Origin of the sequence: Collinsella sp. SGI.095 (genome assembly GCF_050314535.1) — a bacterium.
GTDB lineage: Bacteria > Actinomycetota > Coriobacteriia > Coriobacteriales > Coriobacteriaceae > Collinsella.
The window spans coordinates 1-114232 of record NZ_JBNPNG010000005.1 but is presented as its reverse complement, the minus strand read 5'-3'; the positions used below and the strand labels follow the sequence as shown (position 1 = coordinate 114232).

Genomic DNA, 114232 nt, shown 5'->3' with positions numbered 1-114232 from the left:
TCTGTCCACCGGCGACGCAGTTTGCGGTCTACAACAACCTGACCTGTGAGAAGCGCCATGAGTTCTTTGAGGGCTTTGGCCACGAGGAGATTCAGGATTTTGACGATCTGATCATTCCGTTTTTCTGCAAGGAAGGGGAGGCTCATGTCTAAGTGCGAGAGCAATGTCAATGAGCTGATTGACCCCGAGCTTGCGGGGATCTCTGGGACGGTTTCGTCAAGGCTCTCCGATTTCCGTGATTGGCGTGGCGATGCCTTGGCGGATGTTTCCGAGTTGGAGGCAGCCGCTTCGAACCTTGAGGTTTGCGGACTGACTGTCACGGCGATTGATTTCGCCAATCCGTGCGCGCGCTACTCCGAGGTTTCCTTTGAACTTGCCGGGGAAGTCGTACACGGCCGTTTGATTGAGCCCTCAGGTTGTGCCCGGGCATCCGAGCTTGTGCCGCTATGCCTGATGTTTCATGACATCGACCGACCCGTACGTGGATGGCATCACATGACGAGGTTTGCCGCCATGGGATATGCCGTGCTTGCGCTGGACGACGATGTGATTGGGCTCAGCGAGCTGAAGCAGGGGGTTACCTCGCCCGTTTTTGTCGAACGCGTCCGCTGGGGCTGTGCAATGGCAAAGGTCGCGCGCAATCTTGACGGCATGGACCCCGACCGCATCTTTGCATGGGGCGAGGGCCTTGGCGGTGGAGTCGCGCTGGCGGTTTCTGCTCTGGACGAGCGGGGCCTTGCCTGCACGGCGGTTGCCAATCCGCTTCCCGGCGGCCTCGAAGCGCTGTCGTCTCGGGTGCGCGGATCGGTACTTATGGGTACATCGCTCATGGATGCCGTGAGCGATCCCAAGGGCCAGTTTGCCGTATTCAACGGTCTTGAGTGTGACCGGAGGCATATTATCTATGCCAAATATGCTCACGAACGCATCAATGCGTTCGAAAACGAAGTCGTCGACTTCTTTAACCAAGCGTTCTACCTGTGTTCTTTGGCCTAGACGGCCTGGACACTGCCAACAAGAGTGGGCGGCATAGGGCCACCCGCCAGACAACTAAGGAGATTCTTGTGGCAACTCAGAAATTCACCGGCGTTATTCCTCCCGTCGTTGTTCCCGATACCGAAGATCACCAGCTCGACGTTGCCTCCTTTGAGCGCAGCATCAACCGCATGATCGACGCCGGCGTCGATGGCCTGTTCTTCCTGGGCTCTTCGGGTGAGGTCGTTTTCTCCACCGACGAGCGTCGTCGACAGATCATCGCCGAGGCCGTTCGAATCGTCGACCACCGCGTTCCTGTTCTGGTCGGCATCATCGATACCGAGACCGAGCGCATGATTGAGCACGGTAAGGTTGCTCAGGAGCTGGGCGCCGATGCGCTCGTTGCCACCTGCCCGTTCTATGCCCTGCAGGGCATGACCGAGGTCGAGGAGCATTTCCGCATCCTGCACGAGGAGCTCGACCTGCCCATCTTTGCCTATGACATTCCCGTGTGCGTTCACACCAAGCTCCCCTGGAAGCTCCTTGCAAAGCTCGGCGCCGAGGGCGTCCTTGCTGGCGTCAAGGATTCCTCGGGTGACGACGTCTCGTTCCGCTACCTCGTTCAGGAGAACGAGAAGAACGGCCATCCGATGAGCATCCTCACCGGCCATGAGGTCGTCGTCGACGGTGCCTACCTTGGTGGCGCCGACGGCTCTGTCCCGGGTCTCGCCAACGTTGAGCCCGAGGGCTACGTGCGTCAGTGGAAGGCCGCCCAGGCTGGTGACTGGGCTACCGTCAAAGCCGAGCAGGATCGCCTCAATGAGATTTCGCACATCTGGGACGTCACCTCGGGCGTCCAGGGCTATGCCGGTGGCGTTGGCGCCTTCAAGACCGCTATGAACCTCATGGGCATTTTCGACAGCCCGACCATGCCGCGCCCGGTGAAGGCCATGACCGGCGAGAACGTCGAGGCGATTAGGAAGGTCCTCCAGGACAACGGTCTCCTGTAAAGCTTTCCCGGGCACCCGATCTTGGGGCTCAAGCGATCGAGCGTGACCCATTAGGTCAATGCCCGACCGCTTTCACCCCAACCCCGGGCACTCGGGAAGCCTTTAGCAAGCTGCGGCGATAACACCGCCTTTATTTCCTGTAGTTGTTTTTATCTCCTAAGGAGAGCGACATGGAGAACAAGTACATCTGCTCCGTTGATATCGGTGGCACCAAGATTGCGACCGCCATTATGGAATATCCGGCTGATGGCGGCGTGCCCCATCCCGTATTTGAGGCTGAGGTTCCCACCGAGGCCCAAGAGGGCGGTGAGGCCGTCTTCCAGCGTATCGAGGCGTCCATCAAGGCCGCTCTCGAGGCGAATCCCGATGTCGAGGTCCTTGGCGTCGGTATCGGTGCCGCTGGCGTCGTCGATCCCAAGACGGGCGCCATCGCGTATGCCAACGAGATCATGCCCGGCTGGTCCGGCGTTCAGTTGGGGCCGCGTCTGCGCGAGGACCTCGGTCTTCCCGTTGCCGTTGTAGGCGACGTGCAGGCTCATGCTCTGGGTGAGGCCCATTGGGGCGTCGGCAAGGGCAAGTTCTCCGTCTTGTGTCTGGGCATCGGCACGGGTATCGGAGGCGCATATGTCGAGAACGGCCGCGTGATGCAGGGCTTCCATGGTGCTGCCGGCCATATGGGCCACATCGAGTGCACGGCTGCCGCCGGCATTCCCTGCGCCTGCGGGCGTTCCGGCCATCTGGAGTCGGTTGCTTCGGGTACGTCGATTGGGCGCATGTACGACGAGCGCTTCGGTCGCGTTGACCCCAGCCGTCCCTCGGTTGGCCGCGACGTGAACGACCTGTGCCGCGCGGGTGACGCAAAGGCGACCGAGGTCATCCACGATGCCGGCTTTGCATTGGGCGCTAGCTTGGGCTCGCTCGCCAACATTCTGGATCCAGAGGTCATCGTGCTTTCGGGTGGCGTAATTCACCAGGGACCCGATTGGCGTTCGCAGACGTGGAAGGATTCGGTACACGAGGGCTATGCCAGCCAGGCGCTCGATCCGCTTCAGGACACGCCGATCCTCATCGGTTCTCTGGAGGGCGACGCACCGCTTATCGGTGCCGCCGAGCATCTTCTTGCCTCGTTAAAGTAAACGTATCTGCTGTAGGAGCCTCCCGAGACGACACGCCTCGGGAGGCTGTTCTGAGAAAGGTTATAGCCTTATGACCGTCGATCCTTTAATTCAATCCCTGAAGGGTAAGCTCATCGTGAGCGTTCAGGCGTATATGGGCGAGCCGCTTCGTACGCCCGAGACCATGGCTCAAATGTCTCGCGCTTGCGAACTCGGAGGCGCCGCCGCCATTCGTTGCCAGGGCCTTGCCGACATTGCTGCCATTAAGGGTCGTTGTGAGGTTCCTGTTATCGGCCTGTGGAAGGATGGACACGAGGGCGTTTACATCACGCCGACGCTGCGTCACGCCCGCGCCTGCGTTGCTGCCGGTGCTGACATCGTGGCGATTGACGCCACCGATCGTCCGCGCCCCGATGGCAAGTCGCTCGAGGACACTTTTCGTCCGCTGCACGAGGAGGGCGTGCTTCTGATGGCGGACTGCGCCACGATCGAGGATATCCGCCGCGCGGTCGACATGGGCTTCGATTTGGTTTCCACTACGCTTTCGCATGGCGTCGCCGCCATCGATTGCACCATGGCAGACGGCCCCGACCTGCCGCTTTTGCGCCAGGCAACCGAGGAGTTCCCCGGTCTTCCCATTATTTGCGAGGGTCGTGTGCATACGCCCGAGGAGGCTCGCGCCGCGATTGACGCCGGCGCCTGGGCCGTTGTCGTTGGCACTGCCATTACGCACCCCACAAGTATTACGAGTTGGTTCAAGGCTGCGCTTGAGGCGTAAGACGGGCCTCGTATCCGCTTGGGGCGGTATACTCAACTAAGGCAATTGATCGCGCGGGATCCGCTGGCCGGGTCCTGCGCTTATTTTAGGAGGCAGCACATGCAAAAGGGAGATGCTATGGATGCGGCGGAGCGCACGGAGCGCATTCCCGATATCGTCATCATCACCGGAATGTCCGGATCGGGCCGAACGCAAGCCATGCATGTGTTTGAGGACATGGGCTATTTTTGTATCGACAACCTGCCTCCGCGCCTGATTGCGCAGCTCGCAGAGCTTGTTGGCATCAATACGGGTGTGGGTAGACATCTTGCTGTTACCTGTGACCTTCGCAGCCAAGGCCTGTTTGATGAGCTGCTTGACGCCGTTGCCGCCTTGGAAGAGCGCGAGATGAGCTGTGACATTGTGTTTCTCGATGCATCTGATGAGGTGCTGATTCGCCGCTACAGCGAAAACCGCCGCCGCCATCCCATTGCGAAGCCGGGGGAGACCACGGCCGACGCCATCCAGCGCGAGCGTTTACAACTCCAGGGCGTGCGCGACCGAGCCGATATGATTATCGATACGAGCCGCCTTCGTACCTCTGCTTTACGCAATAAGCTGCGTGCGGCTTTTTCAGAGCTGTCCGACCAGCAGCTCATGGACGTCCACGTCTTCTCATTTGGCTTTAAGCATGGTATGCCCGTCGAGGCAGACATCATGATCGATGTTCGCTTCCTGCCTAATCCATTCTACGACCCCGAGATGCGCACGTTGACCGGCCTCGATAAGAAGGTCTCCGACTTTGTCCTGGACCATCCCAAGACGCAGGAGTTCTGGAAGGTTTGGACGCAGTTGCTCGATACGGTCATGCCGGGTTATATCGCGGAGGGCAAGCCGCAGCTTTCCATTGCCATCGGCTGTACGGGCGGCCAGCACCGCAGCGTTGCCATTGCAGAGGCTACGGCCCGATACCTGGAAGGTGCTCAGTATCACGTGAGCATTTCTCACCGCGACTTGTCGCGTGCCAATACGAAAGCATAGGTTTGAATGTCGTTTACCGCCGAGGTGCGTGACGAGCTTGCGCGCTGCGAACCCGAATGTGAATATTGCGATCTGTCGACACTTGCCGCTCTTACACGTGTGAGTGGCACGCTTTCGCTGGCGGGCTCTGGTCGGTACCGTTTGACGGTTGCGACCGAGACGGGTGCCGTTGCACGCACGATGATTACGCTGACGCACCGCATCCTCAAGCTCAAAACGGAGTTTACCGTTCGCAAGTCGGTCTTGCATAAGGTGCGAAACTATCTCATCACCTTGCCCGACCAGCCCGACCTCGATAAGGCTTTGGTTCTGCTGGGCATTCTCGACCGCAGGGGAGGGCTCGTCGCCGGTGTGCCGCGCCATATCGTCGCCCGGCCCTGCTGCAGGCTCGCCTACATTCGCGGCGCTTTGATTGCCGGCGGCTTTGTGGCAGACCCGCGTGGCGATTTTCACCTGGAGATTGCGGTGCAGGGCGAACAATACGCCAAGGGGCTTTGCGACCTGTTGGAGCAGGTCGGGGTTCATGCTCGCGTCAACGCCCGGCGAGGATCATATGCCGTGTACATCAAGAGCGCCGAGGAGATTGAGCATTTGCTCAAATTGATTGGTGCCAAGCGCAGCGTTGCCGAAATCGAGGAAGCCCGTGCGGTCAAGTTGGTGAAAAACGACGTAAATCGTCGCGTGAATGCTGAGCTGGCCAACCAGACGAGAAGCGCCGGCGCTGCCCAACATCAGCTCGCGCTTATCGAGGAGCTTGAGCGACGCGGCATGCGCGATGTGCTCCCGGATGCCTTGGCGGCCTTTTGTGACTTACGTGAGCGCTATCCTGATCTCTCACTGCGAGATTTGGGGGAGATGGCCGACCCTCCTTTGTCAAAGTCGGCCCTATATCACCGCGTTTTGCGTCTTGAAAAGCTCATTGAAGCGAACAGGTAGTTTAAAGCGGCAGTTTATATAGTACTTGAACTGCTGTTTTATGCTTTAAAACGTTTTAAAGCAAATTTGATTTTCAATTTCGAGCATTCTCGTGAAATTCAAGTCAAAAAAAAGGTATATTAGGCGAGTGGTTAGTTTGTGGGCCTCAACGGCGGGCGCTGTAGCTTGCGGGGGCCTTACGAAAGGAGACACAATGGCAGTAAAGGTTGCTATTAACGGCTTCGGTCGCATCGGTCGTCTGGCCTTCCGTCAGATGTTCGGTCATGAGGGCTCCGAGATCGTCGCTATCAACGACCTCACCTCTCCCGATATGCTCGCTTACCTGCTGAAGTACGACTCCACGCAGGGCAACTATGCTCGCGATCACGAGGTCGTCGCTGGCGAGGATTCCATCACCGTTGACGGCAAGGAGATCAAGATCTACAAGGAGGCCGACGCCAACAACCTGCCTTGGGGCGACCTCGACGTCGACGTCGTTCTCGAGTGCACTGGCTTCTACACCAGCAAGGCTAAGGCTCAGGCCCACATCAACGCTGGTGCCAAGAAGGTCGTCATCTCCGCTCCGGCCGGCAGCGATCTGCCCACCATCGTGTACAACGTCAACCATGAGACGCTGACCGCTGAGGACAACATCATCTCCGCTGCTTCCTGCACCACCAACTGCCTCGCCCCGATGGCCAAGGGTCTGAACGACTTCGCTCCCATCGTGTCCGGCATCATGACCACCATTCACGCCTGGACTGGCGACCAGATGCCGCTCGACGGCCCGCAGCGCAAGGGCAACAAGCGTCGTAGCCGCGCCTGCGCCGTCAACATCGTCCCCAACACCACCGGTGCTGCCAAGGCTATCGGCCTGGTTCTCCCCGAGCTCAACGGTAAGCTCATCGGTGCCGCCCAGCGCGTCCCGACGCCGACCGGCTCCCTCACCAACCTCTACGCTGTCGTTGACAAGAAGGTTACCGCCGACGAGGTCAACGCCGCTATGAAGGCCTACGCTGCCACCATCTCCGAGACCTTCGCTTACAACGAGGACGACATCGTCTCCACCGATATCATCGGCGAGACCCATGGCTCCATCTTCGACGCCACTCAGACCATGTGCTCTGACCTCGGCAACGGCCAGACCCTCGTTCAGGTTACCTCTTGGTACGACAACGAGAACTCCTACACCTCTCAGATGGTCCGCACCATCAAGTACTTCGAGAAGTTCGTTGCTTAATTTGGCTTTTAGCGAATAGCTCGTTGAGCGTCTAAAAAAGGGCGCGGCCTTATAGGGCTTACACCCTAAGGTCGCGCCCTTTTTATAAGAAATCGTCTGCCGTAATGGGAGGCAGACACGTACGAAAGGTAGAAGCAAACATGGCCTTTACCAAGAAGACCGTCCGCGACATCGATGTCGACGGCAAGCGCGTTCTCGTCCGCGTTGACTTCAACGTGCCCATCAAGGATGGCGTCGTTGGCGACACCACCCGTATCAAGGCTGCCCTGCCCACCATCAACTATCTCGTTGAGCACAATGCTCGCGTTATCCTCATGAGCCACCTCGGCCGTCCCGAGGGCACCGGCTTCCAGCCCGAGCTTTCCCTCGAGCCCGTCGCCAAGAAGCTCGCCGAGCTCTCTGGTCTCGATGTTGCTTTTGTCGCCGACACTTATGGCGAGAAGGCCGCCGAGGCCGTCGCCGCCGTCGAGCCGGGCAAGGTCCTCGTTCTCGAGAACGTCCGTTTTGACAAGCGTGAGAAGAAGAACGATCCCGAGATCGCCAAGACCCTCGCTTCCTATGGCGACGTCTTCGTTCTCGACGCCTTCGGTACCGCTCACCGCGCCCAGGGTTCCGTCGTGGGTCCCGCCGCTTACCTGCCCGCAGTCGCTGGCTTCCTTCTGGAGAAGGAGGTCGACACGCTGACCGGTATCTTCGCCGAGCCCGAGCGTCCCTTCGTCGCCATCGTCGGCGGTTCCAAGGTTTCCTCCAAGATCGGCGTTCTCGATCACCTTATCGACTCCGCCGACACCCTGATTATCGGTGGCGGCATGGCCTATACCTTCTTCCTGGCTCAGGGCATGACCGTCGGTCAGTCCCTCAAGGAAGAGGACTGGGTCGAGCGCGCTGGCGAGATGCTCAAGAAGGCCGCGGAGAAGGGCGTCAAGATCCTGCTCCCCATCGACAACCGCGTTGCCGACCACTTTGGCGAGGACGCTGTCCCCGAGGTTGTCGCTTCCGACGCTATCCCCGACGACCGTGAGGGCATGGACATCGGCCCCAAGACCGAGGAGCTCTACGCCGAGGCCGTCAAGGGCGCCAAGACCGTATTCTGGAATGGCCCCATGGGCGTCTTTGAGTTCGACAACTTCGCTCACGGCACCCAGGCTATCGCCGAGGCTGTCGCCGAGGCTGATTGCACCTCGATCATCGGTGGTGGCGATTCCGTCGCAGCCGTCAACAAGTTTAACCTGGCCGACAAGATGAGCTGGATCTCCACCGGCGGTGGCGCTTCCATGGAGCTCGTCGAGGGTAAGGCCCTGCCCGGAGTGGAGGCGCTTCTCGATGCCTAATCGCACCCTTCTTATCGCTGGTAACTGGAAGATGAACAACGACGTCGCCGAGGCTGCCAAGCTCGCCGACGAGCTGGCCCAGGCTCTGCCCGAGGTTCCGGCTGGCGTCGAGGTGCTCGTCTGCCCTCCGACCATCGACATTACTACGGTTCATGACCGCATTCAGGCTGCCCCCATCGCCCTCGGTGCACAGAACGTGTACTGGGAGGCCAAGGGTGCCTTCACCGGTGAGTCCTCTTGCGACATGCTCAAGTCCGCTGGCTGCACCTACTGCATCATCGGCCACTCCGAGCGTCGTGACTACTTCCACGAGACCGATGAGGACCAGAACAAGAAGGCTAAGGCTCTCGTTGCCGCCGGTCTTGTTCCCGTCTTCTGCTGCGGTGAGTCCCTTGAGGTTCGCGAGGCCGGCACCTATGTCGAGCATGTCGTGAACCAGGTCAAGGCTGGTCTCGAGGGTCTTGAGATCACCTGCCCCAAGCAGGTCGTCGTCGCCTACGAGCCCATCTGGGCCATCGGCACCGGCAAGACCGCTACCGCCGAGGACGCTCAGGAGGTCTGCGGCGCTATCCGTGAGACCCTCAAGGAGATGTTCGGCGAGGAGCTCGCCAACGGCATCCGCGTTCTTTATGGTGGCTCCGCCAAGCCCGCCAACATCGCTGAGCTTGTTGCCAAGCCCGACGTTGACGGCGCCCTCGTGGGCGGCGCTTCGCTCAAGGCTGCCGACTTCGCCTCTATGGTCGTCAAGGCAGGCGAGTAGGGCATATGGCACAGCGTCATCTTCCTGCACTCCTAATCATCATGGATGGCTGCGGCTTGGCTCCGGCCGACGGCGAGAACGCCGTCGCTGCCGCCAAGACGCCCTTCCTCGATAGCCTGTACGAGAAGTATCCTCACACCACGCTCGGTGCTTCGGGCGAGGACGTGGGCCTTCCCGACGGCCAGATGGGCAACTCCGAGGTGGGTCACCTCAACATCGGTGCCGGCCGCATCGTGTTTCAGGAGCTTTCGCGCATCAACAACGCCATCAAGGACGGCTCCATCGCCAAGAACGAGGTTTTCGTCAAGGCTATGGATGACGTCAAGGCCGAGGGCAAGACCCTGCACCTCATGGGCCTTATGAGCCCCGGCGGTGTTCATTCTCACATGAACCATGTCGAGGCCCTGGTCAAGATGGCTGCCCAGTATGGCATTAAGACCGTTCGCGTTCACGCCTTTATGGATGGCCGCGACGTCGATCCGCAGTCCGGTGCCGGCTACATGAGCGAGTTCTGCGCCTTCCTGGCCAAGATCTCCGAGGAGACTGGTTGCGACGCTCGCGTTGCTACCGTCTCGGGCCGTTATTGGGCCATGGACCGCGACAACCGTTGGGAGCGCATCGAGCGCGCCTACGACGTCATGGTCAATGCGTCCGATGCCGATACCGACCCCGTTGCCGGTATCAAGGCCTACTACGAGAAGGATCCGCGCGGCGATGAGTTCGTTGAGCCGTTCGCTGCCCACAACGAGGGTATCCACGAGGGCGACGCGGCCATCTTCTTCAACTTCCGTCCCGACCGCGCTCGTCAGATGACCCGCGTGTTCACGGACAAGGAATTCGACGGCTTTGAGCGCGAGCAGATCAAGCTCTCGCACTTTGTAACGATGACCGAATACGATCCGACGTTTGACGTCGAGGTCGCCTTCCCCAAGACGTTCCCCGAGAACGTTCTGGCCGACGTAATCGCAGCCAATGGCCTGAAGCAGCTGCACACCGCCGAGACCGAGAAGTACGCCCACGTGACGTTCTTCCTTAACGGCGGCATCGAGGAGCCCAAGGAGGGCGAGGAGCGCGTGCTCGTCGCTTCCCCCAAGGTTGCTACCTATGATTTGCAGCCCGAGATGAGCGCTCCCGAGGTTACCGAGAAGCTCGTCGCTGCCATCAACGAGGACCGCGCTGATTTCTACATTGTGAACTTCGCGAACTGCGACATGGTTGGTCACACCGGTGTCTTCGACGCGGCCGTTAAGGCCGTCGAGGCTGTTGACGATGCCCTGTCCAAGGTTGTCCCGGCGATTCTCGCTAAGGGCGGCTTTGCGCTGATTACCGCCGACCACGGCAACGCCGATCACATGTTTGACGTTGCTTCCGACGGTTCCAAGCATCCGTTTACGGCTCACACCACCAACCGCGTGCCGTTCATCATCGTTGATGAGAAGGCGCAGCTCGCCGGTATCGAGGACGGTCGACTTTCCGATATCGCCCCGACTATGCTCACCATGGCTGGTCTGGAGCCTTCCGCCGAGATGACGGGCCGCGTGCTCGCGACCGAGGCCTAAGAGAAAACGCCAAGCGTTTCTTTGCAAGGGGGTTGACCATATTCGGGCAACCCCCTTTTTTGGTATTTCTGCCATTTCTACCTCGTCCCCAAATGGCAGGTGGGGAGTGTCGGGGGTTGTGGTACAGTACTGGAGTTTGAATTGTTCTATTAAGGAGCTTCTCTATGGGTCCGTTTCAGATTCTGCTGTTTGTAGTTTGGGCTGTCTCTGCCGTGGCGCTGACGATTCTCGTCCTGATGCATTCCGGTAAGGGCACCGGCGTTTCGGATATGATCGCCAGCTCGCTGTATAACTCCAGCTCTGCCACGGGCGTTATGGAGCAGAACCTTGACCGCCTGACCGTCATCATGGCTGTCGTGTTTGCCGTGTGCGTCGTGCTGTGCATGTTTTTCTTCCCGCAGGGCATCGTGGGCTACTAAGCACGAGCCGCATAAAATAATTGAAAAGGGTTCCGCAAGTGCGGGACCCTTTTTGTTTACATATTTGTAACAGAGTCAGAATATCACCACATACTGCGCCCAACTAAAGAAATTCTCGACCGTTAACCGGAATTAGCCCCAAATCGTGCATAAAATGCGCTACTGTATTGAAAACGTTGGCCTGTTGTGCATAACCAGCCATAGCAACGGGCGGCGTTTCGATAGTTCGGATCGGATTGTCTCGACATATGTCCGACTGAACATTTCTTTGTCCTATCTCATAAGGAGGATGGCATGGCTGATTCTATGTTCCACCAGCCCGTTATGGGTCGTCGCGCCTTTGTCGGCGGTACCCTTGCTGCGAGCTCCATGGCTTTTCTTGCCGCATGCGGCAAGAAGGGCGGCGACGCTTCCGGTTCTGAGTCCGGTTCGACGCTGAACTTCTACATCAATAACCCGGTCTGCATCGACCCCTACAATGTCCAGGAGGACCAGGGCACTCAGGTCGAGTACCAGCTCTTTGACGCTCTGACCTCTTATGACGCCGAGAAGGGCGAGATCGTTCCGCTGGCTTGCGAGTCCTTCGAGGCCAACGACGACGCCACCGAGTTTACCTTCAAGATCAAGAAGGCCAAGTTCCACAACGGTGATGACGTTACCTCCAAGTCCTTTAAGCTCGGTTGGGAGCGTCTGGTCAGCACCAAGTCCGCTGTCGCTCAAGAGTATGGTCCTTCCGAGGTCTCCTATCACCTTTCCATGGTCGAGGGCTATGACGATCTGCTTGCCGGTAACACTACCGAGCTCACCGGTGTTACCTGCCCTGACGATGAGACCCTCGTCGTCAAGCTGTCTTCCGCTTACGCCGACTTCCCCTTCGTCGCCACCCACCCGGCTCTGGCCCCGGTTCCCGAGTGCGCCGAGTCCGATGCCAAGAGCTTCTACCTTGCCCCGATTGGTAACGGCCCGTTCATGATGGACGGCAAGTGGGAGGATGGTCAGGAGATCAACCTCAAGAAGTTCGACGATTACTATGGCGACAAGGCCAAGATCGATGGCATCCACTTCCAGGTCATCAAGGACATGGAGACTGCTTACAAGGAGTTCCAGGCCGGTAACCTCGACGTCTGCGACGTTCCCGTTGCTCAGATCGATGCCGCCAAGAAGGACCGTGGCGAGTCCAAGGATGGCTACACCATGAGCGACGGCGAGCGCATGCTGCTCGGTGCCGAGCCTTCCACCTACTATCTGACTTGCAACACCACGGCCGAGCCGTTCAACAACGCCGATCTGCGCAGGGGCATCTCCCTGGCCATCAACCGCGAGGCCATCTGCAAGACCATCTTCAAGGGTACCCGCACCCCCGCTGACGGCATTGTTCCTCCGGGTATCGATGGCTACAAGGAGGGCGCATGGGAGTTCTGCGCCTATGACGTCGACAAGGCTAACGAGTACCTCGACAAGGTTGCTCCTGCCGACGCCAACGGTGACCGTGGCATTAACGTGACTCTGTCCTACAACCAGGACGGTGGCCACAAGGAGATCATGGAGTCCATCATCGGCGACCTCGCCAAGGTTGGCATTACCGCCGTCTCCGATACCCCCGAGTGGTCTGCCCTGCTCGAACAGTATCAGAACCTCAACTATCAGTTCGGTCGTCTGGGCTGGATTGCCGACTACCCGATCATGGACAACTTCCTGTATCCGCTGTTCCACTCCGACTCCCTCGGTGGCGACAACCGTTCTGGTTACAACAACCCCGAGTTCGACGCCAAGGTCGACGAGGCCCGTACCGCGATTGACGACGAAGAGCGCGTCGCTAAGATGCAGGAGGCCGACGCAATCGTCGCTGCTGACTGCCCGGTCATCCCGCTGATGTTCTACACGCACACCCTCGCTGGTTCCGACCGCATCAAGCACCTCTATGTTGATCCGCAGAAGCATGCTGATCTGGGTACCGCTGAGCTCGCATAAGATTTGCAGCTTTGGTGAGGGTCAAGTTTTTACGTAGACCTCATGGGAAACATACAGTTCCCCCTAACCTGGGGTAAACTGGCTGATGGTAATTTTGGGATGCCGGTCTGGCGATCGGCATCCCATTTAGGTTAATCCCTAGATAGGGGAGTGGTATGGGTAAGTACATCGTTAAACGTGTGCTTCAGTTCATCCCGGTATTTTTGGGCGTTACGCTGATTCTGTTCGCCCTCCAGAATATCGTGCCGGGAGACCCGATCAAGCTGATCGGTGGAGACAAGGCTCTGTCCCCCGAGGTGGAGCTTCAGCTTCGCGTGCGCTATCACCTGGTCCAGTCGGACGAGGACGGCAACGCGATCCTTGACGAGAACGGCGACCCCGTTCAAACGTCGCTCGTGGACCGTTACTTGTATTACATGAACGGCCTGCTTCATGGCGATCTGGGTAATTCCTATCAGCGCAAGCTGCCGGTTACGGATATCTTTGCCCAAAAGTATCCGTATACGGTCAAACTTGCCGCGTGCGCCATCGTACTCGAGGCAATCATGGGTATCGGTGCGGGTATCATTTCGGCGGTAAAGCGTTACTCCTTCTGGGATATTTTGGTAACGCTGACCACGTCGTTCCTCGTTGCCGTTCCTGCTTTCTGGCTCGGTATGCTGCTGCAGCTGTTCTTTGGCGTCATCCTCAAGGATGCCACCGGCGGCGCATTCTCCATGCCGATTTCGGGTGCCGGCGGTGCTAGCTCTCAGTATCAGGATTGGATGCACTATGTGCTTCCGACCATCACGCTTGCTTCGGTTTCGACCGCCTATGCTGCCCGCATCATGCGCTCGCAGTTGCTCGATGTCATGAACCAGGATTACATCCGTACGGCAAAGGCCAAGGGCCTCTCCAATCGCGCGATCATCATCAAGCATGCGCTTAAGAATGCACTCATCCCCGTCGTTACCTATATTGGTGTCGACTTTGGCGGTATGCTTTCGGGCGCCATCCTGACCGAGACGGTCTTTAACTGGCCCGGTATCGGCTATGAGGTCTATCGCGCCATTAGCATGCGCGACTGGCCCATCGTTATGGGCGGCGTTACGCTCATCGTCGTCGTCGTCATGGTGATCAACCTGCTCGTCGACATTAGCTATGCATTCCTCGACCCGCGCATCCGCCTTGGCGGTCCGTCGGATAAGGCCTAAGGGAGGTACGTCTCATGCAGGAAACTGATTCTCAGTCTCAGGAGCAGGCTACCGCCACCAAGGCCGCATCTGCTCCCGCCAAGTCCCGCACGCTGTGGGGCGACGCTTTTAAGCGTCTTCGTAAGAACAAGCTCGCCGTTATCGGTGTCTGCTGGATTGTCATCGTCGTTGTGGTTGCCCTGACCGCCGACCTGTGGGCTAAGCCCTGGCTCGGTTCGCCGACGGCTTCCGACTCGACCACCATGGCCGAGACGTCGCTGCTGGCTCCGTGTGCAGAGCACCCGTTTGGCACCGACTCCCTTGGCCGTGACATTCTCGTCCGCGTTATCTACGGTGCACGCGTTTCGCTGTCCGTCGGCATTATGGCCACTGCGATCTCCACGGTGATTGGTCTGGTCATGGGCGCTCTGGCCGGTTTCTACGGCGGCATCTGGGATACGATCATCATGCGCTGTGCGGACATCTTCCTTGCGTTCCCGTACGTGCTGTTCGTTGTCGCCATGATCGCCGTTATCGGCCGTGGTCTTCAGAACGTCTTTATCGCCATCGGTATTCTTGGCTGGCCTTCGATTGCGCGCGTCTTCCGATCCGCGATCTTGACGGTCAAGGAAAACGACTATGTTGACGCCGCGCGCGCGATGGGTGCATCTGATGCTCGTATCGTCGTGCGTCACATCTTCCCGAACTCCGTTGCCTCCATCGTGGTCTACGCGACTATGAACATTGGTGGCGCCATTCTGACCGAGTCCGCTCTGTCCTTCCTCGGCATGGGCGTTATTCCGCCTACGCCTTCGTGGGGCTCCATGATTCAGGACGGCCAGCAGTATCTTCTGACTGCTCCCTGGATGATGATCATGCCCGGTCTGGCAATTCTCTCGACGGTGCTCGCCTTCACCCTGCTGGGTGACGGTCTGCGCGACGCCCTCGACGTCAAGATGAAGGACGCATAAGGATGAAGAAGAACAAGAACTATGTGGACCTGAAGGACCAGCCGGTTCCCGAGGGCCAGCATCTGCTCGAGGTTGATGACCTTAAGATGTATTTCCACACCGAGGATGGCGTCGTTCGCGCTGTCGATGGTGTGTCCTACACGCTCGATCGTGGCGAGACCCTGGGTGTCGTCGGTGAGTCCGGCTCCGGTAAGTCCGTGACCGCCATGACCATCATGGGTCTTATCTCGATGCCTCCGGGAAAGATTGAGGGCGGTGACGTTCGCTATCGCGGACGTTCTATCCTCGAGATGACCGAGGAAGAGATGCAGCACATTCGTGGCAACGATATCGCGATGATCTTCCAGGATCCTATGACTTCCTTGAACCCGGTCTATAAGATCGGCAAGCAGGTGGGTGAGGGCCTTCGTCTGCACCGCGGCTACTCCAAGCAGGAGGCGCTCAAGCGCGCCACCGAGCTTTTGGACCTCGTTGGCATTCCCGAGCCCGAGAAACGCGTCAATGAGTATCCGCACCAGTTTTCTGGTGGTATGCGTCAGCGTGTCATGATTGCCATGGCCCTTGCCTGCGATCCCGATATTCTGATTGCCGACGAGCCCACGACTGCCCTGGACGTTACCATTCAGGCTCAGATTATTGAGCTTATGCAGGAAATGCAGGAGAAGAACGGCAACGCCATCATCATGATTACCCATGACCTGGGTGTTGTCGCCGATATGGCCGACAAGATCATGGTTATGTACGCCGGCCGTCCCGTCGAGTTCGGTACTGCTGAGGAAATCTTCTACGAGAGCCGTCACCCCTATACCTGGGGCCTGATTCGCTCCATCCCGGAGCAGGCCATCGATGAGAAGAAGCCGCTTACGCCGATTCACGGCAACCCGCCTTCGCTCATGAACCTGCCCGAGGGATGCGTGTTCTCGCCTCGTTGCCCCTATGCGACCGATAAGTGCCGCAAGCAGCGCCCCGAGCGTTTTGTCACCGAGTCCGGCCACTATTCTGCGTGTCATTATTCCGGTGACCCCGAGTTTCTCAAGAACGCCCCTGAGACGTCCCGCACGCGTAAGGATTCCAAGAAGGGAGGCGAGGCGTAAATGGCAGACAATAACGAGCGCACTCCGCTGCTGAAGGTCGAGCACCTCTCTAAGGAGTTCCCCGCAGAGTCCGGCATGTTCGCCAAGCGTTTTTCCAAGCGCGTCGTCTCTGCTGTAAACGACATCTCTTTTGAGATTTATCCTGGTGAGACCTTTGGTCTGGTTGGTGAGTCTGGTTGCGGTAAGTCCACTACGGGTCGCACCATCATGCGCCTGACCAAGCCGACCGCCGGTAAGGTGTTCTTCCAGGGTAAAGATGTTGCCGAAATGAGCAAGCATGAGATCAAGGATATGCGTCGCGAGATGCAGTTTATCTTCCAGGATCCTTATGCCTCGCTGAATCCTCGCATGACCATTGGCGAGATCGTCTCCGAACCCATGACCATTCACGGCGTGGGAACCAAGGAGGAGCGCATTGAGCGCGTCCGCGAGCTTCTCGACGTTGTCGGACTGAACCCCGAGCACATCAACCGCTATCCTCATGAGTTCTCGGGTGGCCAGCGTCAGCGTGTCGGCATTGCCCGCGCCTTTGCACTGAAGCCCAAGCTGATTATCTGTGACGAGCCGGTATCCGCTCTGGATGTGTCCATTCAGGCCCAGGTTCTGAACCTGCTTAAGGAACTGCAGGACAAGTTTGGTACGGCGTATCTGTTTATCGCCCACGACCTGTCCGTCGTTCAGCACATCTCCGATCGCGTTGCCGTTATGTATCTGGGTAAGGTAGTCGAGGTTTCTGACTGGAAGACGCTCTATAGCGAGCCTCACCACCCGTATACGCAGTCGCTGCTGTCTGCCGTGCCGGTTCCCGATCCGGATATCCAAAAGTCCCGTAAGCGCATCATCCTTGCCGGCGATCCGCCGTCACCGCTGGATCCGCCGACTGGCTGCCGTTTCCACACGCGCTGCCCGATCGCGCAGGGCATCTGCTCCGAGAAGCTTCCCGAGTTTAGGGAAGTTGCTCCGGGCCACTGCTGCGCCTGCCACTTCGCCGAGCCGTTCCCGATTAAGGAATCGCACATCGACCTGTAGTCGGTTGTTTTCGTCCGGGCCTGCCCTGGTGTTGCTTTTCAGAACGTCCTCGGACATGTCGGAAGCCCCGCTGCGCGCTACGCGCTGCGGGGCTTCCTCCGTCCTGCGGAATGTTCTGAAAAGCAACACCAGGGCAGGCCCTGCGGCAACTCGGCAGGTGGAATGCGGTTCCCTGATCGCTCACTTAATCTAATGGGAAAGATAGCGAGGCCGGAGCTTTAGCTCCGGCCTCCTTATATAAGGGCTCGGCAAAGCCGAGCCGCTAAATTTGTATCAGCCCCTGAACATGTTTGAGAACTGTGCATGAAGTACGTATTTGCAGGCCCCGAATCGGTGTTGCCTCCCGGCGCATTCCGCAGGGGGAGCGATATTTTGCAGCACGAAGTGCGTAGCAAAATATCGCTCGTGCCCGAGGACGCGCCGGGAGGCAACACCGATCCGGGACCGGACATATAGATTTACCTGCGCATTTTCAAATTCGTAAACTTTTTTGAAAAAAGTGCTTGCACAGTTCTCGAATCATAGGTTATTATCTTCCTCGTTGAAAGCGCGGGTCCAACAAAACGAACTGCGAATCAACAACATAGCATGTCGGAGTGGCGGAATTGGCAGACGCGCTAGCTTGAGGTGCTAGTGACCGCTTTTTGGTCATGCGGGTTCAAGTCCCGCCTCCGACACCATCGCATTTGAGAAGCCTCTTCGGAGGCTTTTTTGTTACCGATAGACGGTGAGGTTCACGATGGAAACGCTTGAGCGCAATGAGTGGGTTGACGTTGCCCAATTGGTCGATATTACGAGCGATGCTGTCATTATCTGCGAGCTCGACGGAACCATTTTGCATGTAAACAATCGCTTGCTCGACTTGATCTGCGAGGAACGTTCCGATGTGATCAACGGGGACGTTAAAGATCTCTTGTACTCGTCAGCATTTGAACGCGCGACAGAACATCGTCTTCCTTTTGAGACCAATGGTACCGAGAGCGAGTTGATGCTTAAGCTCAGTGACGGCTCCTTTATTCCCGTCCTAGTTTGTGCCGGCTCGGTTACGCCGCCTCGTATCTTTGGCCGCCGTGCGCCGCGTGTTCTCGTGGCGCTCCATAGTATCGAAGAGCAGTATTCGCATGACCGTCAGCTCAAGCGTGCGCTTTCGGAGCTCAGAGTGGCGAATAAGCGCCTCTCGGGCACGTTGTCGGTCATTATGAGCACGGTGGGCTCCGATGAGCTGCCTAGTTTGTTGGATACCGTTTTGAACCAGCTTGTAGGAACCCTCGATGCCTCGGGTGCTGCCATCTATTTTTCTGAGAGCGGCGGTTTTAAGCTTCGCGGTGTTTCCAAGGAGCTGTATGACAGCTACCTGCCCGAGTTTATGCCGTATGGTGCAGGTATCCCGACGTATGTGCTCCGTGAGGCTCGTGCCTGCCGCCTGTCGATTCAGCAGGACCTCGAGGGCGATAGGGTTGCCTCGGGTATGTTTATGGACCTGGACAATCGTTCTAAGCACCTGCTACGCGTGCAAGATATGCCTCCATACCGCAGCGAGATATGTCTTCCCGTGTTTTATGGCACTCAGGTGCTCGGTGTGTTGGAGGTCGGTTGGAAACGTCCGCAGGCGCCGCTTGCCTATGATGTCAACGTGCTCGAGGTCATTTGCGATTACCTCTCCATCCAACTAGTCGGCATGGCATCGAGTCTACGTTCACGTCGCACGGCAGAGCTTGGCCGTTCTCTCAACGTGCTGCGCGATGAGTTGTTTGCCTATCTCGATGATCCTATTGCCGCCTCGCGTGCGGTGTCGACCGAAATCTGCGCTGTGCTCAGTTGCCATTTCTGCCCCGTGGAGTATGATGCGGGCCTCGGAACCTATGTCATCGATTTTGAAGGCGGCAGTCGTGTGGCATTGCCGGGCGATCCGGAGTCACTCTTCTTTTCTGTCACGACGCCGGCGGCGCGCCTGGGGGCAATTTCCGATGGATTTGAGACATCGGTGCTGGGTGGGACGAGCGCCGACGACCTCAAGCACGTGCGCCTTACGCGCGTGGACGAATCCACGACTATGGGCGCATGGTTGAGAGCCCACGGCCTGCCGTGTCAGGGACTTTATGTCGACTCCGGTATCGAGGCGGGGCGCTGCCACTCGGAGGCGGATGGTACGCGAAGCAACGATGCAATCGTGCCCGCTGATATCGCCAAGGGACCGACGAGGCGCGTTTTGCTGCTCCGTGATGGCAGCCAGGAGCCAATCGACGACCTTGAATACGACTACATGGTGCATTTGGCACACGACTTTGAGCTGATCTATGAGGGCGAGTCTCAAAAGCGTGAAGAGCGTCATATCGCTCAGACGCTTCAGATTGGCATGAGAAATTCGCTAGGCGACGTTCCGGGCATCGCAACCGATTCGGTATACCTGTCGGCAACGAATTCGGCGTTGGTCGGTGGTGACTTCTATACGCTTATCCGTCTTCCCGACGATTGCGCCGTTATGATATTGGGCGATGTCTCCGGCAAAGGAATTGAGGCGGCGTCGATGTCGGCGCTCGTCAAGACGGCGTTGACGGCTTATGCCTGGGAGGGTGCGGGACCCGCTCGCATGGCCCGCTCGCTCAATAGCATGCTCATGGGCTTTTCGAGGGTCGAGACGTTTGTGACGGCGTTTATCGCCAAGATTGATCTTAAAGCGGGCCGCGCTACCTATTGCTCTGCGGGACATCCTCCCACTATGGTCATTAGGCCGTCGTCGACGCCGCATGGCGGAGGAGAGACCTGCGGGGGAGAAGTGGAGCTCCTTGGGTGCCAATCGGGCGTGATTGGTGCCTTTGAGAGCATGGTGTACGAGACGGGCGTGTTTACGTTCGATCCTGGTGACATGCTGTTTATGTATACCGACGGAACGATCGAAGCACGCGACCGCTCGGGTGCTTTCTTTGGCGAGCAGCGCCTGCGCGACCTTCTACTCTCTGTTTCGGGTGAGGGCGTATCGGGCATCTGCGGTAAGGTCTTGGGCGAGCTTGACCGCTTTACCGACTCGGCGCTGGACGATGACATTGCATTGGTGTCCCTTGAGTTTTTACGGGGTCGATCGTAGGTCGCGACGTTGGGCATACAGAATCCTAACGGTTGCAGAAAAGTGTGCATCGAGCGAGCTCTTTTGGGGAACCATGGTCGCATGAATGAGTGGAATGACATAGCGGTTTTGACGCCATCGGGCGATATCGATATCGCCTCGGTGCCCGAGCTGCGCCGACGGTTGGATAATTTAATCGACCGGGGCGTGCGCCGTGTTGTCATTAATTGCCAGACCGTGGGCTTTATCGACTCGACGGGTTTGGCGTTTTTGCTTACGCGTGCCAGAGAGCTTATGAGACGAGAAGGGCTGCTTTCGCTTGTTAACGCCTCCGATGAGGTCGTTCGCTTTTTGGAGATTGCCCGACTTGTCGACATCCTTCATGTTGCGGGTCCGGTGCGGGAGTCGATTCCCGCCATTCCGGTGGGGGAGTTGCCGCGATGGAGCAAGAGCGTCAAGGTGCAGCGAGGCATCGAGAATCTCCCGTATTATCGGCACCGTGTGGCCGAGATTCTCGAATCGCTTCCCCTGAGGCGTGATGAGCGCTATGACGTCGCATTAGCGTTGGGGGAGGCATTGGGTAATGCATATGACCATGCGGGCGGTGTTGGCTGCATCCTGACGATTCAGGCCTATGGGGACCGTGTTGTGCTTGAGGTGCTTGATCGAGGCGCTGGCTATTCTATCGATGGAGCGAGCGAACCGATGGCATCCGAGGAACGCGGACGCGGTATCAAGCTTATGCGCATGCTCGTCGATAATGTGGAGGTTGCCCGTCGCACGGATGGTGCCGGCACACGCGTTCGGATGGTGAAGCTGTTTGGCTCGGCATTGGAATCGTGCGCTTAGCGCCTTGGATCGACATGATTTCCCTGCGTAAACTTGCTTTGGGCAACTTTTTTGAAAAAAGTACTTGCGTCTTTTGGATAACTCGCGTAAATTAATAACCCGCAAGCGGACATGGCTCAGTTGGTAGAGCACAACCTTGCCAAGGTTGGGGTCGCGGGTTCGAGCCCCGTTGTCCGCTCCATTGCATTTCCGGACCGTTCTTAACGGTCCTTTTTCGGCGAAGTGGCCAAGTGGTAAGGCAGAGGCCTGCAAAGCCTTTACCCCCGGTTCGAATCCGGGCTTCGCCTCCAGGCAACATCCGGGCGCTCCGGCGCCCGTTTTGTTTTACATATGCGGACATGGCTCAGTTGGTAGAGCACAACCTTGCCAAGGTTGGGGTCGCGGGTTCGAGCCCCGTTGTCCGCTCCAAGCACAACAGCCCGACTACCAGGGTAGCCGGGCTTTTTCGTACCCATTGCAGAGGCTCGAACCCGAGAGGGAGCGAGCGTTAAGCAAACGCGGAGCGTTTGTAGCGAGCTGGCGAGGTCGCCGGCAGGCGGCCGAAGCCGGTGCGGATCCGCGAAGCGGATACGCGGATGCCCCGTTGTCCGCTCCAGCTATCTTACGCGGTTCTAACGAACCGCGTTTTTTTGTTGACGCTGCGCGAGCCCCGGGCACCCCATCTTGCCCCTCAATCGTCGGTCGCGTACATAAAGTACGCTTCCCTCCTCTTTCGCGGCAACCTGGGGCACCCGGAGCCCGCTCGCTGTCGTGACCGGGGGAGTGGGTTTTCCGTTCTTTTCACTAATCGGTCGATTCGTCCCGGGAGGCCCGAAGCCGAGAGGGAGCGAGCGTCTTGGGGCGTGGCTGTGGCGTTGTTTGCCGCTAATAACAGCTTTGGGCGTATCATCGCGGGCATTACCCAGCAGATGGACTATCTTGAGCGGCTGGGCATCGAGGCCATCTGGTTGAGCCCGTTTTACCCATCGCCTCTTGTCGATGGTGGCTATGATGTGGCGGATAACTGCGATGTCGACCCACGTCTCGGCTCGCTTGACGACTTCGATGACATGGTCGCTGCGGCTCACGCGCGCGGCATCAAGGTCATCGTCGACATCGTGCCCAATCATTCATCCAACCAGCACCCCTGGTTCAAAGCCGCTCTTGCCGCCCGCCCCGGATCGCCCGAGCGCGCCCGTTATATCTTCCGCGATGGTCGCGGCGAACATGGCGAGCTGCCTCCCACCAATTGGAATGCCAACTTTGGAGGCCCCGCCTGGACGCGTGTTGCGGACGGTCAGTGGTATCTGCATATGTTTACGCCCGAGCAGCCGGACTTTGTCTGGTCATGCCCCGAGGTTCATGCGTTCTTTTGCGACGTCCTGACGTTTTGGAGCGATCGAGGCGTCGATGGCTTTCGCATTGATGTGGCGCACGGTCTCGCCAAGGACCTCGACCGCGATGACCTAGACCGGTGGCATCTCGCCGAGGGCGATGACATGGTTGACGACGGCACCCATCCGCTGTGGGACCGCAACGAGGTCCACGAGATCTATCGCGAGTGGCGACGCGCTATGCCCTGCCGCAAATCAAGGCGACGCGCTACCACCAGATTTCGCTCGACTGGCTCTTACGCGACGGGTCGTCTTATGACGAGGACCGTGAACTCGGCGAGCGCCGCGCGCGGGCGGCCCTTTTGCTTGAGCTGGCGCTTCCGGGCTCGGCATACGTGTATCAGGGTGAGGAGCTCGGCCTTTTTGAGGTGGCTGATGTCTTCGTGAGGTTCGCGAGAGCGTCGCAAAACTTTTCAAAAAAAAGTTCTTGCATAGGATGCGGGTATCACGTAAGATTAATCCCTGTAAGCGGACATGGCTCAGTTGGTAGAGCACAACCTTGCCAAGGTTGGGGTCGCGGGTTCGAGCCCCGTTGTCCGCTCCATTTGGGCGTTTAGCTCAGGGGGAGAGCGCTTCCCTGACACGGAAGAGGTCACAAGTTCAAATCTTGTAACGCCCACCAAATGTTCGCAGTCCAGAGGCTTTGCTTCTGGACTGTTTTGTTATAAACACACATAATATGCCGTCAAATTATCGACCTCGGTCGCTTTTTCACGTTGCATTTGCTGCCCAGCATAATTTGTCGTTATTGGCCTCTTGGTCTCGTGGGAGATGATTATTTTGATCATAACCGTGCACGTCGCCCGCGTTTCCATGGTTGACCCCCGCGCAATCTTTTATGGTGATCGGTTTTGGCGAGATTGCCTTCCAGGGAGGATTCGGAACGATTGAAGGCCGTATGTTCTTCGCGCGCTGGGCGGGCCTTGTCACAAAGGGGTGGGCTTTTGTGGTTATCGCCGGCGTGCTGCTCGATCCCTTTACAGCGGCTCTCGGCCGCATGATAGCTCGCGAAGAGAACTAATAGCTCCTCGCCTATCGAATGCCGGCGGACGGGGTGTCGGGGCTGTAGTCTTCCGAGCGTTTGCAGCCCCGTCGCTCCGTCCGCCGGCATTCGACCGCAACATGTTGGTCAAGCATAATCTTTTGGATTCTTTTCGCGTGATCGGCTTGGTTTTGGTAGGATTTGTCGGCGGCTTGACTAGGGGGTTTTATAACTGCCTTGCAGGTAGCCGCGTTGCTAACGTTTTACCGACTTGCCAAGAAACCCTCATAATTAATGCGTCTGTAAAATGACCAATTGCTTTGACCTGCTGAAACACTATATGTTGTGTTTGACCTAAAAAAAGAATACAGGATATAGAGGCGTCTTTGTCGTATGATAGATAGCGGACAGAGAACGAAGACCTTGTTCGTCCCATTTGGACACGCCTTTGAGCCGCTTGATCGGCCGCGAGGATTGTCCGCATGAGGACCTATGGTTTATCGAGAACACAGATTGCGCGACGGCGCCGCAAGACAGGGACAAGCCCTGCCAGGCATCGTTTGGCTCTGAAGCGCAATGGGATTACGACGCGAAAGAGGCAAGAGGATGAAGATCATCAAGCGCAGCGGCACCGAGGTTGCCTTTGACATCGATAAGATCGTCAATGCGATTCGCGCCGCCAACTTGGAGGTCGAGGAGGGCTCTCGTCTTACCGACCGCCAGGTGATCTATGCGGCGCAAAACGTCGCCGAGGCATGTGAGAAGGCCGGCCATACCGTATCGGTCGAGGAGATCCAGGATCTGGTCGAGGACGAGATCATGCGTCTCGACTGCTACGAGGTCGCTCGCCGCTACATCATCTATCGTTATGTTCAGAGCCTGAAGCGCCAAAAGAACACGACCGACGACAAGATCCTGTCGCTGATCGAGTGCAATAACGAAGAGGTTAAGCAGGAGAACTCCAATAAGAATCCGACCGTCAATTCCGTTCAGCGCGACTATATGGCCGGCGAGATTTCCAAGGACCTGACCCAACGCGTGCTGCTGCCCCAGGAGATCGTGGATGCCCATAATGAGGGTCTGATCCATTTCCACGATTCGGATTACTTTGCCCAGCACATGCACAACTGTGATCTGGTGAACCTGGAGGACATGCTCCAGAACGGCACCGTTATCTCGGGCACGCTGATCGAGAAGCCGCACAGCTTCTCGACCGCCTGCAACATCGCGACGCAGATTATCGCCCAGGTTGCTTCCTCCCAGTACGGCGGTCAGTCTATTTCGCTGACCCATCTCGCCCCGTTCGTTGAGGTGAGCCGTCAAAAAATTCGCGGCGAGGTCGCTCGCGAGCTTGAGGAGCTCGGTGTTTCGGCATCTGCCGAGAAGGTTCGCGAGGTCGTTGAGGAACGCCTGCGCGATGAGATTCGTCGCGGCGTCCAGACGATTCAGTATCAGGTCGTGACCCTTATGACCACGAATGGCCAGGCGCCGTTCGTGACGGTCTTTATGTATCTCAATGAGGCCCGTACGCCCCAGGAGAAGCACGACCTTGCCATGATTGTGGAGGAGACGCTTCGTCAACGCTATGAGGGCGTTAAGAACGAAGCCGGCGTGTGGATCACCCCGGCGTTTCCCAAGCTCATCTACGTGCTCGAGGACGATAACATCCGCGAGGATTCGCCGTACTTCTATCTGACCAAGCTCGCCGCCAAGTGCACCGCCAAGCGCATGGTGCCCGACTACATCTCCGAGAAGAAGATGCGCGAGCTCAAGCTGTCTAAGGGCGAGACCGCCGGCAACGGCGATTGCTATACCTGCATGGGTTGCCGCAGTTTCCTGACGCCCGACCGTTCGGGCAACGGCTTTAACAATGTCGCCAACGCTCTGAACTATGACCCGACCAAGCCTAAGTACTATGGTCGCTTTAACCAGGGTGTTGTGACCATCAACCTGCCCGATGTCGCGCTGAGCTCGCATCAGGACATGGACAAGTTCTGGAAGATCTTCGATGAGCGCCTTGAGCTGTGCCACCGTGCCCTGCTGTGCCGTCATGAGCGCCTGATGGGCACGCTTTCGGATGCTGCGCCGATTCTTTGGCAGTACGGTGCCTTGGCGCGCCTTAAGAAGGGCGAGACGATCGACAAGCTGCTCGTGGGCGGCTATTCCACCATTAGCCTGGGTTACGCCGGTCTGTATGAGTGCGTCAAGTACATGACGGGCCACAGCCACACCGAGAAGGAGGGCACGCCGTTTGCCATGGCCGTCATGCAGCACATGAACGACAAGTGCGCCGAGTGGAAGGCCGAAAGCGATATCGACTTCTCGCTGTACGGCACCCCGCTTGAGTCGACGACCTACAAGTTCGCCAAGTGCCTGCAGCGCCGTTTCGGCATTATCCCGGGCGTGACGGACAAGGGCTACATTACTAACAGCTATCACGTCCACGTGTCCGAGGAGATCGATGCCTTCGACAAGCTTAAGTTTGAGGGCATGTTCCAGCAGCTTTCGCCGGGCGGTGCTATCTCCTACGTTGAGGTTCCCAACATGCAGGACAACCTCAAGGCGGTCATTCGCGTAATGCAGTACATCTACGACAACATCATGTACGCCGAGCTCAACACCAAGAGCGATTACTGCCAGGTGTGCGGCTATGACGGCGAGATTCGCATTGTCGAGGACGATGGCAAACTGGTGTGGGAGTGCCCCAATTGCGGCAATCGTGACCAGGAGAAGATGAATGTCGCCCGTCGCACGTGCGGCTACATCGGTACCCAGTTCTGGAACCAGGGTCGAACCGAGGAGATCCGCGACCGCGTGCTGCATCTCTAATAACCACCCCAGGCTGCCCCGTAGCGAGGCCCCGGACCTTTAATCGCTATTTCGGACAGTCCTGGCTCACGACGGAGGCGCCACTGGCGCCTCCTGTTCGTGCGGAGCTCATATCGAGCAAAGGTCCGGGGCCTCGCTACGGGGCAGCCAAGTTGATGTAGCTGAGATGCAGTATGCGGTCTGCTCACTCCTCGAAGTTCTTAGCGGTAATAATTCGAGCTGCAGCTGCGATTTACTTGCGATGGCGGTTGAGCCACAACCCAGTTTTTATTGGGCCTCGAACCCCATACTCGATGTTCGCTTCGTTCACCGAGTGTCGCTCGCGAGGGGTCTGGAGCATATCGTCCCGCCCGCAGTTTCGCAGGCCGAAGGCCGAGAATGTTTGAGGACGGGATGATATGCTCCAGACCCCCAGGAAGGTTACCTATGAACTACGCGAACATTAAGTATTTCGACATTGCTGATGGAGAAGGCGTTCGTACTTCTCTGTTTGTGAGTGGGTGCCGTCGTGGGTGCAAGAATTGTTTTAACTCCGTCGCGTGGGACTTTGCCGCGGGTGAACCGTTCGATCGTGCCGTCGAGGACAAAATCATCGATAGTCTTGATCATCCCTTTATTGATGGCCTGACGATTCTGGGCGGGGAGCCTATGGAACCCGAGAACCAGGCGGGGCTCGTTGATTTTATCGAACGCGTGCGTGCGACCTATCCTGTGGAGTCTGGGAAGACCATTTGGTGCTTTACCGGTGATGTGCTCGAGGAACTAATGCCGGGCGGCCGTCACCATACCGACGTGACGGACCGTATCCTTGCTTGCCTCGACATGCTGGTAGACGGTCCGTTCGTTCAAGATCTGTACGATATCTCGTTGCGCTTTAGGGGCTCGAGCAATCAGCGCGTGATCGACATGAACGCCACGCGCGCTCGTGCTGCGCGCGAGGGCGTTGCGCTTTGCGACGCTGTGGAGCTTTGGCGGGACGATCCGGTCTATTCGACCCATACTATGTAGCTGGAAGAGGTTGCGTGCCAGCGTGGTACCATAGCGCGAACGCGAAATCGAAAAAAGTGAGGCCCAGATGGTCGATCAGGAAAAAGTCGAGACTGCTATTAAGCTGCTGCTTGAAGGTATAGGCGAGGACCCAACTCGTGAGGGCCTGCTGGAGACCCCGGCACGCGTCGCCCGTATGTATGGCGAGATTGCCGGCGGTATGGGCCGGAGTGCCGAGGAGCACCTGTCCAAAACCTTTGCCGTCGCTTCGAACGATTTGGTTATCGAGCGCGATATTACGTTTTACTCGCTGTGCGAGCACCATCTGCTGCCGTTTTATGGCAAGGCTGCGATCGGCTATATCCCTAACGGTCGCGTGGCGGGTCTGTCTAAGCTTGCTCGCACGGTTGAGGTCTATGCCCGTCGTCTGCAGCTGCAGGAGCAGCTGTGCGCGCAGGTTGCCGATGCCCTCATGGAATATCTTGCTCCCCAAGGGGCGATCGTGCTGATGGAAGCCGAGCATATGTGCATGACCATGCGCGGCGTGCAAAAGCCCGGTACCAAGACCGTAACGCTTGCTCGTCGCGGTGTCTTTGAGACCGATCCCGCGCTCGAGGAGCGATTCTTTAGGATGCTGGGCCGCTAACCATGAGAGTCGTCAACGACTTTACATCGAAGACCGATGAGGGGACGCCGCGTCGCGGTTTTATGGCTTCGGGCCTGACTCCCTTTGGCGCCATGCCTCGCATTGATTACATTTGTGCCAACGGGCTGTTCCGGCGGCACCTGGGCAACATTGCACAGTTGGAATCGGGGCGCATCTTTTGCCGCCACGGTATTGACCATCTGCTGGATGTCGCGCGCATTATGTGGATTAAGAATCTTGAGGAACAGCTCGAATTTGACCGCGAGGTCATCTACGCCACGGCACTTCTTCACGATATCGGCAAAGATGAACAGTATGAATCGGGTATATCCCATGATGTTGCAAGCGAGCGCGTCGCTGATGCGATTCTTGGCGGCATGCCCGATGACGTGGCATTTGATCCGGCCGATGCCGCGGCCATTAAGACGGCCATTTTAGGCCATAGAAAGCTGCGCGTGAACAGCCAACCGCTTGAGCGTCTGCTCTATGCAGCTGACAAAGCGTCGCGCGCCTGCTTTGCATGCCCCGCGCGCAATGCCTGCAACTGGAGCGATGATAAAAAGAACCTGTCGATTCGCGTGTAGTTGGTTTGCGCGGTCGGGGTTCTAAACGAAGGAGACGATCGCGATGACCAACAAGAAACTGCCCGAGAATGCAACCAAGACTGAAGGCGCCGAGCTCGCCCGCCGTGGAAGGGGCGAAATATCCACCGCAACGGCGGTGCCCCACGTGAGCTATGACGATCTGCGCCATGCCGATCGCATCACCGTTGAAGGTCTTGAGGTCTTTGCCAACCACGGCGTGTATCCCGAGGAGAACGCCCTGGGTCAGAAGTTCATCGTGTCCTTGGTGCTCTATGCCGACCTGCGTGCAGCAGGGGAGCACGATAACCTGGATGCCTCGATTGACTACGGCTCAGTGTGCCACGATGTCGATGGCTATCTGCGCGAGCATACGTTTAAGCTCATCGAGGCCGCAGCCGAGGGCGTGGCCCAGATGCTGCTACGTCGTTACCCTCTGCTGCTCGGCGTGCGTGTTAAGCTCGATAAGCCTTGGGCGCCCGTCGGTCTTCCCCTGGCAAGCTGCGGTGTCGAGATCGAGCGCGTGCGCTAACCGGTTCTAATACGTCTCTATGGGTGGCTGCTTGAGCCGCTGCGACAGAGCTCTATTGTTGGGGCAGTACGTGTCGAGCAGGGCGTGAAACCGCTGATTGTGGCTTGGCTCGAGCAAGTGGACGAGCTCGTGGGCGACAACCATGTCAAGGCACTCGACGGGGTAGGCGGCAAGCTCGCGTGCGATGCGAATGGCACCGGTTTTGGGCGTACACGAGCCCCAGCGCGTTTTCATGCTGCGCACGGAAGCGCGGGAAGCGACGACACCCATTGCGATTTCGTATGTGCGCACCATATCGCGCAGCGCCGTGGTGACCTCGGATGTATAGAGCTGGTCGATGCGGGCTTGGAGCTCATCGGGCGTTAGGCCGTCGAGGGCCGTGCGCTGCTTTGCCTGCGCGCGCCCACTTGGCTCGTCGGTACCCATAAAACTTGCGAAGGTGGCCTGTTTGGGTCGCGGTGCGGGTGATGCAAAGTTGTGATCGAGCGCATCTTGTACCGTGATGGGCTTGCCCCAAAGCGCAATGATGGACGAGGGGCTGAGCGGCTCTCGCTCCGTCGCCTGACGTTGCTCGCGCTGGGCAAGTCGGCTGATAATCCAGGCGCTGTTGCGCTTCACAAATGCTTCGATACGCTCGCGGGTGGCACCGAGCGGCGCACTGGCGTGGACCTCACCGCTCGATGTGACGCGTAGGTTGAAGTTCTTGACACGCTTTTTGGTAACGACGACGGGGATGGGCATCCCATCCGGTCGGGATACGGAAATCGTAAACTGCTGCGTCAAAAGCGGTCCTTCAGATTGGGGACGGGCCGGCATGTCGACCGTTCGGCATGCCGGCCCGCTCAAGGGATGTGAAATTAATAACGCTCAAAGAAGGCAAGCGCGTTGTCGCTGCAGAGCTTTTGCATCACGGTCTTGCCAAAATGCTTGGAGAGCATGTTCTGGAACTCGGGCATCTTGCTGGCATCGGAGAGGAAAGCGGGCACCGTGGCGCCGTCCCAGTCGCCGCCGAGCGCGATGACGTCCTCGCCGCCCAGGTCGAGCCAGTGCTCGATATGTGCCGCCAGCTGATCGAAGGTGACGTCTGCGGCGGTCTTGTCGGTTGCGTCGTTGGAAAGGAACTCGCTGCAGTAGTTGAGGCCGACGATGCCACCCATGTCGCGAATGGTGCGGAACTGGTCGTCGGTAAGATTGCGTTTGGCGCCGCAAACCGCACGGGAGTTGGAGTGGCTGGCGACGAAGGGACGCGTGGCGCGGACGGCGACCTCGTCAAAGCACTCATCGTTGAGATGGGAGACGTCAAGCACCATGCCGGCGTGCTCCATCTGCGTAAGTGCCTCGATGCCGGCGGCGGTGAGGCCGGCGTGGGTATCGTGTCCGCTCGCGAGCGGCCCCTGCGCGTTCCAGCTGAGTGATGACATGAGTACGCCCAAGCTCTTGAGCACCTCGATCAGTGCGGGGTCCTCGGCAAAGAACGTGGCGTTTTCGATGGTGTGGATGCAGGCGACCTTGCCGTCCTTGAGCGCGGGGCGAATGTCCGCGGCGCTGCGCACGTTGACCATGCGGTCGTGGTTGAGCATTGCCTGGCCGCTCATATGCGCCATGATCTGCGCCTGGAAGCGCGCGGCGTGGGCGGTGGGAATCTCGTCGGGGATAAACGTGGCGAAGCACTGTGCCCACGGCGTGTTGCCGATCTTTGCGAGCGAGATAGCGCAGGCATTGCCCTCGATGAGGTCGAAATCTTGCGGATGCGTCTCGTCGCCGGGGAAATAACCGTCGGTGCCGGCGGTAAAGCGCAGGTCGAGATCGAGCGTGGCCCAGCCGATGCGGTCGGCGGTGTCGCAGTGCAAGTCAAATACGGGATATGCCATGGTTCCTCCGGTTGCAGCGTTTCTTTGCAAACTGTCTTCGAATTGTATGACTAGGGTATAGTTAGCGCCATACGTTCATGGCGGCCCGCGTTGTGTGCCGCCCTTATCACGGAGGTTTCCATGTCCAACCAGGGCAAGAAGGTCAAGACTCATTATCGCGGCACGCTCGACGACGGCACGCAGTTCGATAGCTCCTACGATCGCGGCGAGCCGCTGGAGTTCACCTGCGGTGCCGGTCAGATGATCAAGGGCTTCGATGCCGCCGTTGTCGACATGCAGGTGGGCGAGAAGAAGACCGTGCACATTCCTGCTGCCGATGCCTACGGCGAGCACAATCCCGAGATGGTTATCACCTTCCCGGCCGAGCAGGTTCCCAACATCGAGCAGATCGAGAAGGGCATGAAGCTCTTCCTGTCCACGCCGAGCGGCATGCCTGTCCCTGCCGTTGTCATCGATGTGACGCCCGAGGCCGTGACGCTCGATGCTAACCACGAGCTGGCCGGCAAGGATCTCAACTTTGATATCGAGCTCGTCGAGGTCGAGGATTAGAGTATGCCTGAACGCTTGGTTTCGACGACATGCTTGGGAAATCTCAACGATCCGTCCTATGAACTCCTGCTTCGTCGGGAGCTGGGTGGCATCTTTGAAGTTGACGAGCTGCTGCTCGATTGGGACCAGGCTGATGTATGCGCGTTTGCGGGCGTGACGGAGCTGGGGCGCACGGTCGATGTTCGGCTAGATGCTGCCGACGGCAGTCGTCTTGCCGACGGCGACGTGCTCGCCATCGACCGTTCGGGCATGGTGCCCGTGGCGGTTGTCGTGCGCCTGCGCAGCGCCGAGGTCTATTTGGTCGAAGTCGACCGCATGGATCCGATTGCGCTCGCGCATGCGTGCTGGGAGATCGGCAATATGCACGCGCCGCTTTTCCGAGGCGATTCGGACGAGCATACCGTACGCATGTATACGCCGGTACAGCCTGTTTTGGGCCGCATGCTCCGGGGTGTCGAGGGCGTTATGCTCTCGGTGGTTACCCGTGAACTCGATACGGACCGGCGCTTTGCGTCGAGTGCGGCGGAGGTCGTCGTGAGTATGGCTCCCGACTTTACGATCGTGAAAAAGGCGCGCGGTTAACGTGCGTATGAGCAAGACGGACTTTGAGAGGCAGCTATTCAAAGTCCGTCTTGCTGTTGATGAGGTGCTGTGGGGGAAAGCATATGGGTCTTGAGGGAATCAAGCTGATTGCATGCGATTTGGACGGCACGTTGCTGCATCCGGGGGAGTGCGAGCCGCGTTCCGAGGCCTTTGAGCTCATCGATGAGCTGCATCGTCGTGGCATCGTGTTTATGCCGGCGAGCGGCCGTCAATATGCGAGCTTGCGCTATCTGTTTGCCCCGGTGGCCGATGAGCTCGCCTATGTATGCGAAAACGGAGCCCTCGTGATGAGCGAGGGGCGTGCCGTTGTCAAGCGTTCCATGGAGCGTAACCTTGCTATGGATATCGCGAATGCCGTGGTTGCGTATCCCCATGCCGACGTGACCCTTTCCTGCGAGGGGCACCTCTACACCATAAGTGGCAACGATGCATTCGTCGACCATTTGCGCTACGAGGTCCATTGCGATGTGGCGGTGGTCGACCGTCCCGAGGACATCGACGAGGACGTCATTAAGATCGCGTTTCAAACGCCCGAGACAGAGCAGCCGGCGGCGCTGGAGTATTTCGTCCGTCGCTTTGGCGACCGGGTCGATGTGATGACGTCGGGAACCGAATGGACCGACTTTATCGGCTTTGATTCGGGCAAGGGGTCCGCGCTTGCCGATTATGGTCGTGCGCTGGGGATCTCACCTAACGAAATGATGGCGTTTGGCGATAATGAAAACGACCGCGACATGCTCAACGTGGTGGGCCATCCCTATCTGATGGAGAGCTGCAATCCCAGTATGCGCGGTATCAACGACCGCGTCCGTTACGTGCGCACGGTCGAAGAGGAGCTGCGTCGCCTACTTGCTGAGTAGACATTTTGGACATGCCTGGAAATCTTCCTTTTGCCTCAATCGGTGAAAAGTTGATTTTAAGGCATGTCCCATAATCTACCTACAGTTGGGGCAGAGGCCCTCGAAGATGGTGTAGTGCGAGCTGACGCTCCATCCGATTTGTTCGGATGCCCTGGCGTCGAGCTGGGTATTGAAGGGGAGCGGCACATCGATGACGCGGCCACACGAGGTGCAGATGATATGCGCATGCGGCTCGATGGCACGATCGAAGCGGCTGCCGCCCGGCGTTTTAATCGAGAGAATCTCCCCGGCATCGGCCAAGAGATTGAGGTTGCGGTAGACCGTACCGCGGCTAATTTTGTCATCCTGTTCACGCACGGCGTTGTAGATCTCTTCGGCGGTGGGATGGTTGTAGCTTTGGCGCACGGCATCAAGAACCAGCTTTCGCTGCCTGGTATTCCTTCTTTGCACCGCCATGCGCCTCGCCTCTTTTCTATTAACGGTCGTAGGTAAATGATACCGTATTTAGCACACAATACTAATAATGAGGAGTGAAACCGTCTTCATTGGCAAGTGGGGCTCGGACCTGGGCGTCTACGAGGCGAAAACGCGTTCCCATGCGCTCGTAGGAGGCATGAAGCGCCTCGAGATGAGATAGGATGTTTGCCGGAGCTCCCTGTATCTCCATCTCGACTGAGCCGTCTTCCATGTTACGCACCCAGCCGGTGAGTGCGCGTGCCTGCGTGAGGTTGGTGTTGGTAAAGCGAAAACCAACGCCTTGGACTTGCCCCTCCCAGCGCAGGAAATAGCGCAGGGGAGTGTCTTGAGTGGCCTCGTCGCTTGCGAGCACGGTAAGCCTGCGGCGCAGCTCGAGCTCGACGTTTGATGGTTTTTGAGGCTCTCGACTGCCGCCGGTGACGCTGGAGAAGAACGTATCGAAGAAGCCCATCGCTAGGCCTGCTTGACAGAATCGGCGGGGAAGGTAATGCCGGCCTGTTGGCGCACGGCATCCATGATGCGCAGCGAGACAAGCGTGACATCGCGATAGTGGCCAAGCTCGTGACGTCCCGCCGGGGTCTCCCAAATCTCTTCCTTGACGTTATCGATGCCGCCGATGGCGGTGATAAAGTCTGCGAGTTCGTATTCCATGGTGTTGCTCGATTTGGGCAGGTCGAGCACGCGGCCGTTGTCGCTCTGTTCGCGCGGCGCCTCGGTCGCCGAGCCGCGTACGACATCGCCGCGATAGTCGATGCGGACGTTGCGGGGCGTGGACAGATGGTCAATCTGGATAGTGCCACGCTCGCCTTCGATCTGCGAGGGCAGTAGGTCATTCGTAATTTTGGAGTGCGCGAGCTCGACGGAGATACGGCCACCGCCGTAGCTGGCGAGGATGGAACCGCAGCCATCGATGGGGCCATGGGTGAGCTCTTGCGTGGTGGGGTCGAGCAGAGTAGCCATGCTCGTAAGGCCGGAGGGCATGCCGAAGATCTCGACCATGGGCTCGACGGTGTAGACGCCAATATCCATGAGGGAGCCCGAGGCCATGTGGCAGTCGAAGATGTTGGTGGCGCGTCCCGCGAGAACCTCGTTGTAGCGTGAAGAATACTTGCCAAAGCGCAGTGAGGCGCGACGAATGGGCGCAATCTCGCCCAGGGCGTCCTCGATGGCGTGGAAAGCGGGGTCATGGAGCGGGCGCATGGCCTCGAGGGCTACGACGCCCGCCGCCTCGGCGGCGCGGAAGACTTCCAGCGCCTGCGCCTCGGTGGCGCAGAAGGGCTTCTCGACGATGACGTGCTTGCCGCTGGCGATGCAGGCAAGGGCCTGCTCGTAGTGAAGTGCGTTTGGGCTGCCGATATAGACGGCGTCGACGTCGGCGGCTGCTGCAAGCTCATCAAGTGAAGTAAAGTTTCGTTCGCCGCCGTGCTCGGCAGTAAAGGCGGCGCCGCGCTCGGCGTTGCGCGAGAGCGTGCCTACGAATACAGCCTGGTCGTTGGCATTGACGACCTGGATAAAGTCGTCGGTGATCATGGATGTGCCGATGGTCGCGATGCGCAGCATACGTCCCCCTTGCGTTGTTTTGGTCTACAGGATGAGTGTAGCGCGTGGGGATATAAAGCTGCGCGAAAACGCTATTACAGGTCGCTCTCGTTAAAGCCGGTGTCGATATCGAGGTTGACTCCATCGGCCGCGGTGGTGGCGAGCTCGTCGCAGCGCTCGTTGAGCTCGTGGCCGGCATGCCCCTTAACCCAGATGAACTCCACCTTATGCTTGCTCTTTGCGGCAAGCAGGCGCTCCCACAGGTCGCGGTTCTTAACGGGCTGCTTGTTGGCAGTTTTCCACCCGCGCTTTTTCCAACCGTCGATCCAGTGCCTGTTAAAGGCGTTGACGACGTACTGCGAGTCGGAGTGGACCTCGACCTCGCAGGGACGGTTGAGTGCCTCGAGCGCCACGATGACCGCCATGAGCTCCATGCGGTTGTTGGTGGTCTTGGCGTAGCCACGCGAAAGCTCGGAGGTGAAGGTCTTGCCGGCGGGGTTGGTGTATTTGAGCACGGCGCCGTAGCCACCGCGTCCCGGATTGGATCGAGCCGAGCCGTCGGTATAGATGATGACCTTCACAGACTTCCTTTCGTCGAGTTCCTCTCTTGCGGCTGTCTATTGTAGCGCCCGGTCCATCCTGTTTTATGCGAGGCGCGCCGCTCCACAAGGATGGTGGAGACGTTGTTGCCAAGAAAGATGGGCGACCTGAATTGTCAAGAGCTAGAGGGCTTTTAAATCTGCCATTTCTATCCCGTCCCCAAATGGTTGGTTTTCGTGGATGATGCGTTCGAGTTCGTCGAGGTATTGCCGCAGCAGGGGAGAGGGCTTGCGCTCATCGTGCATGATGTAGCCCACGCGCATCGTTGGGGCGTCTGCCAACGGGATCGATGCCATGCCCCATTGCATTTCATTGGAGAGGACACCGGTCGACAAAGTGTAACCGTTCGACGTGATGAGCAGATTGGTGAGCGTGCCACGGTCGGAAACGCGGATGTTGCGGTCGCAGGGGATATAGCTAAACGGCTCCTCGGCGTAATAGAAGGAGTTCGAGGTCCCCTGCTCAAAGCTGTAGCGCGTATAGGGCGTAAGGTCGGCAAGCGATAGCTGGGGGCGGCGTGCGAGCGGATGGCGCTCGCTAACGAAGACGTGGACCGTTGCATCGAAGAGGGGATGGAAGCTTGCGCGGGCGTCGGCGAAGGCCTTCTGCAGGACGCGGGCGTTAAAGTCATCCAGATACAGAATGCCGATATCGCTGCGAAATGCGCGGACGTCGTCGATGATCTGTGACGTGGTGGTCTCGCGCATGATGAACTCAAACTTACTGTCGCGGCAGCGCTCGACGACGTTGACAAAGGCCTCGACCGAAAAAGCGTAGTGCTGGGCCGAGACGGCAAGGCGTGCCTGGGGTGTGCCGCCGTCCTCGTAGCGGGCCTCGAGCATATCGGCCTGCTCTACGACCTGGCGCGCATAGCCTAAAAGCTCGGTGCCGTCGTTGGTGAGTGTGACGCCGCGGCTGGAGCGCGTAAAGATTTCCAGACGGAGCTCCTGCTCTAGGCTTTTGACGGCGTTGGAGATATTGGATTGCGCGGTATAGAGGCGCTGAGCTGCGGCGTTAATTGAGCCGGATTCTGCCACGGCGATAAGAAAACGAAGCTGCTGGAGGGTCATCGGCACCCGTCCTTTCGATAGCTATCTAAAAAACCGATAACAGGTTAGCGCTTTTAAGTGATTGACCGCGCGAAACAATGCTCGTACTATTCAAAACACACAAAGGCGGTAGGTAATTAAGCCGACCACGAGAACGGGATGTCAAAAGGAGGACCGCATATGAACTGCTTACTAAGACGAATGCCGGGCTCCTGCTTGCGCCCGTCGGCGTGATCAGGAGACGGCGACTTACTTCTCTTACTCTTATTACTTTTGTTCGATCAAGGAGATCATCATGAGCCAGTTTATCAACAACCCCGAGCACACCTTTGGTTTCGACACCCTGCAGCTGCACGTTGGCCAGGAGAGCGCCGACCCCGCATCCGATTCCCGTGCCGTGCCTATCTACCAGACCACGAGCTATGTGTTCCGCAACTCCCAGCACGCCGCTGACCGCTTTGGCCTTGCCGACGCCGGTAATATCTACGGTCGTCTGACCAACTCCACCCAGGGCGTCTTTGAGGACCGCATTGCCGCGCTCGAGGGCGGCGTTGCAGGTCTTGCCGTCGCCTCTGGCGCCGCCGCCATCACCTATACCCTGCAGGCCCTCGCTCAGGCCGGCGACCATGTGGTGGCCCAAAAGACCATCTACGGTGGTTCCTACAACCTGCTGGAGCACACGCTCTCCCAGTTTGGTGTCGAGACCACCTTCGTCGATGCCCACAACCTGAACGAGGTCGAGGGCGCCATCAGGGACAACACCACGGTCATTTACCTCGAGACGCTCGGTAACCCCAACTCCGATATCCCCAACATCGACGCTATCTCCGAGGTCGCTAAGAAGCATGGTCTTCCGGTTGTTGTCGATAACACCTTCGGCACCCCGTATCTGTTCCGTCCGCTGGAGCACGGCGCCAACATCGTCGTTCACTCTGCAACTAAGTTTATAGGCGGCCACGGCACCTCGTTGGGCGGCGTGATTATCGATGGCGGCAACTTTGACTGGAAGGCGAGCGGCAAGTATGCGCAGATCGCCGAGCCCAATCCCTCCTACCATGGCGTCTCGTTTACCGAGGCCGCCGGCCCCGCTGCCTTCGCGACCTATGTCCGTGCTATCTTGCTGCGTGACGAGGGCGCCTGCATTAGCCCGTTTAACGCCTGGGTCCTGCTCCAGGGCACCGAGACCCTGTCGCTGCGCGTTGACCGCCATGTCGAGAACACCAAGAAGGTCGTTGAGTTCCTGATCGGTGACGGCCATGTTGCCAAGGTGAACCACCCGAGCCTGCCCGAGCACCCCGACCATGAGCTGTACCAGAAGTATTTCCCCCGTGGCGGCGCCTCGATCTTCACCTTCGAGATCAAGGGCGGCCAGGAGGCTGCTTGGAAGTTCATCGACCACCTGCAGGTGTTCTCGCTGCTCGCCAACGTAGCCGACGTCAAGTCGCTCGTCGTGCACCCGGCTACCACCACGCACTCCCAACTCTCTTCCGAGGAGCTTGCCGAGCAGAACATTACGCCCTCTACAATCCGTCTTTCCATTGGTACCGAGAACGCCGAGGACATCATTTGGGATCTGAAGCAGGCCTTTGCCGCGCTGGACGAGTAAGGCGACTTGTGCAATGGCCCCTTGCGACTCGATAGGTATAACTGCATAAAATGCCTGCTCAAGACGCCTGCGCGAACAATGGTTGCGCAGGCGCCTTTTTTGCATAGGAAGGGCGATATTACAGGGTTTTTGGCATGCTTTATGCATGCGAGTTGTGGAAAACTCCTGTTGAGAGGATGTGAGTTTTACGCAAATGACGTGCACCTTTTGAGAAAAACCGCAGGTCGCGATTTACTCGGGGTACTATGCAGCGCGATCGAATCACACGCAGCTTAAACGCAGCAAAAACTCACTACGGAGGTTTCCAGCTACATGAGGATCGATTCACGAAAACCGAAGGCCGCCGCCCTTTCTGCCACGCTTGCCGTGGCGCTTTTAGTGGGTGCCGGCGTAACCGATGCCCACGCGGCAACACTGTCCGACGCGGTCGGATCCACGCCGTCCGAGGCGACCCTGATGCAGCCCGTCGACTATCGTAGCGACGGCTTTGGCTCCATGCAGGAGTGGAACGCCTCGATGGGGGCCAAGCGCGATTCCCTAGAGGTCCGCGCGCAGATCATCATGAACATGTACGGTGACTATGCCACCGATGACGAGCGCACTGTACTGCAGGGTTGTATCGACGGTGCGGGCAGTCTTTTGACGATGGAGGAGGTCGACGCGAAGTCGGCCGAGCTCGACGAGCTTCGCTCCACGCTCGAGGATGCTAAGCGCGAGGCGCTCGAGGCTGTGGCCGTCGAGGCAGAAGCTGCCGAGGCCGTTCAGGCTTCGTATTACAACGCCGGCTCCGGCTCGTCTTACGCGTCTGCTGCGTATTACGCGAACGGCTCGGGCCTGACGCGCTCGAGCGGCGTCAATAACTACAACGGTCGTCGCGAGACCTATTACAGCAGCAACGTGTTGTATCACCACCGCACGGGTGAGTGGACGCTGGATTCCGAGGGCTTTTGGCGTGATTCCGACGGCTACTACGTGGTGGCTGCGAGCGATAAGTCCCAGGGCTCGACCTTTACGGGCTCTAAGGGCGAGTGCAAGGTCTACGATTCGGGTTGCGCAGCCGGAACTACCGATTACTACACCGGTTGGTAATCTGTCGGCATCGATTGCACATGATGGACGGGCGTCTTTACTGAGCTTTCGGGCAATGTAAAGTCGCCCGTTTTTATATGCATTTGGGTTAACAGAGCCCTTACCGTGGCACTACGTTGGGCATATGGGCGCGGGGCACACTAAGTCATGAGAAACAAGGTCTTTCTCGTGGAGGAAGTGATCCCATGAACGCTCGAGATGTCGCTATTGCCGTCGTTGCCCTTTTGATCGGATGTCTTGGTCCGACGGCGGCGTTAGTTGCCGGCTTGCAGTCCACTACGGGTGCTGGTCCTGTGGTTGTGAGCGCCTTGATTGCAGCGGCGCTGTTGGGAAGCGCCGGCGTGGTGCTTTGCCGCGATGACGAGGACGAGGTCCCGGAGTCGCAAAACGAGCCTCAGTTTTAGCCTCGGCCTAAATGCGACAGGCCTTCGCGAGCGATGGGATCCTCGCGAAGGCCTGTCTGCTTACATTGCGCGCGTCGCCGTGCGGGCGAGGCTACCAGCTGCTTTCTATTTCTCGAATCCTCTGGTAGAGCCAATCGTTTTGCGGCACTTGGATATCGTGTTTGGCGGCCAGGCGGCAGATGGTGCCCGCGAACTCCTCGACTTCGGTTTTACGTTGTGCGATGCGGTCCTGCGCCATCGAGGGCATGCCGGCGGGGTCGATTCCCTCGATGAGGTGCACCATCTGCGTCAGGTCTGCCTCGGTAAGCTCAACGCCCTCGGCGTTGGCGACCGCAAGTGTCTCGCGCATGGCGGAAACAAAGCAGCGACGCTGCTCGGAGTCCTGTTCCGTGGCGCTCCCGTACGTGCCGCCGTAGGCCATGCAGGTCTGGTTGATGCCATCGTTGAGCATGAGTTTGGCCCACATGCGGTGCGCAATGTCGCTCTCGACGGTATGGGCGATGCCGCAGCTCGTGTAGAGCTCATCGATGGCGGTGACGGTTGCGGGCTCGGTGCCTGCTGCCGCGCCAAAGCGAATCTCGCCCGCATTGGTAAAGGTGAGCGCGCCGTTAAGGAATACGGCGTCCATGCCCTGGCAGATGCCCAGGACGGTGTGCTTCCAGCCAAAGCGCTCGGCTATTTTTTGCTCGCTCGTAATGCCGTTGCACAGCGAGGCGATGAGCGTGTTGGGTCCCACGACGCGCTCCATAGTCTTGAGTGCTTGGTTGAGCCCCGTCGTCTTGACCGTGAGAATGACCAGATCGGCGGGCGTTGCCTCGCTGGCGCGGACGGACTTGAGCGTGCAGGGCTTTCCGTTGACGGTGAGCGCATCGCCCACGTGGCGCTCGAAACGCGCGTCATCCATGACGTATTCGACGGCATCGTTGCCGAGGGTCTTGGCAATCATGCTGCCGTAGAGCAGGCCGACGCCGCCCTTGCCGATAAAGGCGACCTTGTTGATCTGCATGTGAATCATCTCCCCATATAAAAGGCGCCCGCATATGGGGCGCCTGATGGATTGTATGCCGCTGGGGCATGTGGCGTACACCGGAGGCTGAATTTAGAAGAACAAATGCATGGGAACTTATGCCGCGGGGCAGATGGCAAAAACGCGCGCGGGATATCCAACGCCATCGCGCACCTTGGGGAAGGTGCAGAAGATGACGGCGCCTGTGGCAGGAAGCTCGTCCAGATGGTCCATGACCTCGATCTGGTAACGGTCGACCGAGAGGATGTACTGCTCGCCGGGGTAGGGGTAGGCGTCCTCGCGTGTGGTCACGCTCGCCTCCTTTCATCGGGCTTTTTGCTGATGTTAAAGCGGTGCCGTGACAGCTCGATTTCTGCTGCGTTACGATACGTTCTCGATTGCGATTCCGATGTGTTTCGATGGCGTGACGGGTTTGTTTCGCCGCGTCAGAGCTTCGATGGGGGAGGAGGGGCCGTGCAGTATCGCGTTGACCCCAAAAGCGGTAACCGTATCTCGGCGTTGGGGCTGGGGTGCATGAGGTTTCCCGGTGCGCCGGGACGCCCCGATGCGAAGACAGCCGATGCTATCGTTTCCCGCGCCGTGGAGCAGGGGATAAATTACCTGGATACGGCTTATCTTTATCCCGGCAACGAGGCTTGCGTAGGCGCTTCGCTTGAGCGCTTGGGCCTGCGCGACCAGGTTTTGCTCGCGACCAAGCTGCCGCACGCCTCGTGCAAGTGCGCGGAGGATTTCGACCGTTTCTTTGATGAGCAGTTGCGCCGTCTGCGGACTGACCATATCGACTACTACCTCATGCACAACATCACCTCGCCCGCCCAGTGGGAACGTGTGGTGGCGTTGGGCATCGAGGACTGGATCGCGTGTCAAAAGGCGGCGGGGCGCATTCGCCAGATTGGTTTTTCGTATCACGGCAGCGCGGCGGATTTCCTGACGATGCTTGACGCATATGACTGGGATTTTTGCCAGATACAGTACAACTATGCCGGCGAGCGTTACCAAGCGGGAACGGCGGGGCTCATGGCCGCCGCCGAGCGAGGCCTCGCGGTGTTTGTGATGGAGCCGCTTTTGGGCGGACGCCTGGCAGGCAAGCTGCCCCCGCGGGCCCGCGCTGTGCTCGATAGCGCCCGTGACCCGCATTTGCGCACCCCTGCCGCCTGGGGGCTTTCGTGGGTGTGGAATCATCCTCAGGTGACGATGCTGCTTTCGGGTATGACCGATACCGCGCAGGTGGATGAGAACGCGGCGTTGGCCGATCGGGCCCTGCCGGATTCGATGACAGCTACTCAGCTCGATGCCATCGCGCACGTGCTGACGGAGTTTGAAAAATCGAATCGCGTGCCCTGCACGGGATGCGGCTATTGCATGCCGTGTACTAAAGGCATCAATATTCCTGGGTGTTTTGCCGCCTACAACGCAAGCTATGCGCACAGCTGGTTTACGGGTCTATCGCAGTATTTTACGGCGAGCGCGGTGCGCACAAGCGAGCCCAAGTTGGTGAGCAATTGCGTCAAATGCGGCAAATGCGCGCGGCACTGCCCGCAGCATATCGATATTCCCGAGCGTCTCGACGACGTACGCCGCCGTTTTCAGCCTGGACCCGTGACGGCGGTGCTTAAGGCCTTCGGCAAAACGCTCTCCTGATGCCCCTTTTATAACTTGCGGTGGAATAGTTCCTGTTTGCGGCAGAATAAGGCATCAACAGGAACTATTTCACCGTAACTGATGAGGAGGAGCTGGGGATGCTGACGATTGGGTGTCACCTATCCACGACGAAGGGCTATCGGGCGATGGGGGAGACGGCGCTATCCATTGGCGCCAATACCTTTGCATTCTTTACGCGCAACCCGCGCGGCGGCAAGGCGAAAGACCTTGACATGGATGACGTGGCGGCCCTGCGCGAGCTTATGGAACAAAACGATTTTGGTCCCCTCGTGGCCCATGCTCCGTATACCTATAACCCCTGCTCGGCCAAAGAGCGGGCGCGCGAGTTTGCCCTGGAGGCCATGGCTGAGGATCTGCAGCGTCTGGAAGCGCTGCCCGGTAACTACTACAATTTCCATCCCGGTGCGCATGTGGGACAGGGCTCCGACGCCGGCATTCAGATGATCGTCGACGCCCTGTGCCAGGTGATGTTTGAGGGCCAGCAGACGACGGTACTGCTCGAGACCATGGCTGGCAAGGGCACCGAGGTGGGCCGCAGCTTTGAGGAACTGGCGATCATCATCGAGGGCGTTGCTGACAGGCGCCCCGAGCTGTCGGCCAAGCTGGGCGTTTGCCTGGACACCTGCCATGTAAATGACGCCGGCTATGATATCGTCCAAGATCTTGACGGTGTGCTCGACGAGTTCGATCGTGTGGTGGGTATCGAGCGCCTGCGCGCTGTGCATATCAATGATTCCAAGAATCCCCGCGGTGCCCATAAGGACCGGCATGAATGCATCGGCAAGGGTTACCTCGGCAGCGAGGAACTTGGCGGTGGAATGCAGGTTATGCAGAATATTGTATCGAATAGTTGCCTGCGATCACTGCCATTCATTTTGGAAACGCCGAACGAACTTGCAGGTTATGCAGTGGAAATTACGCTATTAAGGTCGTTACAGCAGTAATGACTGTCATAAAGTGGAGTGTTCCATTCACGTTATGGGTTTGTTTCAATCAGTTTTCTAATTGCAGATTCTCTCACGCGGGTGCATAATAGCCCTCAGTTTTTGCAGGTCCCTGAATCACATGGGGCCATTGGAAGGAGACTGATTATGAAGCTGAAGAAGCTTGGCGCATTTGCCGCCACGGGCGCCATGGCGCTCGCCCTCGCACTGACGGGCTGCGGCTCGTCCAACGCCACCTCTGGTTCTGATGCCGGTTCCAGCAGCTCTGACGACGCTAAGGTCGAGAAGGTCGACGGCTCCAAGGAGTACGCGCTCGTCAAGGACGGTACGCTGACCGTCGGCACCTCTGCCGAGTACGCTCCGTTTGAGTACAAGGATGACAACGGCGATTATCAGGGCTTTGACCTTGAGCTCATCAAGGCTATCGGCGACAAGCTGGGCCTGGATGTCGAGTACGTCAACAACGACTTCGACACGCTCGTCCCCGGCGTCGCTTCGGGCACCAAGTATGACGTCTCCATTGCGGCTATCACCGACACGCCCGAGCGTGAGAAGGAAGTCGCTTTCTCCGATTCCTACTACATGGACGATCAGGCTATCGTGACCAAGGTCGATAACACCGACATCACGGCCGACAATTACAGCGAGAAGCTCAACAACGCCGACGCTACCATTATCGTCCAGTCTGGCTCGACCGCCGAGGCCTTTGCTCGGGAGAACTTCCCCAAGGCCAATATCATCCCCTACAAGGACGCTACCGAGTGCTTCAGCGCCCTGCAGTCCGACAAGGGCGATGCCGTAGTCACCAACCGCTCCGTTGCCAGCCAGCTGACCGCCGAGCAGTTCAACACCTGCCACACGGTTAAACAGATCAGCACCGGCGAGGAGTACGCCATTGCCATCAACCAGGGCAATACCAAGCTCAAGGACGACATCAACCAGGCCATCAAGGACCTGACCGACGACGGTACCGTTGACGCCCTCATGGCTAAGTACAACATCAAGTAAACAGATACTTGATTGCGTGTGGGCCCTTTCCGTTTAGCGGAGAGGGCCTTTGCGCTTCTCTCGACGGAGAGTGTTTCCGTCTCTTTTTGCCGGCAACTTCTACGATAGGAGCCACCTTGTCTCGACTGAACAAAGGGGCCGCGGAGCAGCGTTCTTCACTACCCGTCTTGCTCCAAAAGCTAGTCTGTGTCATGGCCGTGGCGCTCGCGCTGGTGTGCGTGGGGGCATCTGCGCCCTCGACTGCCCAAGCGTTTGAGACCGCAAAGATTACCGCCCGACCCAACACCGGTTCGGGCAGCGATGTGGTCGGCGGCACCGAGACACGCATTACCTGGGAAGTTCAGGCCGATGCCGACGAGGAACTGAGCGGTCTTTCGCTGACGTTTGTCGACGGCACGACGTTTGGTACCGATGACACGCGATTGACGATGCTCTCGGGCGAGGACCTCATGGATCGCACACCCATGAAGCCCACGTGCACGGCTGATGGCCAGACGCTCAAGATCGACTTTGGCGAGACGGCGCCTGCCGGCGGCTTTTTCCGTGTCGAGGTGTACGGTGTGACCTTCCCCGTCGAAGGCGGCGACGAGGCCTTTAGCGGCACCTATACGCTCGCCGACGGTTCGACCAAGAAGATTTCCAAGATTCCTTCCGTCGAGATTAAGGGCGTGACGGCCTTCGATAACTTCCAGGCCGATCTTAAGGAACAGCCGTGGGTCGAGGCTTGGAATTCCAATATGTTCCTGCGCCTGTTCTTGAACCCGGTCATTTTGGTCCAGAGCCTGCCGGTCGTATTTAAGGGCTTCCTTATGTCGCTCTCGATCGTGCTTGTGGCGTTTCCCCTGGCAATCCCCTTTGGCTTTGCCTTGTCGCTCATGCGCATCTCCAAGTCGCGCATCCTGCGCTGTCTTGCCGGCATCTACGTGAATATCATCCGCGGTACGCCGGCGTTCCTGCAGATCTATATCGCGTTCTTTGGCCTGCCACTTGCCGGCGTCAAGGTGGACGACTACGTCTTGGGCGTTATCGTCATGGCCATGAACTCGTCTGCGTACCTGTGCGAGATCTTCCGTGCCGGTATTCAGTCGATTCCCAAGGGCCAAAACGAGGCTGCCCGCTCGCTGGGCATGAATGCCTTCCAGACGTTGCTCTACGTTATGATTCCGCAGACGTTCCGCAATGTCCTGCCTACGCTGACCAGCGAGTTTATCCTGCTTTACAAGGATACGTCGCTGCTCGCCGCCGTGGGCGTGGTCGAGATCGTCATGAATGCCCGCACCATCGTGGCGACGACGGGCTCCATCACGCCGTATGTGGTTGCCGCCCTGTTCTATCTGGTCATTACCCTGCCGCTTGCGCGCTTGGTGAGCGGTCTTGAGGCGAGGCTTCTGGGGACGGCCGAAACCAAAAAGAAGCGTCCCACCAAGAGCGCCGGACAGGTTGTCGCGACACCCGCCGATCATATTGCAGGTCTGTAAGGAGGTTCTATTATGAGCGAAACCAATAACTCGAACGAGGTCGTCGTCAGCATCAAGAATCTCCAGAAGGCCTTTGGCGATAACGTGGTCCTGCGCGACATCGATCTGGATGTGCACAAGGGTGAGGTCGTCGTGGTCCTGGGCCCCTCGGGCTCGGGCAAGTCGACGATGCTTCGCTGCATTAACCGTCTTGAGGAGCCCACGAGCGGCTCGATTGTCGTTGAGGGCGTGGATGTGTGCGCCAAGGGCGTCGACCTCAATAAGGTGCGTACGCACTTGGGCATGGTGTTTCAGCAGTTCAATCTGTTCCCGCACCTGTCGGTCAAAAAGAACGTCATGCTTGCGCAACAAAAGGTGCTCAAGCGCAGCAAGGAAGAGGCCGAGAAGATTGCCGTCGAGGAGCTGACCAAGGTCGGTCTGGCCGAGCGCATCGATTTTATGCCGAGCCAGCTTTCGGGCGGTCAACAGCAGCGCGTGGCCATCGCCCGCGCCCTGTCGATGAATCCGCACGTGATGCTCTTTGACGAGGCTACGTCGGCGCTTGACCCCGAGCTCGTCCGCGACGTTCTTGGCGTCATGCGCGATCTTGCGCGTGACGGCATGACGATGATCGTGGTGACGCACGAGATGGGCTTTGCTCGCGACGTCGCCGACCGCGTCGTCTTTATGGACGGCGGCGTTATCGTGGAGGAGGGCACGCCGAGCGAGGTCTTCGACCATCCCAAGAGCGAGCGCACCAAGGCGTTTTTGGGCAACATCTCGTAGCTGCTTTATGTGGCTGACATAGCAGAAAACGGGGCTGGATTTGGATCCAGCTCCGTTTTTGTTGGGATGCGAATGTGTTTTGGTGCAGAGCCGCGTATGGGCGGAGCTTATCGCCGTTAGGCGAGCTCGGCTCCAAGGGCGCGACAGGCGGCCTCTGCCTCGGCGCCGGCCGACGCCGCGCCCTCGGCAACGAGGTCTGCCATGGCTTCGGTGTTGCCCGTGCCGCTCCAGTAGACGACTGCGATCTTGCTCATATGTTTTCCTTTCGGTTGTGCGGCGTGCGGCCGCGGTTTGTATGTTCTATCGGGTTACCTGGGCAAGTTTTGCGAGGCTGTGGCCCTGCTGATAGATATGGGTGAGGCGCTGCGTGCAAGCGTGGTAGGATTCGAACGTCGCAAGCGCTTGCTCGACATTTGTGTAGACCTTCCAAGCTCCAAAGACCGCGTAGTTCTCGCCGCGCTGGACGATAAACTCGTGCACGTCGTCGTAGGGATATCCCAGGAAATAACCAATATGGACGATTTGCTCAACCCTGCAAACATCATTGTGCTTGCCGTAATTGCCGCCGGCTTATTTTTTTGGATTCCGGCGTATTGTCGCATCGACGCATGGCACATGCTGTTGCGGCGATGGGGCGGGCAGAAAGAAGATCAAGAGGGTCGCGGTCGCGGACACCGATGTGTCTCACTACCCCTATAGCGATGAGCTGCTTATTGGCGGTATGAGCTGCCGCGGCTGCGCGCAAAATGTGACGAACGCCCTCAACGCTCTCGATGGCATTTGGGCCACGGTGACGTATACAGACCACACGGCGTGCATCCGTTCTAAAAACCCGATCGATCGTGAGGTACTTGAGGCTGCCGTGAGGGATGCGGGCTATTACGTCATAAAGCCGTAGGGCCGGGCGTACGCTTGCGCTTAGGCTCGGCCGCGCAGCTCGATGTCTTGGATATCGTCGAAGCCGATGGCGATGTCTCGGAGTTTGAGCAGCTTGAACGCGGGGAGCACTTCGTCGAGAATGCCGGTGCGGCTGCGATAGCCGTATGTATCGTAATAAGTAACGCGCACCAAGTCGCCGCGTTTGAGGCCCTCGAGCTTTTTTGAAAGCTCGAGGGCTTTTTCTTCCGTGAGTTCGCATTTGGGCTCAACAGAGATCTCTTGTTTGCGCACGAGCTCGTAGTATCCCGTGAGGGCGGCAAAGGGCATAAACTGCGCGGCGCGGTTGGCGCGAACGGCACCGTTAGCGGTGAGCTTGGGGTCGGCGGAGCGACGTCTTCCCTCGGGGTCCGCCAGGCGTTCAAAAGGCGTCGGTGGCCGCATCGGCTGTTGTTGGGCCTTAGGCACGGTGTCCTCCTACCTGATCGTTGCGTTCGCGTGCGGTGGCGCCGGCGGTAAAGCTTAATCCCTTGACCAGGGCATTCTTGCCGTACTTGCCCTTCACGGCCAGAACGGCGCGGGCCAGGTCACGCTCGCGTTCATCGGCCTTAACATCGCTAAACAGATCGATGGTGGCAAATTCCTCGGGCATGAGGTTGCCAAAGCCCAAATTGATGCGCTTGACCGGTCGTTTGGGATCGACGGTCTGCGCCCAGAGCTCATCGAAATGGCCCATGATTTTCTTAAACGAATTGGTGCGCTCGGGCAGCTTGCGCGAAGCGTTAGAGTGCGCAAAGAGCGCGGCATAGCCGCCACGCGGTTTGCCGCCATGCTCTCCCACAAAGATGCCGTCGATTGCCTGTGCCTCGCGCACCAGACGGCGTCGTTCGCCATCGCGCTGGACGGGCTTGGGTGCACGGGGTGTGAGCTCGGGGCCGGCGGTTGCGGCGGGTTCGATGCTCGACGTGCTCGAACGCAAATGTCCGCATCCGTCTACATATTGCGCTGTGCCGCTGGCGTCGAGGCGGCGTATGTCGGCGCGCTCGCTCGCGTAGCCCACAAAGAGCGAGATGCTGTCGCAGACCACGTGCTTATCGACCAAGTCCAGTACGGCGGCATCGACCATCTCGCGCAAGACGGTGTAGGCCTGCTCGTAGGCATAACCCTTCGAGAGCACTTGTCCTGTGGTGGTTGAAGTTGCCTGCGGGCGATAGGCCTGAATATCGGCGATAGTTGTCGGCTCGCGCCCAAAGGCGTGGTCGATGAGATACTCGGCATTGACGCCGAGTTCGTCGTAAAGCAGGTTTTCGTCGAGCGCGGCGACGCCCATCAGATCGTATACCCCGTACTTTTCGAGGCGGGCTGCCACGCCGGGGCCGATGCCCCAGATATCGGTGATGGGGCGATGGGGCCAGATCTCCTTGCGAAAGGTCTCGTCGTCGAGTATGCCGATGCGGCTGGGTACGTGCTTAGCGGTAATGTCGAGCGCCACCTTGGCCTGGAATAGGTTGGGGCCGATGCCGGCTGTCGCCGTGATGCCGGTGCGCGCGAGGACCTCATCGCGCAGCATGCAGGCAAAGCTTTTGGCATTGGTATGGTAGAGCTCTAGATAGGGTGTCACGTCGATAAAGCACTCGTCAATTGAGTAGACGTGAACGTCTTGCGGACTGACGTATTCCAGGTAGATACCGTAGATCTGCGCCGACACCTCCATGTAGTGCTGCATGCGCGGTACGGCCTTGATGTAGTCGATGCCGTCGGGAATCTCAAACAGACGGCAGCGGTTGTGTATCCCGAGGTCTTTCATGGCCTGGGTAATGGCGAGGCAGATGGTCGTACGCCCGCGTGATTCGTCGGCAACGACCAGGCGGGTGGTGAGCGGATCGAGCCCGCGGTCGACGCACTCGACGCTGGCATAAAACGTCTTGAGGTCGATGCAGATATAGGTGTGACGCCCGTGCCCCACGCGTCCTCCCATCAAACACATGTTCTTATCGAATGCATGTTCGATAATACCCGCTCGTCCGGACATCGTCAAAACCTGCCAAAAAGGGACAGGTTTATTTTGGTAGGTAAAACGCTTGACCGACCAAAACAAACCTGTCCCTTTTTGGCAGGTATGGTCGGGCGGTTGCATCGGGTTTTAACGCAGCTCTAAAGAGCGCGAAACAGCCCGGAAAACCTCGCTTCGTAGCATGAGCCTAACGATCGATACCACCATAAAGCACGGAAGGGTTGTGGGGATAATGGTCAACTATGGGTTTGGTATGCCGACGCGCCTTGTTGCGGATGGAGACGTGGCTCGCTGGTGTGGACGATTGGTCGCTCACTACGGCGGCACCAAGGCGCTGGTGGTGCTGGGTGGCGACAAACATACGCGCGATGAGCTTGTCTCGGCGGCGCTCGGCTCGCTTGACCGAGCTCTGCTCGAGCGCGTGCTTTTTCGTTGCGGCTCGGTTGAGGGCGACGGGGGAGACGAGCTGATCGACGAAGCTGTGGCCCTGGCGACCGACGAAGGCGTGGACTTTGTCCTGGCGATCGGCGATGCCGATACTGCTGGCTTTGCGCGCGAACTCGCGCGTCGCATGGCGGCGCTCGATGCCGGCGAAGACGGTTTTGTCCCTTATGGATGTATTGTCTCGGAGGGCAAAGTGCCTGCCGTCGTGGGGGCCGGTGAGGTTCCCGTTTTTGCCATCATCGCGCCCGAACTGCTTGAGGGCATTGGGTCTCCTCTGCGCGAGCTGCTCGGCAGCGTGTGCGCCGCGGCCTAATGTCTGCCATAAAGAGATGGGCTATTTTTGGTAGGTAAAGCGTTTGACCTGCCAAAATAAACCTGTCCCTTTTTGGTCGGTCGCCGTTTGGGGGCGGATTGGCAACGCTCGCTGATTACGGTCTTGACCTGCGCTAGAATAGGGGCATCTGATTATCCGGGTGCATGGAGGTTTGCGCCCGTATGTTGAGGAGGACTTTATGGCAACTGTTGCCGCACCTATCGACGCTACGTCGACCGCCGCTTGGAAGGCGCTCGAGGCTCATCAGGAGAAGCTCGAGGCCGAAGGTATCGACCTCAAGGCCTGGTTCGCTGCCGATGCAGAGCGCGTGAACAAGCTGAGCTTTGACGCCGGTGACCTGCACTTCGACCTGTCCAAGAACCTGGTGACCGATGAGACCGTCAAGCTGCTGTGCGATCTTGCCCGCGAGGTGAAGCTCGAGGAGCGCCGCGACGCCATGTTCTCCGGCGAGCACATCAACACCACCGAGGACCGTGCCGTCCTGCACACCGCGCTTCGCCGTCCGGCAAGCGAGAAGGGCCAGCTCATCGTCGACGGCCAGGACGTCGTCGCCGACGTGCACGAGGTCCTCGACCGCATGTACGCCTTTGCCGAGCGCGTGCGCTCCGGTGAGTGGAAGGGCGTTACCGGCAAGAAGATCGAGCATCTGGTGTCCATCGGCATCGGTGGCTCCGATCTGGGCCCGGTCATGGCCTACGAGGCCCTGCGTCCCTACGCCGACGCCGGTATCGACTGCCGCTATATCTCCAATATCGACCCCAACGACCAGGCCGAGAAGCTCAAGGGCCTGGATCCCGAGACCACGCTCGTGATTATCGTCTCCAAGACCTTCACCACGCTCGAGACCCTCACCAACGCTCGCGAGGTCAAGACCTGGATGCTCGAGCAGCTCAAGGCTCAGGGTGCCATCGACGGCTCCGATGAGCAGAACGCCGAGGCCGTGGCCAAGCACTTCGTTGCCGTTTCCACCGCACTCGACAAGGTTGAGGCCTTCGGCATCGACCCCGCTAACGCCTTCGGTTTCTGGAACTGGGTCGGCGGCCGCTATTCCGTCGACTCCGCCGTGGGTCTGTCGCTGATCGTCGTGCTCGGTCCCGAGCGCTTCCAGCAGTTCCTCGAGGGTTTCCACGCCATCGACGAGTACTTCTGCAATACCCCGCTCGAGAACAACGCTGTCGCGCTAATGGGCCTGCTCAACGTCTGGTACGTCAACTTCTTCGGCTCTAAGAGCCACGCCGTGCTGCCGTACTGCCAGTACCTGCACCGCTTCCCGGCCTACCTGCAGCAGCTCACCATGGAGTCCAACGGCAAGCACGTCCGCTGGGACGGCAGCGCTGTGACCTCCGATACCGGTGAGATTTTCTGGGGCGAGCCCGGCACCAACGGCCAGCACGCCTTCTACCAGCTGCTGCACCAGGGCACCGTGGTGGTCCCGGCCGACTTTATCGCTTTCGCCAACACTGCCAACCCCGCAACCGACAGCGGCCAGGATGTTCACGAGCTGTTCCTGGGCAACTTCCTGGCCCAGACCAAGGCACTCGCCTTTGGTAAGACGGCCGATGAGGTGCGCGCCGAGGGCACGCCCGAGCAGATCGTCCCGGCCCGCTGCTTTGAGGGCAACCGTCCGACGACCTCGATCTTCGGCGATACGTTGACCCCGTTCGCACTCGGCGAGCTCATCGCCCTGTACGAGCACATCACGTTTGTCGAGGGCACGGTCTGGGGCATCGACTCCTACGACCAGTGGGGCGTCGAGCTGGGCAAGCAGCTTGCCAAGCAGATTACCCCGGCCTTCCACGACGACGCCGCCAAGGCCGAGCAGGACGCTTCGACCCAGGCGCTCATCGAGTTCTATCGCGCGCATCGTAAGTAGTCGCTGCTGTTAACGCATCGCGCCTTATAGTCAGGGGCCCGTATCCTATCGGATGCGGGCCCCTTTGCTTTGCCGTAGTCCCGGGGCGCACGGCCTTTGTGGAACATCGCCGGGGCGCCGCGCGCCGCGAGAACCCTGCGCCTAGATCTCGGCCTCCGCATGGTCTCGCTGCGCCTCGGGCAGCTCCCCGTAGAGCGGATGGTCTTCGAGCCTAAAGCGCTCGACCTGTTCGGGAGTGTGGCCGCGCACAAAGAGCCACGAGCGATCGATCGGCGTCGCCATGAGCGTGCTGGGCAGCGCGTCGGCGCGTTCGGAAAACACCCGGGCACTCTCGGGATCCTGGAACGCCAGCACCAGATGCGTGTCGCAGTTGCCCATGATGGAGCGTGCGCGTGCCTCGCCATAGAGCGCATCGAGCTGGTTGGTCGACTGCAGCAGCAGCGTTGCCCAGATGTTGCGGCTTCGGATAATCGAGAGCACGTTGTCGATCTGGGGGATCTGCAGATTTGCGAAGTCATCGAGCATAAAGCGCACGGGCACGGGCAGGCTGCCGTCGGGCTGCCTATCGGCCTCACGAATGAGGCCCATAAACGCCTGCGAAATAAAGAGGCCGGTCAGCGGATCGAGATTGCGGTCAATATCGCTCACGGTTACAAATAGGGCGCAGGGGGTGTGTCCCATGGAAGCGAAGTCCACCTGATGGCACTCACGATAGAGCTGTGCCGCACCGTCGAATCCCAGACACATGACCTTTTCGGCAAGGATGCCGACGATGCTCGCGTGCATGCGCTCGGCATTTTGCGTAATGGCGTAGCGCCGCCATAGCGAGAGGGCATAGCTTTGGGGGTCGATCGTGATCAGGTCGTCAAACAATCGACCCGTGGCACCGTCCTGCAGGTGCTCGATCAGCTTGATGACCGAGCTGATCGTCTGCTCGTCGGCGGGTAGCTGTTCGGTGACGTAGGCGATAAGACACGACAGCAGGTTTGCCGCCGCATGATCCCAAAAAGGCTGGTTGTTGTCCTCGATGGGGCAGATGGCCTTTGCCACCGAGAGGATGTCCTGCTGGTTGGGCCTGCCGTCCGCCTTGCGGCGAATGTGCCTCAGGGGGTTGTAGCCGCAGCGCTCGATGCCGGGCGCAAGGGCCGGGACGGTGTTGAGGTCGGCGAAGTTGAGACATTGCACGCGGTAGCCGTGGGCTGCCAGCACGGGTCCCACTTCGCGACAGAGCGTGCCTTTGGTGTCGAGCACGATGTAGCTTGCGTTCATTTGCAGCAGGTTGGGCTTGAGGACGTTTCGGGTCTTGCCGGCTCCCGAGGGGCCGATCACAAGTGCGTTGTTGTTGAGTCCCGTTTGGCGGGTGTCGCAGGAAAGCATTCGATCCTTGGCGAGGATGGTGGACGATGCGGACTCAGATGCGGCGAGGCGGCTGGTGAGGTTAGACATGGGCGACCTCCTTGGTGGTCGAGAGGATTTCGTGGGCAAAGCCGAGCTCGACGGCGCGCTCGGCCGAAAGGTAGGTGTCTTTTGCGGTGAGGGACTGGATGCGCTTGGGCGTGAGGCCGCTGCGGTCCGAGAGGATTTGCGTGAGGGTCTTGCGGGTCTGCATGAGACGCCGGCTGGTTTCCTGCAGCGCAAGTGCCGAGCCGCCTGCCCCCTGGGGGATCAGCGGGTCGTGAATCATGAGCTCTGCATGGGGCGCCATACGGCGATCGTCGCCGCCCATAAAGATCACGGCGCCCATGGACGCGGCGAATTCCAGGCAGACGGTGCGGATGGGGCACGATGCGAGGCGCATGGCGTCATAGATCGCAAGACCCGATCGCACGCTTCCGCCGGCGCTGGCGACAAATATGGTGATGGGGCGGCTGGGGTCGGCGGCATCGAGCAGGCGGATCTGCTGGCATAGGTCGTGGGCCATCGGGGTTTCGATGTTTCCCATGACGGAGAGCTCGCGACGGGCGAGCATCTCATCGTAAATGCTGGTGAGCGTGATACCTCGGGCGGATTCACGCATGGTGAGGGGGCTGATGATGGGGGAATGATTGGTGTCCATGAGGACTCCTTTCTGTTGGTTGTGTTGTGGAATAGGATTGTTGCCCGCGGAGGGGCTGGCGGGCTACAGGGTTCGTCCGAGCCTGAGATCGAGCTCGGTTGTGGGGCAGGCTGCCTGTTCGTACGGCTCGCAAGCGCCAAGGGCTCCAAAGCGATGGAGCGTTGCGACGGGCGTGGTGTAGGCGAGCCGCAGCTGATGCTCGACAGGGGCACATCCGTCATTTTTGTAATGAGCCGCGTAGTACTGCGCGATGCTGGCGTTCATCTCGCTGCCATTGCGATGGCGCTCAAACTGGCGTCTGCAGGTCTCGATGATCTTTGCTACCGACTTGGGTGCCGTCGCGGGAACAAGGGCGAGATAGCCCTCAAATAGCTCGTTGATGCTCAGGAGGCACAGCAGGTCGATCAGCGTCCTTATGGCTGCTCCCTCGGCGGAAAAGTGCGCGGTCATGCGGTTATATCGGTTGCGGTCGACGATGGCCGCATGGGGTCTTGGAGTTTTCTGCCCCGTGGTCCCGGGCTTTTGCCGCGCCTGTGTATTGAGCTCGACGTTGCAGCGCTTGAGGCCGTCCAACGGAAGGAACAGTGCGGTGCGCAGGGTGTTCCGCTTGCTTTCGAGTTCATGACGCTCGTCGGGTTCCCATTCGAGCTTGAGTTTCGTGTCGAGCGCCGTAAGCATATGGGCTAGGCAGCCTACGGCAAGAACGTACGAATCGTTGCCGCGTTTTGGGGCATAGGGGTCTGTCAGCTTGCGAATGTCGGGGTCGCCCATGATCTTTGTGCAGCGCTTCAGCAGTTGAGGGTGGTCGGCCAAGATCGTCGCGAGCGGTAGCGACGCGTAGTTCTTGATGGTCGCGGCGGCAAAGGCGGCGTCATATTCGTTTGCATATGCTCGCTCAATGCGGGCATCCAGAATGCTTTTCTTATCGCCGTCTTCAGCGTGGTGGTTTGTCATAGCTTCTCCAATCGGTTGATGTTCGTGCTGTTTGTTGATGTGTTGGTTGTCGTGAGTGATGTGCTTGCCGTGGGTGATGTGCTGACGTTGGGGTGCTATGCGGTTTTCAATGAGCCCGTGAGACAGTTGCTGCAGGGGCGGGATGGAACGGCCCATGCAAGGCGGAAGGCATCGTGCTCAAAATCGAGACAGCAATGCCCTAGGTGCCTCACATGTGGCAGTTACCTCATTAAGTTGTCATTACGTTTGGGGTTGTACTTTGCCGATCTTCCTTCTCTTACACGCTAAAACTCAAACTTCATATGCTCGATCTACTTAAAACCGCAACGGCGGTCTTTTATCAACTTATATGTCGGAACGCGTCTTTGCAAGTACTTTTTTGCCTTTGTTTCAAATGGGGTGGTTTTGCAACCGTCATACGTGCGCTGTGCGAACGTGCCCCGGCTCGGATAAGATAGTGCGCGATAAAAACGATGCAAGGAGGCGCATATGGCAATCAAAGCCATCGCAATGGATATCGACGGTACGCTCACCAACGACCAAAAGGTCATCAGCCCGCGTACGCGCGAGAAGCTGCTCGCGGCGCAGGAGTCGGGCATTAAGCTCATTTTGGCTTCGGGCCGTCCCGCATGGGGGCTGCACGCCTTGGCGCAGGAGCTCGACCTTCAAAACCATGACGGTCTGCTGGTGGCCTTTAATGGCGCTCACGTCGTCGATGCCCAGACCGACGAGGTGCTGTTCGATCAGGCTATGCCTACCGATGAATTGCATCGCCTGATTGATCATCTGCGCAATTTCGACGTGATCCCTATGATTTCACTCGGTCGCGATCTGCATGTCGAGGATTCGTACCGCTGCATGATTACGCTGCCGGATGGCTCGCAGAAGAATATCGTCAAGTATGAACGCGACGCGTGCGATCTTAAGATTCGCGAGGTGGAGAGCCTGCATGAGGTCGTGGACACTTATCCCGTGGACAAGCTGCTCACTGCGGGCGACCCGGCCTATCTGCAAGCGCATCACGAGGAGATGTATGCGCCCTTTACTCAGACGCTTTCGGGTATGTTTACGGCCGACTGGTACTTTGAGTTTACGGCGTCCGGTATCGACAAGGCCCGCGCGCTCGAGGGTGCCCTGCCCAAGCTCGGCATCGATGCCAGCGAGGTCGTCTCTTTTGGCGACGGCCAGAACGACAAGTCCATGATTGAGTGGGCCGGCACCGGTGTTGCCATGGGCAACGCGGTTGACGTGGTTAAGGCCGTGGCCCAGATGGTGACTGCCAATAACAACGAAGACGGCATTGCGGTGGCGCTGGATAAGCTGCTGGGTTAGAATCGCCGATTAATGCATGGTTCGGGCGCCTGCTTACAGGCGCCCTTTTGTTAGGGAGGGTGCCGTGTCCGCATTTCCGTTCGAAGCCGTTATCTTTGACATGGACGGCGTCATTGTCGATACCGAGTATTACTACCTGGGCGAGACTGCCGCGTTTGCCAAGGAGCTTGGGCTTAACCTGACTCAAGAGGAGTTGAACGGGCAGGTCGGTACCTCACATCAGTTCTTCCTGCATATGCTGGTCGATTGGTTTGAGCGCGCCGGTAAGGGGCATTTATCTGGCGAGGAAGCGTTGGCCCGTTGGGACGAGTGGGCGCATAAGCGTCCGCGCGACTATCAGGCTTTGATTAACCCAGGCGCCGTGGATACGATTCGAGAGCTGCCGCGCCGCGGCGTTCGCGTGGCGCTTGCCAGCTCGTCTCCCATGGATAGCATCCAGGAAGTGCTCAATGCGTGCGGGCTGTCGGATGCCTTTGAGTATGTGGTGAGCGGCGAGCAGTTTAAGGAGAGCAAGCCCGAGCCCGACATCTACCTGCATGCGCTGGACCTGCTGGGACTGCCCGCGAATCGCTGCTGCTGCGTCGAGGATTCGGTGCCTGGTATCACTGCCGGCAAGCGAGCCGGCCTGACGGTCATTGCCAAGCGCGAGGAACGCTTCGGCTTTAGCCAAGATGCCGCGGACAAGATTATCGACCAGCTGCCGGAGCTGCTCACGCTTTCTTAGGAGCGTGGTAGTTGCGCGTTTTTCGGGTCAGATGAGTAAAAACCCGACATTTTGGTGCGGCAGCAAGCATACTTAATGCTAATGCGGGCTTAAGGACTTGCTGAATGCCCTTGGGCCCGCTTTAGACTTAATTGTGCTGGGAGAAGGTATATGCCACCGACTGAAGGGCTAACTGACGGTAAAGCAGCGATACCGCTGTACCAACAGGTTATCGATATCATTAAAAACGAAATTAACTCCGGTGCCTACAAGGCGGGCGCGCGGATACCCAACGAATTCGAATTGGCTGAGAATTATAAAGTTGGCCGCGTTACCGTGCGACGCGCTATTGAGGAGCTCGTCCAGCAGGGCTATCTAACGAAGCGACAGGGGAAAGGCACGTTTGTCAATGCCCCCAAGCTTAAGCGCAAGATTCGCCAGAAGGATGACGTCCAGAGTTTTTCGGACGCATGCCGCGTTAACGGAATGGAGGCGGGGGCGCGCGTCATTTCGAGAAAGATACTGCCGGCGGATTCCACCGAAGCGCAGTTCTTTGGTGTTCCCGTTGGAACTGATTTGATTTGCGTTGAGCGTGTGCGTACTGCCGATGGGGTCCCCGTCATGCTCGAGAACAACATATACGTTTACGAGGACAACGCTTATCTATCAACGGCACCTCTATCTAACCAATCCATTTTTGAGCTCGTGCGCAACCGGACGGGCCGCACGCCCGCGTTTACCGACCCGTGCACGCTCGAGATCGCGTGCGCATCGCCCGAGGTCGCTCGGCTGTTGGCAGTTCCCGTTGGCGAACCCTTGTTTTATATGGAAGCCTTCTTTTTCGATGAGCAGCGGCGGCCGTTTATCATCGGTCGTCAGCGGATCGTTGGGTCTCGCTACGTTTTTGACATCTAGGATATTGCGAATGGAGACGCCCGGTGGATCATCTCACCGGGCGTCTCCATACCGTTCACGGCGCGAACGCAACCATTCAACCGTGTCGCGACAATCAGTTTGAAATAATCTTGATGACGAGAAAAGCTGCTGGTAATCTATAGAACGTCATAGAACGTTTGCTTTGTGCAAGCGTTGAGGCGAGATGCGATGCATTCTCGAGTTCTTTGGAGGTATCTATGTCAGATACGAAGGCGAAGAAGACAAACAGACGTTTTAAGTTCAAATTACCGCATGTCTATACGATCATGTTCTTGCTGATCGTTGTCTTTGCGGTCCTGACTTGGATCGTTCCCTCTGGTCAGTATCAGCGCAAGACGATTTCGACAGCGGCGGGCGAGCGTGAAGTCGCCGTTGCTGGAACCTATGAACAGGTCGATAAGAACTACACCGATTCCGAGACCGGCGAGACCATCAATCTGGGCCAGGATATCTTCGCGGTCCTGCAAGCGCCCACTAAGGGCATCCAGGAGGCTGCCGACGTCGTTGCGTTCGTCTTATTGATTGGCGGATCGTTCGCAGTCATTACCAAGACCAACGCTTTGAATGCCGGCATGAGCCGTGTGATTAAAAAGCTCAAGAACAAGGACATCCTCATCATTCCCATCACGATGACGTTGCTGTCCATTTGCGGCACTACGTTTGGTATGTCTGAGGAAGCCCTGCCGTTCTATGCCATCTTCATTCCCATCATGATGGGCATCGGGTATGACTCGATGACGGCATTCATCATCTGCTTCCTTGGTCCTAACCTGGGATATTGTGCCTCGACCATCGACCCATTTAATGTTTTGATCGCCCAAGGCATCATTGGTATCGAGGGCAATCCGCAACTGTGGCTGCGCGCCGTTTCTTGGGTCATCTTCACTGCCGTCGGTATCGCATGGGCCATGCGCTACGCCATGCGCGTCAAGAAAAACCCCGAGTCGTCCATTACATACGAGGACGATAAGCTCAAGCGTATCGAGTTTTCCGTGACCGATGCCTCCATCGAGGAAGAGTTCACTATCCGTCAGAAGCTCGTGCTTATCGATTTTGCTTGCGGTATGGGCATTATCGTCTGGGGTCTTGTTACCCAGGGTTGGTACATGAATGAGATTTCCGCCGTGTTCCTTGGCATGGGCTTGCTTGCCGGTATCCTGGGCGGTCTTGACCAGCAGACGATTGCTGAGGAGTTCGTTAAAGGTCTCGCCGACTTTGCGTACGCTGCCATCGTTATCGGTATCGCTCGCGGTATTCTGGTCATCGCCGAGGGCGGCATGATCATCGACACCATTCTCCAGGCGCTCGCTACTGCGCTCGCCGGTGCACCCGCCGCCGTCTACACCACGTTTATGTATATCGTCCTTGGCCTGCTCTCTTTGCTGGTTCCCTCGAGTTCTGGCCTGGCGGCGCTTACCATGCCCGTTATGGGCCCTCTGACCGAACTCATGGGCCTCAATCCCGAGGCGGCCGTCACCGCGCTCCAGTTTGCCAACCAGACCATCAACACCATTAGCCCCGTGGCGGGCATGACGGTCGCCGGCCTTGCCGTGGCTAAGATTTCGTTTGGCCAATGGTGGAAGACCATTTGGAAGTTCTTCATTTTCATGGTCGTCTTTGGTCTGATCGTAACGGCAATCTCTGGCATGCTTCCGGTGTAGGTGGTTGTGATGTCTGATCGTTTGACGGTCCTGATGTCTGAGAGCGTCTTTACCGGTACGGGGGACCTGCCGTTTGAAGGTTTCGTAGCGGTCCGTGGCAATCGAATTGAGGCCGTTGGCACCAAGTGTGAGGTAGCTTCGTATTTGACCCAGGCGGACGAGGTAGTTGACCTTGGCGACCGCACCGTCATGCCTGGCCTGATCGATGTGCATACCTTCTATACAGGCTGGGCGCTGCGGACGTTGGGGCCTGATCTGTCCGGCATCGCTGATGCCAAAGAGGCCGTGTCGCTCTTGCGTGCATGGAAAGAAGATCATCCGGATTGCGTGGCGGCTTTTGGCCACAACCTACCCGAAACGTTGGCATCGGATGCCGAGAACGCAAATACGGCAGCTGTGTTTGACGATTGTTTTGGCGATATCCCCGTCGTCTGCTTTACACCGGGCGCGGAGACCTGTGTTCTCAATGCTGCCGCCAGCGCGCGATACGGCTTCACACCCCAGGCGTGCTATGCCGAGAAGATCTGGCGCATGATGAGCGATTTCCTCGCGCTGCCCGAGGTACGTGCGGGGTATTCGGACTACATGAGCATGCTTAACGAGCGCGGCGTTACCGCCATCAAGGAGATGGCGTTTGATGACTACTACGGCTTTGCCGACGAAATGGCTCGCCGTGAGGAATCTGGTGAGCTGACGGTTCGCGTCTCTATGATGTCGCAGCCGGTGGGTGCCGGTGCAAATCTGGCATATGCCCGCGAGGCGCGAGAGCGCTTCCGGGGACCGTTCGTTCGCTTTTCCGGCTTCAACCGTATGACCGATCGCGGCGTATGGGCGGGGCTTGCCGAGATGATTGACCCCTATGAGGACACGGCCGATGCGGGCGCTGCAGGCAAGACGGTCGTCGAGGAGCCAGAGTGGGAGCTGATTGAGAACGAGCTGCGTGCAATTGATGCTGACGGCTTCCGATATTCCTTGCATTGCCAGGGCGATGGCGCCGTTCGTCGCACCGTGGCGCTCTATGCCTCGCTGCCTCGAGACGAGCATGGACGGATGCTTCGCCGCCATGCGATTACCGATCTCGAGAACTCTGATCCGACCGATCTTGTCGAGTTTGGCAAGTTAGGTGGAATTTGCGAGGTCTATCCGCAGATTCTGACGCTGGACCGGCGCGAGGATTGCCTGTCGATGATGCGTCGACAAATTGGCGAGACGCGACTTTTGCACAGCTGGAATCGCCGCGGTATGGAAGATTCCGGATGCACAGTGTGCTGCGGCACGGATTTGCCGCTGTTGATTCCGAGCTTGGGCGAGTCAATCTACAGTGCGTGCGGCGGATACTTCGACGACGGACTGCCCGTGAATGAGGTCAACGCGCTGACGCTTGTCGAGCTCTTGCGCGCTTGGACTGCCGGGGGCGCGTACGACCTGATGCGCGAAGACGAGCTGGGTACGCTCGAGGTTGGCAAGCTTGCCGATATCTGCGTGCTCGATCGGGATGTGTTCGACCTTGATTATCGCGACGCACGCGATCTTGCGGTTGATATGACGATGTCGGACGGACGAATCGTGTTCGATCGAAATAAGGAGGCATAAGATGTCTGAATCCAAACCGACGCTGCGCCGCGAACAGATTGCGGGCATGAATATCCACTACATCATGTGGTCGCTCGATTACTTCCTTGATGTGCAGCAGCGCTTGGGCTTTGAGTCCATTGAGCTGTGGTGTGCAGAGCCGCATGTGACGCTCGACCACACGGGCTACTTTGAGGCTGAGGTCCTGGCGAAAAAGGCTGCAGACCGCGGGCTTAGGTATCGTACTCTGTGCCCCGAGAATGTTATCTATCCTTGGCAGTACTGCGCACGCAAACCGCTGCACGAACAGCGCAGCCTGGCGTACTTTAAGCACGGCATTGAGCTTGCCGAGGTACTTGGGTGCGACCGTATGTCCGTCAACTCGGGCTGGGGCGACTGGGACGAGGACCGCGAGGAAGCCTGGAAGCGCAGTCGCGAGCACTTGTCCATTCTAGCGGAGTATGCCGGCGAGCACGGTCTGGTGCTTACGATGGAAAGCCTGCGTCCCGAGGAGAGTAACCTTGTGACGACGGTTTCCGATGCGAAGCGCATGATTGATGAGGTCGCGAGCCCGTACTTACAGCCCATGGTTGATACAACTGCGATGGGCGTTGCAGGCGAGACGCTCGAGGACTGGTTTGCCGCCTTTGGTGATGGTGTAATTCACGAGATGCACTTTATCGACGGTGACCCGTATGGCCATCTGGTGTGGGGCGATGGCAAGCACGATATGGACGCCTTCGTCGCCACGCTCAATGCCCATGGTTTCGACGGCATGCTGGGCCAGGAAATCACGGACGGTCGTTACTACGATGACCCGGCGGCGGCAGATGCCAAGAACATGGCCGCATTCGAGAAATATCTGATTGACTAAAACAACTATCGGCCACGCAACCAACGTCATTGGTTGCGGGCCAAACAAGAAAGGAACTGGATATGAACGCACACGATCTGATTAAAGAGGCAATTGCCGAGAAGGGCAAGTTCGACAGCGTCTACTGGATTGCTTGCGGTGGCTCCATGATCGATTTGATCCCGGCTCATGAGCTTCTGCAACGCGAGGCAACCGCCTTCACTTCGTATATCTATACGGCTCGCGAGTTCGATATCATGCGTCCGCGTCGTCTGGGCGAGAAGTCCCTGGTCATCGCTTGTAGCCACAGTGGCAACACCCCGGAGGTCGTCGAGGGCTGCGAGATTGCCCTTGCTGCTGGCGCTACGGTGATCGCCCAGACTGACAACGCTGGGTCTAAGATCGACACCGGTAAATGGACCACGTGGGTCTACCCGTGGGGCGAGGGCGTGCCGCAGGCCGAGGTTCCCGCTGGCATTTCGCTGTCGCTTGCGGCAGAGCTGCTCGATCAGCAGGAGGGCTACGCCGATCTTGCCGATATGTATGCCGGTATTGCCGAGATGGATAAGATCCTTCCCCCGGCACGCGAGAAGGTAAATGCCGAGCTGGGTGATCGCTTTGCCAAGCTTTGCCAGGAGCACGAATTCTTCTATATTCTGGGCAGCGGTCCCAACTTTAGCCAGACCTACGGTTTCGCTATCTGCTCTCTTATGGAGATGCAGTGGCAGCACTGCAGCTACATCCACTCTGCCGAGTACTTCCATGGCCCCTTCGAGGCTACTCAGGATGGCGTTTTTTACTTCCTGCAGATGGGCTCCAGCGAGTGCCGTGCTATGGACGAGCGCGCCCTGGCGTTCCTTAAGACGCATACCGATACGCTGATGGTGCTCGATGCCAAGGAGTACGGTATGGAAGCCGTACCGGCGAGCGTTCGTGCCTATCTGGACCCGGTGCTGTTCTACGCCATGAACTGTGAGCTGCGTGCCGCACGCGGCAAGGTGTTTGACCATGATCCCGATTTCCGTCGCTACATGGGCGTTGTCGAGTACTAGAAGGGACAAAGGCCATGGCATTTAACGTTAACGCGCTCGGATTTGGCGATAACGTCGTCGATCGCTACGAGCATATCCACACCATGTATCCTGGCGGCAATGCGGTGAACTTCGCCGTTTATGCCAAGAAATGCGGTGCCGCACGCTCCGCATACATGGGCATTTTTGGCAATGATGCCGCTGCCGAGCATGTCATTGCAAGCCTCGAGGATGAGGGTATCGAGCTTGACAAGTGCGAGCAGATGATTGGCGAGAACGGAGCGGCTCGTGTGACCGTCGTCGACGGTGACCGTGTCTTCCTCGGCTCCAACGAGGGCGGTATCCGTGGCGATGCGCGCTATGTTCTCGATCGCTTTGACCTTTCGTACATGAAGCAGTTCGATGTGGTTCATTCGGGCAACTATTGCTTTACCGAGCGCGAGCTGCCCAAGCTGAAGGCTGCGGGCGTCACGGTCTCTTTTGACTTTTCGGACGACTCTACCGACGAGTACTACGAGCAGATTGCGCCCTACGTTGATTTTGCTTTCTTTAGTGCGGCGGATGCTGCGAGTGAGGACGAGATTCGCGAGCGTTTGGCATGGGTGAAGGGCCTGGGTCCGCGTTTTGTGTCGGCTACGGCGGGCGCCGAGGGCTGCATTGCTTACGACGGCGAGCGTTATTACCGCCAGCTGGCTAAACCGGTAACGGACATGAAGGACACCATGGGGGCGGGCGACTCGTTCCTCACCTCGTTTTTGATGTGCTATCTCGATTCCGCCAAGCGTGGTGAGGATGGCCCCGAGGCCATCGAGCGCGCGCTCGACTTTGCTGCCGGGTTTGCCTCGACCGTGTGCGGCATGGAAGGTTCTTGGGGCCACGGAGCACCAATCGTCGAATAGCTTAAGAAAGCGTACGACGGTCTGGCTATGAGGCCTTGGACAGCCGACGCAAAACAATAAGCGAAACGCGAAAAGGGGGCTCGCCATGTGGTGGGCCCCCTTTTGAACATTGGAGAAGACCATGGGTATTAAAGCGTGCGCAGCTGGTTTTTGCTGTGCGGACGTCTATCAAAACATCGGCGTATTCTATCCGACTGGTAATGGCATTGACTGGGGTATCCATCTTGCACGAATGGGCGTTTCGGTATCCGCCGTGTCGGTTGTCGGCAAGGACGAGTACGGAGACAAGATGAGAGAGGCGCTGGCCGCTGAGGGGTTCGATATCTCACATCTGCGGGTGGAGGATGGCGACACCTCGGTGATGCTCATGGCGTTGAAAGACGGCGTCGATCGCGTACATCTCGAGGCAATCGATGGCGTAATGGAGACATATCGACCGAATGAAGACGACCGGGCGTTTATTCTAGAGCATGACATCATTCATACTGACCTGTTTGGCAATTGTTTGGACCTCTTGCCCGAATGGCATGATGCGGGCAAGACGGTGGTAATGGACTTCTCGGTGTTCAGCCAGGATCCCGAATATGCCTGCGAGAATCATTTCCCCTACGTTGACTACGCATTTATGTCGTTTGAAGAGGACACTCCGGAGCTGCGAGACTGGGTACGCCACGTGCAGGAATTGGGACCGCGCGTTGCGGTCGCCACGCTTGGCGAGAAGGGAAGCATTGCCTATAACGGTGAGCGCTTCTATGAGTGCGGGATCGTACCGGCGGAGAAGGTCGTTAACACCGTGGGCGCCGGCGACTCGTATATTGCCGGGTTTACCAAGGGCGTGATCGATGGCCTTGATATTCCGGCGTGTATGAAGGCGGGCGCCGAGCTGTCGTCCCGAGTGATTGGTTCGTTTGAGCCGTACTAGGGTCAAATGCCTGGAAAGGAGTACGAAGTGGTTATCGACATGTTGGTTCAGCCCATGCTCTACGGCGAGATCTGTACGCCGGGTGATGAGCCTGATGGATTCGGTTTTTGGTCACGAGAATTTGGTATGGGGCATATGGGTCCCATGGATTGGGACGAGCTTCAAGTTGAGATGGATGTCTGCGATGTGCAGAAGAGCTTGCTCATGCCGCTCGATGTAACCACGGCATGCGGAGGGCATTTTGGCACCAATGACCAGATTGCCATGCTGGTTGCCGCGCATCCCGATCGTCTGTGGGGATTTGCGAGCGTAGATCCGCGGGTGAGCAGTGCCGCAGGCGAATTGGAGCGCGCCTTTACCGAGCTGGGGGCAAAGGGGCTTTGCCTGCATCCGGCAAAGCAAGGTTTTGACCCCGATGATGCTGTGGCTGAGCCGCTTTACGAGCTGTGCGGGCGCTATAACAAGCCGGTGGTTTTCCATGCCGGTATGTCTTGGGAGCCGGGCGCAGAGCTCTCGCGCAGTAACCCGCTTGCATTTGAGCACACAATCGCAACGCATCCAAATGTGCGTTTTAGTTTGACCCACTTTGGCTGGCCCTGGGTACGCGAGACCGTGGCGATGCTGCTCAAGTATCCCAACTGCTACACGGACACCTCTATCACTTACATCGATTCGCCCGAGGAGATGATGCAGCGTCTTTTCACGGTCGATATGGGGCCGCTGTGGTATGAGCGCGCGCTATCGCATCAAGTGATGTTCGCCAGCAATACGCCGCGTTTCCGTGCGTTCAAACTCAAGCGGGCGCTCGATACCGTGTCCATGCGCGATGATGCGCGAGAAAGGCTCTACTGGGGTAATGCCCTGCGTTTTCTTGAAGGGGATGAGTGAACATGGTGACGCTCGAGACATTGAGCTATCTATCGACTGCTCCGGACCAGTTCATCGATATTACCGAGGACGTGCACGCTGCCATCGAACGCAGCTCGGTGACGAATGGCTTGGCAGCAATTATTTTGTCGCATACGACCTGTGGAATCGTGGTAAACGAGGGACTGCCCTGCGTGGAGACGGATCTTATGGAGACGCTTGATCGCATCGCCCCGCTCGATGCCCCCTATGCGCATGCACACTTCCTGCCGAGCTATGGAGCCACCGGCAACAACTCCTGTGGGCATATCAAGAGCATGATTTGTGGAAACAGTTGCTTCTTTCCCGTCCAAGATGGCCACATCGTGTGTGGAGGTGCCCAGAACATCTATCTTGCGGAGTTTGACGGTCCGCAGAAGCGAAAAGTGTACGTCGAAGTGCTGGGGGAGTAACGTTCCTGCAATAACCCTATGAAGGAGCATGTTATGTCGTTTCTAACCTCGATGTTCAAGACCGAAAAGCCGGTTATCGGAATGCTGCACCTGCGTCCTCTGCCGGGCGATCCACTGTATTACCCAGGCGGAAGCGTGTCGCAGGTCGTGGAAGCCGCCAAGCGCGATCTCGAGGCGTTGCAGCAGGGCGGTGTCGATGGCATTTTGATTACCAATGAGCTCTCGATGCCCTACGAGCAGCACGTTTCTCCCTCAACCCTTGCATCGATGGGCTATATAATCGGGGCTCTATCCTATGATCTGTCGACTCCTTGGGGAGCTGAGGCTATTTACGATGGTGATGCCACAATCGAGCTGTGCGCTGCCGTAGATGCGCAGTTCACGCGCTGCAATTTTTGCGGTGCCTGGGCCGGTGATCTCGGGCTGATAAACCGAGATTTCGCTCACACCATGCGTCGCAAGGCGGCATTGCGCTTGGACGACCTCAAGCTTTTTCACTTCATTACGAGCGAGGGGGAGGTTTATCTCAACGACCGCACGACTTCGGACATTGCCGATTCACTTCTCTTTAATTGCCTACCGGATGCGATGGTCATCGGCGGCTCGGCTGCCGGTCGTGGCGCTTCGGGCGAGCTTGCCGATGAGGTCCGCGAGCGTGTTGGCCGAGTACCTGTGGTATGTGGCACCGGTTGTCGCGAAAATACCGTGACTGACGTATTTGCTCACTACGATGGCGCGTTTGTCGGCACGTGCTTAAAGCGCGATGGAAAGCTGGATGCCCCGGTTGATGTTGAGCGGGTGGTTCGTTTTATGGCTGCCGCTCGTACGGCGCGAGGGGAGTAGGCGCTCATGGCGTTCTATCTGGGTATTGATATTGGGACAAGCGCCTCTAAAGGCGTTTTAATCGATGATCGATGCAACATCGTTTGCCAAGCCTCTTGTGGACACGAGACGGACAACCCGCGTGACGGATGGTACCAGCATGATGCGGAGGCAGTTTGGTGGGGTGATTTTTGTCGCTTGTCGCGCGAGCTGGTGGTGCGATCGGGGGTTAACGCGGCGCAGATCGGATGCGTGGGCCTTTCCGCATTGGGTTGCGACTGCGTGCCGGTCGATACCGAGTGCAACGCGCTGGCGCCCGCGATTTTGTATGGAGTCGATGCACGTTCGAAGCCGCAGATTGACGAGATTCTTTCTGAATATGGGTCAGACCGCGCACGCGAGCTTTTCGGGCACGATCCCTGTTCGTCAGATATTGCTCCCAAGATCTTGTGGTTTAAGGAGAATATGCCCGAAATGCATGAGCGTGCCGCGAAGTTCCTGACGGCGTCATCGTTTCTGTGCGCGAAGTTGACGGGGCGTTTTACGGTGGACCGTTATTTGGCGGAGGATTTTCTTCCCCTATACGACCGCTACACTTGGAAGGTTGATGCTCGGGAATGTGCTCGTTTCTGCCGGCCTGACCAGATGGCGGAGGTAATGTCGGCTACCGATATTGCCGGGGTGATTACGCAGCGCGCGGCTGAGGCGACGGGGCTCGCGGCAGGGACACCTGTCTTAGTGGGAACGGGCGACTCTGGTGCCGAGGCCATTTCGACGGGTGTATTCCGTCCTGGCGATATGATGGTTCAGTTGGGAAGCACGGCGTATTTCATCTACCTAGCTGATCATATGGTCGATGATGCCCGCCTGTGGCCAGGGACGTTTATCATTCCCGGAACTTACGGGATCTGCGCGGGGACCAATACGGCGGGTGCACTCACATCGTGGTTGCGCCAAGAGCTGTATCGCGACGCCGTAGAGGCCGAGGGCCACGGTGGCCCCGATGCATATTCGGTTATGGCGCATGATGCCGCCGATGTGGCGCCGGGTGCCGATGGGCTCCTGTGTCTGCCGTACTTTGCGGGGGAGCGTACTCCGCTCAACGATCCCGAGGCGCGTGGCGTCTTCTTTGGCCTGACCGGAAGGCATACGCGAGCCCATATGGTTCGTGCCGCCTTGGAAGGCGTCGCGTATACCGTTGCATCCCATGTCGACATTATCGAGCGAGAGCATGGACTGCCAATTGGGCGCATTATGCTTGTCGGAGGTGGAACCAAGAATCCAGTTTGGATGCAAGCTATCGCCGACGTATGCGGGCGCGAGGTCTCGGTTGCCAAGGTTACGGTGGGTGCCTGCTTCGGTGATGCCATCATGGCAGCTCTCGCAGGTGGTGCCTATGCATCATGGGATGAACTCGCCCGAGTCCTTGGCGTTGCGCAAACAATCGAGCCCGATATGGCTGCCCACGAGTTATATGCGTCGCGCCGTCATATCTTTGACGAATTGTATGCACGCAACCGTGATCTCATGCACGAATTGATGTAACGCTGCCGAATTGTACTGCCTTCCAAAATAGGGACTGCGTTGTGCGATTCGCATGCCCCTTGGCATTTTTGCCCACAGGGGTTAGCGAAGGCCAAAAATAGAGTGCGCATTTGCTAAAACTGCCGATTCGATGCGCTTTGCGTCACAATTTTTGAGCGAGGCGATGCGCATCGAGGTCCTTGTGAGCGATTTGATGAGCGACTGCGCGCTTGTTTCTGTGTTTGCTTCGGCTGGGGCGTCGGTTTCAAGCAGTAGACGATTGAGCGGAATCTGTCGTGCGTATTCGCGTCCTCGTTTAGACGCGAGCATGCGTTCGTTGACGGAAAAATAACAGCTCGCATTACGCGCGCGGGCGAGTTCGTCCGAAGTACCGCTAAACCAGTGGAAGATGATAGCGGGGGAGTCGGGGTTTGGGATGAGTAAACCATGCGATTCGAGGACGTCCAGTACGGCTCCTGCCGAACGAACGGCGTGAATTGATATCACGCGCCCGGCAAGAGGACACTGCACGAGCGCATCGCAGAGCCGGTCAAGTGCCTGCATTTGAAGCGGTTCGCTTCCGGCGAAGCGCGCGGAAAAGTCGAGCCCCACCTCGCCGACGTAGCGCTCTTGGGCAGCAACTTCGCAAAGCAGATTGATTTCGGCAGGACCGCAGCGGCCGTCGGCGAGCCACCAGGGATGGAGCCCGACGCCCGCGATAATGTTTGGGTAGCGGCTGGCCCGCTTTTTTGCTGCCGCGAAGTCGCGCGGGTCGACCCCGCAATCAAAGACCCCCAGCCCTATAGCCGCAGTTTCGTCGGCAACAGCATTCGGGTAAGCCATCAAATCAAGATGGCAGTGTGCATCAATTAACCGGGGCTCCATCTCGGCACGCTCCGCTAGTCCAGGCGCTGGCCATCGGCGCGCACGCGCTCGGTGCCGCGCCCACTGATCTGGCGGATAACCTCGCCGGCAATCATCTGACCCATGATGGGCGGCATAAAGCTGGCGGTTCCCAGCTCGGTACGCTCGTGGATATTGGAAGGGTCGCGGGGCTGAGTCTTAACCGATTCCTCGCAGCTAAACAATACATGTAGGCTCTTGATTCCGCGCTTCTTACATTCTTTGCGCATAATGCGGCTCATGGGGTCACGTACCGTATCGAAGATGTCGGCAAAGCGGAGGCACTCGGGATGGAGCTTGTTGGCCCCGCCCATGGAGCTAACCAAACGAATGTCATGGTCCTGAGCATATTTGGCAATGGTGAGCTTGGCCGAGATGGTGTCGATGGCGTCGACGACGTAGTCGAGCTTACCGCCCGTCTGCTCAAAAACGCTCGCAAAGAACTCGTCGATGTTGTCGCTCAACAGGTATTCGGTGCGCTTGATAACGGTGGCGGCGGGATTAATATCGCGAATCATGGCTTCCATCACGTCTACCTTGCGCTTGCCGACGGTGCTGTGGAAGGCGATGGCCTGGCGATTGATATTGCTGGGCGCGATGATGTCCTTGTCCAGAATGACGAAATGACCGATGCCGCCGCGGGCGAGTGCCTCGCAGCAATTGGAGCCCACACCTCCGCAGCCGAGCACCAGCACCGTAGCATCGGCGAGCTTATCGAGTGCCTCGCGGCCCATGATGATCTCGAGCTTGGTGTCGCGTGTCTCGATGGCGGCTGCGGCAACGGTTTCGGTCATAAATATCCTCCGATGGGGAAGCGAATCGTGTTTTAGCTATCGCCATTATAGGTATTATCACGATTCCATTTGAACCCTTGGGGTTTGTTGAAATGGGATTGGGATTCGCATAAGATTAAAGCAGATGGCGCCCGTTGCCGCGGGTTAGCCAACTCCGAAACACGTTTATGGCGTGAGAAGTGGCCGTCTTCGCATTACGCGGGGGCGGCTATTTCATTCGACCTCCAATGTGGATGCCGAGCTCCACAGCCGCGATTACAAGCAATAACAACGTCAGGACATCGTCGATACTCATAGTCCATCTCCTTCTCGGATAGAGGGAGCTGGCCCATCTGCTTCAACTTCCATTGTAGCTAAATACGAACAAATGTTCTATAGATGCGGATGTATTAGATAATTAGACAAACATCTAAATATCGAGTATAGTGTGCGCGTCGAACGAAATGATGAGAGGAGGTCCTATGCCGGGAGAGGGTTTTAAAGCGCTGGCCGATCCTACGCGGCGGCGTATTTTGGAACTACTACGCGAGGGCGACCGCACGGCTGGGGAGCTTGCCGAGCATTTTGACATCAGCAAGCCGTCGTTGAGCCATCATTTGGCGACGCTCAAAAACGCCGGGTTGGTGACCGATGAACGTCATGGCCAAAACATCGTTTACAGCTTAAACACCACCGTCATGCAGGACTTGATCGGTTGGTTTATGGGCTTTACAAACACTGAAGGTGATAAGGATGAATAACGAAAACAAGGGCATTCACGCCACGGGGGTATCGCCACGCGTGTGGATCGCGCTGGTCGCTCTGTGCGTCGCCAATATCGTAGCGCACCTTATGGTGATGCCGAGCTTGCCTGCGCAGATTCCCACGCACTGGGGCGCGAACGGCGTTGACGGTTGGGGTCCTAGCTGGATGGCCTCCGCGCACGGCGTGCTGCCCCTGGTGCTTCTCGCAATGTTCTACGTGGTGCCGCGCATCGATCCCAAAGGTGAGGCATATCGAACCTCGGGTAAGTTCTATCAGGGCTTCGTAATCGCCTTCACCCTGTTCATTTGTGGTATAAGCTGGCTGGGAGAGCTTACGGTCTGGGGCGTGGTGCCGGCGGTCGGTTCGGTCAACGTGCTGATTTCCGGTGCTGTCGGTTTGCTGTTCATTGGCGTAGGCAACTACTTGCCGCGTGTGAAGCAGAACTATACGCTCGGTATCAAGACGCCCTGGGCGCTTGCCGATCCCGAGAACTGGCGCCGTACGCAGCGTTTTGGCGGTGCCTGCTTTATGGTGCTGGGTGTTGGTCTGATTGTGATGGGCGTTGCGGGTAGCGTGCTTTCAAGTGAAGTTGTCGCCGCGGTGATTGCGGTTCTGGCGTTTGGTTCTGTCGGAGTTGTCTACGTCTACTCGTATCTGCTGTGGCGCAAATCGCAGCGAGCTGCTCGTTAAGGTTGCGGAAAACTAGCGTACGCAGTTCATAGTATGTTCCGGGGGACTTTTCCCAGGTAGTATTAGGGGGTATGGGTAACCGTGCCCCTTTTTCGTTACGTTTTAGAGCTGGTTTTCTCATCTCGTTTCCACTAAAGCGAAACAAGAATAGGGAAACAGCAGGTAGAAAGGATAAAACAGGCAAATGGCAGAGTTTATCTACCAGATGTATCAGGCTCGCAAGGCTCATGGCGACAAGGTGATCCTTGACGACGTGACCCTGAGCTTCTATCCCGGTGCCAAGATCGGCGTCGTGGGCCCTAACGGTATGGGCAAGTCGACCCTGCTCAAAATCATGGCCGGCATCGAGGAAGTCTCCAACGGCGATGCCAGACTTACCCCCGGCTACACCGTGGGTATCCTGCAGCAGGAGCCGCCGCTCGACGACGACAGGACCGTCATCGAGAACGTGCGCATGGCATTTGGCGACATGATCGCCAAGGTCGATCGCTTCAATAAGATCGGCGAGGAGATGTGCGACCCGGACTGCGACATGGATGCCCTCATGGCCGAAATGGGCAAGCTCCAGGACGAAATCGATGCCGCCGATGGCTGGGATATCGATTCCAAGCTCGGCCAGGCTATGGATGCCCTGCAGCTGCCCGATTCTGACATGCCGGTCAATGTGCTTTCCGGCGGCGAGCGCCGTCGCGTGGCCCTGTGCAAGCTGCTGCTCGAGGCTCCCGACCTGCTGCTGCTCGATGAGCCCACCAACCACCTGGACGCCGAGTCGATCCTGTGGCTCGAGCACTTCCTGCACAACTACCAGGGTGCCGTGCTTGCCGTCACGCACGACCGCTACTTCCTGGACAACGTTGCCGAGTGGATCTGCGAGGTCGACCGTGGTCACCTCTATCCCTACAAGGGCAACTACTCCACGTATCTGGAGACCAAAGCCGCCCGTATCGAGGCTCAGGGCAACCGTGACGCCAAGCTCGCTAAGCGCATGGAGGCCGAGCTCGAGTGGGTGCGCAGCTCGCCCAAGGCCCGCCAGGCCAAGAACAAGGCCCGTCTGGCTCGCTATGAGGAGATGGAGGCCGAGGCCCGCGCAAGCCAGAAGCTCGACTGGACCGACATCCGCATCCCTGTGGGCCCGCGTTTGGGCAACAAGGTGCTCGAGGCCCATCACCTGCACAAGGAGTTCGACGGTCGCGTGCTCATCGACGACCTATCGTTCACCCTGCCGCGCAACGGCATCGTGGGCGTCATCGGCCCCAACGGTGTGGGCAAGACCACGCTGTTCAAGACGATTGTGGGCCTGGAGCCGCTGACTTCGGGCGAGCTCGAGGTGGGCGAGACCGTCAAGATCTCCTATGTCGATCAGAACCGCTCCGGCATCGACCCCGACAAGAACCTGTGGGAGGTCGTCTCGGATGGCCTGGACCACATGATGGTCGGCGAGACCGAGGTCCCCAGCCGCGCGTACGTGGCGAGCTTTGGCTTTAAGGGCCAGGACCAGCAGAAGCGCGCTGGCGTACTTTCCGGTGGCGAGCGCAACCGTCTGAACTTGGCGCTTACGCTCAAGCAGGGCGGCAACCTGCTGCTCCTCGACGAGCCCACGAACGACCTCGACGTCGAGACGCTGTCCTCGCTCGAAGCGGCGCTGCTCGAGTTCCCGGGCTGCTCGGTGGTCATTAGCCACGACCGTATGTTCCTGGACCGCGTCGCCACGCACATTCTGGCGTGGGAGGGCACCGACGAGAATCCGGGCAACTGGTATTGGTTCGAGGGCAACTTCGAGGCCTATCAGGCCAACCGCATCGAGCGCCTGGGCGAGGACGCAGCCCAGCCGCATCGTATTCACCGCAAGCTGACGCGCGATTAGTCGAGCTCAGGTGACCTAACGAGAAAGGGACGATAACCTTGAGGGTTATCGTCCCTTTTTTACTTGGTAGAAGGCTCGACTTTATCGATAGTCCAGGCGGCGCCGAGGCCGCCGGTGGTGTTGCGGCGGATGCGCACGGTGACTTCGTGGCGCTCGCCGGCCTGCGTGTAGCGCAGGGGGAAGCTTGCGCGGTTTCGCGCGGCCTCGATGGTACCGCGCTCGCGGGCGATCCAGTAGTACTCGCCGACGATGCCGAGCGTGTCGGCGCCATAGGGGAGATAGGTCGACAGCTGGTGCAGCAACGGACCGGGGCAGAAGACCTCGGTTGTGAAATCGACGGGGAAGTCCTCGGGGATGGCGGGCGCTGCAAGTGCGGGGGTTGGGACCGCCGCGGGTGCCGAAGCCGGTGCCGGTGCGGGAATTTGGCCGCAAGCAGCGGCGGGCACGGACTCGATGACGTGTGCGGGCTTTGGCGTCGCTTCCGGCTTGATCGTAGAATCTGCGGGCTCCACGGTGACGGGTGCGTCTGCGGCTGCGGTTTCAACCTCAACCTGCGTCGCGTTCCCGTTCTCGACGCTCGACTTTGCCTCGATGGGCGTGGAGGCCATGGTGGTGATGCCGGCGTTTGCGTTCTCGGGGTCATAGACGACCGTGAGCGAGATGGCGGGCTGCGGCGTCTCGGGCTCTGGCGTCGACTCGGTAGCGTCTTGATCGTCGGGCTCGTCGGACTGATCGTCCTCGGGCTCGTCGCCAAAGACATCGCTGTTTTGGAACGCAGGCGTCTCGGGTTGGTTGGCGGCTTCTTCGGTTGTCGACTTGGGAGCCTCGTCGAGCTCCGCAGTGGCTTCCTGCTCTGATATGACTTCGGGATCGGTCGTGGCGGCGATTTCGGTTTCGGCTTCTGCCGTTACCTCAATAGCGACTTCGATCCCTGTCTCGGGCTCGGGTTCCGGCGCGGCTTCAACCATGGCTTCGGGCTCGGGATGCTTAACGTGCTTGGGACGCACGGCCTTGAGGTCCTTCTCGCCTCGCTTTTTCTTTTTGTAGGACTGCTTGGCTCCCTTGGCAGCCTTGGGCTTGTCCTCGCCTTTGGCAAGGGCGGCATCCCATGCTTCGTTGGCGATGACGGTGGCATACAGACGGCCGCCCTTAAAGACGGTCAGCTTAATGCAGTCGTCGAGCTCCTCGAGCAGCTCGCGCGTGGACTCGAAGCCCAGGTCATAAGCGGCCATGTCACCAGCGGCGAGCGCCTCCTCGACCTGCGTCATAAACGTTTGCTTGCCGCACCCAATCGCGTCGCGCAGCAGGCGATACAGATAGATGTGGTTGCCCAGCGATAGTGCGGGCTTAACTATTGTCTTGCTCATGGCAAATCTCCTCTATACACACCAAAGCATCTTACCATCGCATGGGGCTTGCTACCTCGGCGCCCAAGGCAAACGGGCGCGACCGTTGCCGGTTCGCGCCCGTTATGCAGGTCGGTTATCTGTGAGAGGCAAACGTGCTTAGTTGCCCGATGCCGTGCCTTGGCTCGAGCTGTCAGATGGCGTGCCGGACGCGGATCCGCTCGAACTGTTCGAACTGTTCGAGCTATTGGTGTTGCTGTTGTCGGTGGAGCTTGTGCCCGATGTATTGCCGCTCGTCTGGTCGCCCGTGCTCGGTTGAGAGCCGTCGGTCGTTTGGCTTGAGTCAGTCGTGCCGGATTGCGTACCGCTGTTGTTCACAGAGGAATCGGCGTTCTGCGATTGATCGGGGGCGTTCGAGGACGAATCGGTGGATGCGGAGTTGCCCTGCGAGTCGTCCTGCTGGCTTTGCGATTGACCAGTGCTATCCGCGTCGTGCTCGGTCGTGCGCGACGAAAGGATTGGCTCGGGACGCTCGCCCAGACCTTCACCGGCGGTGGTGATAAGGATGGCGCCAGCGCAGGCGATGACCGCGACGATGGCGATGGCGATCGAGAAGACGATGACCTTCTTTTGCGTCTGGCTGCGCTCTGCCGCCGCCTTGGCACGCAGACTGTTGGGGGCGACGCGCGCCGTGGTCGCGCGCCCCGCAACCTGGCGCATCTCCTGCGTAGTCGCGGCGCCGCCCAGGTGCTCCTCGGCATTAAGGTCAACGGGCTCATAGGCGCCGGCAGGGTAGTCGACGGCGGCGTGCGTACCTTTGAGGGCTTCGGCGCTGGCAGAGATAAAGTGGCGGTAGACCTGCGAGGACACAACGGTGATGACCGAACTCACGGCGGCACCGATCACCGATCCGGCGATGCCGATCTTGGAAGCAAGTGCGACGCTCGTGGCGGCAGCTGCGGCGCCGGCGATGATTTGGGGAATGGAAATGTCGTCGAACAGGCCCTTTTTGGGCGCGATGGCCATGGTCTGTCCGATGGAATGGTTTTCGTGAACGCCGTTGTTGAGTGCGGCCGGTGTCATGACGCGCGTGCGCGGCGCGTCGGTGTACTTGGTTGTCATACGGGGCCCTCCCGGTGTAAATCTGCTTCGTTTCGTGTAGCCATCAGGGTACCCACCAGATGTGAATCGTACGTGACATTTAACAGATACCATCAACTCATCAATAGCTCACCAAATTGGTGGGATGCGGTTACACCCGGCGGTTGAACTACAATAGGGCTTGCTAATTGTTGTGAATGGCGTCTACGCACGGGAGCATTCTTATGAATCTTCACCTTTCTCAGTCTGATGGCTTTTTGCGTGTGGCGGCAGCCTCGCCGCGGATTCGCGTGGCCGATGTCGAGGGCAATGCCGAGGTTGCGCTGGCGGCTGTTCGCGAGGCGGTCGAGCGCGGTGTCCGTGCTCTGGTGCTGCCCGAGCTTAATCTGTGCGGCTATACCGCGGCTGATCTGTTCCATAACCGCACATTACTGCATACCTGCGAGACCGCACTGGCACATATTCTCGATGAAACCCGCGAGCTGCCGATTGTCTTTACCATCGGTCTTCCCGTTGCGGTGGCCGAGAATATCTACAACTGTGCCGCCGTGTGCTGCGCGGGCGAGCTTTTGGGCCTCACGGCCAAGAAGTATCTGCCCAACTATGGCGAGTTCTATGAGCGCCGTTGGTTTGCTCCGGCGCCCGCCGATCCCGTGTGGGTTGAGTTTGCCGGTCAGGGTCCGGTTCCGCTGGGTTCGGGGCTTGTCTACCGCTGCTGTGATGAGGGCGCCGAGGATATGGTGCTGGGCGTTGAGGTCTGCGAGGATCTGTGGGTGCCGGCGCCCCCTTCGACCGAGATGGCGCTTGCCGGTGCGACGGTGATCCTCAATCCGTCGGCCTCGGACGAGATTATCGGTAAGGCAGACTATCGCCGCAGCCTCATCTCCAATCAGAGTGCGCGCCTGTACTGTGCCTATGCCTATGCAGACGCGAGCGAGGGCGAGTCCACGACCGACATGGTCTTTGCAGGCGAGAACCTCGTCTACGAAAACGGTTCGAAGCTCGCCGCCACGAAGCTCCTCACCTGCGATATGGCGGTGGCCGACGTTGACCTCGACCGTCTGGTTGCCGAGCGCCGTCGTTCGACCACGTGGACGCGCGCGGATGATGCGCCGGAGGCCACGACCGTTGAGTTTTCGTTTGAGGGCGTGCTGGCCGAAGAACCTGTCCTGCGCGATGCGCTCGACATTGACCGTGTCTTCCCCCGCGCGCCCTTTGTGCCGGCCGACCATGGTGACCTGGCCGGGCGCTGCGAGACGATCCTCAATCTGCAGACTGCCGGCCTCAAGACTCGCCTTGCCCATACGGGTACCAAGGCTGCAGTCATCGGTCTTTCGGGCGGCCTGGATTCCACGCTGGCACTGCTTGTGACCGTGCGTGCCTTCGATGCACTGGGGCTGCCGCGCACGGGTATCACGGCGGTTTCCATGCCCGGCTTTGGCACGACACATCGCACCAAGTCCAATGCCGAGTCGCTCGCTCGCGACCTGGGCGTGAGCTTCCGCGAGGTTTCGATCCACACGGCCGTGGAGCAGCACTTCAAGGACATTGAGCACGATCCGGCCGTCCAAGACGTGACCTACGAGAACAGCCAGGCCCGCGAGCGTACGCAGATTCTGATGGATCTGGCCAACCAGGCTGGCGGTTTTGTTATCGGCACGGGCGACCTGTCAGAGCTGGCGCTCGGCTGGGCTACCTATAACGGCGACCACATGAGCATGTACGCCGTCAACGCGAGCGTGCCCAAGACGCTTGTGCGCCATCTGGTGCGTTATGCCGCTGATGTCTTTGGTGGGCGTATCGCCGAGGTCTTGCTCGATATCCTCGATACGCCGGTGTCCCCCGAGCTTCTGCCGCCCACGGGCGACGGTGAGATTGCGCAGAAGACCGAGGATTTGGTGGGCCCGTACGAGCTGCACGATTACTTCCTCTATTACCTGCTGCGTTTTGGCTTTGAGCCGGGCAAGATCTACCGTATGGCGCTCAAGAGCTTTGAGGGTGTCTATGACGCCAAGACCGTCCACACGTGGTTGCGTACGTTCTATCGTCGCTTCTTTGCCCAGCAGTTTAAGCGCAGCTGTCTGCCCGATGGTCCCAAGGTGGGCTCGGTGACGCTCAGCCCGCGCGGCGATTGGCGTATGCCGAGTGACGCCAGCTCGCGTCTGTGGCTTGCGCGGATCGACGCGCTCAATCCGATTGACTAAGGTTGGCTAAATTGAACCAATACGGGGGTTGCAAGCGTTACACTTTTGCAATCTGATAGCCCGTATCGCGCGGCGCTCTTGTCGGAGCGCCGTATTTTTTATATCGAAAGGTGGCACCATGCAGGCATCGCAGCGTCTCGACCGCTTTGGCGCGGAGGTCTTCGCCTCGCTCAACAACAAACTTCTTGCGCTGAAGGCTCAGGGCAAGACCATTTACAACATGAGCGTGGGCACGCCCGACTTTAAGCCGTACGACCACGTGGTCGACGCGCTCACGCAGGCCGCCCAAAATCCCGAGATGTGGAAGTATTCCCTGCGCGACCTGCCCGAGCTTAAGCAGGCCGTGTGCGATTACTATGAGCGTCGCTTTGGCGTTTCGGGCATTACGCCGTCCATGGTGCAGTCGTGCAACGGCACGCAGGAGGGCGTGGGTCATTTGGGCCTGGCCCTGCTCGATCCGGGTGACACCATTCTGGTTCCCGATCCGTGCTATCCGGTCTTTGAGGCGGGCGCGAAGATCGCCGATGCCAAGCTCGAGTACTATCCGCTGGTGGCGGAGCACAATTACCTGCCCTATGTGGCGGGCATCGATCCCGAGGTGGCCGATCGTGCCAAGTACATGATCGTGTCGTTGCCCGCCAACCCGGTGGGCTCGGTGGGCACGCCCGAGGTCTACGAGGAGATTATCGCCTTCGCCCGCGAGCACGACCTGCTGATCGTCCATGACAACGCGTACTCCGACATCGTGTTTGACGGCGAGCCCGGCGGCAGCTTCTTGCAGTATCCCGGCGCGCTCGAGGTGGGCGTGGAATTCTTCTCGCTTTCCAAGTCGTTTAACGTCACCGGTGCGCGCATCGGCTTTTTGGTCGGCCGTGAGGATGTGGTCTCTGCCTTTGCCAAGCTGCGCAGCCAGATCGACTTTGGCATGTTCTTCCCGATTCAGAAGGCCGCCATCGCCTGCCTCAATGGTCCGCGCGATGAGGTCGAGGCGCAACGTCTGAAGTACCAGGAGCGCCGCGATGCCCTGTGCGACGGTCTTGAGGACCTGGGCTGGGAGCGTCCCAACGCGCATGGCTCTATGTTTGTGTGGGCCAAGCTTCCCGGTGGCCGCACCGATTCCATGGCGTTTTGCGAGGAGCTTATGGAGAAGGCCGGCGTTGTGGTGACGCCGGGCGCGAGCTTTGGCCCTTCGGGCGAGGGGCACGTGCGCATGGCGCTGGTCCTGCCGCCCGATCAGATCGCTTTGGCTGTCGAGGCCATCCGCGAGGCGGGCCTGTATTAGAAGACTATCTGGGCTCGTCAATAGCTCGAAACCGATTTCGTGCAGTTATTTTACGAATCCTGCAAACAATTTCGGTAAACGGTCGATTTTTGGCTGCGTATAGGAGCATAATCAAAGTCCCGATTGGATGCATTGGGATTACGTCAAGCCGCTCGGGTCGTTCCCGGGCGGCTTGTTTGTGGAGAGAGATGGGAGTTTCTAATGGTTAACGAGAAGAAGGTCGCTATTGTCGGCTGCGGTTTCGTCGGTTCGTCTTCGGCGTTCGCGCTGATGCAGAGTGGTCTGTTCTCCGAGATGGTTCTCATCGACGTGGACAAGAACCGCGCCGAGGGCGAGGCCCTGGATATTGCGCACGGCATGACGTTTGCCGAGCCGATGAAGATCTACGCCGGCGATTATTCTGATGTCGCCGACGCCGCCATGATCGTCGTCACCGCTGGCGCTGCTCAGAAGCCCGGTGAGACCCGCCTGGACCTGGTCAACAAGAACGTCAGCATCTTTAAGTCCATTATTCCCGAGATTAAGAAGTCTGGCTTCGACGGCATTCTGCTCATCGTCTCCAACCCGGTCGACGTTCTGACCTACGCCGCCATCAAGATGTCCGGCCTGCCCGAGGGCCATGTCATCGGCTCCGGCACCGTGCTCGACACCGGCCGTCTACAGCAAATGCTCGGCGCCCACGTCGAGGTTGACCCGCGCGACGTTCAGGCCTACGTCATGGGCGAGCACGGCGACTCCGAGTTTGTCGCCTGGTCCAGCGCTCAGGTTGCCGGCGTGCCGCTGAACACCTTCTGCGAGCTTCACGGCCACCTGGAGCATGAGGCTGCCGAGAAGCGCATTGCCGAGGACGTCAAGAACTCCGCCTACACCATCATCGAGAAGAAGCACGCCACCTACTACGGTGTCGCTATGGCGGTAAAGCGCATCTGCACTGCCGTCATGCGTGACGAGCAGACCGTTCTGCCCGTCTCTTCGCTCATGGTGGGCGAGTACGGCCTGTCCGATCTGGCCATCTCCATGCCGACGGTCGTTGGTCGCGACGGTGTCGTCTGCCGCGTTCCCGTGCCGCTGAACGATGACGAGCAGCATGAGCTCACCGTCTCCGCAAAGGCCCTCAAGGACATTATCGACAGTGTCGACTTTTCCTGCTAAATTCGGCTCGTTTAAGCAACAGGTCTACAACGAAGGCGTCCGGGCCCATGTGACCCGGGCGCTTTTTTATGCAAAGGGGACAGGCTTGTTTGCACCAATCTTCGATGCGCCTGGGGCGGACTCGACCGCTATACTGGTTCGTGCCAAAAGCGATCTAGAACGGAATGCCGTATATGAAAATCAATCACGCGATTCTGCATATCCTGGACTTTGACTCTGCCGTCAACGTCATGAGCCAGCGCGAGCTGGATATCGAAAGCCGTACCGTGCGCAGCTTTGTGACCACGCATCTGCGCCGCGCACGTACCTCGGCCGACAATAAGCGCGCCACGTTTGCGGAGAACTCTGCGTTTGGCGGCGAGCTCAAGGGCTATTTCTTTGGTGAGCGTGAGTTCGTGGACTTGTCTCAGCAGATTGCGGAGTTTATTTCCTCCGAGCTCACCAAGGCCGAGAAAGCCGAGTCCACTGACGTGCTCGTGGCCGATTTTGACGACGATGAGGATACCCGCTGGTTTGCCGTGATGCTGCTGGGCTCCAAGCAGGCATTCATGCACGAGGTGGGTCGCGAAGAGGGCGAGGTTCGTAACGACATCGCGCGCCACTACGCCATTTTGCCAAACCCCTCGCAAAAGGTGCCGAGCTATGCCATCGTGCGTGCAAGCACCATGGAGATCGGCTACGTGGACAAGAAGCGCAAGATTGCCGGCGAGGATCGCATGCTTATCCCTGATGGTCTGCTGCAATGCGACACGGGCGTATCGGGCAAGGAAGTCATCGACACGGTGACGCGTGTGGTCGAGGAAGTCGCCGAAGAGCACGGCGCCAACACGGCCGTAGCGCTCGCCAAGGTCAAAGCCGCCGTTGCCGAGAAGGTTGAAGACGACGAGGAGCTGCCGCCTTGGGATATCGTCGATGAGGTCTTTGAGGACGAGCCGGTCATCAAGGAGAGCGTGCGTGCGGCGCTGACCGAGGAGAAGGTGCCCGAGCGCGTGCCCGTGGAGCGCAAGCAAGTCGAGCGCGCGGCCGTACGCAATCACAAGATTCGTACCGACACGGGCATCGAGATCAGCTTCCCGGTCGAGATGGGTTCGAACTCCGAGTACATCGAGTTTGTCAACGAGCCCAACGGCCTCATCTCCATCGAGCTCAAAAACATCGGCAGCATCGAGAACCGATAAGGCTTTTTGCTTTTGAATAAAAGTCTGTATTATATTTTGAAGTATACTTTGAAATATAATCCAGATTATTTTTTGGAGGTCAAAATGTCCCCACTTGTTCTGGAAAAACCGGTGTTTACAAAAGACCAGGTTGTTTCTGCTACCGAAGCAAGCAAGTCCTTATCCACCATTCGTAAACGCGCAAAACGCGCGCCTCAGTTCATTGCTGATCATAATGATATCGATACCGTGATTATCGACTATGCTGCCTATGAGGAAATGTACGGCGCGCTGCAGTATCTGCGTGAACTTGAGATAAACCGCATCGCTGCGGATCGAGTCAAGCATGGTCCGCATGAGTTTGTTCCGTTTGAGGACGCCTTAACTGCCGAGGAGCTCGCGGAGCTTGAGTCGATGGATCCGGACGCGATTCCCGACGAGGATCTTTTCGAATGAGCGGGCATTTTGTTGTCGGCTTTTTGAATCGAGACGTCGAGAAGGAATATCAAAAACTAGATGGATCCCAGCGCAGGCTCGTCCGTATTGCCGTCGCAAAATTAAAGACGCGTGCTGATGAAATCGGAACGCCGCTTCACGGCGAGCTCGTCGGCTGCAAAAAGATTAAATGGCGGAATGCGGGACTCAAAATGGTTTTCCGAATCCGAGAGGACGGAATGGTTGAGATTGCCGAGATCGTGGCAATAGGGCGGCGCGATCGTTCCGAGGTCTATAAGACGGCCGTAGGGCGCCTGTCAAAGCAACCCGCCATGGTTGAATACGACGGAACCCTGAGATGATGAAGGCCGAAGCCTCGGACGAGGGCTTCGGCCTTTGTTGTTTTCGGCTTGGTTGCTGACATTACCCCGCAGGTTGAGCACACGTCAGCGAAAACGCCCCTAGGCGAGCAAGGTGACGTGAAAGAGGAGGGCATTGACCTTCTGGTCATGCCCGACGATTGAACGTCAGATTGCCGCTTAGGGGCGTTTGCAGCGTCGACCGGTCCGTCGTTCGTTAGAACGACGGAACCAAAGGTGCAGCGTCGAGCCGTTACGCGGTTTGGTAAAACCGCGTAACCCTACAGCTGGCGCAGACCTTCCTCGAGACCGGTCTTGCTGTCGGTCTTCTCGTCGCGCATCTTGATAACGCGGGCAGGGACACCGGCCACGACGGCGCCGGCGGGGACGTCCTCGACGCACACGGCGCCGGCGGCAACGACAGCACCCTTGCCCACGCGCACGCCTTCCAGGACCACAGCATTGGCGCCGATCATAACGTCGTCTTCGATGACGACGGGGGTGGCGCTGGCGGGCTCCACGACGCCTGCCAGCACGGTGCCGGCGCCGATGTGGCAGTTCTTGCCCACGGTGGCGCGACCGCCCAGCACGGCGCCCATATCGATCATGGAGCCTTCGCCAATGACGGAGCCGATGTTGATGATGGCGCCCATCATGATGACGGCACGGTCGCCGATCTCGACGCGGTCGCGGATGATTGCGCCCGGCTCGATGCGGGCGTTGATGCCCTTGAGGTCGAGCATGGGCACGGCGGAGTTGCGGCAGTCGTTCTCCACATCGTAGTAATCGATGGAATCGACGTTGGCGTCGAGGATTGCCTTGAGCTCATCCCAGTCGCCAAAGACGGTCTTGCCACGGCGGCCGCCATAGACATGCGCATTGCCCCACTGGACCTTCATGCCCGGCTTTTCGCGCACGTACAGCTTGACGGGCGTCTTCTTGGGCGCGGTGGCGATATAGTTGATAATCTCCTGTGCATCCATTTCGGCTGCGTTGCTCATTTGCGGTCTCTCCTTTGGGTGAATCCGGTTGATACCTGGTTAGGCAAACATGACCTGGTCGAACGTATAGAAGCCGTGCTCGCGGGTGACGAGCTTCTGCGCGGCTGCCAAGGCGCCGTTGACAAAGATCTGACGACTCGTGGCGCGATGCGCGAGCGTGACCTCCTCGTCCTGGCCAAAGAAACTCACTTCGTGCACGCCGGCGACAGTGCCACCGCGCAGCGAGTGCACGCCGATCTCCTTGGGGTCGCGCGCTCCGCACATGCCCTCGCGGCCATAGACGGGGTGGTAGCCTGCCTCGGGCTCGGCTTCGACGACGGCGTCGAGCAGCAACTTGGCAGTGCCGCTGGGGGCGTCGACCTTTTGGTTGTGGTGCGTCTCGACGATTTCGCAGTCAAAGCCGGGCAGCTCTCGCGTGGCCTGTGCCACCAGATGACGCAGGGCTGCGATACCGATGGAGTAATTGCCGGAGTGCATGACGCGGGCGCTCTGACCCAGCTCGCGCAGGCGATCCATCTGCTCGGGCGTATAGCCTGTGGTGCCCGAGACCAACGCCGCACCCGTGCGCTCGACATAGGCGACGACGGCGTCGAAGGTCGCAACGTTCGAGAAGTCGATGATGACGTCGGCTGCCGGAGCGTTCTCGAGCTCGGACAAGTCGAAGCCGATCTGGGCGACGATGTCAAAAACGGGCTCTCCGGCAGCGTCGACAATACCCTCGGCGGTAGTGCGGATGAGCGAGCCCATGCGGCCCGTTCCCATAATGACGGTCTTAATCAAGCAGACCAGCTCCCTTCAGAGCATCGGTAAGTGCGGAGCGCGTGTCGTCTGCCATGGGGCACAGCGGCATGCGGTAGTTTGCCTCGATCATACCCATCTGGGCGAGCGCTTCCTTGACGGGGATGGGGTTGACCTCGCTAAAGAGGGCATTGATGAGCGGCTGGCCGGCAATCTGGATATCGCGGGCACGTGCCACGTCGCCGTCCAGATAGGCGCGGCACATGTCATGTACGAGCTGCGGCTGCACGTCGGCCCACACGCTGATGGTGCCCGAAGCACCCAAGCTCATGAGCGGCACGGTGAGCGCGTCCTCGCCCGAGTACATGCGGAAGTCGTCGGACAGCAGGTGGGCGATCTTGGCAGCGTAGGCGACGTTGCCCGAGGCTTCCTTAATACCCATGATGTTGGGGTGCGCGGCCAAGCGCTCCACGTTGCGCTCGCTGATGCCGCAGCCACAGCGGCCGGGGATGTTGTACAGGATGCAGGGGATGTCTACGGCATCGGCGACGGTCTTAAAGTGCTGGTAGATACCCTCTTCGTTGGATTTGTTGTAGTAGGGGGTAATGAGCAGCAGGCCGTCGGCCCCCAAGCCCTGGTAAGTGAGCGACTTGGTGAGCATGGTCTGCGTGGAGTTGGAGCCCGAGCCGGCGATGACGGGGACGCGTCCTGCAACTTGCTTGACCACCGCGGCGACAACGGAGTTGTCCTCGTCGTCGGTCATCGTGGCGCTCTCGCCGGTGGTGCCCAGGGCGAGGATGGCGTCGGTGCCATTTTGCAGGTGGAAATCGATAAGGCGCTCGAGCGCATCAAAGTCGACACTGCCGTCCTTTTTAAACGGCGTAACCAGGGCGACGATTGAGCCCTCGAGATTGCGGATGTCCATGTTCTTCTCCTTCGCTTCGGCGATCTGGATGCGCTTGTTCCATTGGGCGGCGACTGCCAGGCGCTCGTCTTGGGCGCGGCGGCGGGCACTTTCGGCGCGCGATTTGGCCAACAGTTCTCGGCCGCACGGCAGCACGTCGAGCGTGGCAAAGTAATCGCCCGGGCGCTCGGCGCGGCGGATGAGGTCGGCCGCGCCATCGGGGCGCAGCAGGACCTCGGCGGAGCGCAGCCGTCCGTTGTAGTTGTAGCCCATGGAGTAGCCATGCGCACCGGTATCGTGGATTACAAGCAGGTCGCCCATGTCGATATGCGGTAGCTCGCGATCGATGGCGAACTTGTCGTTGTTCTCGCACAGATTGCCCGTGATGTCATAGGTGTTCGTGACGGGCGCTGTGCCCTTGTCGGCGCCGCCCGGCTGACCCATCACCGTAATGTGGTGGTAGGCACCATACATGGCGGGGCGGATCAAATCGACGGCGCTTGCATCGACACCGATATAGTCCTTGTAGATCTGCTTCTCGTGGATGGCCTTGGTGACCAAGCAGCCGTAGGGGCCCATCATAAAGCGGCCCATCTCGGTGTAGATTGCCACATCGCCCATGCCTGCGGGGACCAGAATCTCGTCGTATGCCGCGTGCACTCCCTCGCCGATGGCGTGAATGTCGTTGGCCTGCTGCTCGGGCAGGTAGGGGATGCCGACGCCGCCGGATAGATTGATGAAGGCGACGTGTGCGCCGGTCTCGCGCTCCAGGCGCACGGCAAGCTCAAAGAGGATGCGCGCGAGCTTGGGGTAGTAGTCGTTGGTGACGGTGTTGCTGGCAAGGAAGGCGTGGATGCCAAAGTCCTCGGCACCCTTGGTCTTGAGCATACGGAAGGCCTCGAAGAGTTGCTCGGTGGTCATGCCGTATTTGGAGTCGCCGGGGTTGTCCATGATGCCGTTGGAGAGCTGGAACAGGCCGCCCGGATTAAAGCGGCAGCTGACCGTCTTGGGGATGGGCCCCGCAACACGCTCAAAGAACTCGATGTGGCTGATGTCGTCAAAGTTGACGATGGCACCCAGCTTGTCGGCGAGCTCAAAGTCCGCAGCAGGCGTGTCGTTGGACGAGAACATGATGTCGTGTCCCGTGATACCCAGCGAGCGGGCGATCATGAGCTCGGTATAGCTCGAGCAATCGCAGCCGCAGCCGTATTCGTTGAGAATGGAGATGAGTGCCGGGTTGGGGTTGGCCTTGACGGCAAAGTATTCCTTAAAGCCCGGGTTCCACGCAAAGGCGTCGCGCACCTCTTGCATGTTGCGGCGGATGCCCGCCTCGTCGTATAGATGAAACGGCGTGGGGAACTGCTCGACGATATGCTCGAGCGTCTCCTTGTCCACAAACGGCTGCTTGGCCGCATATGCCTCGTTGGGGGTCAATGCCATGTCCCGTAAACCTCGCTATCCAGACGGCGCCATCTGCGCATCGAATCCGCATAGCGTGGACCCAATGTCCGGATAGCGCTCCCGCATTGCTGCAGACAGTCCTGTGGGTGTTTCCCACAGGCCCACCAGGTTGTTCGTGCCCGAAAAACCCAGTTCGGCGGGTTTCGCCTCCCCGCGGGGTCAAAGCCTGCCGGCTCACCCGCGGCTCTTCGTGCCCGCGCCTCTATCAAGTGGTAAAGACCCTATCACGTTGCACTTTACCAAACAAGAGTATTCGTATATAACGTTTAAAAAATGCAGGGATATGCTGGAAACATGTGCGCCACAATCCTGTATCACAATAAGTTGCAACAAATGTGCCTCACGAAGGGATCCTCTATGACCGAGCTCCAAGAACTCCGTCGCTATCGCCGCGATCTCCATCGCATTCCGGAGCTCGATTTCGATCTTCCGCAAACCATTGCCTATATCGAGGGCGTGCTGGCACCGCTCACCTGCGAAGTGACCCATCCGTGCCCCAGCTGCGTCTGCGCTTTCTTCGACGCCGGCGTTGATGCCGCGCATGCCACAGCGATTCGCGCCGATATGGATGCGCTGCCCATTGAGGAGGCGACAGGGGCGGCCTTTGCCTCGACCCATCCCGGCAAGATGCACGCTTGCGGACATGACGGTCACATGGCCATGGCACTTGCCGCCGCGACGTATGTCGACCGTACGATTCGCGAGCAGCCGGGTGCCATGAGGCGCAACGTGCTCTTTGTGTTCCAGCCGGCCGAGGAAACGACCGGTGGTGCCAAGACGGTATGCGAGAGCGGCGTGTTCGAGCGCTATGGGGTCGACCGCATTTTTGGCTTCCATGTGTGGCCCGATCTGCCTGCCGGCACGTTGGCGAGCTGTTCCGGTCCGCTGCTGGCGCGTTCGAGCGAGACGCATATCTATATTCACGGTACGAGCATCCATATTGCTAAGACCTATGGCGTGCCGGTCGAGGAGTCGCACGATGCCGCGTTGGCGGCAGCGAAGTTTTTGGTTGCCGAGCGCGAGCTGATGGACGAGCTGGGCACCGACGAGCCCTGTATCGGCAAGTTTGGTCTGCTGCAGGCCGGTACGGTTTGCAACGCGGTGGCGGGGGAGGCCCATGTGGCCGGAAGCCTGCGTGTGTTTACGGACGGCATGTTCGACCGGGCGCGCGAGGGCGTGCGCCGCGTGCTTGATGAGGCATGCGCTGCAACGGGCTGCACGTACGATCTCGACTTTGCCGAGGGCTATCCGCCGGTCGACAACGACCCCGAGTTGTTTGCCAGCGTCGCGCCTGCCTTGCCCGGCCTGCAGCTTGTGGAGGAGCCGCTGTTAATTGCCGAGGACTTTGCTTTCTATCAGCGCCATCTGCCGGGCGTGTTCTTCTTGCTGGGCACGGGTGTGCCGGAGGGTCAAGAAAACCCGATCGACGCAGACGGCTGCCCAGCTTATGCGATGAGCGCCCTTCACACCGATACCATGCTCTTTGACGAGGAAATTTTGCTCAAGGGCCTCGATGTCTACAAACGATTGCTTGGCTTGGAGTGACGATGGAACGACGCCGACAGTCTGCCATATATAGTCCTGGTGGGTGCGGGTGCGGCTTGCTGCTGCTCCCGGTTATTGCTGTGAGCATTGGCCGTTTACCGCAACCTTAGCTGCGAGCTAATGAATTCAAGTTTAATCCTTCCTACGATGTGCTGTGTACCGGCGCGGTAGCCGGATCGTAGGAAGGATGCATAATGAAAAAGCTCGAAAACGAAGTGCTGCTGAGCCGTCGCGCTGCACTTGGCGCATTCGCCACCGTCGCCTTGGGGACTGCCGGTCTTCTTGCCGGTTGTGGTAGCGATAAGGCGACCGTCACCGAGGACGCTGGCGATGGCGACAAGAAGGAAGAGGCGAAGAAGGAAGAGCAGCCTACGACTGACCTGGCGGTTGGCACGACGGTGACCACAGCTGCCGGCCTTTCCGTCGTCGTCGATTCCGTCCAGCCCGGCCTTACAAATTATGACGGTTCGACCATGACGGGCATTCACGTCACGTACGTCAACAATGGCGATGAGGGCGCAGATTACAATATCTACGACTGGAAGGGCGAGGACGCCAACGGCGCCCAACAGAATCAGGGTTACTACAGTGAGGGCTCCGATGAGCTGCAGTCTGGTACCCTTTCCGCCGGTGGCTCCGTGGCGGGCAATATCTACTTTGATGGCGATATCAAGAAGGCACTGTATTTTGCCAACATGTTTGATAAGTCTGCCACTGCAAGCTGGGTGCTGGCCTAGCATGTCGCTACCGTTGCGCCGGATGGGAGGTGAAGTCGTATGCCCGATAAAAAGCTGACCGAGGAGTTGCTCAATGAGCTTCTCGATGCGCCGAACATCGATGGCTATATCAGGGAGCACGACTTTGCCGCCCCGTCGCTTTCGGATTACCTGAAGCAGCTACTGCAGGAAAAGGGCTTGGAGCGCTCGCGCGTGGTTCGTATGGCCGATCTCAATGAGACCTTTGGCTATCAGATCTTTACCGGTGCGCGTCATCCGAGTCGCAATAAGGTACTGCAGATTGCCTTTGCGATGGCGCTGACGCTCAAAGAGACCAACCGTGCGCTGACGGCTGCCGGGGTAAGCGTCCTTAACTGCAAGGACCGCCGCGATGCGATTATCATCTTTTGCATCGATCGCGGGTGCAGCCTCCAAAAGGTCAACGAGGAGCTGTATCGCTTTGGCGAGGAGACGGTGAATTAGCCGCTGATATCCGAGTCGGCGGAGCTGTCGAACAACGATGCAAACGAACGGGGCGCGGATGCCATGGGGTGTCTGCGCCCTGCGCTATGATGGAGGCTATGGATACTCAGACCCAAACATATTCCAATGACGAGCTGACCGCAGCGCTTGCCGAGCACCTGGCGTCGCTCGATCGCGACGACAGCTATCGCGTGGAGCGTGTACTTAAGCGCTCGTCCGTTGAAACAACCGAGCTCGTGTACTTTGAAGGAACCGGCGGTGGTTCGCTCGGTCCCTTTGTCCGTAAACGCATCGATGCTTCGGCTCAAATCGGCGGGGCATACGAGCGTCTGTTTGCCGCTCAGCGGGCAGGCAGGCGTTTTGAGCACCTGCCCAGAATCGTCGATTGTCGTCGTGCGGGCGACGAGCTCAACGTGGTTATGGAATACATCGAAGGGGAGACACTCGGGGCACTGGTGGACCGTCTGGGATCCGCTCCCGATTATGCGCGTGAATTGTATCCTGTCCTTTGCGACGCCGTGGGCGAGCTCCATGCCGGTTTTGCAATGGCGGGGGAGGCTTCGGCGCCGGTGATCCATCGCGACCTCAAGCCGTCGAATATCATCGTGGCAGGTGCCAACTATACGCCTGATGACGGCCTGACGTTTTCATCGCTGGTGATTATCGACTTGGGGATCGCGCGCGTGTGGCGCGATGGCGCCGATGCCGATACTGTCAAGTTTGGGACACGGCCCTATGCGCCTCCCGAGCAGTATGGGTTTGGGCAGACGAGCGTGCGAAGCGACGTCTACGCGCTCGGTGCCCTGCTGTTCTTTTGTTTGACGGGAGTCGACCCTAAACCAGGGCTCGACATGCGCGAGCAATGCGAGGTGCGCGGCATTCCCACTCCACTTGCCGATGTCGTTTGCATGGCGATGGCGCTCGATCCGGCCAAGCGCTTTGCAAGTGCGGAAGCGTTGGGACGGGCGACGCGCGCGGCATACGATCTGAGTCGCCCCGTGCGGCCTCCTGCGCCTGCGCCTGTCCGTACTCCGGTCTTGGAGACGTTGTTGACGCCCCAAAGGCTCCAGAACCCCGCAAGGCTTCCTAGGCCTGCCACCTCCGCTGCATGCGGTCTGCTCTCTCGCGTTCCGGAGTCCCTGGGGCGTATTTGGAATACGCTCGTCTGCTTCTCGCTGCTTGTGTTCTTTGCCGGAAGTCACTTTGCCGTCTTTCAACCCACGGGAGCAAACCAAAGCTACCCGACGTGGCTTCTCATAATCGAGTATTTTTTCTTTGTCGATGGCCTTATGGCGCTTATGCATTTTGCGCTGCTCGATAAGCGCCGTCTTCGTCGGCGATTCGCACTGCTCGACAGCTATCGCGGCAAGAAACTCGCGAAACTCTGGCTCAAGGCATTGGGTGTGCTGCTCCTATGCATGATCGTCATAGTCGCGGTTGCCAATGCGACCGGCGTCGTCGATACCTCCGCTGCCTAAAAGAAAAGGGCCCCATTGGGGCCCTTTGCAGTTGCACTTAGATGCGGTTCATCTGAGCGGCGACTTTGTTGTACCAGTCCTGCCACGTGGGTGGGCAGTACTTTTTGGCCGCAGCCGGGGTAAGGGTGGAGCCGTAGTTGGCGCCCAGATAGGCAACGTGAGCGAAGATGCCCTCGCTCCAGCTGCCAAAGCTGCGCCAACCGCCGCCACGTGCACTCCAGCCCCAGGCGTTGTAAGAATTGGCGCAATAAGCACCCTTGGTGCTCTCGATGCAGGCGATGGCGGGGGACCAACGGGGGTCGACACCGGTATTCCAAGCGGCGACGGCAAAGTTATAGCCCTGGCCTGCCATAGGGGAGCCGGCGAGGTAATTGTCGATGCGGCTCGTCCACTCATTAATGAACGAATCGTAATCGGAACTACCGGTGTTGGCGTTGTTCACCGTGGTGTCGATGGTGGTGTTGGCGTTGGTGGCCTGGCTGCTGGAATTGCTGCCGCTCACGCCCTCGCCCGAGAGCTTCTCGGCGGCAGCGGCCTTATCGGCCTCAAGCTTGGCAAGCTCGGCGGCATTTTCCTGCTCGGCTTTTGCCTGTGCCTCGCTGCGGAGCTGCTGGGCCTGCGCCAGCGCATCCTCGGCGTTTTTCTGCTCTGCCTCAAGCTGAGACTTGGCCTGCTGGAGCTCGGCCTTGTTCTGCTCGAGTTCGGTTTGCATGTTATTGAGCTCTTCGATCTCGTCGACGCTCGAGCTTGTGATCTGGTTGGTGTATTTGCAGGTCGTGATGAATTCACCCAGGCTCTGTGCGTTGACCAGGAAGCTCACGATGGGGTTGGTGCCCTTCTGGTACTTGTACAGATCGCGCATGGCGGTGCATGCCTTTTCCTGCTGATCGGGAAGCTTCGCCTCGATCTTTTCGATACTTGCCTCGTTGGCGTCAATCTGCTTCTGCAGATCGCCGAGCTTGGTACGGGCATCGTTGTAGGCGCTCGTGGCGGCTTCGATCTTCTGCTGGGCGGCGGCAAGCTGATCCTGCGTTGCCTGCGAGGCGGCATACGCCGCGACGGGGGAGAGCATCGGCGTGGCCGTCAACGCAACGGCGAGCGCGGCGCTCGTGATGATACGAGCCGGCTTCGACGCGATGAGCGCTGCGGTGCGATGATTCGAATGCTGCATCCAGTCCCTCTGCAATCAATCGTAGGTTATTGTTCCTCAGGTATTCTACTACTGCTTTCGACCTCAACTTGAACCTTAAAGGTTTTAAAGGGTCAAGTTGAACTTGAGACTTTGGCCTTGACCTGCGGGAATGGTGAATTGTTGAGAAACCATAGAGTTCAACTTTAACGTTACGGGGGCCTGTTTGGGACGGGCTTTGGACTGTGAAGGCTGTCTCAACGTTGGGGTTTGTGGCTATAAGGCCCCATTACGGCGAGCTTGCCCTACTTCGTTGAGCGCCTGGGCGGGGGTGAACGAACAGGTGCCGTCGCCGAGTTTGATTACCCCGATGTTGTCCCCGGCGTGGGCATCGGAGACGAGGCCAAACTGCTCGATGGCGGTATCGTGTCCGCCGGCGACGGGCGTCTTGCGCGTGCCTTTGTGCGCCGATGTATCGATGGAGGTGATGTAGGCGGCACCGTCGTAAGCGTCGTTTGCGGTGCGCAGAGGATCAGTCGCTTGCGCGCGCGGCGCCAACTCGCGTTTTGCGGCATCGAGGATGGGGTTATCGGTTGGAAGGTCCTGGATCACGCGTGCGCCTTTCACTCGGGGGTATCAATATGCTGAACCCTACAACAACGGTGGGTTCATTGCCGCTTGTCATACGGCGGTGAGTGCGGCCTTCATGCTGGATAATTGCGTTGATTGTCATAGATACAGTGGAGCTTTAGGAGGAAACGGTCCGGCACGCTAAAATAAACGGGTTGCATAAAGACCGCCCGTCGTGGGCAGTTCTAGATAGGAAGTTTCCATGGCATTGCAGTTTACAGAGCGCGAGTTTATCCCCGTGCTGCTCGGTGGCGACATCAACGCCTATTCGGTGGCGCGCGCCTTTTACGAGGAGTATCAGGTCAAGAGCCTGGTCTTTGGCAAGTACCAGACCGGTCCTGCGTACCGCAGCCAGATTATCGACTACACGCCCAATGTTGATATCGATACCATGCCGGTCATGATCGAGACCATTAACGGTGTCGCGCAGGCCAATCCCGATAAGAAGATTATTCTCATGGGCTGCGGCGACAACTATGTCGCGCTTGCCGCACAGGCTCAGGATGCCGGCGAGCTTGCCTCAAACGTCATCGCGCCCTATGCGCCCTACAGCATGCTCGAACAGTGCCAGAAGAAGGAAATCTTCTACGAGCTGTGCGAGAAGCACGGTGTTCCCTATCCGCATACGTTTACCTTTACCATGGCCATGCTCAACGCCCAGGGCGAGGCTCCTGCCGAGGTGCTCGACCAGATTGATTTTCCCTTCCCAATGATCCTGAAGCCTTCCGACGGCATCATGTGGTGGGAGCACGAGTTCGAGGGCCAGAAGAAGGCCTACGAGATCGCCGATCGCGCCGAGCTGGAGCAGGTCATTCGCGATGTATATGCGAGTGGCTACACCGATGATCTGATCCTGCAGGATCGCGTGCCCGGCAACGACGAGTACATGCGCGTGCTTACCAGCTATTCCGACCGCAACGGCAAGGTGCGCATGATGTGCCTGGGCCACGTGCTGCTCGAGGAGCACCAGCCTCACGGCGTTGGCAACCACGCCTGCATCATCACCGAGCCCAATGACGAGCTCATGGGCGGCGTGCGCAAGTTGCTCGAGGACCTCAAGTTTACGGGCTTCTCCAACTTTGACGTCAAATACGACGAGCGCGACGGTTCGTTTAAGTTCTTCGACTTCAACACTCGTCAGGGCCGCAGTAACTACTACGTCACCAACAGTGGCTTTAACGTTGCCAAGTACGTAGTGGACGAGTATGTGTACAACCGCCCGTTTGAGCCCGAGTTTGTGACAGCGCAGGACGAGGCGCTGTGGATGGTTGTCCCCATGGGCGTGGTCGATAAATACGTCAAGGATCCCGAGCTGCGCGCTAAGGCGCATCGCCTGGTCAAGGAGGGTAAGGCCGCCGACCCCTCGTTTATGAAGGGCGACTTTGTCTTTAACCGCTGGCTGCGCATGTGGCACACCAAGCTGCGTCACTTTAAGCTGTTTAAGACGTATTACAAATAGGATGAACGTCGCGCCCGCCCGGTTTGTATCGGACGGGCGCGGGTATGATACGCGCAATGGTGCGAGCGTCACCAAGGAGGCGGCGATGGAAAAGCTGGGAGTTATCGGCGGTATGGGCGCCGAGGCCACGTCGTATTACTACGACCAGGTGGTGCGTCACACGGCGGCTGCCCGCGACCAGGAACATATTGACATGGTGGTGCTCTCTAAGTCGACCATGCCCGACCGCACGCTGGCCATTAAGACCGGCGACCATACCGAGCTGCTGGCGACCATGAAGGAATGCGCGCAGGCGCTCGAGACGCTGGGCTGCGCGCACATTGCCATTCCCTGCAACACGTCGCACTACTTTTACGATCAGATTCAGTCGTTTACCAAGGTGCCGATTATTCACATGCCGCGTGAGTCGGTGCGCTATGCCCTGGCGGGCGCGGTGATGGGGGAGTGCGAGTTTGACCCCAACCTGAGCATGCCGTCCGAGCCGGTGCGCAAGATCGGCATCATGGGCACCGACGGCACCGTGGGTGCAGGCGTCTATGGGCGCGAGTGCGAGGCCGCGGGCGTCGAGGTCGTCTATCCCAGCGAGAAGCGCCAGGCCGATGTAATGTCGCTGATTTATGATGATGTGAAGGCCGGACGCGAGCCCGATATGGACAAGTTCGATCGCGTGATGTGGGAGTTTGCCCGCAGCGGCTGCGACCGCGTCATTCTGGCCTGCACGGAGCTTTCGGTGCTGCAAAAGTATCGCGAGATGCCCGAGATCACCCTCGACGCCATGGACGTTTTGGTACGCGAGTCCATCATCCGCAGCGGCGCCCCCTACCGCCTGTAGCCCTCGACCTGCCAAAAAGGGACAGGTTTATTTTGGTAGGTTTTATCTGGGAAAACAGTAAAGGCCTCGGCTCGTTTGTGCGAGCCGGGGCCTTTTGCATTTTGCGGTTGCTGCCAGCGATTGCTAGAACAGGAAGCCGATGGCGATAAGGGCGATGCTGACGATAAGTACGGCAATGTCCAAGCCTTTGATGGGGTAGCGCTTGTACGAGCTCGCACGCGTGCGCAGATAGAAGCCGCGCTGCTCGGCGGCAAGCGCGGTGGCATCGGTCTTGCCCACGCTTGAGATCAATAGCGGCACGCACAGCGGCAGCATGAGCTTGAGTTTCTTGATGGGATTCTTGGTATCGTACTCGACGCCGCGTGCGGTCTGTGCCTCCATGATGGCATTCATCTCTTGGCCAAACACCGGCACAAAGCGCAGCGCCGTGGTAAAGGTAAAGGCGTAGCGATACGGCACGTGCAGCACCTCCACGCAGGCATTGGCAAGGTCGTTGAGCTTGGTCACCATGAGCATCAGGATGAGTGGCAGCGCTACGCCCAACAGGCGCAGACAGGCCTTCGAGCCGGTGATGAGGCCTTCGTCGGTGACGAAGCCCCACACCACGTTGCCATCGCGCATAAAGGCCAGCTGCAGCGCTAACATGATGAGTGCGAGCGGAATCAGCAGCTTGAGCAGCGAGAACAGGCGGTCGACGACGCCGGCGTAGGCTCCCAGCGCGAGCGTAAGCGCCAGAAATCCCAACAGCGCCACGTAGGTGTCGGACAAAAAGATGCCGATGATGATGGCGGCGGCTAGGCCCAGTTTGATGACGGGATTCAGACGATGCAGCAGCGTGTCGCCCGGCATATAGTCGATGACATTAACCACGGCGGACCATCTCCTCGGTAATGCGAACGATATCGGTGACCTCGCTCACCTGTGCAAAGGCGGGCGAGACGGAAGATGCCAGACGGCGTGAGAGTTCAATAACCTGGGGCGGTTCAACATAGGCACGCTGCATGAGCTCGATGTTCGAGAACAGCTCGTGCGTGCGGCCGTGATCGAGGATGCGGCCGTCGGCCATCACCACGATGCGCTCGGCAAAGTCCGAGACGACTTCCATGTCGTGGCAGACCATGATAACGGCGCAGCCGCGCTCGGCCATGGTGCGCACCGTTTCCATCACGGTCATGCACTCGCGGTAGTCCAGGCCACTCGTGGGCTCGTCGAGCACCACGATCTTGGGCTCGACCACCACGACGGAGGCGAGCGCCACCATTTGGCGTTGGCCGCGCGAAAGGGAGAAGGGCGCCTCGTCGGCGGGCAGACCAAAGCGGTCGATGACGAGCTGGGCGCGACGTAGGGCCTCGGCTCGGTCGATGCCGGCAAGCTCCAGGCCAAAGGCGACCTCGTCGAGCACGGTGTCCTTGCAAATCTGGCGGTCGGGGTTTTGGAATAGGGTTGCGACTTCGCGTGCGATGCGGCTCGTGGGAACCGATACCGTGTCCAAGCCCGTAACGCGCACGCTGCCCGATGCAGGCCTAAGCAGACCCGTGAGCAGCTTGGTGAGCGTGGTCTTGCCGGCTCCGTTTTGGCCGACAATGCCCACGAGCTCGCCGGGATAGAGCGTCAGGTTGAGGTCGTGGACGGCGGCGCCACCATGGGGGTAGGAAAACTCAACGTGGTCAAACGTGAGCACCGGCTCGGCGTCTCTCGCATGCGGGCGCAGCGACGGTGCGTGCGGGGAGCCTGCGGGCGCCTGAATGTCGCTGCTTGCATGAGCGGGGTCGACGATGTCCGTAATCAGGCACTCGGCCTCATCAACATCTAAACAGGGAGTGCCACTGGCCAGGCCATCGGCCTCGAGGCTGTTGAAAATGCGCGTGACGCGCGGGCAATCGACACCGATGGCGCGGAGCTTGTCGGTGTGCGCAAAGACCTCATGTGGCTCGCCTTGCAGCGCGATCTGGCCGTGATTGAGCACGAGCACGCGGTTGCAATACTCCGAAAGCAGGGCGACCTTTTGCTCAACGACGACGATGGTGATGCCGAGGTTACGGTTTGCCTCGCGCAGCGTTTCGAAAACCAGTGTGGAGCTGACGGGATCGAGTGCCGCGGTTGGCTCATCGAGCACCAGCACGCGCGGGCGCATGGCGAGGATGGCAGCGATGGCCACCTTTTGCTTTTGGCCGCCCGAGAGGGTGGCTATCTCGCGGTCGCGCAGGTCGCTAATGCCGACGGCCTTAAGCGTCTCGCTCACGCGCTGCTCGATCTGGTCATGCGGAACGCCAAAGTTCTCCAGGCCAAAAAGCATCTCGTCCTCAACGACCGAGGCGACCATCTGCGTGTCGATGTCTTGCAGCACGCTGCCGACGATCTGCGATATGTCGGTGAGCGAGACCTCGCAGGTGTCGTGCCCGTCAACGAACACGGAGCCAAAGAAGGTTCCGCTGTAGTGGTGGGGCACGGCGCCCGACAGGCAGGCGGTAAGTGTTGATTTGCCGGCACCCGAAGGCCCGATGATGCCGATGAAATCTCCCTTGTTCACGCTGAGCGAAACGTGGCTAAGCGCCTGCTCGGCCTGCGTGCCATAGGCGAACGAGACATCGTCGACGTTGATGATCGTTTCCATGGATACCTTTCATAGTCATTGGGGATGTTCTTACATGACTAGTCGTTTAAGGACGTCCCCAATAGCTCGTTGTTTGGGACAGTCTTTGCTGGTGAAGCACGTAGACGGCTTTACGAGGTGCCCCAGGTTGGCGCGAAAGAGGAGCGAAGCGTACTTGGGTACGCGAGCGACGAATGAACGCCAATATGGGGTGGCTCGTAAAGCCGAGCGGGTTAGTTAAGCCTAAGGGCCTTCTGGATGGGCAGATAGAGCGCGCCGACCAGAATGGCGTTGAACACAGCGGTCATGGCGACGACGGGCAGCATAGCTGCGGCGAGTTCGCCCACTACGCCGAGCATGGCCATCTTGATGACCATGAAGATGACGCCCGAGACAAAGGTGGTCACGAACGTAGCGACGATGGCGACGGCAGGCTTAACTTGGCCATCCTTGGCGGCAGTGTTGACAATGACGGCCATAAGCATGGCGGCGATGCCCTCGGCGGCAAAATCGACAAACGGCGAGGTAGTGGTGATCTGGATTACGGCCGCCGAGATGAGACCGATGACGAGTGCCTGACCAATGTTGGGACGAACGACCAGGATGGTGAGGCAGAAGGCCGAGATGATGAACTCGGGGCTAATCATGCCGCCGGAGATACCCGAGATTGCCTTGCCGACGGTAAAGTTGAGGATGAAGCCGGCGGCAAGCAGGATGGCGAGCAGGACAAGGGCGCGAACATCGAGTTTGCCGCAGTCAGTGGTCTGGACGGTGCGGGGCTGGGCGGTGGCGGTGGTGTTCTGAGACATGGTGAAGGTCCTTTCAGAAAGGGGAGTGTAAGAGAAAAGCGGAGGCGCGTGATGCGAATGCGATCGGGCTCGAGATAGAAAAAGGCCCCCGGTCGAAACCGGAGGCCTTCCAATCACCTAGAGCGCAAAAACAGGCGTGAGGGACTCACTGTCGACCGATCGTATTCGCATCACGCCACCACCAGTTGTTGAGGGACGTCATCGTGTTCTTCATGTTGGTGGCTCCTTTCGTGATGCCATGGCGCGGTCGCGCCCAGTTGCTGTTGCGCTGCACTATAGCACAGCGAAGTGTGTGCGGGGAAATCTTTTTTGAAAAGATTTCGGCGACGTTTCCCGCCGATCGAAGGGGCGGGCTGAGCGGGGGGGACCTTGGCCATCCCGCCCGCGCCTTAAGGTGTGGGGTTCTTAGGCCTTCTTGCGACGATAGATCACGAAGCCACAGACACCGATGATGATGGCGCCAACACCCATGGCGGCCATGTTGTTGCCCTTGGACTTCTCCTCGGTGACTGGATGAATATCATACCAATGTGGAATTACTTCTTCCGGCGGTGGATTACGTTAATCGCGTAGCCCACGAGCATGGCCAGAACGATGACGATAAAGCCAAGGATAGGGTTGTCGTTCACGGGGTTCTCCTATTTTCCGAGTGGTGAGAATTCGTCGACGATGAGGTCGAGGCATTGCGGAAGCGCGCGGGCGCCAAAGACACCGGAGTTGCTGGAGATGATCTCGCCATCGAACTGCATACCCAGCGACGGCGTGCAGGTAATCTTGGCTTCCTTGGTCTGGATAATCTTAAACTGCGGGCGGCCGAGCACCTTGCCGGCGGGGTCGAGCGCGGCGGTGATCACCGTGGGGAGCAGCTGCACCGTGCGCACGGGTTCAATAACGACGATGTCGACCATGCCGTCGTTCATGCGGCAGTTGGGGAACAGGTTGATGTCGTTTTGGATGACTGAGGTATTGCCCGCCATGCAGCAGATGCCGTCGAGCTCCTCGACAATGCCGTCGTGTTCAATGGTAAAGTGCGCCACCGTGGGGTTGGGCGTGGCGAGCGCGGAGAGGAAGTAGGCGATCTCGCCAATGTCGTTTTTGGTGGGAGCGGCCTTCATCATGATCTCGGCGTCGAAGCCCGAGCCGGCGATGATGATAAAGCCGTGGCGCTTCTCGTTACCGTTCTCGTCGATCCAAAAGAGCTCACCCATGTCCACCTTGACCGTGCGGCCGGCGCGGCAAGCCTTGGCAAGCGCCGCCGCCTCGGGGGCATTACCGATGTTGTTAAAGAACAGGCAGGCTGTGCCGGAGGGGAAGATGAGCGTAGGGACACCGCACCCGCGCATCTGGTCGAGCACGTTGGAGACGGTGCCGTCGCCGCCCGAAACGACTACGCGGTCGAACTCACGAACGTCTGCTACCGCGTCCTCGGGCTCCATGCCATCGCCGATAAAGCGCATTACGACCTCGTCGCCGCCCTGTGCAAGAGCGTGCGTGAATGCGTAGATTTCATCGGAGCTGGGACCCGATGCCGGGTTGTGGATGATAAGGCAGCGCATACTTACGTTCCCGTTCTGTGACTAACCGAGTATAGTTGTAAGGCAATGACGATATCCTACCCGTGTTTTTCGGGCCTAACCTTATTCGATGGGTTGATATGTACATTTCCACACATCAGGCTCTACTCGACTTTTGTCAGCGCGCTCGTGAGTTCGACGCGATTGCCGTCGATACCGAGTTTTTGCGCGAGCGCACGTTTCATCCGCGCCTGTGCCTGGTTCAGATTGCCACCCCTGCCGAGAGCGTCGCGGTCGATCCTTTGGTGATCGACGACTTATCGCCGCTGGCCGAGCTTATGGCCGACGAGAGCGTGGTCAAGGTCTTCCACGCCTGCTCGCAGGATATGGAGGTCATACTCCACACCGTGGGCGCGCTGCCGCGACCGATTTTTGACACACAGGTCGCCGCCGCCTTTTTGGGCGAGCGCCAGCAGATTTCCTACGGCGCGCTCGTTCAGACGTTCTGCGGCGTATCGCTGCCCAAGACCGAGTCGCTGACCGATTGGTCGCGCCGCCCGCTGAGCGATAAGCAGATTGAGTACGCGATCGATGATGTCAAGTATCTGATCGTCGCCTATACCGAGATGATGAGCCGTTTGCGCGAGCTTGGCCGCGTGGACTGGGTGCTCGACGAGTTGCGCCCGCTGGCAGACGAGTCGCACTACCGCGCCGACCGGCATGAGGCATTCCGCAAGGTCAAGCGCATCAACTCGTGTAGCCGCCATCAGCTGGGCATTGCGCGCGAGCTTGCCGCCTGGCGCGAGGACCGCGCCGAGCGCCGCAACATCCCGCGCAAGTGGGTCATGTCCGACGATACGCTGCTGGCGCTCGTCAAGCGCAATCCTGTGCGCGTTGAGGAGTTCCGCAGCATCCGCGGCACCGATCAACTGGGGGAGCGCGATGTGGACGGCGCGCTCATGGCCATCAAACGCGGCGCGAGCTGCCCGCACGATCGCCTGCCGCTCATGGTGCGCGGACATCGCCAGATCTCTCCGGAGCTGGAGAGCGTGACGGATCTCATGTACGCGCTAATTCGCCTGGTTGCCGAGCGTTCGGGCGTGGCGACCTCGGTCATTGCCTCGCGCGATGACCTAGCCGACTATATTGAGCATCCCGAGCAGAGCCCTTTGCGCGAAGGTTGGCGCTTTGAGCTTGTGGGCTCGCGCCTGGACGATCTGCTCTCGGGCAACATGGGGTTGACGGTGAAGGACGGCAAAATCGAGCTCCTGTAGGTATATGGTTACGCGGTTTTACCAAACCGCGTAACAGCTCGACGCTGCAAACGGCCGAGAGTGGCAATCTGGCGTTCAATCGTCGCTCGCGTACCAAAGTACGCGTCGCTTCTCTTTCACGTCACCTTGCTCGCTCTCGGCCGTTTTCGCTGACATTGCCAAAACATCGATGCTGTCTCGTTGGCTGGGCGAGTGGGTAGAATGCCTCCAACGTGTAACTCGATTCGGAGGAATTCGCATGCCCTATTACTATGGTTATGGCTTTGGCATCGACCCGCTGTACCTGCTGGTCGTCCTTGTTTGTACGGTGCTCGGTCTTGCCGCGCAGAGCTATATCAACTCCACGTACAAGACGTGGTCTAAGGTGCGCTCGGACGGCGACACGGGCGCTGCGGTCGCGCGCCGCATGCTCGATGCAAACGGCTGCAATGCCGTGGGTATCAGGGGCGTCGCCGGCGAGCTCACCGACCACTACAACCCGCAGGATAACAACCTGTATCTGTCGGATGCCAACCGTTCGGGCGGATCGGTCGCAAGCGTTGCCGTCGCCTGCCACGAGGCGGGCCATGCCGCCCAGCGACAAAGCGGCTATGCCATGATGAAGGTGCGCACTGCCCTGGTCCCGGTCGTCAACTTTACCCAGAACACCTGGACGATCGTGCTGCTCTTGGGCCTGTTTATGAACATCGCGGGGCTCACGACCCTCGCGCTGGTCTTCTTCTCGTTTAGTGTGTTGTTCCAGCTGGTTACGCTGCCGGTCGAGATCGATGCCAGTCGCCGCGCCGTGGCGTATATCGAGCAGTCGGGCATGAGTTCCAAGCAGGTCAACGGTGCCAAGAAGGTGCTGACGGCAGCCGCGCTTACCTATGTGGCCGCAGCGCTCACCTCGATCATTCAGCTGCTCTACCTGATGGCTCGCTACAACAGAAACTCCAACCGATAACAAATTGGCTTGACAGGCGCCGCGGGGATTTGTGTCCCCGCGGCGCTGTACTATGTGTTGGACTTGAACTTGCGCAGGGCTGGAGCCTTTGTGCACGATAACGAAAGGAGGCTGCGTGGCAGGCTGGAATCTAACCGGCAATGCTGTTTCCGCCGAGTTTGACGGCTCGGGCGATCGGGAGCGCAAGGAACTCAGCGTGAGCCAGGCGGTGGAGATCGCCGCCGGTGCACTCGATGCTATTCCGCAGCTGAGTGTTTTGGGCGAGGTCACGGGTTTCCGTGGCCCCAATGCCCGAAGCGGCCACTGCTACTTCCAGATTAAGGACGATTCGGCCGCCGTTGACTGCATCATTTGGAAGGGTGCCTATCTCAAGCGCACGTTCGATCTGCGCGACGGCATGCAGGTGAGCTTTAAGGGTAGCTTCAATCTCTATAAGCCCACGGGCCGCATGAGTTTTGTCGCCCGCTCGTTTTCGCTGGCGGGGGAGGGTCTGCTGCGTCAACAAGTGGCGCAACTGGCCGAAAAGCTGAGCCGCGAGGGCCTGATGGACGAAGCGCGCAAGCGCCGCATCCCGGTGTTCTGCTCGCGTGTGGCGGTCGTCACCTCGCTTTCGGGTGCCGTAATCGATGACGTCAAGCGCACATTGCGTCGTCGCAACCCACTCGTCGAGCTCGTTTGCGTGGGTGCCAAGGTTCAAGGCGAGGGTGCGCCGGCAGAGCTTATCGAGGGCTTGCGCCGTGCCGCTTCCATTACGCCGGCGCCTGACTGTATTTTGCTGGTGCGTGGCGGCGGCTCCTTCGAGGACCTCATGACCTTTAACGACGAGGAGCTTGCCCGCGCGGTGGCGGCTTGTCCTGTGCCCGTGGTGACCGGCATTGGCCATGAGCCCGATACCTCGATTTGCGACATGGTGAGCGACCGTCGCGCCTCCACGCCCACGGCGGCGGCAGAATCGGTGGCGCCGGCTATGACGGAGTTGGCCGACGTGCTCGAGACGCGCCATCAGCGCCTGGGCGCCGCGATGGCTTCGATGATCGGGTCGGATCAGGTCGATCTGGAAATGCTCGATCAGCGTGGTCGCCGCGCTTGGGACACCTATACGGCTCGTCTGGGCGACGCGCTCGATGCGGCCGCGTGCCGCCCGTGCCTCAACGATCCAACGTTTATGGTCGAGCGTCGCGAGTCCGAGCTTGCCCTGACGGCCGATCGCCTGTCCGGCGCCATAACGCGTTCGGTTGGGGCCTTCCGCTCCGACTTTGAGCGCCTGCCCGAGCGCTTGATCGCAAGCACCTCGGGGCTCGATGGCAAACGCCATGCGCTCACGCTTGCGAGCTCCCGTCTGGAGCATCAGGGGCGCACGATGCTCAGCAAGCCCGCGTCCGACCTGGGCCGAGCTGCTGCGTCGCTCGATGCCTTGTCGCCGCTCAAGGTGCTTGCCCGCGGTTACTCCATCGCGTACAGCGAGGACGGTGTGGCTACGAGCGCCAAGACCTTTAAGCCGGGCGACGCTATTCGCGTGCGCATGGCGGACGGCAACGTGGCAGCAACCGTCAACGCGGTCGAGTAGACCTCGTTTCACAGTGATAGACCCTTAGGAAAGGAAACAGATATGGCAGAGAAGACCCCGGTCGAGCAGCTTACGTACAAGCAGGCCTCGCAGGAGCTGGAGCTCATCATCCGCAGCCTGGAGTCGGGCGACATGGAGCTCGAGGAGTCGCTCGAGAGCTATACCCGCGGCGTCGAGCTCCTCAAGAGCCTACGCACCCGCCTGTCCGATGCCGAGCAGAAGGTCTCGGTGCTCCTGAAGGACGTCGACGGCAACGACGTGCTCGCCGACGGCGAAGCCGCCAACACCGACGACAACCTTTCGTTCTAACCACCTCGCAGCCTACTTTGGGGTAGTCTTTTTGGGACGGGGCTTTTTTGACTACCCTTGCGCGACGGCTCGCCAGGTGCCTGCGCTTGCGAAAAAGTAGTCAAAAAAGCCCCGTCCCAAAAAGACTACCTTGGTCTGTGAGAAAGGAACCAACCATGTGTGATTGCATCTTCTGCAAAATTGCCAACCACGAGATCCCCTCAACCGTTGTCTATGAGGACGATCAGGTCATCGCCTTCGACGACCTCAACCCCCAGGCGCCGGTCCACACGCTCGTAATCCCCAAGAAGCACTACAGCGACATCGCCGACAACGTACCTGCCGAGACCATGGGCGCCATGGCTCACGCCATCCAGGAGGTCGCTAAGGCCAAGGGCTTGGAGGACGGTTTCCGCGTCATCTCCAACAAGGGCGTCAACGCCGGTCAGACCGTCATGCACTTCCACATGCATGTCCTCGGCGGCAAGAACCTGGGCGAGAACCTCATCTGAGGGCGCTTCTTCCGTGGGATGAGGCGAAAGCTTGGGCATCGATAACTTATATATCAACGCAATAAACCCGAGCGCGAGGGCGTTTGGGTTTATTATTGAAGCGTATGTAACCTGGCGGCGCCACACCGCCTGTTAGTAGGGAGACACATGAACGTTCTGGTCGTCAACGCAGGATCTTCGACCCTTAAGTATCAGGTCATCGATACCAAGTCCCACAAGGTGTCCGCAAAGGGCTCCTGCGAGCGCGTCTGCTTTACCGGCGGTACCTTCACCCACGCTGCCAACGGTTCCAAGAAGGTGACCGAGAACATCGAGTTCCCCGACCACAAGGTCGCCATCGAGGTCGTCCTGAAGGACCTCGAGGCCAACGGCGTCAAGATCGAGGGCATCGGCCACCGTATCGTTCAGGGCGGTTGGTACTTCGGCGATTCCTCCCTCGTCGACGAGGACGTCCTCGCCAAGATCCGCGAGGTCGCTCCGCTCGCCCCGCTGCACAACAACCCCGAGGCCAACGTTATCGAGTACTGCCTCGAACAGTATCCCGACCTGCCCAACGTCACGGTCTACGACACTGCTTTCCACTTCAACATGCCCGAGGTCGCCAAGACCTACGCCCTGCCCAAGGACGTCTGCGACAAGCTGCACATCCGTAAGTACGGCGCCCACGGCACCAGCTACCGCTACATCTCCAAGAAGGTTGCCGAGATGACCAACGGCGAGGCTCGCAAGGTCGTCGTGTGCCACATCGGTTCCGGCGCTTCCCTGTGCGCTATCGAGGACGGTAAGTGCATGGACACCACCATGGGCTTGACGCCGCTCGACGGTGTCATGATGGGCACCCGCTGCGGCTCCATCGACCCGGCTACCGTGTGCTACCTGCAGCGCGAGGGTGGCTACACCTTCGACGAGGTCGACGAGATGATGAACAAGAAGTCCGGCCTTTTGGCTGTGACCGGCGGCAAGACCAACGACTGCCGCAACGTCGAGGAGCTCGCCGCTGCTGGTGACCCCGAGGCTCAGCTCGCCTTCGATATGTTCGTCTACAAGATTGCCGCCAAGGCTGCCGAGATGGCCACTTCCATGTGCGGTATGGACACCCTGGTCTTTACCGCCGGCATCGGCGAGCACGCTCCGGCCGTTCGCGCCGGCGTGGCCGATCGTCTGGCCTTTATGGGCGTTAAGATGGATCATGCCCGCAACGCCCTGCGTGGCGACGGCGCTTGGTGCCTGTCCGCCAAGGATTCCAAGGTCAAGATCTTCGTCATCCCCACGGACGAGGAGTTCATGATCGCTTCCGACGTCGAGCGCATCGTCAACGGCAAGTAATTGCAAGAGGGGAGGGGCTGGGCGACCGAGCGCCGTTCGGCCCCTCTTTTGCGCTCGTTGGGCGATATGCTGATAGCTATTTATCAAGATATGATAACTTCTTATTAACATGCGGCCGCCTTAAGGGGTCTGCGTCGACCGTATTGCACTGCAAAGGAGTCTCATGAACGTACTTGTTGTCAACGCCGGCAGCTCAAGCCTTAAATATCAGCTTTTGGATACCGATACCCGCGAGGTTTTCGCCAAGGGCAACTGCGAGCGTATCGGATCGGACATGGGCGTCTTTGGCCACTCCGAGAACGGTGGCGCCAAGCAGACCGAGGAGGTCCCTTTCCCCGATCATCGCTCTGCTATCGCTCGTGTGCTCGAGGAGTTTGAGAAGACCGACTTTACGATTGATGGCATTGGGCATCGTATCGTTCAGGGCGGCTGGCACTTCGATGATTCCGCAGTCGTCGACGACGAGGTCATGGCCAAGATTCTTGAGGTGGCACCGCTCGCCCCGCTGCACAATTACGGCGAGGCCGCGGCAATCGAATATTGCCGCGAGAAGTATCCGGAGCTGCCCAACGTGGCCGTCTTCGACACCTCGTTCCACATGACTATGCCCGAGGTCGCCTACACCTACGCGCTGCCCAAGGACGTGTGCGACAAGTACCACGTGCGCAAGTACGGCGCGCACGGTACGAGCCACCGCTACGAGTGGATGATGGCCAAGGAGATCTTGGGCTCGCGTTGCCACCGTCTGCTTTCGTGCCATCTGGGCAACGGTGCTTCGCTCGCCGCCATCGAGGACGGCGTGTGCCGCGACACCACGATGGGCCTCACGCCGCTCGATGGCCTGATGATGGGCACCCGTTGTGGTTCCATTGACCCGGCCACCGTGTGCTACCTCCAGCGCGAGGGCGGCTACAGCTATCAGGAAGTCGATGACATGATGAACAAGCAGTCTGGTCTGCTTGCCATCTCGGGTATCTCCAACGACGCCCGCGATATCCGCACGCGCGCCTCCGAGGGCGATGAGCGCTGCCTGCTCGCCTTCGACATGTTCGCCTACAAGGCCATGCAGCAGGCCGGTTCCATGATCGCATCCATGGCGGGCGTGGACACCATCACCTTTACCGCCGGCATCGGCGAGAACGACTGGTCGATCCGCAAGGCCTTCTGCGACTGCTTTGAGTGGCTGGGCGTGCGCATCGACAACAACAAGAACCGCGAGGCCGTGGGCAACGGCCCGCAGGTCATCAGCGCCGCCGGTTCCGCCGTCACCGTCATGGTCATCCCCACCGACGAGGAATACATGATCGCCCACGACGTCGAGCGTCTGACCGCGAACAACTAGCGTGCCGATTGCATGTAAACGAAAGGCCTCCTGAGCAACAGCTCGGGAGGCTTTTTTTGGAGGGCGGACGGCGGAAACTCCATCCCATTTTGACCGCGGATTTTGGGACACGCTTTCCGGCAGAATGGCCGCCGAGGCCCTATAAGCCTTTCAAATCCAAAGTGACCATATCCGCATCGTTTGCCCCCCAGCAACGGCATCCAATCATTCAGATTCCCAGCCCCTGCTCGTAGCCAAGCCGCCGTCCACTCCAGATCCCCTGAGCACCACGTGGCGGCAGGGACCCTACAGGGTAAAGCTCTGAAAACATTCCGCAGGACGCATGAAACCCCCGCCGCACGAAGTGCGCAGCGGGGGTTTCATGCATGTCCGAGGACGTTTTCAGAGCTTTACCCTGTAGGGTCCCGAGGGGATATGTCCGCTACTCAGCCATCTGAGCCTGGACGGCGGTGATGGCCACGACACCCACGATGTCGTCGGCAGAGCAGCCGCGCGAAAGGTCGTTAACCGGCTTGGCGATGCCCTGCAGGATGGGGCCGTAGGCGTCGGCGCCGGCGAAGCGCTGGACCAGCTTGTAGCCGATGTTGCCGGCCTCGAGGTCGGGAAACACGAGCACGTTGGCCTTGCCGGCAACGGAGGAGCCGGGAGCCTTGAGCTGGGCGACGTTGGGGACGATGGCGGCGTCGAGCTGCAGGTCGCCATCGATGGCGAGCTCGGGAGCCTTCTCCTTGCAGAACTTCACGGCCTCCTGGACCTTCTTGGCGACTTCGCCGCCGGCGGAACCCATGGTGGAGTAGGAGAGCATAGCCACGTGCGGCTCAACGTTGCCCATGAAGGTGGACCAGGAGTGAGCGGAGGCGATGGCGATCTCGGAGAGCTCATCGGAGGACGGGTTGATGTTGAGGCCGCAGTCGGCGAAGATCAGCGTGCCGTCGGTGCCGAACTGCGGGGTGTCGGTGCACATCACAAAGAAGGCCGAGACCAGCTTGGTGCCCGGGGCGGTCTTGAGGATCTGCAGCGCGGGGCGCAGGGTGTCAGCGGTGGAGTGGCAGGCGCCGGAGACCAGACCATCGGCATCGCCCATCTTGACCATCATGGTGCCAAAGTAGGTGGCGTCCATCACCTGGGCGCGAGCCTGCTCGATGGTGACGCCCTTCTTGGCGCGGAGCTCGGCAAACTTCTGCGCGTACTCCTCGTGCTTCTCGGCATTGCGCGGGTCGATGACGGTAGCGCCGGGAACGTTGATCTCGTCGGGGTTGCCCAAGATGACGATCTTTGCCAAGCCCTCCTCGATGATCTTGGTAGCTGCGATGATGGTGCGCGGATCTTCGCCCTCGGGCAGGACGATCGTCTTAAGGTCGGCCTTGGCGGCAGACTTCATACGGTTTAGGAAATCGCTCATGTTACTCCTTACAAGCGTTTCGCTAAGCTCCAGGCGCCCGGCTGTCCACGAATAAACCCGCTGCTAGCGGGTTTACCTTTCAAATATGTATGCCGGGGTGCTTGAGCTTTCCTTGTGTGGCAAGCTCATTATAGGACGCATTAGCGCTATAATCGCTCTGATAAATATGTCTCGAAGAATGTTCGAGAAAAGCCCAGCTAACGAGCCCGTGGCTTTTGACAAGGAGTATCGATGCAGATTACCTCAGGCCTGCCTGAAGGCTTTAACGCCGGCGCATACGACATGATTGTCGTCGGTGCCGGGTATGCCGGTGCCGTTTGTGCCCGCCGTCTTGCCGAGACCATCGGCTATCGCGTTGCCGTTTTGGAGCGCCGTGGCCACATTGCGGGCAATGCTTACGACTGCTTTGATGAGGCCGGGATCCTGGTCCACGAGTATGGTCCGCACATTTACCATACCTTTAACGAGCGCGTCCACAATTTTCTGTCGCGCTTTACCAAGTGGACGGACTACCAGCACAAGGTGCTCGCCAACATCAACGGCACCCTTATGCCCGTGCCCTTTAACCACGCGAGCCTCAAGCTCGCCTTTGGCGATGAGCGCGGCGAGGAGCTGTATCAGAAGCTCGTGGAGACCTTTGGCAAGGACGTCAAGGTGCCCATCATGGAGCTGCGCAAGAAGAACGACCCGGATCTTGCCGAGGTCGCCGATTACGTCTACGAGAACGTCTTTTTGCATTACACCATGAAGCAGTGGGGCCAGACGCCCGACCAGATCGATCCCTCGATCACCGGCCGCGTTCCCGTCTTTGTGGGCGACGATGACCGCTATTTCCCGCAGGCTCCCTTCCAGGGCATGCCGCAGGACGGCTATACCGCGTTGTTCGAGCATATGCTCGACCACGATCTGATTGATGTGTTCTGCGACGTGGACGCCCGCGACCTCTTTGAGATTGACGAGACCACCGTCAAGATCGACGGCAAGGTCTATGGCGGCGAGATCGTCTACACCGGTCCGCTCGACGAGCTGTTCAACCTCGACTTGGGCGCTCTGCCGTACCGTACGATCGACATGAAGTTCGAGACGCTCGATATGGACCAGTTCCAGCCCGTGGGCACCGTCAATTACACCACGAGCGAGGATTACACGCGTATCACCGAGTTCAAGAACATGACTGGTCAGGTCCTGCCCGGCAAGACCACCATCATGAAGGAGTATTCCAAGTCCTATACGCCCGGCTCGGGCGAGACGCCCTATTACGCCATTCTGGAGCCCAAGAACCGCGAGCTCTATGAGCGCTATCTTGAGCGCGTCCAGAACCTGACGAACTTCCACCCGGTGGGTCGCCTGGCCGAGTATCGTTACTACGATATGGATGCCGTGACCAACTCTGCCCTCGATCTTTCGGATGAGATTATCGCCTGCCATGCATAAAGTCATATCATTCGGTATTCCCTCGTATAACGCCGCCAAGGACATGGACCATTGCATCACCTCCATTCTGGAGGGGAGCGATTACGCCACCGATATCGAGATCATCATCGTCGATGACGGTTCCAAGGACGAGACGGCAGCTAAGGCCGATGAGTGGGAGGCGCGTTACCCCGGTATCATCCGCGCGGTGCATCAGGAGAACGGCGGTCACGGCATGGCCGTCCTCTCGGGCCTGCGCGAGGCACAGGGCACCTACTACAAGGTCGTCGACTCGGATGACTGGCTCGACGGTGCGGCGCTTTCGACCATGCTTTCGATTCTGCGTGGCTTTGAGGAGCGCGACCAGCGCGTCGATCTGTTTATCTCGAACTATGTGTACGAGAAGGTTTACGAGGGTACGCATACCGCTATCGGTTACAAGTTTGCCCTGCCGCGCAAAAAGATCTTTACCTGGGACCAGATTGGCCATTTCCGTCCGGACCAGAATTTGCTCATGCACAGCCTGTGTTATCGCACGGATGTGCTGCGCGCGTCCAATCTGCCTATGCCGCCGCACACGTTCTATGTCGACAATATCTACGCCTATGTGCCGCTGCCGCGCTGCAAGACCATGTACTACGCCGACATCGACCTCTATCGTTATTTTATCGGTCGCGAGGGCCAGAGCGTCAACGAGGCCACGATGGTCAAACGTCTGGACCAGCAGTTTCGCGTGACGCGCATTATGATGGAGTCGTTCCATCTGTACAGCGATGTCGAGTCGTCGCGTCTGCGCGCGTACATGATGGGCTATTTCACCATGATGATGGCAATTTGTTCGGTGCTTACCAAGCTTTCCGATGAGGATTGCGCCGACGAGCGCCTGACGACATTGTGGAGTGATTTGAAGGCCTACGACGAGCGTATGTATCGTCGTGCACGCTACGGTGTAGTCGGCTTCTTTACCAACCTGCACGGGCGGGCTGGAGACAAAACCACACTCGGCCTATACCGTCTTGCCTCAAAGATCTTCAAATTCAACTAGCTGTTGAGTAATCGCTGCTGATAGGTTGACTGGGCCCCTTGGCCTTTAGTTTGCTACTGCGAACAGTCCTGCTCGCACGGAAAGCACATTAAGTGCTTTCCGGCTCGTGCGGAACTTGTATCAAACTAAAGGCCAAGGGGCCTTTGCTATAAGAATCGTTTGTCAGGCTGCCTGAATTTGAAGATCTTGGACGCGCGGTACACAGGGGCCTGGGCTGAAAGAGAACTTGTTGAGTAGGTTGCCCGGTTGGTCTTGGTTATGTTTGTCGCGAGTTCCGCACGAGCCGAAGAGCACTTAATGTGCTCTTCGTGCGAGCCAGGACTGTAGAGCAGCAAACATAACCAAGACCAACCGGGCAACCGGACGAGCTAGTTTACTTCGCGACGCCGGGGATGCCGTGGGATGTTTTGGCGGTTTTGGCTCCGTTTACGATGGCGGTTTCCAGGGCCCTTACGGCGAGCATGCCCAGCAGGTCTAGGGGAACGGCGGCGCTTGCCTGGCTGCCCAGCTTGCCGCTGGCAAGGGTGTAGATGGTGTCACCGTCGTTGGTGGTGTGTGTGGGGCGGATGGCGTGTGCATAGGCGTCTGCGGCCATCTGGGAGACCTTGGTGGCCTGGGCCTTAGTGAGCTCCACGTTGGTGACGATGCAGCTGATGGTGGTGTTGGTGCGGTCGAGTGGCATTTTCATAGAGCCGGCGGCGGCAAGGGCGGCGAGCTCCATGTCGACGATCTGGTCGCTATCGGCTGCGGCGCGCATGCCGGCCACCCACTCGCCGGTGGTTGGGTCGACCACGTTGCCACAGGCGTTGACCGAGACCACGGCCCCCACCTTGACGGTGCCCAGTGCCACGGCAGCAGCTCCCAGGCCAGCCTTCATGCAGGTGGCGGGGCCCATGAGCTTGCCTACGGTGGCGCCGGTGCCGGCACCTACATTGCCCTGCTCGAGTGTGGTGGGGGTATGGTCGAGCGCCTCGCGCACGGCGGCGATACCGGCCTCAATGTCGGGACGCACGGTGGGATCGCCAAAGGCGAGGTCGAAGATGCAGCTGGAGCACACGATGGGCACCTGCGTGGGGCCGACGGGCAGGCCGATGCCGCGGCTCTCGAGTTCGCGGGCCACGCCGCTTGCCGCCTCGAGACCAAAGGCCGAGCCGCCCGAAAGGCAGACGGCGTGGACCTTATCGACGGTGTTCTCGGGACGCAGCAGATCGGTCTCGCGCGAAGCGGGAGCGCCACCACGTACGTCAACGCCGCCGGTGGCACCCTCGGGCGCCACGATTACGGTGCAGCCGGTGCCGGCCTCCCCGTCTGTATAGTTGCCAAAGCAAAAGCCATCGACATCGCAAACGTCAATGGCTTCGAGCAGTGTGTCCATGTTTTCTCCTATCGGTTTTCCGCCGGGCCTTATGCTCGGTCGGGATCCGTGCGGTACGGCAAAATTGTAGGCGCCGGGGGATACCCAGCGCCAGATGCAATTACGAGAGTTTTTGAATCGCGCGTGCGACGCGAGCGATGGGTAAGCCCACCACGTTGTAGAAGTCGCCCGCAATGTCATGCACGAGCATGCGGCCGCCTGTGCCCTGGATACCGTAGGCTCCGGCCTTGTCCATGGGTTCGCCGGAGGCAACATAGTGCCCGATCTGCTCCTCGGTAAGCTCATAGAACGTCACGTCGGTCACATCGACAAACGACAGACTTTCGGCGGCATGCGGAGCTGCAGCGTCGCCGGCTTTAACGATGCAGACGCCGGTTGCCACCTGGTGCGTGCGGCCCGAAAGCTCGCGGAGCATGGTGCGTGCCTCGTTCTCGTCTGCCGGCTTGCCCAAAATTTGCCCGTCAAAGGTGACAATGGTATCGGCTGCGACAGTCAGTTCGTTGGGTTCGGCGTGCTCGGAGGCAACGGCAGCGGCTTTGGCGCGTGCCAAGCGTTCGACAAGCGTAAGCGGAGCTTCGCCATCAAAAGGTGTTTCGTCGATATCTGCGGGAATTACGCGAACGTCATAGCCCGCCTTGCGCATCAGCTCTATGCGGCGCGGCGATTGCGAAGCCAAAATCATAGCTGGATACCCTCGGCAACCTTCTCGACGGCCTTGTCGCCGGCGAGTGTGCGCAGCAGCTCCAAGGCAAAGGGAAGTGACTGTGCCATGCCGCTGGCAGTGATGATGTTGCCGTCTTGCGTGACCTTCTCGCCGGTATAAGCACCCTCGGGGAAGCTCTTCTCAAAGCCGGGGAAGCACGTGGCTCGGCGTCCCTCGAGCAGACCAAGCTCGCCCAGGATAAACGGGGCGGCGCAGATGGCGGCAACGTGCTTGGTTGCGGCGAACTCGCAGACTACATCGCAGACACGCTGGTCGGCGCGCAAGTTGGTGGCTCCGGGCAGGCCGCCGGGCAGCACGATGCAGTCGTACTCCTCAAAGTTGATCTCATCAAAGAGCGCATCGCAGGTCACGGGAATCTGCAGCGAGCTCACGACCTCGCGTGTGGGCATGATCGAGACGAGCGTGGCGCGCACGCCGCCGCGACGCATGACATCGACCATGGTCAGGCATTCAATAGTTTCAAAGCCATCGGCGGCGAGAACGGCAACGCTGGGCATGAGAGTTCCTTTCGTAAGGCGGCATACAATTAGCCGTCTTATACCCCGAAGACCTATGCTTGCCACGCTCGATTTCCCAATGTTTAAAAAGGGACGGGGCTATTTTAGCTACCCTCACCCATCCTCAACAATCTCGATCTGTAACATCTAGGCCCACTTTTGACCCCTAACTGTTACAGATCAAGACAAACGGAAACCGCCCCGACAAAACGTCTAAATCTGTAACATCTACGGACCAAAACCGGGTCTTACTGTTACAGATCGAGACAGTCCCCAACGCACCGCCCCGTTCGGGGAACGACCGCCACAGGTACGGCGGGCAGAGACTCACTTTTTTCCTCGG

The 114232-nt window shown here is 58.9% G+C and carries 110 protein-coding genes, 6 tRNA genes and 1 riboswitch (1 of these 117 cut by a window edge); of the genes, 83 read left to right on the top strand and 33 right to left on the bottom strand.

Going from position 1 to position 114232, the window contains the following annotated elements; translation table 11 throughout:
• The 32 genes from ACQRCA_RS03605 to folB form a co-directional block, all read left to right on the top strand.
• Positions 1-152: the final stretch of an acetylxylan esterase gene (locus tag ACQRCA_RS03605; RefSeq protein ID WP_427718656.1), read on the top strand. Its footprint begins 826 nt before the window's first position; 152 of the gene's 978 nt are visible here — the last part of the coding sequence; its start codon lies beyond the left edge, outside the window; the stop codon is at positions 150-152.
• On the top strand, positions 145-996 hold the full coding sequence (locus ACQRCA_RS03600) for an acetylxylan esterase (protein ID WP_427718653.1): 852 nt from the start codon (positions 145-147) through the stop codon (positions 994-996). Before ACQRCA_RS03605 ends, ACQRCA_RS03600 begins: the two co-directional genes overlap by 8 nt.
• A gap of 68 nt (positions 997-1064) precedes the next feature.
• Positions 1065-1985, top strand: coding sequence for a dihydrodipicolinate synthase family protein (locus ACQRCA_RS03595; RefSeq protein ID WP_427718650.1), 921 nt, complete (start codon positions 1065-1067; stop codon positions 1983-1985).
• Positions 1986-2155: 170 nt separating this feature from the next.
• On the top strand, positions 2156-3121 hold the full coding sequence (locus ACQRCA_RS03590; RefSeq protein WP_427718647.1) for an ROK family protein: 966 nt from the start codon (positions 2156-2158) through the stop codon (positions 3119-3121).
• Between the two features lie 70 nt (positions 3122-3191).
• Positions 3192-3878 (top strand): N-acetylmannosamine-6-phosphate 2-epimerase, encoded by a 687-nt coding sequence (locus ACQRCA_RS03585; RefSeq protein ID WP_154517496.1) that lies wholly within the window; start codon positions 3192-3194, stop codon positions 3876-3878.
• Positions 3879-3977: 99 nt separating this feature from the next.
• Entirely contained in the window at positions 3978-4898 is a 921-nt protein-coding gene (gene rapZ / locus ACQRCA_RS03580) for an RNase adapter RapZ (protein ID WP_427718645.1), read from the top strand.
• A gap of 6 nt (positions 4899-4904) precedes the next feature.
• Positions 4905-5834: a DNA-binding protein WhiA gene (whiA, locus tag ACQRCA_RS03575; RefSeq protein ID WP_154517461.1), complete on the top strand. Its 930-nt coding sequence runs from the start codon at positions 4905-4907 to the stop codon at positions 5832-5834.
• 193 nt (positions 5835-6027) lie between these two features.
• Positions 6028-7053 carry a type I glyceraldehyde-3-phosphate dehydrogenase gene (gene gap / locus ACQRCA_RS03570; RefSeq protein ID WP_154517458.1) on the top strand — a complete coding sequence of 342 codons (1026 nt, stop codon included), beginning with the start codon at positions 6028-6030 and terminating at the stop codon, positions 7051-7053.
• Between the two features lie 140 nt (positions 7054-7193).
• A complete protein-coding gene (locus tag ACQRCA_RS03565) occupies positions 7194-8384 on the top strand; it encodes a phosphoglycerate kinase (RefSeq protein WP_427718642.1) in 1191 nt (396 codons plus the stop codon).
• Positions 8377-9144, top strand: a complete 768-nt coding sequence (gene tpiA / locus ACQRCA_RS03560; protein ID WP_154517452.1) for a triose-phosphate isomerase — start codon at positions 8377-8379, stop codon at positions 9142-9144. The genes ACQRCA_RS03565 and tpiA overlap by 8 nt, the downstream gene beginning before the upstream one ends.
• A gap of 5 nt (positions 9145-9149) precedes the next feature.
• Positions 9150-10703, top strand: coding sequence for a 2,3-bisphosphoglycerate-independent phosphoglycerate mutase (gene gpmI / locus ACQRCA_RS03555; protein WP_427718639.1), 1554 nt, complete (start codon positions 9150-9152; stop codon positions 10701-10703).
• Positions 10704-10867: 164 nt separating this feature from the next.
• A complete protein-coding gene (gene secG, locus ACQRCA_RS03550; protein WP_006236144.1) occupies positions 10868-11122 on the top strand; it encodes a preprotein translocase subunit SecG in 255 nt (84 codons plus the stop codon).
• Positions 11123-11416: 294 nt separating this feature from the next.
• Positions 11417-13093 (top strand): peptide ABC transporter substrate-binding protein, encoded by a 1677-nt coding sequence (locus ACQRCA_RS03545; RefSeq protein ID WP_427718635.1) that lies wholly within the window; start codon positions 11417-11419, stop codon positions 13091-13093.
• A gap of 155 nt (positions 13094-13248) precedes the next feature.
• On the top strand, positions 13249-14286 hold the full coding sequence (locus ACQRCA_RS03540) for an ABC transporter permease (protein ID WP_427718633.1): 1038 nt from the start codon (positions 13249-13251) through the stop codon (positions 14284-14286).
• Between the two features lie 14 nt (positions 14287-14300).
• Positions 14301-15236: an ABC transporter permease gene (locus ACQRCA_RS03535; RefSeq protein WP_427718631.1), complete on the top strand. Its 936-nt coding sequence runs from the start codon at positions 14301-14303 to the stop codon at positions 15234-15236.
• A gap of 2 nt (positions 15237-15238) precedes the next feature.
• On the top strand, positions 15239-16330 hold the full coding sequence (locus ACQRCA_RS03530; protein ID WP_154517437.1) for an ABC transporter ATP-binding protein: 1092 nt from the start codon (positions 15239-15241) through the stop codon (positions 16328-16330).
• Positions 16331-17359, top strand: a complete 1029-nt coding sequence (locus tag ACQRCA_RS03525; protein ID WP_154517434.1) for an ABC transporter ATP-binding protein — start codon at positions 16331-16333, stop codon at positions 17357-17359.
• Between the two features lie 590 nt (positions 17360-17949).
• Positions 17950-18039: transfer RNA gene (locus tag ACQRCA_RS03520), tRNA-Leu, on the top strand.
• A 59-nt stretch (positions 18040-18098) separates the two neighbouring features.
• Positions 18099-20444, top strand: coding sequence for a GAF domain-containing SpoIIE family protein phosphatase (locus ACQRCA_RS03515; RefSeq protein WP_427718627.1), 2346 nt, complete (start codon positions 18099-18101; stop codon positions 20442-20444).
• 81 nt (positions 20445-20525) lie between these two features.
• Positions 20526-21272 (top strand): anti-sigma factor antagonist, encoded by a 747-nt coding sequence (locus ACQRCA_RS03510; protein WP_427718624.1) that lies wholly within the window; start codon positions 20526-20528, stop codon positions 21270-21272.
• Positions 21273-21377: 105 nt separating this feature from the next.
• Positions 21378-21453: transfer RNA gene (locus ACQRCA_RS03505), tRNA-Gly, on the top strand.
• A 35-nt stretch (positions 21454-21488) separates the two neighbouring features.
• Positions 21489-21562: transfer RNA gene (locus ACQRCA_RS03500), tRNA-Cys, on the top strand.
• A 42-nt stretch (positions 21563-21604) separates the two neighbouring features.
• A tRNA-Gly gene (locus ACQRCA_RS03495) sits at positions 21605-21680 on the top strand.
• 440 nt (positions 21681-22120) lie between these two features.
• On the top strand, positions 22121-23032 hold the full coding sequence (locus ACQRCA_RS03490; protein ID WP_427718621.1) for an alpha-amylase family glycosyl hydrolase: 912 nt from the start codon (positions 22121-22123) through the stop codon (positions 23030-23032).
• 81 nt (positions 23033-23113) lie between these two features.
• Positions 23114-23189, top strand: a tRNA-Gly gene (locus ACQRCA_RS03485).
• Positions 23190-23192: 3 nt separating this feature from the next.
• Positions 23193-23267: transfer RNA gene (locus ACQRCA_RS03480), tRNA-Val, on the top strand.
• Between the two features lie 216 nt (positions 23268-23483).
• A complete protein-coding gene (locus ACQRCA_RS03475; protein WP_427718618.1) occupies positions 23484-23666 on the top strand; it encodes a hypothetical protein in 183 nt (60 codons plus the stop codon).
• 567 nt (positions 23667-24233) lie between these two features.
• Complete coding sequence (gene nrdD, locus ACQRCA_RS03470; RefSeq protein ID WP_427718616.1) at positions 24234-26456, top strand: anaerobic ribonucleoside-triphosphate reductase; 2223 nt, start codon at positions 24234-24236, stop codon at positions 26454-26456.
• 426 nt (positions 26457-26882) lie between these two features.
• The gene (nrdG, locus tag ACQRCA_RS03465) at positions 26883-27464 is read left to right on the top strand and encodes an anaerobic ribonucleoside-triphosphate reductase activating protein (protein ID WP_154517419.1); all 582 of its coding nucleotides are present in this window, start codon (positions 26883-26885) and stop codon (positions 27462-27464) included.
• 67 nt (positions 27465-27531) lie between these two features.
• Complete coding sequence (gene folE, locus ACQRCA_RS03460) at positions 27532-28089, top strand: GTP cyclohydrolase I FolE (protein WP_427718613.1); 558 nt, start codon at positions 27532-27534, stop codon at positions 28087-28089.
• 2 nt (positions 28090-28091) lie between these two features.
• Positions 28092-28673 (top strand): HD domain-containing protein, encoded by a 582-nt coding sequence (locus tag ACQRCA_RS03455; protein WP_195838586.1) that lies wholly within the window; start codon positions 28092-28094, stop codon positions 28671-28673.
• A 43-nt stretch (positions 28674-28716) separates the two neighbouring features.
• Positions 28717-29202, top strand: coding sequence for a dihydroneopterin aldolase (folB, locus tag ACQRCA_RS03450; RefSeq protein ID WP_427718610.1), 486 nt, complete (start codon positions 28717-28719; stop codon positions 29200-29202).
• A 6-nt stretch (positions 29203-29208) separates the two neighbouring features.
• On the opposite strand, the gene ACQRCA_RS03445 is transcribed toward folB, so the two are convergent.
• A complete protein-coding gene (locus ACQRCA_RS03445) occupies positions 29209-29985 on the bottom strand; it encodes a M48 family metallopeptidase (protein WP_427718607.1) in 777 nt (258 codons plus the stop codon).
• A gap of 74 nt (positions 29986-30059) precedes the next feature.
• Positions 30060-31073: a dipeptidase gene (locus ACQRCA_RS03440; protein ID WP_427718605.1), complete on the bottom strand. Its 1014-nt coding sequence runs from the start codon at positions 31071-31073 to the stop codon at positions 30060-30062.
• Between the two features lie 120 nt (positions 31074-31193).
• Between ACQRCA_RS03440 and ACQRCA_RS03435 the strand changes: the two genes are divergently transcribed.
• The 3 genes from ACQRCA_RS03435 (at position 31194) to ACQRCA_RS03425 (ending at position 33085) form a co-directional block, all read left to right on the top strand.
• A complete protein-coding gene (locus ACQRCA_RS03435) occupies positions 31194-31622 on the top strand; it encodes an FKBP-type peptidyl-prolyl cis-trans isomerase (protein ID WP_117640821.1) in 429 nt (142 codons plus the stop codon).
• A gap of 3 nt (positions 31623-31625) precedes the next feature.
• Positions 31626-32204 (top strand): urease accessory protein UreE, encoded by a 579-nt coding sequence (locus ACQRCA_RS03430; protein ID WP_427718603.1) that lies wholly within the window; start codon positions 31626-31628, stop codon positions 32202-32204.
• Between the two features lie 83 nt (positions 32205-32287).
• Positions 32288-33085, top strand: coding sequence for an HAD-IIB family hydrolase (locus tag ACQRCA_RS03425; protein WP_427718600.1), 798 nt, complete (start codon positions 32288-32290; stop codon positions 33083-33085).
• A gap of 75 nt (positions 33086-33160) precedes the next feature.
• On the opposite strand, the gene ACQRCA_RS03420 is transcribed toward ACQRCA_RS03425, so the two are convergent.
• The 5 genes from ACQRCA_RS03420 to ACQRCA_RS03400 form a co-directional block, all read right to left on the bottom strand.
• Positions 33161-33541 (bottom strand): Fur family transcriptional regulator, encoded by a 381-nt coding sequence (locus tag ACQRCA_RS03420; RefSeq protein WP_427718597.1) that lies wholly within the window; start codon positions 33539-33541, stop codon positions 33161-33163.
• A gap of 61 nt (positions 33542-33602) precedes the next feature.
• The gene (locus tag ACQRCA_RS03415; RefSeq protein WP_427718594.1) at positions 33603-34013 is read right to left on the bottom strand and encodes an acylphosphatase; all 411 of its coding nucleotides are present in this window, start codon (positions 34011-34013) and stop codon (positions 33603-33605) included.
• 2 nt (positions 34014-34015) lie between these two features.
• Entirely contained in the window at positions 34016-35122 is a 1107-nt protein-coding gene (locus tag ACQRCA_RS03410; RefSeq protein ID WP_427718592.1) for a Gfo/Idh/MocA family protein, read from the bottom strand.
• A 74-nt stretch (positions 35123-35196) separates the two neighbouring features.
• Positions 35197-35682: a ribonuclease HI gene (gene rnhA, locus ACQRCA_RS03405; RefSeq protein WP_370450639.1), complete on the bottom strand. Its 486-nt coding sequence runs from the start codon at positions 35680-35682 to the stop codon at positions 35197-35199.
• Between the two features lie 141 nt (positions 35683-35823).
• Entirely contained in the window at positions 35824-36771 is a 948-nt protein-coding gene (locus ACQRCA_RS03400; RefSeq protein WP_427718589.1) for a LysR family transcriptional regulator, read from the bottom strand.
• A 274-nt stretch (positions 36772-37045) separates the two neighbouring features.
• Between ACQRCA_RS03400 and ACQRCA_RS03395 the strand changes: the two genes are divergently transcribed.
• From ACQRCA_RS03395 to ACQRCA_RS03385, 3 genes are all read left to right on the top strand, one after another.
• Positions 37046-38356 (top strand): O-acetylhomoserine aminocarboxypropyltransferase/cysteine synthase family protein, encoded by a 1311-nt coding sequence (locus ACQRCA_RS03395; protein ID WP_427718586.1) that lies wholly within the window; start codon positions 37046-37048, stop codon positions 38354-38356.
• A 312-nt stretch (positions 38357-38668) separates the two neighbouring features.
• Positions 38669-39445 (top strand): hypothetical protein, encoded by a 777-nt coding sequence (locus ACQRCA_RS03390; protein WP_427718584.1) that lies wholly within the window; start codon positions 38669-38671, stop codon positions 39443-39445.
• Positions 39446-39630: 185 nt separating this feature from the next.
• A complete protein-coding gene (locus ACQRCA_RS03385; RefSeq protein WP_427718581.1) occupies positions 39631-39849 on the top strand; it encodes a hypothetical protein in 219 nt (72 codons plus the stop codon).
• A gap of 91 nt (positions 39850-39940) precedes the next feature.
• Here the strand turns inward: ACQRCA_RS03385 and ACQRCA_RS03380 are convergent, their stop codons facing one another.
• Together ACQRCA_RS03380 and ACQRCA_RS03375 are read right to left on the bottom strand one after the other, a co-directional pair.
• Entirely contained in the window at positions 39941-40855 is a 915-nt protein-coding gene (locus tag ACQRCA_RS03380) for a ketopantoate reductase family protein (protein WP_427718578.1), read from the bottom strand.
• A 117-nt stretch (positions 40856-40972) separates the two neighbouring features.
• Positions 40973-41167, bottom strand: a complete 195-nt coding sequence (locus ACQRCA_RS03375; RefSeq protein ID WP_154517383.1) for a hypothetical protein — start codon at positions 41165-41167, stop codon at positions 40973-40975.
• Positions 41168-41329: 162 nt separating this feature from the next.
• On the opposite strand from ACQRCA_RS03375, the gene ACQRCA_RS03370 reads away from it, so the two are divergent.
• The 5 genes from ACQRCA_RS03370 to ACQRCA_RS03350 all read left to right on the top strand — a co-directional run bounded on the left by ACQRCA_RS03370 (position 41330) and on the right by ACQRCA_RS03350 (position 46733).
• Positions 41330-42517, top strand: coding sequence for an aldo/keto reductase (locus ACQRCA_RS03370; protein WP_427718576.1), 1188 nt, complete (start codon positions 41330-41332; stop codon positions 42515-42517).
• A gap of 98 nt (positions 42518-42615) precedes the next feature.
• Complete coding sequence (locus ACQRCA_RS03365; protein ID WP_427718574.1) at positions 42616-43482, top strand: deoxyribonuclease IV; 867 nt, start codon at positions 42616-42618, stop codon at positions 43480-43482.
• Between the two features lie 147 nt (positions 43483-43629).
• Complete coding sequence (locus ACQRCA_RS03360; RefSeq protein WP_427718571.1) at positions 43630-44490, top strand: ABC transporter substrate-binding protein; 861 nt, start codon at positions 43630-43632, stop codon at positions 44488-44490.
• Between the two features lie 116 nt (positions 44491-44606).
• On the top strand, positions 44607-45968 hold the full coding sequence (locus tag ACQRCA_RS03355) for an ABC transporter permease subunit (RefSeq protein ID WP_427718568.1): 1362 nt from the start codon (positions 44607-44609) through the stop codon (positions 45966-45968).
• A gap of 12 nt (positions 45969-45980) precedes the next feature.
• Entirely contained in the window at positions 45981-46733 is a 753-nt protein-coding gene (locus ACQRCA_RS03350; protein WP_022094423.1) for an amino acid ABC transporter ATP-binding protein, read from the top strand.
• Positions 46734-46849: 116 nt separating this feature from the next.
• On the opposite strand, the gene ACQRCA_RS03345 is transcribed toward ACQRCA_RS03350, so the two are convergent.
• Both ACQRCA_RS03345 and ACQRCA_RS03340 read right to left on the bottom strand, forming a co-directional pair.
• Entirely contained in the window at positions 46850-46987 is a 138-nt protein-coding gene (locus tag ACQRCA_RS03345; RefSeq protein ID WP_427718565.1) for a flavodoxin domain-containing protein, read from the bottom strand.
• Between the two features lie 46 nt (positions 46988-47033).
• Positions 47034-47234, bottom strand: coding sequence for a DUF3793 family protein (locus tag ACQRCA_RS03340; RefSeq protein ID WP_427718684.1), 201 nt, complete (start codon positions 47232-47234; stop codon positions 47034-47036).
• A gap of 178 nt (positions 47235-47412) precedes the next feature.
• Here ACQRCA_RS03340 and ACQRCA_RS03335 point away from each other — a divergent pair, with 178 nt between their 5' ends.
• On the top strand, positions 47413-47631 hold the full coding sequence (locus ACQRCA_RS03335; RefSeq protein ID WP_427718562.1) for a heavy-metal-associated domain-containing protein: 219 nt from the start codon (positions 47413-47415) through the stop codon (positions 47629-47631).
• A gap of 20 nt (positions 47632-47651) precedes the next feature.
• Here ACQRCA_RS03335 and ACQRCA_RS03330 read toward each other — a convergent pair whose 3' ends face one another.
• Positions 47652-48077 carry a hypothetical protein gene (locus ACQRCA_RS03330; protein WP_427718560.1) on the bottom strand — a complete coding sequence of 142 codons (426 nt, stop codon included), beginning with the start codon at positions 48075-48077 and terminating at the stop codon, positions 47652-47654.
• Complete coding sequence (locus ACQRCA_RS03325) at positions 48070-49641, bottom strand: DNA repair protein (RefSeq protein ID WP_427718558.1); 1572 nt, start codon at positions 49639-49641, stop codon at positions 48070-48072. The genes ACQRCA_RS03330 and ACQRCA_RS03325 overlap by 8 nt, the downstream gene beginning before the upstream one ends.
• A gap of 235 nt (positions 49642-49876) precedes the next feature.
• Between ACQRCA_RS03325 and ACQRCA_RS03320 the strand changes: the two genes are divergently transcribed.
• Together ACQRCA_RS03320 and pgi are read left to right on the top strand one after the other, a co-directional pair.
• Positions 49877-50380 (top strand): iron-containing alcohol dehydrogenase, encoded by a 504-nt coding sequence (locus ACQRCA_RS03320; RefSeq protein WP_427718555.1) that lies wholly within the window; start codon positions 49877-49879, stop codon positions 50378-50380.
• A gap of 199 nt (positions 50381-50579) precedes the next feature.
• Complete coding sequence (pgi, locus tag ACQRCA_RS03315) at positions 50580-52274, top strand: glucose-6-phosphate isomerase (RefSeq protein ID WP_117817172.1); 1695 nt, start codon at positions 50580-50582, stop codon at positions 52272-52274.
• Positions 52275-52415: 141 nt separating this feature from the next.
• Here pgi and ACQRCA_RS03310 read toward each other — a convergent pair whose 3' ends face one another.
• The 3 genes from ACQRCA_RS03310 to ACQRCA_RS03300 all read right to left on the bottom strand — a co-directional run bounded on the left by ACQRCA_RS03310 (position 52416) and on the right by ACQRCA_RS03300 (position 55284).
• Complete coding sequence (locus ACQRCA_RS03310; RefSeq protein WP_427718552.1) at positions 52416-53720, bottom strand: VirD4-like conjugal transfer protein, CD1115 family; 1305 nt, start codon at positions 53718-53720, stop codon at positions 52416-52418.
• On the bottom strand, positions 53713-54330 hold the full coding sequence (locus tag ACQRCA_RS03305) for an ATP-dependent Clp protease proteolytic subunit (RefSeq protein WP_427718549.1): 618 nt from the start codon (positions 54328-54330) through the stop codon (positions 53713-53715). Before ACQRCA_RS03305 ends, ACQRCA_RS03310 begins: the two co-directional genes overlap by 8 nt.
• Before the next feature lie 63 nt (positions 54331-54393).
• Positions 54394-55284: a hypothetical protein gene (locus tag ACQRCA_RS03300; protein WP_427718547.1), complete on the bottom strand. Its 891-nt coding sequence runs from the start codon at positions 55282-55284 to the stop codon at positions 54394-54396.
• Positions 55285-55773: 489 nt separating this feature from the next.
• On the opposite strand from ACQRCA_RS03300, the gene ACQRCA_RS03295 reads away from it, so the two are divergent.
• From ACQRCA_RS03295 to ACQRCA_RS03235, 13 genes are all read left to right on the top strand, one after another.
• Positions 55774-56616, top strand: coding sequence for a Cof-type HAD-IIB family hydrolase (locus ACQRCA_RS03295; RefSeq protein WP_427718544.1), 843 nt, complete (start codon positions 55774-55776; stop codon positions 56614-56616).
• Positions 56617-56680: 64 nt separating this feature from the next.
• A complete protein-coding gene (locus ACQRCA_RS03290; protein ID WP_427718541.1) occupies positions 56681-57340 on the top strand; it encodes an HAD family hydrolase in 660 nt (219 codons plus the stop codon).
• 150 nt (positions 57341-57490) lie between these two features.
• Positions 57491-58234 (top strand): GntR family transcriptional regulator, encoded by a 744-nt coding sequence (locus tag ACQRCA_RS03285; protein ID WP_427718539.1) that lies wholly within the window; start codon positions 57491-57493, stop codon positions 58232-58234.
• Positions 58235-58452: 218 nt separating this feature from the next.
• On the top strand, positions 58453-59916 hold the full coding sequence (locus tag ACQRCA_RS03280; protein ID WP_427718536.1) for a YfcC family protein: 1464 nt from the start codon (positions 58453-58455) through the stop codon (positions 59914-59916).
• Between the two features lie 9 nt (positions 59917-59925).
• A complete protein-coding gene (locus ACQRCA_RS03275) occupies positions 59926-61509 on the top strand; it encodes an amidohydrolase (protein WP_427718533.1) in 1584 nt (527 codons plus the stop codon).
• 1 nt (position 61510) lies between these two features.
• A complete protein-coding gene (locus tag ACQRCA_RS03270) occupies positions 61511-62362 on the top strand; it encodes a sugar phosphate isomerase/epimerase family protein (protein WP_427718532.1) in 852 nt (283 codons plus the stop codon).
• Between the two features lie 62 nt (positions 62363-62424).
• On the top strand, positions 62425-63393 hold the full coding sequence (locus tag ACQRCA_RS03265) for an SIS domain-containing protein (RefSeq protein WP_427718530.1): 969 nt from the start codon (positions 62425-62427) through the stop codon (positions 63391-63393).
• Positions 63394-63407: 14 nt separating this feature from the next.
• Positions 63408-64271, top strand: a complete 864-nt coding sequence (locus ACQRCA_RS03260) for a PfkB family carbohydrate kinase (protein WP_427718528.1) — start codon at positions 63408-63410, stop codon at positions 64269-64271.
• Between the two features lie 121 nt (positions 64272-64392).
• Positions 64393-65193 carry a fructoselysine 6-kinase gene (gene frlD / locus ACQRCA_RS03255; RefSeq protein ID WP_427718526.1) on the top strand — a complete coding sequence of 267 codons (801 nt, stop codon included), beginning with the start codon at positions 64393-64395 and terminating at the stop codon, positions 65191-65193.
• A 27-nt stretch (positions 65194-65220) separates the two neighbouring features.
• Positions 65221-66081: an amidohydrolase family protein gene (locus ACQRCA_RS03250; protein ID WP_427718524.1), complete on the top strand. Its 861-nt coding sequence runs from the start codon at positions 65221-65223 to the stop codon at positions 66079-66081.
• 2 nt (positions 66082-66083) lie between these two features.
• The gene (locus ACQRCA_RS03245; protein WP_117735290.1) at positions 66084-66512 is read left to right on the top strand and encodes a secondary thiamine-phosphate synthase enzyme YjbQ; all 429 of its coding nucleotides are present in this window, start codon (positions 66084-66086) and stop codon (positions 66510-66512) included.
• A gap of 33 nt (positions 66513-66545) precedes the next feature.
• Positions 66546-67355 carry a BtpA/SgcQ family protein gene (locus ACQRCA_RS03240; protein WP_427718523.1) on the top strand — a complete coding sequence of 270 codons (810 nt, stop codon included), beginning with the start codon at positions 66546-66548 and terminating at the stop codon, positions 67353-67355.
• A 6-nt stretch (positions 67356-67361) separates the two neighbouring features.
• Positions 67362-68879, top strand: coding sequence for an FGGY-family carbohydrate kinase (locus ACQRCA_RS03235; protein WP_427718521.1), 1518 nt, complete (start codon positions 67362-67364; stop codon positions 68877-68879).
• An 81-nt stretch (positions 68880-68960) separates the two neighbouring features.
• On the opposite strand, the gene ACQRCA_RS03230 is transcribed toward ACQRCA_RS03235, so the two are convergent.
• Together ACQRCA_RS03230 and ACQRCA_RS03225 are read right to left on the bottom strand one after the other, a co-directional pair.
• The gene (locus ACQRCA_RS03230; protein WP_427718519.1) at positions 68961-69743 is read right to left on the bottom strand and encodes a TatD family hydrolase; all 783 of its coding nucleotides are present in this window, start codon (positions 69741-69743) and stop codon (positions 68961-68963) included.
• Positions 69744-69757: 14 nt separating this feature from the next.
• Positions 69758-70555 carry a tRNA threonylcarbamoyladenosine dehydratase gene (locus ACQRCA_RS03225; protein WP_427718516.1) on the bottom strand — a complete coding sequence of 266 codons (798 nt, stop codon included), beginning with the start codon at positions 70553-70555 and terminating at the stop codon, positions 69758-69760.
• Positions 70556-71016: 461 nt separating this feature from the next.
• Between ACQRCA_RS03225 and ACQRCA_RS03220 the strand changes: the two genes are divergently transcribed.
• From ACQRCA_RS03220 to ettA, 3 genes are all read left to right on the top strand, one after another.
• Positions 71017-71295, top strand: coding sequence for an autorepressor SdpR family transcription factor (locus tag ACQRCA_RS03220; RefSeq protein ID WP_154517353.1), 279 nt, complete (start codon positions 71017-71019; stop codon positions 71293-71295).
• A complete protein-coding gene (locus ACQRCA_RS03215; RefSeq protein WP_427718513.1) occupies positions 71288-71989 on the top strand; it encodes an SdpI family protein in 702 nt (233 codons plus the stop codon). Before ACQRCA_RS03220 ends, ACQRCA_RS03215 begins: the two co-directional genes overlap by 8 nt.
• 184 nt (positions 71990-72173) lie before the next feature.
• Positions 72174-73853: an energy-dependent translational throttle protein EttA gene (gene ettA / locus ACQRCA_RS03210; protein ID WP_427718511.1), complete on the top strand. Its 1680-nt coding sequence runs from the start codon at positions 72174-72176 to the stop codon at positions 73851-73853.
• A 59-nt stretch (positions 73854-73912) separates the two neighbouring features.
• Here the strand turns inward: ettA and ACQRCA_RS03205 are convergent, their stop codons facing one another.
• The gene (locus ACQRCA_RS03205; RefSeq protein WP_427718508.1) at positions 73913-75220 is read right to left on the bottom strand and encodes a hypothetical protein; all 1308 of its coding nucleotides are present in this window, start codon (positions 75218-75220) and stop codon (positions 73913-73915) included.
• A gap of 138 nt (positions 75221-75358) precedes the next feature.
• Positions 75359-76321, bottom strand: coding sequence for a hypothetical protein (locus ACQRCA_RS03200; RefSeq protein ID WP_427718505.1), 963 nt, complete (start codon positions 76319-76321; stop codon positions 75359-75361).
• Between the two features lie 203 nt (positions 76322-76524).
• Here ACQRCA_RS03200 and ACQRCA_RS03195 point away from each other — a divergent pair, with 203 nt between their 5' ends.
• The 6 genes from ACQRCA_RS03195 (at position 76525) to ACQRCA_RS03170 (ending at position 82892) form a co-directional block, all read left to right on the top strand.
• Positions 76525-78504 (top strand): NAD(+) synthase, encoded by a 1980-nt coding sequence (locus ACQRCA_RS03195; protein ID WP_427718503.1) that lies wholly within the window; start codon positions 76525-76527, stop codon positions 78502-78504.
• Positions 78505-78622: 118 nt separating this feature from the next.
• A complete protein-coding gene (locus ACQRCA_RS03190; RefSeq protein WP_427718501.1) occupies positions 78623-79786 on the top strand; it encodes a pyridoxal phosphate-dependent aminotransferase in 1164 nt (387 codons plus the stop codon).
• A gap of 201 nt (positions 79787-79987) precedes the next feature.
• Positions 79988-80938, top strand: a complete 951-nt coding sequence (locus ACQRCA_RS03185) for an L-lactate dehydrogenase (protein WP_022094138.1) — start codon at positions 79988-79990, stop codon at positions 80936-80938.
• A 173-nt stretch (positions 80939-81111) separates the two neighbouring features.
• On the top strand, positions 81112-82116 hold the full coding sequence (locus tag ACQRCA_RS03180; RefSeq protein ID WP_427718497.1) for a nucleoid-associated protein: 1005 nt from the start codon (positions 81112-81114) through the stop codon (positions 82114-82116).
• 84 nt (positions 82117-82200) lie between these two features.
• A complete protein-coding gene (locus ACQRCA_RS03175) occupies positions 82201-82551 on the top strand; it encodes a hypothetical protein (RefSeq protein ID WP_427718495.1) in 351 nt (116 codons plus the stop codon).
• A complete protein-coding gene (locus ACQRCA_RS03170; protein WP_427718492.1) occupies positions 82548-82892 on the top strand; it encodes a type II toxin-antitoxin system RelE family toxin in 345 nt (114 codons plus the stop codon). The genes ACQRCA_RS03175 and ACQRCA_RS03170 overlap by 4 nt, the downstream gene beginning before the upstream one ends.
• A gap of 278 nt (positions 82893-83170) precedes the next feature.
• Here the strand turns inward: ACQRCA_RS03170 and dapD are convergent, their stop codons facing one another.
• From dapD to dapA, 3 genes are read right to left on the bottom strand one after another with little or no spacing between them, the layout of a single operon-like run.
• The gene (gene dapD, locus ACQRCA_RS03165; RefSeq protein WP_427718489.1) at positions 83171-83890 is read right to left on the bottom strand and encodes a 2,3,4,5-tetrahydropyridine-2,6-dicarboxylate N-acetyltransferase; all 720 of its coding nucleotides are present in this window, start codon (positions 83888-83890) and stop codon (positions 83171-83173) included.
• Positions 83891-83929: 39 nt separating this feature from the next.
• The gene (dapB, locus tag ACQRCA_RS03160; protein ID WP_427718487.1) at positions 83930-84670 is read right to left on the bottom strand and encodes a 4-hydroxy-tetrahydrodipicolinate reductase; all 741 of its coding nucleotides are present in this window, start codon (positions 84668-84670) and stop codon (positions 83930-83932) included.
• Positions 84663-86972 (bottom strand): 4-hydroxy-tetrahydrodipicolinate synthase, encoded by a 2310-nt coding sequence (gene dapA, locus ACQRCA_RS03155; protein ID WP_427718484.1) that lies wholly within the window; start codon positions 86970-86972, stop codon positions 84663-84665. The genes dapB and dapA overlap by 8 nt, the downstream gene beginning before the upstream one ends.
• Before the next feature lie 65 nt (positions 86973-87037).
• A riboswitch (Lysine riboswitch) is annotated at positions 87038-87206 on the bottom strand.
• A gap of 144 nt (positions 87207-87350) precedes the next feature.
• On the opposite strand from dapA, the gene ACQRCA_RS03150 reads away from it, so the two are divergent.
• The 4 genes from ACQRCA_RS03150 to ACQRCA_RS03135 all read left to right on the top strand — a co-directional run bounded on the left by ACQRCA_RS03150 (position 87351) and on the right by ACQRCA_RS03135 (position 91215).
• On the top strand, positions 87351-88538 hold the full coding sequence (locus tag ACQRCA_RS03150) for an N-acetyldiaminopimelate deacetylase (protein ID WP_427718482.1): 1188 nt from the start codon (positions 87351-87353) through the stop codon (positions 88536-88538).
• A gap of 194 nt (positions 88539-88732) precedes the next feature.
• Positions 88733-89275: a DUF4352 domain-containing protein gene (locus ACQRCA_RS03145; RefSeq protein ID WP_154517316.1), complete on the top strand. Its 543-nt coding sequence runs from the start codon at positions 88733-88735 to the stop codon at positions 89273-89275.
• Positions 89276-89314: 39 nt separating this feature from the next.
• Positions 89315-89737 carry an XRE family transcriptional regulator gene (locus ACQRCA_RS03140; protein ID WP_154517313.1) on the top strand — a complete coding sequence of 141 codons (423 nt, stop codon included), beginning with the start codon at positions 89315-89317 and terminating at the stop codon, positions 89735-89737.
• Positions 89738-89835: 98 nt separating this feature from the next.
• Positions 89836-91215, top strand: coding sequence for a serine/threonine protein kinase (locus ACQRCA_RS03135; RefSeq protein WP_427718479.1), 1380 nt, complete (start codon positions 89836-89838; stop codon positions 91213-91215).
• A 37-nt stretch (positions 91216-91252) separates the two neighbouring features.
• On the opposite strand, the gene ACQRCA_RS03130 is transcribed toward ACQRCA_RS03135, so the two are convergent.
• Positions 91253-92386: a coiled-coil domain-containing protein gene (locus ACQRCA_RS03130; protein ID WP_427718477.1), complete on the bottom strand. Its 1134-nt coding sequence runs from the start codon at positions 92384-92386 to the stop codon at positions 91253-91255.
• Positions 92387-92620: 234 nt separating this feature from the next.
• The gene (locus ACQRCA_RS03125) at positions 92621-92956 is read right to left on the bottom strand and encodes a hypothetical protein (protein ID WP_427718475.1); all 336 of its coding nucleotides are present in this window, start codon (positions 92954-92956) and stop codon (positions 92621-92623) included.
• A gap of 220 nt (positions 92957-93176) precedes the next feature.
• Between ACQRCA_RS03125 and ACQRCA_RS03120 the strand changes: the two genes are divergently transcribed.
• Together ACQRCA_RS03120 and ACQRCA_RS03115 are read left to right on the top strand one after the other, a co-directional pair.
• Positions 93177-94433 (top strand): ATP-grasp domain-containing protein, encoded by a 1257-nt coding sequence (locus ACQRCA_RS03120; protein ID WP_427718472.1) that lies wholly within the window; start codon positions 93177-93179, stop codon positions 94431-94433.
• A gap of 85 nt (positions 94434-94518) precedes the next feature.
• Positions 94519-95265 carry an aspartate/glutamate racemase family protein gene (locus ACQRCA_RS03115; protein ID WP_427718469.1) on the top strand — a complete coding sequence of 249 codons (747 nt, stop codon included), beginning with the start codon at positions 94519-94521 and terminating at the stop codon, positions 95263-95265.
• Positions 95266-95388: 123 nt separating this feature from the next.
• Here ACQRCA_RS03115 and ACQRCA_RS03110 read toward each other — a convergent pair whose 3' ends face one another.
• From ACQRCA_RS03110 to ACQRCA_RS03095, 4 genes are all read right to left on the bottom strand, one after another.
• On the bottom strand, positions 95389-96135 hold the full coding sequence (locus ACQRCA_RS03110) for an energy-coupling factor transporter transmembrane component T family protein (protein ID WP_427718466.1): 747 nt from the start codon (positions 96133-96135) through the stop codon (positions 95389-95391).
• A complete protein-coding gene (locus ACQRCA_RS03105) occupies positions 96128-97879 on the bottom strand; it encodes an ABC transporter ATP-binding protein (RefSeq protein ID WP_427718464.1) in 1752 nt (583 codons plus the stop codon). Before ACQRCA_RS03105 ends, ACQRCA_RS03110 begins: the two co-directional genes overlap by 8 nt.
• Positions 97880-98091: 212 nt before the next feature.
• Positions 98092-98667, bottom strand: a complete 576-nt coding sequence (locus tag ACQRCA_RS03100; RefSeq protein WP_427718462.1) for a hypothetical protein — start codon at positions 98665-98667, stop codon at positions 98092-98094.
• Between the two features lie 638 nt (positions 98668-99305).
• Positions 99306-100223, bottom strand: coding sequence for a diacylglycerol/lipid kinase family protein (locus ACQRCA_RS03095; protein WP_427718460.1), 918 nt, complete (start codon positions 100221-100223; stop codon positions 99306-99308).
• 98 nt (positions 100224-100321) lie between these two features.
• Between ACQRCA_RS03095 and rnd the strand changes: the two genes are divergently transcribed.
• From rnd to ACQRCA_RS03060, 7 genes are all read left to right on the top strand, one after another.
• Positions 100322-101455: a ribonuclease D gene (rnd, locus tag ACQRCA_RS03090; protein WP_427718458.1), complete on the top strand. Its 1134-nt coding sequence runs from the start codon at positions 100322-100324 to the stop codon at positions 101453-101455.
• A 238-nt stretch (positions 101456-101693) separates the two neighbouring features.
• On the top strand, positions 101694-102398 hold the full coding sequence (locus ACQRCA_RS03085) for a zinc metallopeptidase (RefSeq protein ID WP_427718455.1): 705 nt from the start codon (positions 101694-101696) through the stop codon (positions 102396-102398).
• 115 nt (positions 102399-102513) lie between these two features.
• A complete protein-coding gene (gene xseA, locus ACQRCA_RS03080; RefSeq protein WP_427718452.1) occupies positions 102514-103965 on the top strand; it encodes an exodeoxyribonuclease VII large subunit in 1452 nt (483 codons plus the stop codon).
• A 42-nt stretch (positions 103966-104007) separates the two neighbouring features.
• Positions 104008-104274 carry an exodeoxyribonuclease VII small subunit gene (gene xseB, locus ACQRCA_RS03075; protein ID WP_006234311.1) on the top strand — a complete coding sequence of 89 codons (267 nt, stop codon included), beginning with the start codon at positions 104008-104010 and terminating at the stop codon, positions 104272-104274.
• 155 nt (positions 104275-104429) lie between these two features.
• A complete protein-coding gene (locus ACQRCA_RS03070) occupies positions 104430-104765 on the top strand; it encodes a histidine triad nucleotide-binding protein (protein WP_035137921.1) in 336 nt (111 codons plus the stop codon).
• A gap of 147 nt (positions 104766-104912) precedes the next feature.
• Complete coding sequence (locus ACQRCA_RS03065; protein ID WP_006234305.1) at positions 104913-106091, top strand: acetate/propionate family kinase; 1179 nt, start codon at positions 104913-104915, stop codon at positions 106089-106091.
• A gap of 163 nt (positions 106092-106254) precedes the next feature.
• Positions 106255-107433 carry an acetate/propionate family kinase gene (locus tag ACQRCA_RS03060; RefSeq protein ID WP_427718448.1) on the top strand — a complete coding sequence of 393 codons (1179 nt, stop codon included), beginning with the start codon at positions 106255-106257 and terminating at the stop codon, positions 107431-107433.
• A gap of 421 nt (positions 107434-107854) precedes the next feature.
• On the opposite strand, the gene pta is transcribed toward ACQRCA_RS03060, so the two are convergent.
• Positions 107855-108835: a phosphate acetyltransferase gene (gene pta / locus ACQRCA_RS03055; RefSeq protein WP_427718446.1), complete on the bottom strand. Its 981-nt coding sequence runs from the start codon at positions 108833-108835 to the stop codon at positions 107855-107857.
• A gap of 231 nt (positions 108836-109066) precedes the next feature.
• Here pta and glf point away from each other — a divergent pair, with 231 nt between their 5' ends.
• Both glf and ACQRCA_RS03045 read left to right on the top strand, forming a co-directional pair.
• On the top strand, positions 109067-110269 hold the full coding sequence (glf, locus tag ACQRCA_RS03050; protein ID WP_427718443.1) for a UDP-galactopyranose mutase: 1203 nt from the start codon (positions 109067-109069) through the stop codon (positions 110267-110269).
• Positions 110262-111293, top strand: a complete 1032-nt coding sequence (locus ACQRCA_RS03045; RefSeq protein WP_427718441.1) for a glycosyltransferase family 2 protein — start codon at positions 110262-110264, stop codon at positions 111291-111293. Before glf ends, ACQRCA_RS03045 begins: the two co-directional genes overlap by 8 nt.
• Before the next feature lie 373 nt (positions 111294-111666).
• On the opposite strand, the gene ACQRCA_RS03040 is transcribed toward ACQRCA_RS03045, so the two are convergent.
• The 3 genes from ACQRCA_RS03040 to ACQRCA_RS03030 all read right to left on the bottom strand — a co-directional run bounded on the left by ACQRCA_RS03040 (position 111667) and on the right by ACQRCA_RS03030 (position 113889).
• Complete coding sequence (locus tag ACQRCA_RS03040; protein WP_427718438.1) at positions 111667-112668, bottom strand: P1 family peptidase; 1002 nt, start codon at positions 112666-112668, stop codon at positions 111667-111669.
• A 100-nt stretch (positions 112669-112768) separates the two neighbouring features.
• Positions 112769-113350 (bottom strand): Maf family protein, encoded by a 582-nt coding sequence (locus tag ACQRCA_RS03035; RefSeq protein ID WP_427718435.1) that lies wholly within the window; start codon positions 113348-113350, stop codon positions 112769-112771.
• Positions 113347-113889, bottom strand: a complete 543-nt coding sequence (locus tag ACQRCA_RS03030) for a DJ-1 family glyoxalase III (protein ID WP_427718432.1) — start codon at positions 113887-113889, stop codon at positions 113347-113349. Before ACQRCA_RS03030 ends, ACQRCA_RS03035 begins: the two co-directional genes overlap by 4 nt.
• Positions 113890-114232: the final 343 nt, after the last annotated feature.

Coding starts and splice junctions, on each gene's coding strand:
- ACQRCA_RS03600 (WP_427718653.1), top strand. CDS start 145: ATGTCTAAGTGCGAGAGCAATGTCAATGAGCTGATTGACCCCGAGCTT.
- ACQRCA_RS03590 (WP_427718647.1), top strand. CDS start 2,156: ATGGAGAACAAGTACATCTGCTCCGTTGATATCGGTGGCACCAAGATT.
- ACQRCA_RS03585 (WP_154517496.1), top strand. CDS start 3,192: ATGACCGTCGATCCTTTAATTCAATCCCTGAAGGGTAAGCTCATCGTG.
- rapZ (WP_427718645.1), top strand. CDS start 3,978: ATGCAAAAGGGAGATGCTATGGATGCGGCGGAGCGCACGGAGCGCATT.
- whiA (WP_154517461.1), top strand. CDS start 4,905: ATGTCGTTTACCGCCGAGGTGCGTGACGAGCTTGCGCGCTGCGAACCC.
- gap (WP_154517458.1), top strand. CDS start 6,028: ATGGCAGTAAAGGTTGCTATTAACGGCTTCGGTCGCATCGGTCGTCTG.
- ACQRCA_RS03565 (WP_427718642.1), top strand. CDS start 7,194: ATGGCCTTTACCAAGAAGACCGTCCGCGACATCGATGTCGACGGCAAG.
- tpiA (WP_154517452.1), top strand. CDS start 8,377: ATGCCTAATCGCACCCTTCTTATCGCTGGTAACTGGAAGATGAACAAC.
- gpmI (WP_427718639.1), top strand. CDS start 9,150: ATGGCACAGCGTCATCTTCCTGCACTCCTAATCATCATGGATGGCTGC.
- secG (WP_006236144.1), top strand. CDS start 10,868: ATGGGTCCGTTTCAGATTCTGCTGTTTGTAGTTTGGGCTGTCTCTGCC.
- ACQRCA_RS03545 (WP_427718635.1), top strand. CDS start 11,417: ATGGCTGATTCTATGTTCCACCAGCCCGTTATGGGTCGTCGCGCCTTT.
- ACQRCA_RS03540 (WP_427718633.1), top strand. CDS start 13,249: ATGGGTAAGTACATCGTTAAACGTGTGCTTCAGTTCATCCCGGTATTT.
- ACQRCA_RS03535 (WP_427718631.1), top strand. CDS start 14,301: ATGCAGGAAACTGATTCTCAGTCTCAGGAGCAGGCTACCGCCACCAAG.
- ACQRCA_RS03530 (WP_154517437.1), top strand. CDS start 15,239: ATGAAGAAGAACAAGAACTATGTGGACCTGAAGGACCAGCCGGTTCCC.
- ACQRCA_RS03525 (WP_154517434.1), top strand. CDS start 16,331: ATGGCAGACAATAACGAGCGCACTCCGCTGCTGAAGGTCGAGCACCTC.
- ACQRCA_RS03515 (WP_427718627.1), top strand. CDS start 18,099: ATGGAAACGCTTGAGCGCAATGAGTGGGTTGACGTTGCCCAATTGGTC.
- ACQRCA_RS03510 (WP_427718624.1), top strand. CDS start 20,526: ATGAATGAGTGGAATGACATAGCGGTTTTGACGCCATCGGGCGATATC.
- ACQRCA_RS03475 (WP_427718618.1), top strand. CDS start 23,484: ATGGTGATCGGTTTTGGCGAGATTGCCTTCCAGGGAGGATTCGGAACG.
- nrdD (WP_427718616.1), top strand. CDS start 24,234: ATGAAGATCATCAAGCGCAGCGGCACCGAGGTTGCCTTTGACATCGAT.
- nrdG (WP_154517419.1), top strand. CDS start 26,883: ATGAACTACGCGAACATTAAGTATTTCGACATTGCTGATGGAGAAGGC.
- folE (WP_427718613.1), top strand. CDS start 27,532: ATGGTCGATCAGGAAAAAGTCGAGACTGCTATTAAGCTGCTGCTTGAA.
- ACQRCA_RS03455 (WP_195838586.1), top strand. CDS start 28,092: ATGAGAGTCGTCAACGACTTTACATCGAAGACCGATGAGGGGACGCCG.
- folB (WP_427718610.1), top strand. CDS start 28,717: ATGACCAACAAGAAACTGCCCGAGAATGCAACCAAGACTGAAGGCGCC.
- ACQRCA_RS03440 (WP_427718605.1), bottom strand. CDS start 31,073: ATGGCATATCCCGTATTTGACTTGCACTGCGACACCGCCGACCGCATC.
- ACQRCA_RS03435 (WP_117640821.1), top strand. CDS start 31,194: ATGTCCAACCAGGGCAAGAAGGTCAAGACTCATTATCGCGGCACGCTC.
- ACQRCA_RS03430 (WP_427718603.1), top strand. CDS start 31,626: ATGCCTGAACGCTTGGTTTCGACGACATGCTTGGGAAATCTCAACGAT.
- ACQRCA_RS03425 (WP_427718600.1), top strand. CDS start 32,288: ATGGGTCTTGAGGGAATCAAGCTGATTGCATGCGATTTGGACGGCACG.
- ACQRCA_RS03420 (WP_427718597.1), bottom strand. CDS start 33,541: ATGGCGGTGCAAAGAAGGAATACCAGGCAGCGAAAGCTGGTTCTTGAT.
- ACQRCA_RS03415 (WP_427718594.1), bottom strand. CDS start 34,013: ATGGGCTTCTTCGATACGTTCTTCTCCAGCGTCACCGGCGGCAGTCGA.
- ACQRCA_RS03410 (WP_427718592.1), bottom strand. CDS start 35,122: ATGCTGCGCATCGCGACCATCGGCACATCCATGATCACCGACGACTTT.
- ACQRCA_RS03400 (WP_427718589.1), bottom strand. CDS start 36,771: ATGACCCTCCAGCAGCTTCGTTTTCTTATCGCCGTGGCAGAATCCGGC.
- ACQRCA_RS03395 (WP_427718586.1), top strand. CDS start 37,046: ATGAGCCAGTTTATCAACAACCCCGAGCACACCTTTGGTTTCGACACC.
- ACQRCA_RS03390 (WP_427718584.1), top strand. CDS start 38,669: ATGAGGATCGATTCACGAAAACCGAAGGCCGCCGCCCTTTCTGCCACG.
- ACQRCA_RS03385 (WP_427718581.1), top strand. CDS start 39,631: ATGAACGCTCGAGATGTCGCTATTGCCGTCGTTGCCCTTTTGATCGGA.
- ACQRCA_RS03380 (WP_427718578.1), bottom strand. CDS start 40,855: ATGCAGATCAACAAGGTCGCCTTTATCGGCAAGGGCGGCGTCGGCCTG.
- ACQRCA_RS03365 (WP_427718574.1), top strand. CDS start 42,616: ATGCTGACGATTGGGTGTCACCTATCCACGACGAAGGGCTATCGGGCG.
- ACQRCA_RS03360 (WP_427718571.1), top strand. CDS start 43,630: ATGAAGCTGAAGAAGCTTGGCGCATTTGCCGCCACGGGCGCCATGGCG.
- ACQRCA_RS03350 (WP_022094423.1), top strand. CDS start 45,981: ATGAGCGAAACCAATAACTCGAACGAGGTCGTCGTCAGCATCAAGAAT.
- ACQRCA_RS03345 (WP_427718565.1), bottom strand. CDS start 46,987: ATGAGCAAGATCGCAGTCGTCTACTGGAGCGGCACGGGCAACACCGAA.
- ACQRCA_RS03325 (WP_427718558.1), bottom strand. CDS start 49,641: ATGTCCGGACGAGCGGGTATTATCGAACATGCATTCGATAAGAACATG.
- ACQRCA_RS03320 (WP_427718555.1), top strand. CDS start 49,877: ATGCCGACGCGCCTTGTTGCGGATGGAGACGTGGCTCGCTGGTGTGGA.
- pgi (WP_117817172.1), top strand. CDS start 50,580: ATGGCAACTGTTGCCGCACCTATCGACGCTACGTCGACCGCCGCTTGG.
- ACQRCA_RS03310 (WP_427718552.1), bottom strand. CDS start 53,720: ATGTCTAACCTCACCAGCCGCCTCGCCGCATCTGAGTCCGCATCGTCC.
- ACQRCA_RS03305 (WP_427718549.1), bottom strand. CDS start 54,330: ATGGACACCAATCATTCCCCCATCATCAGCCCCCTCACCATGCGTGAA.
- ACQRCA_RS03300 (WP_427718547.1), bottom strand. CDS start 55,284: ATGACAAACCACCACGCTGAAGACGGCGATAAGAAAAGCATTCTGGAT.
- ACQRCA_RS03295 (WP_427718544.1), top strand. CDS start 55,774: ATGGCAATCAAAGCCATCGCAATGGATATCGACGGTACGCTCACCAAC.
- ACQRCA_RS03285 (WP_427718539.1), top strand. CDS start 57,491: ATGCCACCGACTGAAGGGCTAACTGACGGTAAAGCAGCGATACCGCTG.
- ACQRCA_RS03280 (WP_427718536.1), top strand. CDS start 58,453: ATGTCAGATACGAAGGCGAAGAAGACAAACAGACGTTTTAAGTTCAAA.
- ACQRCA_RS03275 (WP_427718533.1), top strand. CDS start 59,926: ATGTCTGATCGTTTGACGGTCCTGATGTCTGAGAGCGTCTTTACCGGT.
- ACQRCA_RS03270 (WP_427718532.1), top strand. CDS start 61,511: ATGTCTGAATCCAAACCGACGCTGCGCCGCGAACAGATTGCGGGCATG.
- ACQRCA_RS03265 (WP_427718530.1), top strand. CDS start 62,425: ATGAACGCACACGATCTGATTAAAGAGGCAATTGCCGAGAAGGGCAAG.
- ACQRCA_RS03260 (WP_427718528.1), top strand. CDS start 63,408: ATGGCATTTAACGTTAACGCGCTCGGATTTGGCGATAACGTCGTCGAT.
- frlD (WP_427718526.1), top strand. CDS start 64,393: ATGGGTATTAAAGCGTGCGCAGCTGGTTTTTGCTGTGCGGACGTCTAT.
- ACQRCA_RS03245 (WP_117735290.1), top strand. CDS start 66,084: ATGGTGACGCTCGAGACATTGAGCTATCTATCGACTGCTCCGGACCAG.
- ACQRCA_RS03240 (WP_427718523.1), top strand. CDS start 66,546: ATGTCGTTTCTAACCTCGATGTTCAAGACCGAAAAGCCGGTTATCGGA.
- ACQRCA_RS03235 (WP_427718521.1), top strand. CDS start 67,362: ATGGCGTTCTATCTGGGTATTGATATTGGGACAAGCGCCTCTAAAGGC.
- ACQRCA_RS03230 (WP_427718519.1), bottom strand. CDS start 69,743: ATGGAGCCCCGGTTAATTGATGCACACTGCCATCTTGATTTGATGGCT.
- ACQRCA_RS03225 (WP_427718516.1), bottom strand. CDS start 70,555: ATGACCGAAACCGTTGCCGCAGCCGCCATCGAGACACGCGACACCAAG.
- ACQRCA_RS03220 (WP_154517353.1), top strand. CDS start 71,017: ATGCCGGGAGAGGGTTTTAAAGCGCTGGCCGATCCTACGCGGCGGCGT.
- ACQRCA_RS03215 (WP_427718513.1), top strand. CDS start 71,288: ATGAATAACGAAAACAAGGGCATTCACGCCACGGGGGTATCGCCACGC.
- ettA (WP_427718511.1), top strand. CDS start 72,174: ATGGCAGAGTTTATCTACCAGATGTATCAGGCTCGCAAGGCTCATGGC.
- ACQRCA_RS03205 (WP_427718508.1), bottom strand. CDS start 75,220: ATGAGCAAGACAATAGTTAAGCCCGCACTATCGCTGGGCAACCACATC.
- ACQRCA_RS03200 (WP_427718505.1), bottom strand. CDS start 76,321: ATGACAACCAAGTACACCGACGCGCCGCGCACGCGCGTCATGACACCG.
- ACQRCA_RS03195 (WP_427718503.1), top strand. CDS start 76,525: ATGAATCTTCACCTTTCTCAGTCTGATGGCTTTTTGCGTGTGGCGGCA.
- ACQRCA_RS03190 (WP_427718501.1), top strand. CDS start 78,623: ATGCAGGCATCGCAGCGTCTCGACCGCTTTGGCGCGGAGGTCTTCGCC.
- ACQRCA_RS03185 (WP_022094138.1), top strand. CDS start 79,988: ATGGTTAACGAGAAGAAGGTCGCTATTGTCGGCTGCGGTTTCGTCGGT.
- ACQRCA_RS03180 (WP_427718497.1), top strand. CDS start 81,112: ATGAAAATCAATCACGCGATTCTGCATATCCTGGACTTTGACTCTGCC.
- ACQRCA_RS03175 (WP_427718495.1), top strand. CDS start 82,201: ATGTCCCCACTTGTTCTGGAAAAACCGGTGTTTACAAAAGACCAGGTT.
- ACQRCA_RS03170 (WP_427718492.1), top strand. CDS start 82,548: ATGAGCGGGCATTTTGTTGTCGGCTTTTTGAATCGAGACGTCGAGAAG.
- dapD (WP_427718489.1), bottom strand. CDS start 83,890: ATGAGCAACGCAGCCGAAATGGATGCACAGGAGATTATCAACTATATC.
- dapA (WP_427718484.1), bottom strand. CDS start 86,972: ATGGCATTGACCCCCAACGAGGCATATGCGGCCAAGCAGCCGTTTGTG.
- ACQRCA_RS03150 (WP_427718482.1), top strand. CDS start 87,351: ATGACCGAGCTCCAAGAACTCCGTCGCTATCGCCGCGATCTCCATCGC.
- ACQRCA_RS03145 (WP_154517316.1), top strand. CDS start 88,733: ATGAAAAAGCTCGAAAACGAAGTGCTGCTGAGCCGTCGCGCTGCACTT.
- ACQRCA_RS03140 (WP_154517313.1), top strand. CDS start 89,315: ATGCCCGATAAAAAGCTGACCGAGGAGTTGCTCAATGAGCTTCTCGAT.
- ACQRCA_RS03135 (WP_427718479.1), top strand. CDS start 89,836: ATGGATACTCAGACCCAAACATATTCCAATGACGAGCTGACCGCAGCG.
- ACQRCA_RS03130 (WP_427718477.1), bottom strand. CDS start 92,386: ATGCAGCATTCGAATCATCGCACCGCAGCGCTCATCGCGTCGAAGCCG.
- ACQRCA_RS03120 (WP_427718472.1), top strand. CDS start 93,177: ATGGCATTGCAGTTTACAGAGCGCGAGTTTATCCCCGTGCTGCTCGGT.
- ACQRCA_RS03115 (WP_427718469.1), top strand. CDS start 94,519: ATGGAAAAGCTGGGAGTTATCGGCGGTATGGGCGCCGAGGCCACGTCG.
- ACQRCA_RS03105 (WP_427718464.1), bottom strand. CDS start 97,879: ATGGAAACGATCATCAACGTCGACGATGTCTCGTTCGCCTATGGCACG.
- ACQRCA_RS03100 (WP_427718462.1), bottom strand. CDS start 98,667: ATGTCTCAGAACACCACCGCCACCGCCCAGCCCCGCACCGTCCAGACC.
- ACQRCA_RS03095 (WP_427718460.1), bottom strand. CDS start 100,223: ATGCGCTGCCTTATCATCCACAACCCGGCATCGGGTCCCAGCTCCGAT.
- rnd (WP_427718458.1), top strand. CDS start 100,322: ATGTACATTTCCACACATCAGGCTCTACTCGACTTTTGTCAGCGCGCT.
- ACQRCA_RS03085 (WP_427718455.1), top strand. CDS start 101,694: ATGCCCTATTACTATGGTTATGGCTTTGGCATCGACCCGCTGTACCTG.
- xseB (WP_006234311.1), top strand. CDS start 104,008: ATGGCAGAGAAGACCCCGGTCGAGCAGCTTACGTACAAGCAGGCCTCG.
- ACQRCA_RS03070 (WP_035137921.1), top strand. CDS start 104,430: ATGTGTGATTGCATCTTCTGCAAAATTGCCAACCACGAGATCCCCTCA.
- ACQRCA_RS03065 (WP_006234305.1), top strand. CDS start 104,913: ATGAACGTTCTGGTCGTCAACGCAGGATCTTCGACCCTTAAGTATCAG.
- ACQRCA_RS03060 (WP_427718448.1), top strand. CDS start 106,255: ATGAACGTACTTGTTGTCAACGCCGGCAGCTCAAGCCTTAAATATCAG.
- pta (WP_427718446.1), bottom strand. CDS start 108,835: ATGAGCGATTTCCTAAACCGTATGAAGTCTGCCGCCAAGGCCGACCTT.
- glf (WP_427718443.1), top strand. CDS start 109,067: ATGCAGATTACCTCAGGCCTGCCTGAAGGCTTTAACGCCGGCGCATAC.
- ACQRCA_RS03045 (WP_427718441.1), top strand. CDS start 110,262: ATGCATAAAGTCATATCATTCGGTATTCCCTCGTATAACGCCGCCAAG.
- ACQRCA_RS03040 (WP_427718438.1), bottom strand. CDS start 112,668: ATGGACACACTGCTCGAAGCCATTGACGTTTGCGATGTCGATGGCTTT.
- ACQRCA_RS03035 (WP_427718435.1), bottom strand. CDS start 113,350: ATGATTTTGGCTTCGCAATCGCCGCGCCGCATAGAGCTGATGCGCAAG.
- ACQRCA_RS03030 (WP_427718432.1), bottom strand. CDS start 113,889: ATGCCCAGCGTTGCCGTTCTCGCCGCCGATGGCTTTGAAACTATTGAA.